The 115,343-nt window shown below is 41.3% G+C and carries 98 protein-coding genes and 1 tRNA gene (2 of these 99 running past the window's edge); 51 read left to right on the top strand and 48 right to left on the bottom strand.

Features of this window, described 5'->3' with window-relative positions:
- The 14 genes from sicA to ACY3ZI_RS00925 all read right to left on the bottom strand — a co-directional run.
- A protein-coding gene (sicA, locus tag ACY3ZI_RS00990; protein WP_442959110.1) for a type III secretion system translocator chaperone SicA crosses the window boundary here: on the bottom strand, window positions 1–376 show its 5' portion. The gene continues 158 nt to the left of window position 1, outside the view; 376 of the gene's 534 nt are visible here — the first part of the coding sequence; the start codon lies at window positions 374–376; the stop codon falls past the left edge of the window.
- Between the two features lie 128 nt (window positions 377–504).
- Entirely contained in the window at window positions 505–1,578 is a 1,074-nt protein-coding gene (locus ACY3ZI_RS00985; protein ID WP_487375830.1) for an EscU/YscU/HrcU family type III secretion system export apparatus switch protein, read from the bottom strand.
- Between the two features lie 32 nt (window positions 1,579–1,610).
- Window positions 1,611–2,405 (bottom strand): type III secretion system export apparatus subunit SctT, encoded by a 795-nt coding sequence (sctT, locus tag ACY3ZI_RS00980; protein ID WP_487375829.1) that lies wholly within the window; start codon window positions 2,403–2,405, stop codon window positions 1,611–1,613.
- Window positions 2,402–2,674 carry a type III secretion system export apparatus subunit SctS gene (sctS, locus tag ACY3ZI_RS00975; RefSeq protein ID WP_036949954.1) on the bottom strand — a complete coding sequence of 91 codons (273 nt, stop codon included), beginning with the start codon at window positions 2,672–2,674 and terminating at the stop codon, window positions 2,402–2,404. The genes sctT and sctS overlap by 4 nt, the downstream gene beginning before the upstream one ends.
- Window positions 2,675–2,690: 16 nt before the next feature.
- The gene (locus tag ACY3ZI_RS00970; protein WP_036949952.1) at window positions 2,691–3,356 is read right to left on the bottom strand and encodes an EscR/YscR/HrcR family type III secretion system export apparatus protein; all 666 of its coding nucleotides are present in this window, start codon (window positions 3,354–3,356) and stop codon (window positions 2,691–2,693) included.
- A gap of 2 nt (window positions 3,357–3,358) precedes the next feature.
- Window positions 3,359–4,288 (bottom strand): FliM/FliN family flagellar motor switch protein, encoded by a 930-nt coding sequence (locus tag ACY3ZI_RS00965; RefSeq protein ID WP_211887080.1) that lies wholly within the window; start codon window positions 4,286–4,288, stop codon window positions 3,359–3,361.
- A complete protein-coding gene (locus tag ACY3ZI_RS00960) occupies window positions 4,288–5,538 on the bottom strand; it encodes a SpaN/EivJ family type III secretion system needle length determinant (RefSeq protein ID WP_487375828.1) in 1,251 nt (416 codons plus the stop codon). Before ACY3ZI_RS00960 ends, ACY3ZI_RS00965 begins: the two co-directional genes overlap by 1 nt.
- Entirely contained in the window at window positions 5,510–5,965 is a 456-nt protein-coding gene (locus ACY3ZI_RS00955) for a hypothetical protein (RefSeq protein ID WP_487375827.1), read from the bottom strand. The genes ACY3ZI_RS00960 and ACY3ZI_RS00955 overlap by 29 nt, the downstream gene beginning before the upstream one ends.
- The gene (gene sctN / locus ACY3ZI_RS00950) at window positions 5,965–7,257 is read right to left on the bottom strand and encodes a type III secretion system ATPase SctN (protein WP_487377419.1); all 1,293 of its coding nucleotides are present in this window, start codon (window positions 7,255–7,257) and stop codon (window positions 5,965–5,967) included. Before sctN ends, ACY3ZI_RS00955 begins: the two co-directional genes overlap by 1 nt.
- 6 nt (window positions 7,258–7,263) lie before the next feature.
- Entirely contained in the window at window positions 7,264–7,668 is a 405-nt protein-coding gene (locus ACY3ZI_RS00945; protein ID WP_211887074.1) for an InvB/SpaK family type III secretion system chaperone, read from the bottom strand.
- Between the two features lie 11 nt (window positions 7,669–7,679).
- The gene (locus ACY3ZI_RS00940) at window positions 7,680–9,746 is read right to left on the bottom strand and encodes an EscV/YscV/HrcV family type III secretion system export apparatus protein (RefSeq protein WP_487375826.1); all 2,067 of its coding nucleotides are present in this window, start codon (window positions 9,744–9,746) and stop codon (window positions 7,680–7,682) included.
- Window positions 9,747–9,769: 23 nt separating this feature from the next.
- Window positions 9,770–10,897: a type III secretion system gatekeeper subunit SctW gene (gene sctW / locus ACY3ZI_RS00935; protein ID WP_211887070.1), complete on the bottom strand. Its 1,128-nt coding sequence runs from the start codon at window positions 10,895–10,897 to the stop codon at window positions 9,770–9,772.
- The gene (sctC, locus tag ACY3ZI_RS00930) at window positions 10,888–12,588 is read right to left on the bottom strand and encodes a type III secretion system outer membrane ring subunit SctC (RefSeq protein ID WP_211887068.1); all 1,701 of its coding nucleotides are present in this window, start codon (window positions 12,586–12,588) and stop codon (window positions 10,888–10,890) included. Before sctC ends, sctW begins: the two co-directional genes overlap by 10 nt.
- On the bottom strand, window positions 12,578–13,393 hold the full coding sequence (locus ACY3ZI_RS00925) for an AraC family transcriptional regulator (protein ID WP_487375825.1): 816 nt from the start codon (window positions 13,391–13,393) through the stop codon (window positions 12,578–12,580). Before ACY3ZI_RS00925 ends, sctC begins: the two co-directional genes overlap by 11 nt.
- Window positions 13,394–13,662: 269 nt before the next feature.
- Between ACY3ZI_RS00925 and ACY3ZI_RS00920 the strand changes: the two genes are divergently transcribed.
- The 14 genes from ACY3ZI_RS00920 (at window position 13,663) to ACY3ZI_RS00855 (ending at window position 31,869) form a co-directional block, all read left to right on the top strand.
- Window positions 13,663–14,805, top strand: a complete 1,143-nt coding sequence (locus ACY3ZI_RS00920; RefSeq protein ID WP_249215491.1) for a PrgH/EprH family type III secretion apparatus protein — start codon at window positions 13,663–13,665, stop codon at window positions 14,803–14,805.
- 13 nt (window positions 14,806–14,818) lie between these two features.
- Window positions 14,819–15,130: an EscF/YscF/HrpA family type III secretion system needle major subunit gene (locus tag ACY3ZI_RS00915; RefSeq protein ID WP_211887063.1), complete on the top strand. Its 312-nt coding sequence runs from the start codon at window positions 14,819–14,821 to the stop codon at window positions 15,128–15,130.
- A 67-nt stretch (window positions 15,131–15,197) separates the two neighbouring features.
- On the top strand, window positions 15,198–15,494 hold the full coding sequence (gene sctI, locus ACY3ZI_RS00910; RefSeq protein ID WP_211887061.1) for a type III secretion system inner rod subunit SctI: 297 nt from the start codon (window positions 15,198–15,200) through the stop codon (window positions 15,492–15,494).
- 3 nt (window positions 15,495–15,497) lie between these two features.
- Window positions 15,498–16,247: a type III secretion system inner membrane ring lipoprotein SctJ gene (sctJ, locus tag ACY3ZI_RS00905; RefSeq protein WP_487375824.1), complete on the top strand. Its 750-nt coding sequence runs from the start codon at window positions 15,498–15,500 to the stop codon at window positions 16,245–16,247.
- Complete coding sequence (locus ACY3ZI_RS00900; protein WP_487375823.1) at window positions 16,231–16,782, top strand: hypothetical protein; 552 nt, start codon at window positions 16,231–16,233, stop codon at window positions 16,780–16,782. The genes sctJ and ACY3ZI_RS00900 overlap by 17 nt, the downstream gene beginning before the upstream one ends.
- Window positions 16,760–17,440: a hypothetical protein gene (locus ACY3ZI_RS00895; protein WP_487375822.1), complete on the top strand. Its 681-nt coding sequence runs from the start codon at window positions 16,760–16,762 to the stop codon at window positions 17,438–17,440. The genes ACY3ZI_RS00900 and ACY3ZI_RS00895 overlap by 23 nt, the downstream gene beginning before the upstream one ends.
- Window positions 17,430–17,915 (top strand): hypothetical protein, encoded by a 486-nt coding sequence (locus tag ACY3ZI_RS00890; protein ID WP_487375821.1) that lies wholly within the window; start codon window positions 17,430–17,432, stop codon window positions 17,913–17,915. The genes ACY3ZI_RS00895 and ACY3ZI_RS00890 overlap by 11 nt, the downstream gene beginning before the upstream one ends.
- Before the next feature lie 336 nt (window positions 17,916–18,251).
- Complete coding sequence (locus tag ACY3ZI_RS00885) at window positions 18,252–18,680, top strand: winged helix-turn-helix domain-containing protein (protein ID WP_132496834.1); 429 nt, start codon at window positions 18,252–18,254, stop codon at window positions 18,678–18,680.
- Between the two features lie 26 nt (window positions 18,681–18,706).
- Window positions 18,707–19,132 (top strand): YbaY family lipoprotein, encoded by a 426-nt coding sequence (locus ACY3ZI_RS00880; protein ID WP_211887054.1) that lies wholly within the window; start codon window positions 18,707–18,709, stop codon window positions 19,130–19,132.
- Window positions 19,133–19,460: 328 nt separating this feature from the next.
- The gene (locus tag ACY3ZI_RS00875) at window positions 19,461–27,803 is read left to right on the top strand and encodes an Ig-like domain-containing protein (RefSeq protein ID WP_487375820.1); all 8,343 of its coding nucleotides are present in this window, start codon (window positions 19,461–19,463) and stop codon (window positions 27,801–27,803) included.
- A gap of 919 nt (window positions 27,804–28,722) precedes the next feature.
- Window positions 28,723–29,007, top strand: a complete 285-nt coding sequence (locus ACY3ZI_RS00870; protein WP_036949907.1) for a helix-turn-helix domain-containing protein — start codon at window positions 28,723–28,725, stop codon at window positions 29,005–29,007.
- A 222-nt stretch (window positions 29,008–29,229) separates the two neighbouring features.
- Complete coding sequence (locus tag ACY3ZI_RS00865) at window positions 29,230–29,493, top strand: FUSC family protein (RefSeq protein WP_249215492.1); 264 nt, start codon at window positions 29,230–29,232, stop codon at window positions 29,491–29,493.
- Window positions 29,435–30,229, top strand: coding sequence for an FUSC family protein (locus tag ACY3ZI_RS00860; RefSeq protein ID WP_487375819.1), 795 nt, complete (start codon window positions 29,435–29,437; stop codon window positions 30,227–30,229). The genes ACY3ZI_RS00865 and ACY3ZI_RS00860 overlap by 59 nt, the downstream gene beginning before the upstream one ends.
- 398 nt (window positions 30,230–30,627) lie before the next feature.
- Window positions 30,628–31,869 (top strand): allantoate amidohydrolase, encoded by a 1,242-nt coding sequence (locus ACY3ZI_RS00855; protein ID WP_487375818.1) that lies wholly within the window; start codon window positions 30,628–30,630, stop codon window positions 31,867–31,869.
- A gap of 68 nt (window positions 31,870–31,937) precedes the next feature.
- On the opposite strand, the gene ACY3ZI_RS00850 is transcribed toward ACY3ZI_RS00855, so the two are convergent.
- Both ACY3ZI_RS00850 and dcuC read right to left on the bottom strand, forming a co-directional pair.
- Complete coding sequence (locus tag ACY3ZI_RS00850) at window positions 31,938–33,203, bottom strand: amidohydrolase (RefSeq protein WP_036949898.1); 1,266 nt, start codon at window positions 33,201–33,203, stop codon at window positions 31,938–31,940.
- 15 nt (window positions 33,204–33,218) lie between these two features.
- Entirely contained in the window at window positions 33,219–34,493 is a 1,275-nt protein-coding gene (gene dcuC / locus ACY3ZI_RS00845) for a C4-dicarboxylate transporter DcuC (protein ID WP_036949897.1), read from the bottom strand.
- An 801-nt stretch (window positions 34,494–35,294) separates the two neighbouring features.
- On the opposite strand from dcuC, the gene codB reads away from it, so the two are divergent.
- The 6 genes from codB (at window position 35,295) to ACY3ZI_RS00815 (ending at window position 41,759) form a co-directional block, all read left to right on the top strand.
- Window positions 35,295–36,542, top strand: a complete 1,248-nt coding sequence (gene codB, locus ACY3ZI_RS00840; RefSeq protein WP_108478658.1) for a cytosine permease — start codon at window positions 35,295–35,297, stop codon at window positions 36,540–36,542.
- Window positions 36,535–37,833, top strand: coding sequence for a cytosine deaminase (locus ACY3ZI_RS00835; RefSeq protein WP_211887047.1), 1,299 nt, complete (start codon window positions 36,535–36,537; stop codon window positions 37,831–37,833). The genes codB and ACY3ZI_RS00835 overlap by 8 nt, the downstream gene beginning before the upstream one ends.
- A gap of 171 nt (window positions 37,834–38,004) precedes the next feature.
- The gene (locus ACY3ZI_RS00830) at window positions 38,005–38,676 is read left to right on the top strand and encodes a heavy metal response regulator transcription factor (RefSeq protein ID WP_036949891.1); all 672 of its coding nucleotides are present in this window, start codon (window positions 38,005–38,007) and stop codon (window positions 38,674–38,676) included.
- The gene (locus tag ACY3ZI_RS00825; protein ID WP_487375817.1) at window positions 38,673–40,034 is read left to right on the top strand and encodes a heavy metal sensor histidine kinase; all 1,362 of its coding nucleotides are present in this window, start codon (window positions 38,673–38,675) and stop codon (window positions 40,032–40,034) included. Before ACY3ZI_RS00830 ends, ACY3ZI_RS00825 begins: the two co-directional genes overlap by 4 nt.
- A 109-nt stretch (window positions 40,035–40,143) precedes the next feature.
- Window positions 40,144–41,151: a protein-methionine-sulfoxide reductase catalytic subunit MsrP gene (msrP, locus tag ACY3ZI_RS00820; RefSeq protein ID WP_487375816.1), complete on the top strand. Its 1,008-nt coding sequence runs from the start codon at window positions 40,144–40,146 to the stop codon at window positions 41,149–41,151.
- Window positions 41,151–41,759: a protein-methionine-sulfoxide reductase heme-binding subunit MsrQ gene (locus tag ACY3ZI_RS00815; protein ID WP_487375815.1), complete on the top strand. Its 609-nt coding sequence runs from the start codon at window positions 41,151–41,153 to the stop codon at window positions 41,757–41,759. The genes msrP and ACY3ZI_RS00815 overlap by 1 nt, the downstream gene beginning before the upstream one ends.
- A gap of 37 nt (window positions 41,760–41,796) precedes the next feature.
- On the opposite strand, the gene dmsD is transcribed toward ACY3ZI_RS00815, so the two are convergent.
- The 4 genes from dmsD to dmsA form a co-directional block, all read right to left on the bottom strand.
- The gene (dmsD, locus tag ACY3ZI_RS00810; RefSeq protein ID WP_211887040.1) at window positions 41,797–42,411 is read right to left on the bottom strand and encodes a Tat proofreading chaperone DmsD; all 615 of its coding nucleotides are present in this window, start codon (window positions 42,409–42,411) and stop codon (window positions 41,797–41,799) included.
- 108 nt (window positions 42,412–42,519) lie between these two features.
- Window positions 42,520–43,377 carry a DmsC/YnfH family molybdoenzyme membrane anchor subunit gene (locus ACY3ZI_RS00805; protein ID WP_211887038.1) on the bottom strand — a complete coding sequence of 286 codons (858 nt, stop codon included), beginning with the start codon at window positions 43,375–43,377 and terminating at the stop codon, window positions 42,520–42,522.
- Between the two features lies 1 nt (window position 43,378).
- Window positions 43,379–43,996 carry a DMSO/selenate family reductase complex B subunit gene (locus ACY3ZI_RS00800; RefSeq protein WP_036950397.1) on the bottom strand — a complete coding sequence of 206 codons (618 nt, stop codon included), beginning with the start codon at window positions 43,994–43,996 and terminating at the stop codon, window positions 43,379–43,381.
- Between the two features lie 11 nt (window positions 43,997–44,007).
- On the bottom strand, window positions 44,008–46,452 hold the full coding sequence (gene dmsA / locus ACY3ZI_RS00795; protein ID WP_211887036.1) for a dimethylsulfoxide reductase subunit A: 2,445 nt from the start codon (window positions 46,450–46,452) through the stop codon (window positions 44,008–44,010).
- Window positions 46,453–47,143: 691 nt separating this feature from the next.
- On the opposite strand from dmsA, the gene ACY3ZI_RS00790 reads away from it, so the two are divergent.
- Complete coding sequence (locus ACY3ZI_RS00790) at window positions 47,144–47,476, top strand: helix-turn-helix domain-containing protein (RefSeq protein ID WP_051422597.1); 333 nt, start codon at window positions 47,144–47,146, stop codon at window positions 47,474–47,476.
- A 58-nt stretch (window positions 47,477–47,534) separates the two neighbouring features.
- Here the strand turns inward: ACY3ZI_RS00790 and ACY3ZI_RS00785 are convergent, their stop codons facing one another.
- The gene (locus ACY3ZI_RS00785; protein WP_036950393.1) at window positions 47,535–47,996 is read right to left on the bottom strand and encodes a hypothetical protein; all 462 of its coding nucleotides are present in this window, start codon (window positions 47,994–47,996) and stop codon (window positions 47,535–47,537) included.
- A gap of 5 nt (window positions 47,997–48,001) precedes the next feature.
- Window positions 48,002–48,907: a winged helix-turn-helix domain-containing protein gene (locus ACY3ZI_RS00780; RefSeq protein ID WP_036950391.1), complete on the bottom strand. Its 906-nt coding sequence runs from the start codon at window positions 48,905–48,907 to the stop codon at window positions 48,002–48,004.
- Window positions 48,908–49,332: 425 nt separating this feature from the next.
- Between ACY3ZI_RS00780 and ACY3ZI_RS00775 the strand changes: the two genes are divergently transcribed.
- From ACY3ZI_RS00775 to ACY3ZI_RS00745, 7 genes are all read left to right on the top strand, one after another.
- Window positions 49,333–49,851: a fimbrial protein gene (locus ACY3ZI_RS00775; protein ID WP_036950387.1), complete on the top strand. Its 519-nt coding sequence runs from the start codon at window positions 49,333–49,335 to the stop codon at window positions 49,849–49,851.
- Window positions 49,852–49,917: 66 nt separating this feature from the next.
- Entirely contained in the window at window positions 49,918–52,293 is a 2,376-nt protein-coding gene (gene pefC / locus ACY3ZI_RS00770) for a PefC/AfrB family outer membrane usher protein (protein WP_211887033.1), read from the top strand.
- Window positions 52,286–52,954, top strand: coding sequence for a fimbrial chaperone (locus tag ACY3ZI_RS00765; RefSeq protein ID WP_211887032.1), 669 nt, complete (start codon window positions 52,286–52,288; stop codon window positions 52,952–52,954). Before pefC ends, ACY3ZI_RS00765 begins: the two co-directional genes overlap by 8 nt.
- A 10-nt stretch (window positions 52,955–52,964) precedes the next feature.
- A complete protein-coding gene (locus ACY3ZI_RS00760; protein WP_036950382.1) occupies window positions 52,965–53,975 on the top strand; it encodes a fimbrial protein in 1,011 nt (336 codons plus the stop codon).
- 11 nt (window positions 53,976–53,986) lie between these two features.
- Window positions 53,987–54,517, top strand: a complete 531-nt coding sequence (locus ACY3ZI_RS00755) for a spore coat protein U domain-containing protein (RefSeq protein ID WP_036950380.1) — start codon at window positions 53,987–53,989, stop codon at window positions 54,515–54,517.
- An 11-nt stretch (window positions 54,518–54,528) separates the two neighbouring features.
- Entirely contained in the window at window positions 54,529–55,077 is a 549-nt protein-coding gene (locus tag ACY3ZI_RS00750) for a fimbrial protein (protein WP_132496818.1), read from the top strand.
- A 13-nt stretch (window positions 55,078–55,090) separates the two neighbouring features.
- Window positions 55,091–55,627 carry a fimbrial protein gene (locus ACY3ZI_RS00745; protein WP_108478647.1) on the top strand — a complete coding sequence of 179 codons (537 nt, stop codon included), beginning with the start codon at window positions 55,091–55,093 and terminating at the stop codon, window positions 55,625–55,627.
- Window positions 55,628–55,633: 6 nt separating this feature from the next.
- Here ACY3ZI_RS00745 and ACY3ZI_RS00740 read toward each other — a convergent pair whose 3' ends face one another.
- The 7 genes from ACY3ZI_RS00740 to ACY3ZI_RS00710 all read right to left on the bottom strand — a co-directional run bounded on the left by ACY3ZI_RS00740 (window position 55,634) and on the right by ACY3ZI_RS00710 (window position 63,607).
- The gene (locus ACY3ZI_RS00740) at window positions 55,634–56,311 is read right to left on the bottom strand and encodes a fimbrial protein (protein WP_211887031.1); all 678 of its coding nucleotides are present in this window, start codon (window positions 56,309–56,311) and stop codon (window positions 55,634–55,636) included.
- Window positions 56,312–56,380: 69 nt separating this feature from the next.
- Window positions 56,381–58,018 carry a fimbrial protein gene (locus tag ACY3ZI_RS00735; RefSeq protein ID WP_211887276.1) on the bottom strand — a complete coding sequence of 546 codons (1,638 nt, stop codon included), beginning with the start codon at window positions 58,016–58,018 and terminating at the stop codon, window positions 56,381–56,383.
- Window positions 58,005–60,500, bottom strand: a complete 2,496-nt coding sequence (locus ACY3ZI_RS00730) for a TcfC E-set like domain-containing protein (RefSeq protein WP_211887030.1) — start codon at window positions 60,498–60,500, stop codon at window positions 58,005–58,007. The genes ACY3ZI_RS00735 and ACY3ZI_RS00730 overlap by 14 nt, the downstream gene beginning before the upstream one ends.
- Before the next feature lie 19 nt (window positions 60,501–60,519).
- Window positions 60,520–61,203 (bottom strand): EcpB family pilus assembly chaperone, encoded by a 684-nt coding sequence (locus ACY3ZI_RS00725; protein WP_036950370.1) that lies wholly within the window; start codon window positions 61,201–61,203, stop codon window positions 60,520–60,522.
- Window positions 61,204–61,298: 95 nt separating this feature from the next.
- Window positions 61,299–61,907 (bottom strand): common pilus major fimbrillin subunit EcpA, encoded by a 609-nt coding sequence (gene ecpA, locus ACY3ZI_RS00720; protein ID WP_108478643.1) that lies wholly within the window; start codon window positions 61,905–61,907, stop codon window positions 61,299–61,301.
- 163 nt (window positions 61,908–62,070) lie between these two features.
- The gene (locus tag ACY3ZI_RS00715) at window positions 62,071–62,391 is read right to left on the bottom strand and encodes a helix-turn-helix domain-containing protein (protein ID WP_211887029.1); all 321 of its coding nucleotides are present in this window, start codon (window positions 62,389–62,391) and stop codon (window positions 62,071–62,073) included.
- Window positions 62,392–63,124: 733 nt separating this feature from the next.
- Entirely contained in the window at window positions 63,125–63,607 is a 483-nt protein-coding gene (locus ACY3ZI_RS00710) for a cold-shock protein (protein ID WP_181477794.1), read from the bottom strand.
- Between the two features lie 159 nt (window positions 63,608–63,766).
- On the opposite strand from ACY3ZI_RS00710, the gene ACY3ZI_RS00705 reads away from it, so the two are divergent.
- The gene (locus ACY3ZI_RS00705; RefSeq protein WP_211887028.1) at window positions 63,767–64,465 is read left to right on the top strand and encodes an RluA family pseudouridine synthase; all 699 of its coding nucleotides are present in this window, start codon (window positions 63,767–63,769) and stop codon (window positions 64,463–64,465) included.
- Window positions 64,466–64,469: 4 nt separating this feature from the next.
- Here the strand turns inward: ACY3ZI_RS00705 and ACY3ZI_RS00700 are convergent, their stop codons facing one another.
- Window positions 64,470–65,009, bottom strand: coding sequence for a DUF2058 domain-containing protein (locus tag ACY3ZI_RS00700; RefSeq protein ID WP_211887027.1), 540 nt, complete (start codon window positions 65,007–65,009; stop codon window positions 64,470–64,472).
- Window positions 65,010–65,617: 608 nt separating this feature from the next.
- Here ACY3ZI_RS00700 and ACY3ZI_RS00695 point away from each other — a divergent pair.
- The 10 genes from ACY3ZI_RS00695 (at window position 65,618) to ACY3ZI_RS00650 (ending at window position 75,092) form a co-directional block, all read left to right on the top strand.
- A complete protein-coding gene (locus tag ACY3ZI_RS00695) occupies window positions 65,618–66,079 on the top strand; it encodes a helix-turn-helix domain-containing protein (protein ID WP_249215494.1) in 462 nt (153 codons plus the stop codon).
- A gap of 391 nt (window positions 66,080–66,470) precedes the next feature.
- The gene (locus tag ACY3ZI_RS00690) at window positions 66,471–67,010 is read left to right on the top strand and encodes a type 1 fimbrial protein (RefSeq protein ID WP_211887026.1); all 540 of its coding nucleotides are present in this window, start codon (window positions 66,471–66,473) and stop codon (window positions 67,008–67,010) included.
- An 84-nt stretch (window positions 67,011–67,094) separates the two neighbouring features.
- On the top strand, window positions 67,095–67,820 hold the full coding sequence (locus ACY3ZI_RS00685; RefSeq protein WP_211887025.1) for a fimbrial biogenesis chaperone: 726 nt from the start codon (window positions 67,095–67,097) through the stop codon (window positions 67,818–67,820).
- A complete protein-coding gene (locus ACY3ZI_RS00680; protein WP_211887024.1) occupies window positions 67,804–68,355 on the top strand; it encodes a fimbrial protein in 552 nt (183 codons plus the stop codon). The genes ACY3ZI_RS00685 and ACY3ZI_RS00680 overlap by 17 nt, the downstream gene beginning before the upstream one ends.
- A gap of 22 nt (window positions 68,356–68,377) precedes the next feature.
- Window positions 68,378–68,959, top strand: coding sequence for a fimbrial-like protein (locus ACY3ZI_RS00675; protein ID WP_211887023.1), 582 nt, complete (start codon window positions 68,378–68,380; stop codon window positions 68,957–68,959).
- A gap of 21 nt (window positions 68,960–68,980) precedes the next feature.
- Complete coding sequence (locus ACY3ZI_RS00670; protein ID WP_487375814.1) at window positions 68,981–69,559, top strand: fimbrial protein; 579 nt, start codon at window positions 68,981–68,983, stop codon at window positions 69,557–69,559.
- A 13-nt stretch (window positions 69,560–69,572) separates the two neighbouring features.
- Entirely contained in the window at window positions 69,573–70,340 is a 768-nt protein-coding gene (locus ACY3ZI_RS00665; protein ID WP_487375813.1) for a fimbrial biogenesis chaperone, read from the top strand.
- The gene (locus tag ACY3ZI_RS00660) at window positions 70,327–71,133 is read left to right on the top strand and encodes a fimbrial biogenesis chaperone (RefSeq protein WP_487375611.1); all 807 of its coding nucleotides are present in this window, start codon (window positions 70,327–70,329) and stop codon (window positions 71,131–71,133) included. The genes ACY3ZI_RS00665 and ACY3ZI_RS00660 overlap by 14 nt, the downstream gene beginning before the upstream one ends.
- Window positions 71,134–71,214: 81 nt before the next feature.
- On the top strand, window positions 71,215–73,980 hold the full coding sequence (locus ACY3ZI_RS00655) for a fimbria/pilus outer membrane usher protein (RefSeq protein WP_487375812.1): 2,766 nt from the start codon (window positions 71,215–71,217) through the stop codon (window positions 73,978–73,980).
- A complete protein-coding gene (locus ACY3ZI_RS00650; RefSeq protein ID WP_211887964.1) occupies window positions 73,977–75,092 on the top strand; it encodes a hypothetical protein in 1,116 nt (371 codons plus the stop codon). Before ACY3ZI_RS00655 ends, ACY3ZI_RS00650 begins: the two co-directional genes overlap by 4 nt.
- Window positions 75,093–75,235: 143 nt before the next feature.
- Here the strand turns inward: ACY3ZI_RS00650 and ACY3ZI_RS00645 are convergent, their stop codons facing one another.
- Complete coding sequence (locus ACY3ZI_RS00645) at window positions 75,236–75,559, bottom strand: hypothetical protein (protein ID WP_211887965.1); 324 nt, start codon at window positions 75,557–75,559, stop codon at window positions 75,236–75,238.
- Between the two features lie 25 nt (window positions 75,560–75,584).
- On the bottom strand, window positions 75,585–75,929 hold the full coding sequence (locus ACY3ZI_RS00640; protein ID WP_211887966.1) for a DUF7079 family protein: 345 nt from the start codon (window positions 75,927–75,929) through the stop codon (window positions 75,585–75,587).
- 180 nt (window positions 75,930–76,109) lie between these two features.
- On the opposite strand from ACY3ZI_RS00640, the gene ACY3ZI_RS00635 reads away from it, so the two are divergent.
- A complete protein-coding gene (locus ACY3ZI_RS00635) occupies window positions 76,110–76,472 on the top strand; it encodes a YibL family ribosome-associated protein (protein ID WP_211887987.1) in 363 nt (120 codons plus the stop codon).
- Here ACY3ZI_RS00635 and rhuM read toward each other — a convergent pair.
- The 8 genes from rhuM to ACY3ZI_RS00595 form a co-directional block, all read right to left on the bottom strand.
- Window positions 76,469–76,666, bottom strand: coding sequence for a RhuM family protein (gene rhuM / locus ACY3ZI_RS00630; RefSeq protein ID WP_487377414.1), 198 nt, complete (start codon window positions 76,664–76,666; stop codon window positions 76,469–76,471). The two genes, ACY3ZI_RS00635 and rhuM, sit on opposite strands and share 4 nt — an antisense overlap.
- Window positions 76,667–76,943: 277 nt before the next feature.
- Window positions 76,944–77,780: a DUF932 domain-containing protein gene (locus ACY3ZI_RS00625; protein WP_487375811.1), complete on the bottom strand. Its 837-nt coding sequence runs from the start codon at window positions 77,778–77,780 to the stop codon at window positions 76,944–76,946.
- A gap of 61 nt (window positions 77,781–77,841) precedes the next feature.
- Window positions 77,842–78,279: an antirestriction protein gene (locus ACY3ZI_RS00620; protein ID WP_487377412.1), complete on the bottom strand. Its 438-nt coding sequence runs from the start codon at window positions 78,277–78,279 to the stop codon at window positions 77,842–77,844.
- A gap of 385 nt (window positions 78,280–78,664) precedes the next feature.
- Window positions 78,665–79,522 carry a hypothetical protein gene (locus tag ACY3ZI_RS00615; RefSeq protein ID WP_487375810.1) on the bottom strand — a complete coding sequence of 286 codons (858 nt, stop codon included), beginning with the start codon at window positions 79,520–79,522 and terminating at the stop codon, window positions 78,665–78,667.
- Window positions 79,523–79,555: 33 nt separating this feature from the next.
- The gene (locus tag ACY3ZI_RS00610) at window positions 79,556–80,053 is read right to left on the bottom strand and encodes a hypothetical protein (protein ID WP_487375809.1); all 498 of its coding nucleotides are present in this window, start codon (window positions 80,051–80,053) and stop codon (window positions 79,556–79,558) included.
- Between the two features lie 16 nt (window positions 80,054–80,069).
- The gene (locus ACY3ZI_RS00605; RefSeq protein WP_068908291.1) at window positions 80,070–80,759 is read right to left on the bottom strand and encodes a helix-turn-helix transcriptional regulator; all 690 of its coding nucleotides are present in this window, start codon (window positions 80,757–80,759) and stop codon (window positions 80,070–80,072) included.
- Window positions 80,760–80,805: 46 nt separating this feature from the next.
- Entirely contained in the window at window positions 80,806–81,537 is a 732-nt protein-coding gene (locus ACY3ZI_RS00600; protein WP_181480441.1) for a YaaW family protein, read from the bottom strand.
- A gap of 316 nt (window positions 81,538–81,853) precedes the next feature.
- Complete coding sequence (locus ACY3ZI_RS00595) at window positions 81,854–82,819, bottom strand: hypothetical protein (protein ID WP_487375808.1); 966 nt, start codon at window positions 82,817–82,819, stop codon at window positions 81,854–81,856.
- An 817-nt stretch (window positions 82,820–83,636) separates the two neighbouring features.
- On the opposite strand from ACY3ZI_RS00595, the gene ACY3ZI_RS00590 reads away from it, so the two are divergent.
- The 7 genes from ACY3ZI_RS00590 to ACY3ZI_RS00560 all read left to right on the top strand — a co-directional run bounded on the left by ACY3ZI_RS00590 (window position 83,637) and on the right by ACY3ZI_RS00560 (window position 101,170).
- Complete coding sequence (locus ACY3ZI_RS00590; protein ID WP_430264688.1) at window positions 83,637–84,167, top strand: inovirus Gp2 family protein; 531 nt, start codon at window positions 83,637–83,639, stop codon at window positions 84,165–84,167.
- 100 nt (window positions 84,168–84,267) lie between these two features.
- Window positions 84,268–84,477, top strand: a complete 210-nt coding sequence (locus ACY3ZI_RS00585; RefSeq protein WP_272571157.1) for a helix-turn-helix transcriptional regulator — start codon at window positions 84,268–84,270, stop codon at window positions 84,475–84,477.
- A gap of 1,056 nt (window positions 84,478–85,533) precedes the next feature.
- Window positions 85,534–87,261: a ShlB/FhaC/HecB family hemolysin secretion/activation protein gene (locus tag ACY3ZI_RS00580; RefSeq protein ID WP_487375807.1), complete on the top strand. Its 1,728-nt coding sequence runs from the start codon at window positions 85,534–85,536 to the stop codon at window positions 87,259–87,261.
- Window positions 87,262–87,339: 78 nt separating this feature from the next.
- Complete coding sequence (locus tag ACY3ZI_RS00575) at window positions 87,340–98,076, top strand: hemagglutinin repeat-containing protein (RefSeq protein WP_487375806.1); 10,737 nt, start codon at window positions 87,340–87,342, stop codon at window positions 98,074–98,076.
- Window positions 98,073–98,267, top strand: a complete 195-nt coding sequence (locus ACY3ZI_RS00570) for a CPCC family cysteine-rich protein (protein ID WP_247601693.1) — start codon at window positions 98,073–98,075, stop codon at window positions 98,265–98,267. The genes ACY3ZI_RS00575 and ACY3ZI_RS00570 overlap by 4 nt, the downstream gene beginning before the upstream one ends.
- 427 nt (window positions 98,268–98,694) lie before the next feature.
- Window positions 98,695–99,615 (top strand): hypothetical protein, encoded by a 921-nt coding sequence (locus ACY3ZI_RS00565; protein WP_487375805.1) that lies wholly within the window; start codon window positions 98,695–98,697, stop codon window positions 99,613–99,615.
- Window positions 99,616–99,967: 352 nt separating this feature from the next.
- On the top strand, window positions 99,968–101,170 hold the full coding sequence (locus tag ACY3ZI_RS00560) for an IS256 family transposase (protein ID WP_487375804.1): 1,203 nt from the start codon (window positions 99,968–99,970) through the stop codon (window positions 101,168–101,170).
- Window positions 101,171–101,728: 558 nt separating this feature from the next.
- Here the strand turns inward: ACY3ZI_RS00560 and ACY3ZI_RS00555 are convergent.
- From ACY3ZI_RS00555 to ACY3ZI_RS00535, 5 genes are all read right to left on the bottom strand, one after another.
- On the bottom strand, window positions 101,729–103,483 hold the full coding sequence (locus ACY3ZI_RS00555; RefSeq protein ID WP_487375803.1) for an AAA family ATPase: 1,755 nt from the start codon (window positions 103,481–103,483) through the stop codon (window positions 101,729–101,731).
- Window positions 103,480–103,956 (bottom strand): hypothetical protein, encoded by a 477-nt coding sequence (locus ACY3ZI_RS00550; protein ID WP_336432278.1) that lies wholly within the window; start codon window positions 103,954–103,956, stop codon window positions 103,480–103,482. Before ACY3ZI_RS00550 ends, ACY3ZI_RS00555 begins: the two co-directional genes overlap by 4 nt.
- A complete protein-coding gene (locus tag ACY3ZI_RS00545; RefSeq protein ID WP_487375802.1) occupies window positions 103,953–105,146 on the bottom strand; it encodes a dsDNA nuclease domain-containing protein in 1,194 nt (397 codons plus the stop codon). Before ACY3ZI_RS00545 ends, ACY3ZI_RS00550 begins: the two co-directional genes overlap by 4 nt.
- A 201-nt stretch (window positions 105,147–105,347) precedes the next feature.
- Entirely contained in the window at window positions 105,348–106,553 is a 1,206-nt protein-coding gene (locus ACY3ZI_RS00540) for a tyrosine-type recombinase/integrase (RefSeq protein WP_487375801.1), read from the bottom strand.
- 208 nt (window positions 106,554–106,761) lie between these two features.
- A tRNA-Sec gene (locus tag ACY3ZI_RS00535) sits at window positions 106,762–106,856 on the bottom strand.
- Between the two features lie 286 nt (window positions 106,857–107,142).
- On the opposite strand from ACY3ZI_RS00535, the gene prlC reads away from it, so the two are divergent.
- Both prlC and rsmJ read left to right on the top strand, forming a co-directional pair.
- Complete coding sequence (gene prlC, locus ACY3ZI_RS00530) at window positions 107,143–109,185, top strand: oligopeptidase A (RefSeq protein WP_487375800.1); 2,043 nt, start codon at window positions 107,143–107,145, stop codon at window positions 109,183–109,185.
- On the top strand, window positions 109,178–109,948 hold the full coding sequence (gene rsmJ, locus ACY3ZI_RS00525; RefSeq protein ID WP_487375799.1) for a 16S rRNA (guanine(1516)-N(2))-methyltransferase RsmJ: 771 nt from the start codon (window positions 109,178–109,180) through the stop codon (window positions 109,946–109,948). Before prlC ends, rsmJ begins: the two co-directional genes overlap by 8 nt.
- Before the next feature lie 83 nt (window positions 109,949–110,031).
- On the opposite strand, the gene gdhA is transcribed toward rsmJ, so the two are convergent.
- Together gdhA and uspA are read right to left on the bottom strand one after the other, a co-directional pair.
- Entirely contained in the window at window positions 110,032–111,366 is a 1,335-nt protein-coding gene (gdhA, locus tag ACY3ZI_RS00520; RefSeq protein WP_154627298.1) for an NADP-specific glutamate dehydrogenase, read from the bottom strand.
- Window positions 111,367–111,634: 268 nt separating this feature from the next.
- The gene (uspA, locus tag ACY3ZI_RS00515) at window positions 111,635–112,069 is read right to left on the bottom strand and encodes a universal stress protein UspA (protein WP_036950081.1); all 435 of its coding nucleotides are present in this window, start codon (window positions 112,067–112,069) and stop codon (window positions 111,635–111,637) included.
- Between the two features lie 433 nt (window positions 112,070–112,502).
- On the opposite strand from uspA, the gene uspB reads away from it, so the two are divergent.
- On the top strand, window positions 112,503–112,838 hold the full coding sequence (gene uspB / locus ACY3ZI_RS00510) for a universal stress protein UspB (protein ID WP_036950083.1): 336 nt from the start codon (window positions 112,503–112,505) through the stop codon (window positions 112,836–112,838).
- A 99-nt stretch (window positions 112,839–112,937) separates the two neighbouring features.
- Here uspB and pitA read toward each other — a convergent pair whose 3' ends face one another.
- The gene (gene pitA, locus ACY3ZI_RS00505) at window positions 112,938–114,425 is read right to left on the bottom strand and encodes an inorganic phosphate transporter PitA (RefSeq protein WP_036950148.1); all 1,488 of its coding nucleotides are present in this window, start codon (window positions 114,423–114,425) and stop codon (window positions 112,938–112,940) included.
- Window positions 114,426–114,803: 378 nt separating this feature from the next.
- Between pitA and ACY3ZI_RS00500 the strand changes: the two genes are divergently transcribed.
- Window positions 114,804–115,343: the start of a BaiN/RdsA family NAD(P)/FAD-dependent oxidoreductase gene (locus tag ACY3ZI_RS00500; protein WP_487375798.1), read on the top strand. The gene runs 657 nt beyond the window's last position; only the first 540 of its 1,197 coding nucleotides appear in the window; it begins with the start codon at window positions 114,804–114,806; the stop codon falls past the right edge of the window.

The raw sequence follows: 115,343 nt of genomic DNA, 5'->3' as shown, positions 1-115,343 counted from the left end.
TCAAGTTGCACTGCCCAGCGTGGAATAATGGTCGGTAATCATTTTTCGCCAAAACAAAGGCGAGTGCGTATAATTCCGTTGCTTTCTCATAACGTTTGGTTAATTGATAAACAGCCGCCAATCCCATGACATAGTCAGTGTTATAAAAATCGTAAATACTTAAAAATCGGAAAAAGGTTTCCGCTTCTTCTAATTTGCCTTGCTGATAAAATTCATAAGCGTAGGCATAAATGCCATCCATCGTGGTTTGTGGAATACCATGAATATCTTTATACGTTGCCCCATCCATAAGTGCCGTGGTAATTCCGTCGAGTAATGCTTCCATTTCGATTTGAGTACTGTCAGTTTGGGTACTGCTTGTTTCAGTGTGGTTCATATAGTCACCTCGTTATTAATACGTGATATATGATGCAAACTGCTCTGTTGCATCATAATTAATCAAATTTCTCATTTCTTATAAAAAACGATTCAATGCGTGAATAATTAATTCATAGCGCCATTAATTTATGATGAAATTAACTTTTCCAATGCTTCATCAACATCTATTCCTAATTTTTCTAATTCCACGCGGATCAGCCAAGTAATTATTTGCATAACATCCTGCAATCCATTTTCATCAATAAAGCTATTTTTTTTATAATTTCGCCATATTTGGCGAGCCAAAATAATATCTCGTACTACAGGTACATTCTGTTGCTCTGCATATTTAATAACGGCTTTCGCTTGTACCCCGCGAGTTTTTAACATTAAGAAAGGCAGTGGTGCGACATTCGAATCATAATAAATTAACATGGCAATATGTGTCGGGTTTGCCATAACGAATGTCGAGTTTTTAATGTTCGACTTCACTTCCTCTGATAATATTTCTTGGTGTAGCCCTTTACGTGCGCTTTTAATATGGGGGTCACCTTCATTATCTTTGTACTCTTTTTTGACTTCCTGCTTTTCCATTTTTAGGTTTTTAATAAATAAGAAAAACTCTGCAATTGCATCCACTAGAACAATAATGAGCGCCACTGCAAGAAAGACAAATACAAATACAATACAAAGACTTATCCACTGCGTGGTCATGCCATTTATCGTGGTGCGATATAACATGAAAATTTCGTGCCGCCACACCACAAAAAAAGTGGCAGCGGAAACACTAAAAACCAATAAGTACAAAATGGCTTTAATCAGCTCTTTAAGCGAATTTAAAGAGAATATTTTTTTAAATCCGGCAATTGGATTTAATTTTGTAAAATCGAGTTTGATTGCCTCGGTCGCTAATCTAAATCGGCTCTGTAATAGCGAAATAATGGTGCCTGATAAAAAACAGGCAATCAAAATAGGCACCACTATGCTCAAAAATATTTTTGAGAATTGCCAAAGTAAATTGTCGATATGAATATCATATGGGTTTAATAATAATTTTTTCATTAACCCACCCAGTTCATATAAACTGGACATTCCGCCAATAACAAATGCACCGGTGACTAATACAATCGCCGCTATGGTATCCTTACTTTTATAGCTTTGTCCTTTTTTGGCAGAGTCTTTTATTTTTTTGTCGGTAGGCTTTTCTGTTTTTTCAGCCATAGCACAGTCTCATAATTCCGTATCAATAATCACTAAGGTGAATAAAAAATAGTTTTTAATGGCGATATCGAAATCATATTGACCAAAATATCTGGAACTTCATTTTGGAAATAAAGTAAAAATACAATAAAAGCAATAATCGACTTAATTGCCAAAGACAATGAAAATGCGTTTAATTGCGGACAAAAACGGGAATATAGCCCAAGTGCTACTTCCGAAATAAATAGCGTCACAATAATCGGCGCCGTTAATATCACCCCATTCACAACTGCCTTATTTATCCATTCCCCTAACGGTAAACTATTGAATGACGTAAACCCATGAGCAAAGGGCAATAATTGGTAGCTTTGTGCAAATACGTTGGCGAGTTGGTACATGCCCCCTTGCGCCAAAAACACCATACACACGATATAACTGATAAATACCGCTAATTCAGAAGCTTCCGTACCACTTGCAGGGTCTACAATACTACTAATGGTTTCTCCTCGCTGGGTATCTATCAACTCGCCGATAACATTGGCAATCATAAATGGCAGTCCTAAAATCAATGCCAGTACAATGCCAATACTGACTTCGTAAATAAAAACCTCACTGAGGCTGATTTCATCCCAATTTATTTCGCGAGCGGTAAGATAAGGCCACATTCCTAACGCCAAATACGCAACGACACAGTTTTTAATGATCCCACCATTGAGTAATTTGTTACTCAAAAAAGGCAGAAAGAACATCACAGGGGCAATGCGCAACCATGCAAACGCGATTTTCACTAGCCCTTGTTGGAAATTAAAATACAAGGACGACGCTAATGAGAGCATCTCCTGGTTCATCCAAATAACCCTATCGCTGGCAGAGCGGTTGTCATGACTTCAATAGCGTAATTCATCACTTTATCCGCCAGCCAACCTGAAATCATAAACAAGGAACCAAATACGGCTAATAGTTTGATACCAAAAGGTAATGTCTGTTCCTGAAGTTGGGTCACAGTTTGTAAAAGCCCCACTAACAGCCCCACGACCGTCGCCACAATTACGGGGATCGCTGACAATATGACGATCAACAACATCGCTTTATTACTGACATAAATGATTGAATCCATTTTCTATTCCCTTACGTCAATGCTGTGCGAGTTCGAAATACTGCATCACCAGCCCTTTCGAAATCAGTGACCATCCATCAATTGCCACAAACAAAATCAATTTCACTGGCACTGAGATAGTCACGGGACTCATCATCATCATACCGAGTGCCAACAGAATGCTTGAGATCACCAAGTCGATAACCACAAACGGTAAATAGATATAGAAACCAATTTCAAACGCGGATTTAATTTCACTCAATGCGTAGGCTGGCAGTAATGAAAATAGTGTTGGTGCCGCTTGCTCTTCTTGTACCTCGGCTTCCGTTTTACCCTGCTGAATAGATTCGAAGAAATTCACTAATTGAGGATCGGAATATTTCACTAAGTAATCTTTATAACGCCCTAGCCCGTTATCAACGAAGTTGTCGATGGACTCCACATTGCTAAAATCCACGCTTTCGTGGCGCATGTAATTGTTCACATCTTGCAGCACAGGCATCATCACAAAAATGGACAGTAATAAGGCAATACCATTAAGTGCCATCGTCGAAGGGACTTGTTGTACGCCCATCGCATTGCGCACCATAATCAGCACAATCGAGATTTTTAGGTAACAAGTTCCCGCTGCAATAATAAAAGGTAGCAGTGTGGAAAAGGCGATAAGGACTAATAAAGGTATTTCATTCGGAACCGTTGGCATGCTTATAACCTTTTATCGCCTAAGCTTACCAATCGCTTAATTTCTAAGCCTAATTCGTCACTATCACCAATATAGGTCAGCTCGCCTTCTGCGATCAGTTGTTTGTTTGCATACACTTTCACTTCACGTTCTTTATTTTCACCAATTGAGTAAACTGCTCCTGGCTGGAGTGAATCCAATTCCTCTACACTGATGTCTGAATGACCCAATACAAAGGTCAGTTTGACCGTGAGGTCGTGCAAATTAAAAGGACGAACAGTTTCATCAACAAACTCCTCTTCCACCGCAGAATCTATCTGTTCGTCATCTGCTGTCATTAACTGTTCAATCATAAAAATGCCTTCTTGTTGTTTTTGAAAATGGGCTAATACACGCCCTGCAACGGTCATATCTAATTGCAATTGCTGAATACGCAGCACGTCGCCAAGCGCGATTGACTGCAAAATTTTGCAACTGATATGGCTATAACCTAAAATCCAGTCGGTTTGCAGCTTAAGCTGCTCAGCTATCCCGTATTGCGCCTTACGCTCGGTTAGCCCTTCAATAGGCTCTGCTAACAGCACAATGCCAAGTTTCTTTTCTTTCACTGTGAACCTTGGTTGCAGGAGCTGTTCATCATCAATAATCTCGACGCTATGACAACGGAATTGCTCGGAGAAAAACGCCTTTCCGGTATTTTCATAAGTAAAAACTTTGCATAAGCTTTTGGTATCTAAAAGATTCCATGCGTAATGAGCCAACTTAGGCCAACGGTGACGGCACCACTCTTCAGCATTCACCAGCACTTGAGTTTTCTGCTTTTTACTGTGCAGGGTGACTTGAAAATAGCGCTCTCCAACTTTGGGGATATGCATGTCTAAGTCCCATTGAAAACGCTGCTGCCACTCTCTCACCTGCTTTTCTCGGTGGCTAATTCGATGAATGTTTAGCATTAGGACTCCTCGTCTTGCTGATGCTGTTGCTGCCGTTGACGCTGTTGACCTTCCTGCTCTTCACGTCGGATTACCATTTTTTGTTCACCTGTCCATAAATGCTGGTTGTCTTGCAAAGCCTGCTGAACCTCATCGCTTTGCGTTGATGCCACCACCTGATCTTTGTTTGTACTCGCTAAAGCAAAAGAGACCGTTGGTGCATTTTGCCATTGGCTAAAGGTGTAACTCAGTGTGCGAGAAGGCACCGTTTTGAAACTTTCAACTTCGGAAGCTGCCATCAATTCAGCGACTTTGTTTACCATTGAAGAGGCTTGCTGTGTGTGTGTTGAAGTTTGAGAAGCCGAGGTTTGAAAAGTAGAAATTTGAGGCGTCACCGCCAGTGGCTTATCTCCCATCTCTGCACGCACTTGCGTTAAAATGTTTTTGGTAATATCTATTTCATCCGGTTGAATGACTTCTGATTTTTCAATATTGAAGCTTTTCATATCAGGAAAATGTTGAGGTGCAGGACGCTCATTTGGCACAGGACGGCCTTCATGGCTTGCAGAGGCATTCGGCTCTTTGACCTCATGTTGAATTTGCATGCCAGGTTCAAAAGAAGCTTGAGCTTCACTCACTAAATTTGATTGACCATCACGCAAAGGTGATTTCAATACAGCGATATCCACAACTTCAGTCTGCTGCGCTAATGGGATGCTCATCCATTGGGTCTGCTTGACACTTGTCGGGTTATCTGACAAAAAGCGAGCCGCTTTTTGTTCCATAGTTTTTGTTTTAACGATCTTCGTGTCAGCCAATTGACCGATTGATACCGCCGCAACATTGGCGTTAAACGTGATCTGAGGAACATCGTCCTTACTCACCGTTTGCCCTAATAAGTCATTAGGTTGTGTACTTAGCGAATGATTCGCTTCGCTATTGTTTTTATCTGAGCCATATCCTGCAGAGAGAAATGCCATTTTCCCGCCAGAGTGCATGTGCTGGATTTGAGTCGGTAAGTTCAACAGAACGGGGACCGCCAACTCTTCTACTGGTTTTTTGGGCTTTTTATTATTATCAGTTACTTGAGTCAGCTTTTTTTGAACAATATCCTGAGCCGCTTTTTTGACTGAATGCTGCTGACTGCCCTGCTTTTGAAAACCCGGTTTTTGCTGGTTATATTTTTGATGATTAAAACCAAGTGATGAACTTTTAGCTTCCATTACGGAATTAAATGTATTGTCACTGGGCAGTGATTTTATTGTCGACATGAACAAACAGCTCCTCGATTTCATTTTGTTGCTGACGCTCTAATTTTAACCACCGCGCCCTACGTTGTTGCTTGAGATATTTTCGGAATTTCTCGCACTTATTACGCAAAATGAACGTCCGTTCAGTCATTTGCTGCTTCAATAAATGGTACTTAGATAATTCAGCGTTGATGTTTTCTATCTGAAATTCACATTGGGCGATTTCTGATAAAACCACGGCTTTTTGCCGTTGACGTTCCCAAAAATCCATTTGGGTTAATTCTTCCGATTTTTCATACACCCCAACTTGTAGAGTTAATATGACGATCCGTTGGTGGATATCTTGGCGCTGTTGCTGCAACTGCAAAATGGCGCTTTTCAGCTTGCTTTGCTCTAACTGCACTCTTTCGAGGCGCTTTTCAGTCAGCGCTAATAATTGATTAATCATCAGGATGCCAAATGGTGTAATTGGGCTAACATCTCCTCAAAGCCCTCGGATTCATCCATGTTTTGTTGTAAGAAATGATTGATATCCTGCTGTTTATCTAAAGCACGGTCATTTTCTTGGCTTTCACCTCGCTGGTATTCCCCCAATTCGAGGTACAGCTTGATCTGCTCTAAGCGAGATAAATTTTCACGAATATCGACAGCAAATTGGCGATGTTCCGGCGTTGTTACCTTCTGAAAAACACGGCTAATACTGTGCAAAATATCAATCGCAGGGTAATGTCCTCGCCCTGCAAGTTTATGACTGAGATAAATGTGCCCATCCAAAATAGAGCGAATTTCATCGCCAATAGGGTCGGCTTCTTCCTCACTTTCTAATAACACGGTGTAAAACGCGGTAATAGAACCCTGTTTTACGCGCCCTGGACGTTCGAGTAATAACGGAAGTTGCTCGAAAACAGAGGCAGGATAACCACGACGTGCAGGAAGCTCTCCTGCCGCAAGAGCCACATCGCGCAACGCCCTCGCATAACGGGTCATCGAATCGACATACAATAAAACCTGTTTTCCTAAATCACGGAAATATTCCGCCATCGCTGTCGCCAATAAAGCGGCATTACAACGCTCAATCGGCGGGCTGTCGGAGGTGGCATACACTAAAATGGTTTTATCCGCATGGGGGGACTGCTTAAGTTCTTCAATAAACTCAATCACTTCTCGCCCGCGCTCACCAATCAATGCCACGATATGAATATCCCCATGAGCGTGATTGATCAGCATGTTCATTAATGACGTTTTACCGCTACCTGCCGCTGCAAAAATACCGATACGCTGACCTAACCCGCACGTCAGCAATCCATCGATAGCGCGAATTCCTGTGACCATCGGTTCATTCACTGGACGGCGTTTATTCACACTCACCGGAGGATTATCAATGCGTTGCAGCTTGGTTTTTAACTGGGTAATTTCGCTGTTTTTCTGACTTAATGCGCCTTCTAGTTCCCCTGCGGCATTAAAAATATTCCCAACAAGGTGCTCCCCCATTTGGAATACAAATGGGTAACCACTTGGACGAATAACCACTTCACGAGTGAAGCCCTGAGCGCGACCAATGAGGCTTAGAACTGTTAGCCCCTCTTTGAAGCCTATCACTTGCGCTTTGGCGATAACTTTTGGCTGTACCAATGACTGCTCAATAAAGCAGATCTCGCCAATAAATACGCCATTCAATGGAGCTTCAATCAGGCATCCATGAATGCGCACAGGATGTGCGCAAACGTCAAAAAGTTTCATCATCAATTACGATAATTGCAGACGCAATTCGTTAACGCGTTCAAAGAATTCTTCAAAAGAATCAGCAAATAATTGCATGTCATCCAATGAAGCCTCCTTTAATACCGCGGACAGCACCAAGTTATTTTCCATAATGTTGAGTGCAGGTTGCCCTGGATAAAAATTACGTGGTACATATTCCAAAATGCTTTTTAATAATGAAGTGTGGGATGCATCGAGTCGGCTGTAATTACATTCCATTAAGCTGCACCAAATAATTAAATCATCGGATGACAAATCAATATTAATCGCAGGTGTATCATTCATTTCGAGTTGAATATTGGAATGGCAATCAAGCCGCGGGTTTACTAAATCACCGCGCCCCATGGCATTTAAAAATTCATTCAATTTCTCGACAAAACGGTATTTCATTTATGTGTTCCTTATATCGTTTTAATAACGTTGACCTTCACCATTTCGGAAACCTCATTAAATGAGAGCACCTCAAGTTCAGGAAAACGACCTTCTAAGATTTTTTTCACAAACCGGCGGATATCCACAGGTACCAGTACATTGACATCCCTAACAGATAAGTAACTGTTTTCTAATGCAAATTCAGCAGCTTGAATAAGCTCATTGCTTTTTTCAGGTTCTAAATGCAAATAAACACCACCGGATGATTGGCGAATGCCTTGGCGAATGGTGTCCTCCAGTTCGGCATTCACCATTAAGACATTCAAACGCCCTTCCACCGAGAAACGGGATGAGATATAACGCGCCATTGAGCTGCGAATGTGCTCTACCAGCATCATGCTGTCTTTCTCTTTGGGCACCCATTGCACTAAGGTTTCAATAATTAGCTTCATATTGCGCACCGAAATTTTTTCCATTAATAAACGTTGAAAAACTTCCGTGACTTTTTGTACGGTGGCGTGGCGATAACATTCTTTCAGCAATTCGGGATACTTTCTTTCAAGATCATCCAGTAAATTTTTAGTTTCTTGGATCCCGAAGAATTCATTGATGTGGCGTAAAAGCAACGTACTGACGCAATCAATCATTTCCGTTACGTCATCGCGCACTAATAGGCCGAGTTGCTCGACGTTTTCGCTGTATTGGTTGTCAAACCAGGTGCTGACTGAACCATATTCATCGGTATATTTAATAAGTTCCATACCAAGGTATTCCAGCTCATCATTCGCCGTAAGTAAGCGCTGACCATGAAAATAGACATCGTATTCACCTGCTTTTACTTCGTTTATTAGCACCACAATTTTGTTTTCTGGCACGATAGGCGAATAGTTAATGGCAATATCGGGGATGCGATATCCATAACGAATAAACACATCTTTTTTCATGCGAGATAGAAAATTATTATCTTCTAGGTGCTGCTTATATTGCTGATTAACCGAGATAATGACGGGTAAGGTTTCTGGAATATACTCATCGTCGAAATCATCATTCGCACGCTGAGTTTCCCCTTCAGTGGCTTCAGTTTGCAGATTTTCCTCACCCAATTGCTGCTCTTTTCGCTGTGCTTTACGCTTTTTAAAATAGCGAGTGGCAAATAACCCCATCAGCAAGGCTGCAAGGAACAAGAAAATGGCCGTTGGAAATCCGGGTAAAAAGCCCATAAATAGCACGATAAATGCGGTGATCAGGATGGTGAAATCATTGTCAAAAAGTTCAGAAACAATGTTTTCACCCAAGTTTTTATCATTGCCACCCACGCGGGTCACAATAAAGCCCGCACTGATAGAGATAAGCAGCGCAGGAATTTGCGCGACCAACCCATCACCGATAGTTAATAACGTGAAGGTGTTTAATGCCGTGGAAAGATCCATACCTTGCTGAGCCGTACCCACGGATATTCCGCCGATTAAGTTGACGAAAATAATTACGATACCAGCAATGGCATCCCCTTTGATAAACTTCATCGCACCGTCAAAAGAACCGAATAATTGGCTCTCTTTTTCCAGTTCGCCACGTTTAATTTTCACGGTCGCTTCATCGATAACCCCAGCGCGTAAATCCGCATCGATGCTCATCTGCTTTCCGGGCATCGCATCCAAGGAGAAGCGAGCTGCCACTTCAGCAATACGTTCTGAACCCTTGGTGATAACAATAAATTGCACGATAGTCACGATGGCGAATACCACCATTCCTACCACTAAGTTGTCCTGAATAACGAACTCACCGAAGGTATCGATAATGTCGCCAGCATCCGCTTCAAGCAGAATAAGTCGGCTGGTACTAATAGAGAGAGCCAATCTAAACAGCGTGCTAATCAGCAGAATAGACGGGAAGGATTGGAAGTTAAGAACTCGCGTAATATAAAACGAGCTCATAAAGATCAGCACCGAAATCATAATGTTCAGTGCAATCAATAAATCGACCAAGACGGTAGGCAACGGAATAATCAGCATCGCAATAACCATCACCATGATGACTAGCACCATCAGCTCAGGACGATTACGGATCTGCAATAAAAATCCGGTTAAGTTTTTCATGAAATCGTGTATTTCCTGTCAAATTAGGGTTGTCGACGTAAGCGCTGTTCTTGCGCCAACAGTTGATCCATCTGTATTTTTAATTGGTCGAGTAATTCATCACGCGCTTCCAATGAGTAAAAAATGGCAACGGGGATAATTGAAAACGCAATAATTAGAAGCTGAACAAAACGGGCGCGTAGATCCGTGGTCATGGCACTTAATTGTTCCTGAATAAAATTCACCAGCTTGTCATTGAAACTTTCTTGGCTACGGATCCCACTGGTAAATAGTTGGCTTAGCACCTTCTCCAATTGGTTCTGCGGCAAGAGGTTTTGTGACAACTGTTTTTGTGACAAACTCGCTTGCTGGCGAAACAGGCCCGATTGGAGAAATTGCTGACTAAATGTGCGGTCTAGTGACTGCAATTCACGCAGACGACCAATTCGTGTGAAGAAGCTGCCAAACTCACTAATATTCAGGTCTCCAAGTGGCAGTGCTTGTAAGTCACACGCCAAGGCTCTTGCGAGATAGCGCATCATGTTTTCGCGTTGAGCCAGCTCCATTTCTTCTACCCACTGTTCGTATAAATAGACCACTGGACCGTCATAACCGATAAATTCACGGTATAAGGTGCGTAAGTTCCCAGCACTTTCACGCAGAGTTTGGGCAAACGCTTTGGCAATTAGCGCGATATTTGCCCCTGCCTGCGCCGTACGGTTGGTGTCTTCCGTTAGCAGTAACCGCTCTAACTCTTGCAAATGATCAATCTGCTCCTGCTTGAGTTTTTTACGGTTGATAAGCGCGGCAAGCACCATCAGCAAATCGCTAGGATCAGAGAAAAACTGCAATAAAAAGGCTCGTAACTGCTGAGGCGTCATCAACTGACGATTGAGTATTCCTTCAATTCTCAGCACTTTTTCGTCTGCATTGTTTTCTAAGATGCGCTCAGCAAAGCGCATCCACTCCTCTTCTTGCCCTTTTTTCGAAGCGCCTCGACGAACATGACTCGCGGCCAGCATCGCCATCGAAGCGTATTCGCTGGAACTGTCAATCACCCCCGCACCACGCGCAGCTTCATCGGAGTCATCACTGCTTTTCGTGGCTGTACGACTCTTATCTTGTGCGTTCAGTAGCGTGCGATTGCTATAGCTCAGCGGGGTTATTGCCATGAATCCCTCATGTATTGCTGGAGAAACTGTACAGTTCCATGCAGTTGGCTATCTTTTTGTGTAATACGGGCTTTCTCGGAAAATTGTCTCCCATCCCACACTTCGTTTTCATCCAATAAACGCGGCTGGATTAAAAAGATGCGCACCATTTTTTGTTGATTGGTCGAACTATGACGGAATAAGCCCCCCACCCAAGGAATATCACCAAGAAGAGGAATTTTGCTTTCATTTTCAATATATTGGTCGCGGGTATAACCACCGATTAATAAACTGCTATCTTTGGCGATACGTGCCACGGTATTAATGCTGGTACGGTTAACCGTCGGAAGCCCTTCAACGCTGGACGTTTTACCGCTGCTATCGCGGTTCTCTGCACCGTCTTCGATATTCACTTCCATTTCAACACTTTGGCCGGCTGAAATGCGTGGCATGACACTGATCATCGTGCCGTAAGTGACAGATTCGAGGGTTGCGGTACGTTCACCTTGTAGCTTGGCGTAGAAACTGGTGTTGTTATCAAACAGCGCAGGAACGTTTTCTTGGGTCAGTAGCACCGGACGCGAGACAATTTGGCTATTACCATTTTTGCTTAGCGCATCAATTTGTACTAAAAACTTGCTACTATCGGGTAAGGTACTTCGATTGAAAGAAACAGAGCCACCGCCCACGTTAAAAGAACCCACTTCCCAATTGACCCCTAAGTTATCTAACTCAGAACGTGTGATATCGATGATCCACAAGGAAAGCTCCACTTGGCGACGGCGGTTATCTAATGTTTTAACCAAATCACGGACGTAACGGATCTGCTCAGGGCTACCTTTCACAATCAGGCTGTTACTGTCAGGATGGGCAACCAAAGAAAAGCTACTATTTGATGCGCCACCACGTTTGACGGTAACTTGGCGATTTTCAGGACGAGGGCCACCAATGGGTGCATCCATCAAGGCATCAATTTCATCCCCATCGGTATTGAGCTTTGCAGGTAAAATTTCGAGGGTTTCTTCGACGCTACTGCCCCCATTTTTAAACAGGGAACTGATCACCGATAACATGCCGGGAACCGTGATCGATTGACCACGTAATGAGTAACTTCGATCGCTTACAGAGGCATGCTTCAGCGGGAGTACCGCAACATTACCACTGGTTTTTTCTTCTTGTTTGCGTTGTTCGCCAAGATACAGTGCGGCACCTTTAATCAACTCAACATAGAGTGGCGGTCCCGACACAAATAACATCGTGTCGCCACCTTGGGAACGAACAGGAAAACGCGCATCATAGATGCCATTACGTTGAATATAGCTGAGAACTTGCTGGCTACTGACTTTATGAGTCGGAATAATCAGACTACGCATTTCACTATTATCATAGACATAGATACCTGCACCATCGTCATACCAGACTAACGCGATACGACGCGTTAAGGCTTTAAACATTTCATCGGCATTCGCGAGGTTAAAATTTCCCGTCACTTTTTTCTGGGATGCCAATTTACTTAAAATAATTGGCTTATTAATTTGTTCTGCTACAGCATCAAACACTTTACCTACCGCGATATTATTCGCGACAAACGTGTCTGCACTTCTTTCTTGTGTTACCGGCTCTGCAATCATCATTTCTGATTGAGCGGTATTGATATTTACACTCAGTAAAAACAGCGAGATAAAAACCGCTATTAATTTTTTACTGTTCATATAACGTTGCTCCAAGGTGCCTTATTTCTGATGGGGTTAATCCCAATTCTTTTTTCAAATCATTCGTGAAGTGAGAGGCCGAGCAGTAACCTGCTTCTAACCCAACATCTAAAATAGAACTTTCACTTTCAATTAATTGCAAAATGGCCGCCCCCATACGTACGCCCATAATTTTGCGTTTAGCGGTTTTATTAAAGTTTTCTCGGTAGAGTTGTCTAAAATAAGAAGCTGAAATGCCGTAACGGGCACACAGTTGATTAATATTGGCGTTTTTGTCTTGCTGAGCGGCTGAAATTAAAAAGCGCATCATTCCATACGCTTCATAGCGTCTTAATACATCACACCAATCATCAAATAACGGCTGCTTTTTAATGATCAAATCAATTACGATATTTTTAATTAAAACAGGTGCGGATATTTCATCGTCAAATAGAATGAATTCACCTAGTTGGTTTTCATCACTCTCTCTGGTAGCTTTTTTTGCAAGAAAGGATTGCCCCATTGCAGTATCAATAATAGCCAGCGTTTCAACGAGTTCTGATAATTCCATTGTATAGATATCCCATAAGGTTTTATCTTCAATCGTTAATTCATCCAGACCGCAAACAAAGATAGCGGGTTCTTGTACTTTAATATTTAAATTTGTATATCGAGATTTATAACAAAGCGTCGCTCTCGCTTTTACTGTGGTTATAGTTTCTATTGAGGTTATAGTTTCTTTTGGTATTGACAAGACCAATACGTCTTGTAAAGAAAAGCAACTATTTCTATTCGCCAATAATTTAGCAATATCTTCATTCGACATTATAAATAGACCTTATCCATTGATTTTTACTTGATGTAGGTTCATTGATTAAATATAAAAAAACAAATGAATACTCTGGAATAGTTTGGAATTAACCATAAAAATACAGGGTGTGAATGAATAAGATAAATTCAGCTGACTATATTATTTTCTTATATTTAAATGCTGAGCATTGAAGTCAATATGATTCGCTATTTTTTATTAATTGAGATTATCTTATGATAGAAACAAAATACCACACCTGCATAATGAAAATTATTAGTGGTTCGATGAATAGTCAAGAGCTAATGATTAACATCGATAAAAATCTTATTATCGTTGGGCAATATACCAAATACAAAACTGAAATAGATGAAAACGGTTTCACAACCTATTATATTCCTAGCGAACATACCCAGTGCGAGTTTTCTATTGTTTCTCATCACGAACATAGTAATAATTTTGCAATTAATCTTAAACAAGATGGAAAAAGTCGTCACCTCACTGTCACACTGCAAGAAATCTTGCTCATTGACACCTTCCCAATCGTCATTAAGCTATTGAATACTGAATGGAATTACCCCGAAAAAAACCAAAAACCATTGTCATCTAAATCACTATCGCTTACAGAAAATAGATCCACTGCCATAAAACAGAAACCAAAGCTTAATAAAAAATGGCTTTTTGTTTTATTATTAACATTTGTCGTTATTTTTATATTATTCGTAGAATTCCAAATTAATCCAAAAAATAACACTGCAAAACAGATTAAAAATATAGATAATATATTAAAAGGAAGCTATTACCCTATTGTCTATACGCAGAATAAAAATGGCGAAATACTTATTCTCGTCAAATCTCAAAGAGATGAAGACTGGAGCCGTCAAGTTTTACTAAAATCAGATTATCAAGAAAAATACACCATAAAGAAAACAAACCTTCTTGAAAAAGAAATTGAAGACAAGTTAATAGATACTGTACCCAATTTATTAAAGGTTGACATTAGCAACCCTTGTCAACCCGTCATTCGAGTTGTGAAAAACCCACTACCGAATAATGACAATAAAAATATTAATCGCATTTTATCTAATTACTTCAGTTGTTATAACCAAAGCCAACTTGTACAGGTTCCTCTTGAGGAACTCATCAAGAAAGCCGAGTTAGGATTGACTGAAAGTAATGTGAAATGGCAAAAAATAACCAAAGGTAATTACGTTATCTTTGTTATAAGAGATAGTTTAAATGATAAACAGACTCTCTCTTTAATTAGCTTCACCAATTCATTTAGTCAAAAGTGGGGAACCAAGCAAATTCAATTTTCCGTCTCCCTTGCCAATAATGAAATGGCTGGAAAATCGTTTATCACTAATTCCAATGGCATTACGTTATTAGGTAATAATCATTGGTTATTTAACTCAAAACAACCTAATTAATGAGGTAATAAATATGGCAACTCCTGGCATTAGTAATGCAAATGGTAATTGGGATGCATCTGCATTAGAACAAGAATCTACCACAGCAACAGATAATAAATGGGGCATGATGTATCGTAGCTCCGCAGGTATTAGCGAAAGAACTAAAACTATCGCTGATGAATTAAAGTCTATGATTGACAACCCAAATCTGGAAGTCGATAACCCGCTCGTTCTGGGTAAAATCACAGCATTAAGTGGTAACTATAATATGGCACGTCAATTACAAAGTAACGTAATGAAGTCCATTAAAGATGCTGCACAAGCCATTATCCGTAACGTGTAAGCCCATAACGTTTAATTTAAATCAGAGCATCACTGATCCTGATGCTCTATTTTTATAGGAGATACTTATGTTACCTATTAATCCTGTCTCAGTATTATCAAATATCGCTGAAATTGCACCTGTTACTCCAGCGGCTATCCCATTGGAAGATAAAGTGAAACAGTTATTTGCTGAGTACACGACCTCTGTGAGCCAAGAAAAAGCGGATCTTCTGGAGAAAATGAATACCGTTGACCCAAGCGACCCCGCTAAATTATTGGAATTACAAAACCAAGTCGGTAATTACAGCCTCGCCTTGAATATGGTCAGTACACTCACACATAAAAGTGTTTCTGCCATCGATACGGTATTAAAAGCACAATAGACCATGAATATATTAAAGAAATTCCTATTGATCGGGTTTATTGGCTTACTACTCGGCTGTGATAACCAGCTATTACTGAGCAATTTAAGCCAGCGCCAAAGCAACGAAGTGCTTGCGATTTTGCAAGAGCACGGGGTTGATGCTAAGCGTAAACAGGATTCTAAAAATGGAGACTCGATTCGTGTAGCACCTGACGATTTTGTTATTGCGGTGGATCTTTTACGTCAATACAACCTGCCATCCAAAAATCCAGTAGAAATTATTGATGCCTTTCCTGGAGATTCATTGGTTGCCTCACCGCAAGCTGAACGAACGCGATTATTATCTTTGATTGAACAACGGCTTGAGCAGTCTTTACTAACCATTCCTAATGTGGTCAATGCGAGAGTCCATGTGAGCTACCCTATCTCAGGTAATGGCCCCGTAAAACAGGCGCAAAAAGTTTCCAGTCTCGTGACTTACTCAGGTAATGAAGACCCGAAAGTGATGATGAATAAGATTAAGTTATTCCTCAATAATAGCTTTGCCGAAACCACCTATGACAATGTTTCTGTCGTGATAGTCAGTCGCCCTCCGCTGCTGTATCAAACAAAAAATGGCCCAACACCAGCATTTAATCCCGTGATTGCCTCTGCTTTAATCACTGCATTAATCGGCATGCTAATTGCACTTGGGTTGTATCTATACCATCGCAACAATAAACCAAGTGATGAAGAAGAGGTGGAGAAATCAAGCCATGCCCCATTTGAGTAAGCTACTGATTGACCAAAAAAATATTTTCTTAGCACCGGGGGATTATTTTCACTCGGAGTTTGTTGATGAGCATTATCATCAGCTACCCGTTCCGCTACAACAGCTGCAAAACTTGCAGCTTATTGAGCAATATCAATTAGATTTACCCGATGAAAAAACGTTGATATTACCCGAAATACTTGCCGAAAATTGGTCATTATTACCTTCTGTCGCATGGGGTTTGGGGGTTATTCAGCACCCAAGTCCTCTGCCTTGGTGGGGAGAGCTATCTCAATATCGACAATTGCATCAGAAATTTAGCCATCCCTTATGGCAAGACATAACACATTCCATCGATACGCCTCAGCATTTACTTGCGCTGGGCGCTGAGCAGCTTTTGATGTGTTTAAACACCTTTAGTCACGGCTATGCTATCCGCGCAAAATATATGTTTAGCCGCAGCACACAGCAGATGATCCCTCACACGGCTTCCACTCTGCTACCTTGGAATATTATTGAAGAAACTTGCCGCTATGTCAGAGAACACACAACCTAATATTCAGCAGACTTTAATTGAAAATGTGCTGATTAAGTCTCCGGTTTTAGACTCCAATAGATATGCCCAGTCGGTTGTTAAACAGGCACATCAAAAAGCCAAAGCACATATTCAACAAGCTCAACAGTCTGAGAAAAGTATTCATGCTATTGCCTATCAACAAGGCTACCAAGATGGATTAACACAGCTTTTGAATGATTTTATTGGTGCCCTCAATGACAGTGAAGCCCAATACCAAAATCAGGTGAGCCAAACAGAAAGCCAATTAACTCAATTACTCATCGGTTTATTTACTGACGCGCGTCTACAGGAAATTGTGGTAGAACACTTTGCTCAATTACAATCCGAAGCTTGCCATGTTCAATTACACATACCGGCATCATTGCAAGCCAAGATAAGCACTCTATCTAACGGCGTCAAAATATGTGCCAGCCCCGATAATTCAATCACGCTAGAAGTGAATAATGAAATTACACAATTCACGCCAAAACTGGCAGCAGAGAAAATATTACCGCATATTTTTCCGATTTCGACCCGTTGTTTAACGTTGCAACAACATAAACAAGCTTATGCACTGTTAATTCAAGAAAAACAGCTAATTCAACAAAAACGGCTAATTCAGCAAGAAAAAACACGGAGGGAAAAAGATGAAAATTGACTCTAATTTGCTAAATACTTTGTCAGCTTCGCGTACTCATGGCAATACGCCATCGAGTCTATCCGACCTACACACTAAAATGAGTACCCTTTGGAATTCCCATATCAACATGAAAGAGATACAGAACTATCAGGCAAAAAATATCCCCCACATTTCTGAGGATAAAAACACTAAAATACAAAGTTTTATTAGTGAATTTAAACACCAGGATAGTGATAAAACACGATTCGCATTAGTGTTTAAAACCATGGTGAATTTAAACCGTAATGATAAAGAATCATTCATTACTCAAATTGTCCAAACATTAAAGTCTTCATCTGAATCTGACTCTGCTTTATATAAATATTTCACTAAAGCCATTCAACGTTATATGTCGATAAGTTTAATGAATACTCCATTTACTGAGCAATTAAATAAAAACATGACTAGCTTCAATCTTGATGGCGATGAAGATGAAGATTCATCAATCATATAACGCCAATGATTAGATGACATTGTACTATTAGATTAGTTAATTACTTAACGCCTCACCGACGAATATTTATAAGCTTAGAGTGCATTTTTTATAACCTAAGCTTTTTAACTCCCTTCTTTTTAAAAAACATAAAAAAAATAAATTTGAAATTGATATATACACTCACAGATAGTAGTTTAAATTTACATCACCAAAACACATTGTTCGAATTTAAAAAAACGCCTTAATTTTTCATCAACTCATTACCCTACTGTTTTTTTATATTCAACATAATTTTACTGATGATTACGATGTCGATAATTAATTTTATATTGAACTATATCTGTGGGAAATATTATGAATAACATGGAATACAATCAAATAGAGCCAATGGTGCTTTTATGTGGTCAAGTCGTTTATGACCCTCTGAAGAGAACGCTATCTCGTGGAAAAAGAACTGTGAATTTATCTGAAAATGAATCCTGCCTCTTAAAACTGTTGTTATTAAAAACGAATAGCAAGCGAGAGGTGATGCATGAAATTTGGGAAAAGCGCGGAACTATCGTGACTGAAAGCAGTTACTACAAGTTAGTCAGACAATTACGACAATCATTTAAGAAAGTTGAGTTAGATGAAAATCTTATCATGACACTGCCCAGAATTGGTATCTTGTATACTGGCGAAAAATCAGAAATGCCAATTTTATCAAGAGTTAATGAGCGGAAAAACATGTATGCGTATGTTCGCTGTTTTTTTCAGAAAGTATTTAATCGTTCATATCAATAAATTATTCATATAAAAGAAGAAAAATCATGCCAAGAATTGCTATATCAAAATCTATTTTACATTCAATTTTTATTTTAGCGTGTTGTTTATTTCTATTTGCTTGTAATAACCCAATAAATCAAAATCGAAATACATTTAATATTCAAGGTGATGTTTACAGCCAATCTATCGATATTCCTAGTGATGCGTTAATTACCGTTTCGGTTACCCCAATAAATGGAAACAGTTACTCTGAAAAAAGTCATTATGATTATACTATGACAACCAGAAAATCAGCGAGAACGGTTAATTTTTCCATTAATTTACCGGAATCACTATTAACCCAAGGTCACTATTTTGGATTAAGCGTGAGAGTTGAAAAAAAAGGTGAATTACTGATGATGAGCAATCAAATTACTTCATTAAATCAATCTAAATCTGAAAGATTTTCTTTAAAAGTAAATTCTATTTGATTTATTAGATTAAAAAACATCAGTAACCACAGCACTCAAATACTTTAATGCCTAATGAAAAATTGCTAAATGCATAAATCGACACAACAGAGAATTAGTCATCACTAGAATTTATTGGAATTGCTTTTCTTTGAAGAAAATTTCCAAATTATTCAAAAAATAGATCTCAAAAAAATAAATATACTTCATTCAAATATAAATCGAATGATGTTGAGTATTGGCAATTCATTTTAATGACGGCACAAATCTTAAGGATAGTTAGAACTCAGGGATTTTTAGAATACTCATCAAAGAAATTTAATTAACCCTCTATTCTCGGAGTTCCTTAATGAATCGCAAGTCTAAGGATTTTATTCCTTATCATGCTACATTTATTGCGTGGATAAATATTGCAACGCAAATTAGTTTTCCTTTAGCATCAGTTTTTGCACCTGTCGCAGCCAATGCATTTACAGAGCAAAACCATCAACAACGCACGTTTTTATTACCCAAAAAAAATACGCTTACTTTAAGAGAAACTCAGCCATATACACTACAAGCGGGAGAAACAACTCAGAGTATTGCCAAAAAATATAATATAAGTTTGGAGCAATTACGTAAGCTTAATCAATTTAGAACATTTTCTCAAAGTTTCGAGACCCTAAAAGTCGGCGATGAGCTAGATATTCCTATGTCGCCGTTACCAATTTTAGAATGGGAAAACGAAAAACCTGTTTATATTCCACCAGAAGCATCGAGTGAAGAAGAAATTAAACTGGCGCAGTTTGTTTCCAAAGCGGGCCAGTTTTTTACAAAGCAGCCTAATCATGACAAAACCAAAGCATTTGCCCAAGAGATAATCACAACCACAGCAAGCAGCTATCTACAAGATTGGTTTAATCATTTTGGTAGCTCACAAATAAAGCTGGTTGCGGATAAGAAATTTTCATTAAAAAATTCACAAATTGATTTGCTGCTGCCAATTTATGAAAACGAAGAAAGTTTATTCTTTACTCAAGGTAGTTTTCATCGTCAAGAACAGCGCATTGAAACCAACCTCGGCTTTGGGGCACGCTGGTATGGTGAAAATCAAATGGTTGGCGGAAATACCTTCTTTGACTACGATATTTCACGTGGTCATTCTCGTTTAGGGTTAGGTGTTGAATATCGTCGTGACTTCTTAAAATTGTCAGGTAACAGCTACCATCGTCTTAGCAGCTGGCGCAATGCCCGAGAATTAACCGATCATTCAGCTAGACCATCTAATGGATGGGATCTCCGCGCAGAGGGTTGGTTACCTACCTATCCACATATTGGTGGAAAGCTCACTTACGAACAATATTATGGTGATGATGTTGCGCTATTCGGCACCAAAAATTTACAACGTGATCCGTATTCCATCAATATCGGTCTTAACTATACTCCGGTTCCATTAATCACATTCAATGCGGAACATCGCCAAGGAAAAGCCAGCAAGAAAGATTCGCGAATTGGTTTACAACTGAACTACCAATTTGGCAAAAGCTTGAAGCAACATTTGGATCCGGAATCCGTCAATGCATTTCGTTCATTGATGGGCAATCGCTATGATTTCGTCAGTCGTAACAACCATATCGTTCTGGATTATAAAAAAAATGACGTCATCCACTTAAACATAACGGACTCTATCACGGGCTACGCAGGGGAAAAGATCCCTTTACATTTCACAGTGACCAGCAAATATGGGTTAAGTCACATAAAATGGGATGCTCAAGCACTGGTTGCCGCTGGCGGACACATACTCAATGAAAATAGTCAATATAGCCTTGTGTTGCCTTCTTATAAAAATATCAAAAATGCGAACAATTACGCCATTACTGCCATTGCCATCGATAAGAAAGGAAATACCTCTTCCAAAGCTATTGTCCGTCTTTCTGTTACTCAACCAGCGATTCATACCCTAAAAAGTGTCGTTTCATCCAGTAGAATTGATTTAATCGCTAACGGTAAAAGCAGCCAAAAACTGTCGTTATCCATTAAAGATAAAGCTGGAAATGTCATTGATCTCGCAGCTAAAGAAATTACGCTTGAGCGAGCCACAACTCGAAAAATGAAGAGAGCGATGCCAGCTAAAGGGCTAAAAGCAGCTCCACCAGCCAAATACACCGCCATAAGCCCATTTACCCGCTTAGCGGCAGGGCAATATGAAGTGACATTAACCGCAGGCACTAGGCCTGAAAGCTTTGTATTGATTCCCAAAGCCCGTAATGCTGTCTTCCCTGAAATTAAAGTGATCGTTGTTGCAGATACGACAACAATTCAAGCTACAAAGCCCACGACCAATACGCAAACACCTCAATTAGCTAACGGAAATTCGCCTATTGAAGTCAAAACACAGCTGAAAGATGCAAATGGCAACCCTATCATTAATAGTGTGGTGACTTGGAGCTCCAACAAAGATCCGCAAAAAGTGATATTCACCCCTGTGAGCAGCACAACCGATAACAACGGCTATGCCACCACTCTCATCGCCAGCACACAAGCTGGTGAGGTCACGATCACGGCAACACCAACAAATGGCTCTCCACAAGACGTCACACTGACATTTATACCGGATGCCACCACTTCGGTGCTGAAACCGCAAAATATTAACATTACTCAAAATGGTTCGATCGCTGACGGGAAAAAACCCAATCTGGTATCTATCACCATTACCGACCAATTTGGCAACCCATTACCAAATGTCGATGTACAATTCGCAACGGATAAAGGAACTCTCGCCAATACCCTCGTAAAAACGGATGCTAATGGGGTTGCACAAACTGCGATCACCAGTACGCAAGCGGGTGAAGCGAATGTGACGATTACAGTGGATGGCAAAGACATCCAACATAAAGTTCAATTTGTGGGAGATAACTCGACACCGCAAATCGCAAAACCAACCGTCAGCCAGATAACGCAAATCGCCGATGGTAAAAAACCAATTGAAATCACCACGAAATTAGTCGATGCCCATAATAACCCATTGCCAAATACGGTCGTGACCTGGAGCTCAAATAAAAACGCCAATGATGTTCAGTTTGCGCAACAAACCACCACAACCGATGCTAATGGTCTAGCAACCACCACGATCACCAGTACCGTGGCCGGGGACATCATCATTACCGCCACAGCACCGAATGCTACACCACAAGAAGTAACAGTGGATTTCTTACCTGATACCACAACAGCTGCGGTGCAATCGAATGATATTCATGTATCCCAGACAAGCACTGTCGCGAACAGCAACTCGGCAAATACCATTTCTATTACTGTGACGGATGCAAAAGGCAACCCAGTTCCAAATGTTGAGGTTACATTCGCTACAGATAAAGGAGCATTAGCTGATAGCAAAGTGACCACAAACAGCCAAGGAGTCGCACAAACAGCTATTTCCAGCGATAAAGCTGGTGATGCTACAGTGACGATTACCGTAGATGGCAAAGATGTTAAACAGACTATTTCATTTGTTGGAGATAAAAACACTCCACAGGTTGTGAAACCGACAACCAATACCGTTCCACAAATTGCCAATGGTAATAAGCCATTTGAAGTCAAAACACAAATTGTAGATGCCAATAATAACCCGCTGCCAAATACCGTGGTTAATTGGACATCAAATAAGAATGGCAATGAGGTTAGCTTCTCTGAAATCAGCAGTTTCACTGATGCCAATGGTTTTGCTACGACTCAAGTCACCAGTACCGTTTCAGGTGATGTCCTGATTACGGCGGCAACACCTAACGCAACATCACAAGACATTAACCTTACGTTTTTACCGGATTCAACCACTGCAACAATTAAACCTACAGATATCATTGTTGGCTCAATGACATCCGTTGCGAATGGTGTAACAGGTAATCCAATTGCGATCACCGTGACGGATGCTAATGGCAACGTTGTTCCACATGTTGAAGTTCAATTTGCAACCAATAACGGTTCTCTGGCTGACCAAAAAGTGATGACAGATAACCAAGGTGTGGCAAGAACCACCATCACCAGCAAGCAAGCAGGAGATGCAAAAATTACGGTGACTGTCGGTGGAAAATCGTTTGATAAAACCGTTGTATTTACGGCAAATATACAGACGGCGAAAGTCAGTTCAGTCATACCAGAAGTTAAAAATCAGTATCTCGCTGATGGCAAAATGACCGTCACTTATACAGCAAAAATTGTGGATGCGAATAACAACCCTATTTCTAATGTTGATACCGACTGGCTATCTAACTTAAGTGCATCAGAAGTAAAATTTAGCCAAGCAAAAACCAAAACCAATGCCCAAGGGGAAACGACCACTACCATTACCAGCACAAAAGCTGAAATGGTGATCGTGACAGCATCAACAAATGGCGATGGGAAAATGGCCAAAGAAATTCATTTTGTTGCCGATAAAGCCCAAGCTCAAATCACATCGTTAAACGTCAAGAAATCAACTATTGTGGCTAATGGTGTGGATAAAACCGATGTTTATGTCTTCGTGAAAGATAACTACGGCAACCCTGTTGAAGGTGTAGATGTTCAATTACAGACGAACAATGGTGCCCAACTCACCGTAATCACGCCGTTCTCTAAAACAGATATCAATGGATTGGTTCGCGCCACGCTGTCTACCTCCCAAGCTGCCAACAATATTATGGTTGCAGCAGTATTAGCGAACGGCAACCAACAACCGATTTCGAGCACCGTAAAAGCGGTCGCTGATAATACGACCGCGACAGTGACGATTGCATCATCAGCTAACCAAGTGCAAATTCGACCACAAGCCCAAAAAGTATTACTGACAGCAACCGTCGTCGATAACCTGAACAACCCATTAGTTGAAACGCCAGTAACTTGGCTCAGTGATAACAACACGCTAAGTGTAAATACAACCCGTACTGATAATCGAGGGCAAGTAACCGTTGAACTATCGGGCTATATCGCAGGAGAAACGACGGTCACTGCACAACTGCTTAACCGCCGTGAAGCACAGGAAAAAATTCAATTTATTGCAGGAGATGCAAACCCACTAAATAGTTTCTTTGAAATTAAACCACAAACTATTGTGGCGAATAACCGTGAACAAGCAACAGCAACGTTGACCTTACGAGACCAATGGAATAACCCAGTGACAGGGCAAAGAATTGATTGGGATAGTAACAACAATGCCATTACATTCACGGACTCAAAAGAGCTTGCTAACACAGGTGAATACCAAGTTAAAGTAAGTGGTAACCTTGCTGATACCATTGATATCACTGCTAAAAATGGTGCTGTTTCCAAACAGAAAAGCCTCGGTTTAATCGCGGACAGCGCCACTGCGCTCATCAAGGATATTAACATCACCAGTCATGCTACGGTTCCTGCTGATGGCATCAGCCGCATTACCGTACAAGCAACCATTACAGATGCCGCCAATAATCTGGCACCTGCGGGTATTGCGATTGGTTGGCGTAGTGATGTTGGTGAGCTATCACAACCCGTTAGCCATACAGATAATAACGGTATTGCCCAAATTACTTTAACTAGCGCACAAGCTGGAAAAGGCAGCGTAACCGCCATTTTAGGTCAAAATACTAAACAAACCGTTCAAAATATAGAGTTTTTAGCAGGGAGTGTTTCTAGCAGCGCCTCCACTGTTGCTCTGAGCACTCCATCATTAACAGCAGCAACAGGTGAAACTGAAATTACCGTTACGCTAAAAGATGATATTGGTAACCGACTGGGTAACTTGGCGAATAAAATCACGCTAGATTACTCAACTGATTTGGGCTTAGAAAACTCACCGACTTTCACAGAGATAACACCTGTAGGAACCTATCGTGCGAAATTACACAGTACCAAAGCAGGTAATACAGACATTTCCGTCCTTGTTGATGGTTTAACTCTAGGTCAAAAAATGCCTTTAACCGTGATTGCTAACGCACAAAGCGCTCAGGTACGTGGTGATATTCAGATTTCAAAAACAACTGAAACCGTCGGTAATCAAGTCACTGTCAGCGCCCAATTTGAAGATGCTAACGGCAATCAACTCGGCGCAGGTATTCCCGTATTCTGGACGGCTAACGATGGCAGCCAATTGTCGGATAGCCAAACAACCACTGATGCTAATGGACGTAGCGAAGTTACCGTTCAACGTAGTGATGTGGGTTATGCAAATATCACCGTTAACTTAACATCGCAAAATACTAAAACCGCCCCAACTATCTCCTTTACACAAGGTACGATTGATACCAGTAAAACAGTATTCAATATAACCCCTGCCACAATTGTGGCGGGTCAACCTGCGACGGTTGAGCTGATATTAAAGGATCAGTTTGGTAATTTATTAACCAATCAAATATCTGCTATTCAAATCAGTAGTAATAACAATGAGGTAAGAATTGCTCCAGTAACGATGCCATCCGCAGGGGTGTATCACGCAGTTGTGAGCAGTGATAAAACAGGCGCTGCCATATTATCAGCCAATCTCAACGGTAGTACATTATCGCAAACTTTAACGTTGAATGTGACCAGTGACAAGGCCACCAGCGTAATCACTAGCTTAGATACCAGCACCAATAACATTCAGGCGGGTAATGCCCAAGGCGTAGTTTATACCGCCAAAATTGTGGATAAGTTCAATAACCCAGTGCCGCAGGTGAATGTTTCATGGCACTTACAGGGTAAAGCAGAACCTTTCCCACACTCATCAATAACGGATATTAACGGTAACACTAAAATTTCGGTCACCAGCCATACCGTAGGTGCATTAGTGATGACAGCAGCACTTTCTGCAAGTGAAGATAAAAAAGCCAGTGTGGTTAACGTCCTTGCCGGTACCGTAAACATCACTAACTCTACCTTTACGACCACTAAAACTGATATTGGTCCTGATGGACTAGAAAGCACCTTGTTCACGGTTAAATTGCAAGATGATTTTGGCAACGCCTTACTGAATGAAACGGTTGATATTACAAGTAATGTCCCTGCTCAGGATTTTACTATTAGTCCAATCACCAATCACCAAGATGGCAGCTACAGTGCAACAGCCACTGCGACGAAGCAAGGCACCGCTAAAGTCACGGCAAAAGTGGGCAATCAAACCATTGCCAACCCGATTGAAATCAAAGTCGACGCCATTAACCCAACACTGCGTTTCGACAACATGCAACAGCGTCTGACTTACTCTTCCGCCGTAAATAATGGTCAGGCTGTTAAAGGGTTGCCAAACGGTGCTCAGCCTGTTTGGTCTAGTGATAACACCAGTATTGCTACCGTTGACCAGCAAGGAAAAGTTAAACTGAAAAAAGCGGGACGTACCAAAATTTGGGCGCGTATCGATGGAAATGGTATATATAAATCCGCAGCGGCTAGCTATGAGGTGGATGTTGAAAAAGCCAAACCAAACTTGACATTAACCAGTGCAGACACTATTTCCACAATTTGGTCAGATAACCAAGCTCACAATATTCAAACCTCATTCAGTAATACGGATGTCACCACCATTCCTCTCGAATATGTCAGCCAAAATACCAATATCGCCCAAATAGATTCTGTTTCCGGTACAATTACTCAGGTCAAGCCAGGGGTAGCAAAACTGACCGTGCGTTCCAAAGAGACAGATCAGTTTGTCTCTGAAAGCCAAGATATTACCTATAACCTCGCAAAAGCACGTTTTAATGTGAATTTTAGCCAGAAAGAGCAAGAAATCACGGATCAGCGTAATCTTTTTAACCTACAACAAACCAGTGTAGCTATCCCACCTAAAGCAGACATTGAATGGAGTTCAGGGGCTAATAATGTCGTGAGCATTACCCAAAATGGTTCGATTCAAAGCTTAGGCAAAGGCGAAGCCAATTTAACCATGACAGTAAAAGCCAATGATTACTTTGAGCAAAGTAGCGGTGATTATAAGGTCAAGGTGTACACGAAGCCTGCGATTAACGCTAATCTCATCAGCTATGGGAATAACGGCAAAAAAATTGAAGGAGCCAAAAGCTGGTCTCCGGTTTATACCAATGACAACATAGAAATTAGTTGGTCGCTCACAAGTAGTAGCGAATTTGATAGTGCCAAAGAGATTAAAGCTATCATCACCGAACCAACAGGAAATACATTTGAGCACCCTGTTGAAATTAAACCGGGTGTGCAAAGAATTATTATTTCCCCTAAAGCTGAGTATTTAAAATCTACCCAAAATTTAAAGGTCACAATCACTGCCATTGGTAAGTCTAGCCATAAACTCAAGAATGAATTCGAGGTACTAAACACACCAGTCCAAGTCACTTCACCACAAGAGATTGGGCAACAAAAATTTAGCTACAGTCCCAAATATTTTAGAGAAAACAAAACCACCGAGAAATCTAAATGTGCTTACTATACACTAGATCATACCGTCGACCTTGTGATTAAGCCATCGTATAGTATCGACCTTCGAGGTAGTAATTTATTAGCACCTATTTCTGTAAAACATGACATTCTTCGAGGTGAATATGATAACGACCGCAGCTTATCAATAAGCTACCCAACCATCCAATCACCAAACAATAATGGTGAATATCTATATGATAATTCTGATATTTATAGAAAAGTTATCTATCCAAACTGTTATGAAAATCATAAAGGAGGGGGAAACATGTCAACAACCCTTAACTTTATGGGTAAAGAATTTGTTGTTAAGCACTACTTCAAATGGAATGGTACAAATACATAATGATAATTGATCATCACAGGGTGCTTTGCACCCTGTTTTTTTATTACCCTCCCGCTTTACCTCGTTCAACAAATAGCAATTCCTAAGTAAATACTCGTAAGGTATTAGATATTTTTAAAAATATATATAGTTCAAAATATGATTTTTATTACTTTATCGATAGCCGTATAGCGAATATTTATACTACGAAGATTAAAATGGGAAATCCTTTACTACTAAAGTGGCAGACCATTTAGTACAATTTGACTTAAAAAGATTAATTCAAAGTTTTAATGTTAATCATCATAAAAAGCTCTCACTAGCTCACCAAATCTTTGATACTAAAATAACTATCACGCTAGAAACAAAAAAAGAAAATAAAAATAAAAATATTTTTATTTCTATTAAGATGCCTAGAACCTACATATTTCAAAAAGTCACAAAAAAATTGATCAAATAACGATCTTCCTAGATTGATGTCTTTATGGAATAAACCTAAAACCCAAAATAATTAAGCCAAATCGCAGAGATTAAATATAAAAACACAATATTGTTAATGTTTTATTTTCTGTTTTTTTGGGTTTATATATCGTAATAATCGAAATTACAAACAGACTATATTGATCAAAAACAATACACTAAAATTTACATTTGTTATGATATTGCATAAATTTAAATTTAAATCATTGAAAATGAAAAAATAATTCTTAGGATAAATATTTAAAATCAATAATCTTAAACATGCAGATATTTAAGGCGTCATTTTGGGACTAATTGAAAACAATTATAAGGATAGTATATCATTCAGTGAGTGGCACTTGAGGGTCACTATATATTTAACCCAAAATTAAAATGCACAGATTATATTAAGCCACTTTTATAAAATCTGAAAATTCACATTGATTGTTATCTCAACAATATAATTTAATAGAGAATATTTATGAATAGAAAATTTCCTGTCGCTTATGCTGTCGGACAAAAAATCAAGTCATTAAGAAAATCTCAAGGTTATACTGTGTTTCAATTAGCACGAGAGTGTAATATCAGTGAACAACAACTATTCCGTTATGAACGAGGTGTTAATCGTATTGATATTGATTGCTTAGCGAGAGTAACAAAAATATTAGATGTTAATATTAGTGATATATTTTGTGATGTATTTCAAGACAATCAAGATACTAAATACGAAAATAAAATTCAAGAATCAGTTGAATCTTACGCATAGTATGCGTAATTAGTATTCCGTATTAACTTCAACTATTTTTTGATTTAAAAAAGTCCATATATGATGCTCTTGCATAAAAAGTAAAAGCCTATTTTAAGGCTTTTACTTTTTATTTTACTTCGAGCTCTGTTTTACTAATATAGGCGCTTTCCGCCTCTGTTTGCGATTTCACTCCACAAAACTACCCTATACGCAGTTTTATTCACCCATCTGCGAAAAACCATGTCACAGCCAGCTACATTAATGCAGCGATTCGGATTTGATTCTGATCGTTTACGCTTTGCAATGATCACCGCCTGCGCATCCATCCTCGCGCTATTTATTACTGAATATGCAGGACTTACCCACCCTCAATGGGCGGCTATGACTGTATGGGCATCCGCGCAACCTTGGCGTGAAAACTTATTAGAAAAAAGTTGGTGGCGTTTTGCAGGTACAGTTATCGGTGATGGTCGCACTGTTCGCATCCCTCGATTACCCCGCTAGGTTTATGAAAAACATCTTCACAGGACAATCTTTCGGGGCATTTGCTGCGTTGACTTGTACTTGGTTCCTATGGCCATTTGCATCATCATCATGGCAAATGACCTTATTCATTGTGCCCGTCATCATCAGTGAAATTTTAGTTTTTGCCCACAAAAAACTGATTTTAATCGCCTTTGATTACATCATGGTCTCTTTGATCTTACTGCAACCAAGCTACCCTTTTACCTTAAGTTTTCTAGAAAGCCTCGGTAATGCCATCGCCATTATTTGTGGACCGTTAGTCGCGATGGGGGCTTTTTATTGGATTTACCCAACAAATCCGAAGAAACGTTACCAAAATCTTATTTTACTCAGTGAACAACAATTTAAATTGGGTCTTAATAAGATTATTACCGGGCAAAAACCATCAACATCACAGATGAGCCATCGCCTATTTAGCGGGTTAATATTGGCACGTAAAAGTGATTATCCACTTGATAGAACAATACAATTTTTTGCCGTTCGCCACGCTATTTGGCTCAATCTGATGCAAGTTTATAAACAGTTTTCTACCTCTGAATCACACAATCGAGCCCTAAAAGGACTCGTTTTACGTTTGCAGCACCCACAGCCTAATGTTGAAAAAATTCACCGCCTGTTGAAAACACTATTACGTAGACAACAAAACAGTGCTGAATTACGTCAATTGTATAATGATGTTCATCTCTACGTGCATTATTTAGAAACTAACAATTGAATATAAAAAATAACAATCAGCGAGAGATTGAAAACAATAAAATAAATTACCGTTCTAAATTGATTAAAAAAAATAAATCTCTTACTTAAATTATAGAACCCCAAAATATCATCAATAAATAATGAAAAAATCGAGGGTTAATTTAAAAAATATTTAAATTAACCATTAATAACTTCAATCTGTTACAAACGTAAAATTTGTTATATTTTCGTTTAATATCAGTAATTTGATAAATATCATGCAACCTTCTCTTTTTCATACTTCTGTTTGACTTACTCCATTTCTATTTGCATAGTAGTACTCATAATAATTTTTATACTTTTCTGCTTTTTATTTTCAATCCTATTTATTCCAACACATTTAAATATATCTGATTACAATTTATGAAAGAGGTTTTCATGACTAGGGAATTATTTTCTACTAATGAAATGAAATTATTATTTGAAAAATTAGCATCCTTTACTGTTTATCCTGAAAATAAAGGTGTGACACGTTTGGCTTATACACCCACAGACCAATTGGCACACCAATACATGATAGAAACCATGCAAAAAGCTGGGTTTACTGTTCGCCAAGATGCGATAGGGAATATTTTTTGCCGATTACCGGGAAAAAATCCCGATTTACCTGCTGTTGGCACTGGCTCTCACTTGGACACGGTTCCTAATGGCGGTGCTTATGATGGTACGCTTGGTGTCGTGGCAGGATTTTACGCGCTGATGCAATTTGAGCCACAGCAATTATCCCGTTCCCTTGAACTCGTCATTTTCAGGGCAGAAGAATCCAGTCGATTTGGTTTTTCCTGTATTGGCAGCAAAGTATTACTTGGGAAAGTTGATCGTGAAAAGTGGACTCTCAACCGAGATGATGATGGACGCAGCTTTTTCGAGGTTCTCGATAGCCTGGGTTATCCAAGCCACGAAATTGAACAGTGCCAATTAGCTGATAACTATTATTCCGCTTTTATCGAAATGCATATCGAACAAGGTCGGCGCCTTGAACTTGAAGGAAAATCAGTGGGAATTGTGAACGGAATTGCCGCTCCAACCCGCTTCCAAGTTCAGGTTACAGGGCATGCAGATCACTCCGGCGCCACCCCAATGTACCAACGCCACGATGCATTAGTGGCCAGCGCCGCCATTATCAGCGATGTAAATCGAGCGGCTTGCCGTGAATCTGTATGGGGAACCGTCGGTACCATTGGAAAACTCAATGTATATCCAAATTCCATGAACGTTATTCCCGGTGAAGTGAACTTCTTGGTTGATATTCGCGGCATTGAACCAGAAAGTATTGCTCGCGTTGCCACTCACTTGAAAAATTCCATTAAAAAATCTGAACAAGACAACGATGTTTCGATTCAAATTCGTGAAATTTCAGCAGAAGCACCAGTGAAATTAGATAACGAGATTTGTCAGTGTATTGAACAACATTGCCTTGAACAAAACATCGGTTATATGACCATGTTGAGCGGTGCGGGTCATGATTCTATGAATCTCGCCCAAAAATTCCCAACCGCAATGATTTTCACACCATCAAAAAATGGAATTAGCCATCACCCTGATGAATTCACTGATTTCGACGACATCATTATTGCCGCTAATCTATTGAAAGATACCCTGTATTCATTAGCAAAATAAAGCCTTAGCGAAATAGAAAAGCCGCTGGGAGGTTGCTCTCTCAGCGGCTTTTTCCTATCACCAAAAAATTACATTAATGACACCAAACATCCGGTATACAGCTGATAGGCTGTTAACATCTGTTTTTCATCAAAATCAAAATTAGCTTGGTGATGCCCTGCGGTTCTGTCAGCACCGACAACAAAATACAGAGATTTACCCCCGTGACGCTGGACGCGTTTTGCCAAAATAGTGGCATCTTCGCTACCACCAAACGGTCGAGTCGCTACTGCAGTTAATTCCCCATGTTGCCCTACCACACTAGCCAAGGTGTCAATCAACTCTTGGTCATTGGTTAAATCAACCGCTTCTCCCATCACTTCACTTTCCATTTCTAGCTGGAAGCTGTGTGCGGAGCCTTCTGCCATGCGAATCGCATTTTCGCTCATAAAGCGGTTAATCTCTTCATTTTCGCCGCGGACTTCTATCTGCATTTGAGCATAAGATGGCGTCACGTTTCGCCCTTCACCGGCATTCAGTACCCCAACGTTAATGCGCGACATTCCTTTACCGTGTCTTGAAATTCCCAACATTTGCGTTGTAGCATGACAAGCGCCGGCTAGCGCATTACGTCCCAATTCAGGCTCTGCTCCTGCGTGGGATGGTGCACCTTTGAAGCGAAAATCCAGTTTTGTTGTGCAGAGGAAATGGGTTGGGTTAATCACAATTTCACCGCTATTGGCAATGAACCCTAAGTGCGCCCCTAAGAAATAATCCACATCATCCACAATGCCACTTTCAGCCATCGCTCTCGCACCACGAACGCCTTCTTCCGCAGGTTGGAATAACAATTTTACTTTGCCAGATAAGCTCTCTTTATTTGCTACTAGCCAATGCGCGACCGCTAAACCAATCGCGATATGCCCATCATGACCACACGCATGCATTTCACCAGGATGACAAGAGCTAAAATTATCATTTTTTGGGCGATGGGTTTCATCAGTACTTTCTGTCACACCGACACAGTCAATGTCAAAACGCAGTGCGATTGTCGGTCCTGCTTTGCCACTATCGAAAATGGCAACACACCCTGTCAGCTCCTGCATTTCAGCCAGCAGATTTTCATCAACTTGGTGCTTTCTCGCCACCGCTAAACCTTTATCAACCACTTTCTGTTGACGTCCAAAGGCATATTCAGGATTGATCACCTGCGGACCCACTTTGACGTCCAAGTTTAAACGACGCAGTTCTTCAACGATTTTTGCTGTGGTTAAAAACTCAGACCAACCAATTTCAGGGTATTGATGGAATTCACGACGCCATTGAGTCAGTTGTTCTAATGTAATATTTGACATGTTATCTCCTTAAAATTAAAGCATGATGAGCGCAATGAAGATCACCCCAACAATCATGCCAGGCGCAGTACGCTTCACAATTTCCATCGGGTTCACATTGGCTAAACCTGCACAGACGATAGCCGCACCTGCTAACGGTGACATGGTTCTACCCAATGCGCCTGAAATTGCAGAAGCCATCCCCAAATCAGGAATTTCATAACCAAATTGCTGGGCAAATGGTGTTACCGTTTCGTTGAAAGCAAACGCGGCCGCATCACCTGAACCCGTGATAATTCCCATTAAGAATGGGCCCAATGTCCCTCCCCAACGTGCAAATTCAGGAGAGTGGATCAGAAAACCAATAAAGGAATCAATTAAGCCAGATGCTTTGAGACCCGCAGAGAAAACAGCAGCAGCGATGATGATCCCAAGAACATCCCCATAGGCATTCCCCATCCCTTTAAAGAACTCTTTAGTAATGGTTGAAGGGTTAGTACGCGTGATAACTAACGCATAAATTGCCCCAATGACCATCGCTGCTGGCACACTAATTTGATACGCTTTCAGCGCATCCATAAATGGCAGAATTAATAGGATTAATGGAATAAACGGCGCTGTCGCGTACAGATAATTTGGCTGTTCTGCCGCTGCATTTTGTTCTGTGCCCGCGGTGCCATTCACTTCGACAACCGCTTTCATGTTGTACTCTTTTTTCACTAAAGCAACGATAGCTAAGGAAACAGCAGCGATGCCTCCAACTGCTAAGCTGTATGGTCCGTGGCGAGCAATTAAGTCAACAATACTCATGTTCGACATCTGCGCCACAAATGGGTTATGTGACAACCCAGGGCTCAGCATAGAACCTATCGTACCGCACAGCACAGCACCACCAGCAATAGCTGGGTGAATACGTGCAGCAATCAGTAACGGAATCAATGTCGCACCCACCGCGGCAGCACACCCAGCCGCAGAAGGGATCGCGATATTAATAAAGAAAGTCAGTACGACTGCTGCGGGGATCAGGAAAAAACCCAGTCGAGTCAGAACACGAGATAGCACCAGTACTAAATGTTTATCACACTTGGTGTATTTCATAACATAGGCAAAACCCATACTGGAACAAATGGCTTGGATCAGCGGAGCCGAAACCATGCGCTCGCTAAATGCATTTAAGGCATCCATTGGCACGAGGCTAATAATACAGAGTACTAGCCCAGCAGCAATTAATACCATCCGAGTTTCATATTTTTTAATTAAAAGATAAATTGTAGCAACGATAACTAATGCCGCGATAATTTGTATTATCATGACTGACCTCTTTTATTCCCTGGAGAAATAGATAGAACAAATAAAGAAAAGAATGAATTTTTAATTGGTAATTCATTGTGAACTTTAATTGTTTTATTTAATTGAGGGATATCAATTTTAATTCCCTATCTGGAAATTAACCGCCATTTTGTGATCAGCGCGATGTTTACTATAAAAAAATCATTCAAAATTAAAAAATATCCTTTAAAAACATAATCATGATCAACCAGAAAGAAACATTAAATTCCGTCAAAATGACTATAAAATTAACGTTGTTATCATTTTGGTAATATTGAAACTCTTTTTTTACTCTTTACTCATTAAATAATTAAATATTAAATTACGTAAATAATTAGATTTATAAATATCGATTCTCATTTAGATTAAAATCATATTTTACTCAAAAAAATGAGTAATAAATTCCAATCAACAATTTAAATGCGTAATAATAAATAAAATATTAAAATTTGTTTAAACATTATATTTTATTGAATAAATATAAATAAAAAAAACGAATCATTGATACACACACATTCGGAAGTCTTTTATCTTAATTTTACGTTTTTTGTTTGTATCATTGGCTATTCTAACCGCTGGTTTTTATCGTGACTTTATCTCACCCCATCAAGCTGTTTACCGCCTCACGTCCTTTCCAGTTACGCTATAGACTAGAATAAAAAATGAGCAAAAACACAATTCATTAATTCTTTTTAAGCATGTGCGAAACCGTTTGCTTTTTATTTTTACGGCTATAGAATTCGTCAGATTTTTTTGGCCAGAGGAAAGCTACAGGAGGCAATTGTGTCCGGTGATAAAAATTATAGTCATGAGCCAGTACCCATATCCGCAAGAAAAGGCGGGCTCGCATTAACCTTTGTAATGCTGGGTTTAACGTTCTTTTCCGCCAGCATGTGGACCGGAGGCGCTCTCGGTACCGGTCTTAGTTTCAACGATTTCTTCCTCGCAGTTCTCATTGGTAATCTTATTCTTGGTGTCTACACCGCCTTCCTTGGTTTTATCGGTTCTAAAACAGGCTTAACAACCCACCTTCTTGCACGTTATTCTTTCGGTATTCGCGGCTCTTGGCTCCCTTCTTTCTTACTTGGCGGTACACAGGTCGGCTGGTTCGGTGTCGGCGTTGCCATGTTCGCCATTCCCGTTGGTAAAGCAACAGGCTGGGATATCAACTTACTGATTGGTATTTCCGGTATTTTGATGACCGTCACAGTGTTCTTCGGTATCTCCGCATTAACCGTGCTATCCATTGTCGCCGTTCCTGCCATTGCTATCTTAGGAAGCTACTCCGTATATCTTGCTGTCACTGATGCCGGTGGTTTAAGCGCTCTGCAAATGGTAAAACCGGAACAACCAATCGATTTCAACCTTGCACTGGCGATGGTCGTCGGCTCGTTTGTCAGCGCAGGAACCTTAACCGCTGACTTCGTACGCTTCGGGCGTAAGCCGAAAATCGCGGTACTGGTGGCCATTGTGGCGTTCTTCTTGGGCAACTCACTGATGTTTATCTTCGGTGCGGCGGGCGCAGCTTCCTTAGGTATGGCGGATATCTCCGACGTAATGATCGCGCAAGGATTACTCTTACCAGCAATTATCGTGCTTGGTTTGAACATTTGGACAACCAACGACAACGCGCTGTACGCTTCCGGCTTAGGGTTCGCCAACATTACAGGCTTATCCAGCAAGACGTTATCCATTATCAACGGCTTAGTGGGCACACTCTGCGCACTGTGGCTGTACAACAACTTTGTTAGCTGGCTGACCTTCTTATCCGCAGCCATTCCACCGATTGGTGGCATTATCATTGCGGATTACTTAATGTATCGTCATCGCTATGCCACTTTTGACATGAGCAAAATGCGCGATGTGAATATCAGTGCGTTAATCGCCGTGGCTGCGGGTGTTGCCGCAGGACATTGGCTACCGGGAATTGTCCCTGTTAACGCAGTGCTTGGCGGCGCTATCTGCTACGCCATCCTGAATCCACTATTGAATCGCGTACGCGCTACTAATTCGGAGATGACCCGTGCTTAATCAACATATTCAACATATCCACAATGTCCGTTTACCTGAGCGTGAAGGTCTGTGGCGAATCGATATTGAAAATCAACAAATCAAAGCTATCGTTCCGCAGCCCGCAGGTGAAGTACTCGCTAATAGCCTTGATGGTGAAGGCGGCTTAGCCATTCCACCATTTGTTGAGCCACATATTCATTTGGATACAACACAAACTGCTGGGCAGCCAAATTGGAACCAGTCTGGCACCTTGTTTGAAGGGATTGAACGCTGGGCCGAACGTAAAGCGATGCTGACCCATGACGATGTGAAACAGCGCGCTTGGCAAACTCTAAAATGGCAGATTGCTAACGGTATCCAACATGTTCGTACCCACGTTGACGTTTCCGATGCCACTTTAACGGCACTGAAAGCCATGCTGGAAGTGAAAAAAGAAGTGGCGCCTTGGGTGGATATGCAGATCGTTGCTTTCCCTCAAGAGGGGATCATGTCCTATCCAAACGGCGAAGAGCTATTAGAAGAAGCGCTACGTTTAGGGGCGGATGTGGTCGGGGCTATCCCGCACTTTGAATTCACCCGTGAATATGGTGTGGAATCCCTGCATAAGACCTTTGCACTGGCACAAAAATATGACCGTTTAATCGATGTTCACTGTGATGAAATTGATGATGAACAGTCACGTTTTGTCGAAACCGTTGCTGCCCTTGCTCACCGTGAAAATATGGGCGCACGCGTTACCGCCAGCCATACAACGGCGATGCACTCTTACAACGGGGCATATGCTTCACGTTTATTCCGCCTGCTGAAAATGTCAGGGATTAACTTTGTCGCCAACCCGTTAGTGAACATTCACTTACAAGGTCGTTTCGATACCTATCCAAAGCGTCGAGGGATCACCCGCGTGAAGGAAATGCTCGCCGCCAATATTAATGTCTGCTTCGGTCACGACGATGTGTTCGATCCATGGTATCCACTGGGTACCGCAAATATGCTGCAAGTGCTGCATATGGGTCTGCATGTTTGCCAATTGATGGGCTATGGTCAGATTAATGATGGTTTGAAGCTTATCACTGAGCACAGTGCAAAAACGTTGAATTTGCAAAATTACGGTATTGATGAAGGGAAACGTGCAAGCTTACTGATCCTGCCTGCTGAAAACGGTTTTGATGCAGTACGTCGCCAAGTGCCAGTACGCTATTCCATCCGTGATGGTCGCGTAATTGCCACTACGCAGCCAACCGTGACCCAAATTCAACTCGACGATGTCGAGACGATTCGTTACGGTTATCAGCCACATAGCGAGAACTAAGTTTAACCCCAGCACGGGGCTTATTGAGCCTGCAATCAATGAGTCCCTGTGTTTTCCTCTCCTGATGTATCTTCATTTACCTCATTTTTATTGCTAAACCCCAGACTGTTTCTTTACAGTAAAAGTTTCTTTAAGATGAATTAAGTCAAATCAAACGATTGCTGGGTTTCCATGAGAATACTATTAATTGAAGATCACCTTAAAACCCAAGGTTGGGTTAAAAATGGCTTAGAAGAAGCCGGTTTTCTAGTGGATGTCGCTAATGATGGTCGTGATGGGCTCTACTTTGCTTTAGAAAATAATTATCAATTGGTTATTCTCGATATCATGCTGCCGGGTATGAGTGGCTGGGATATTTTAAAAATCTTACGCACTGCGAAAAGTATTCCCGTTATTTGCCTCACCGCGCGGGATGCCGTAGATGATCGCATTAAAGGCTTAGAGCTCGGTGCCAATGACTACCTTGTAAAACCATTTTCGTTTTCTGAATTATTAGCACGTGTTAAAAACCAACTCAAAGTGAATCAACCCACCTCAACAACCATGACGATTGCAGATTTAAAGATAGATCTGACCCGTCATGATGTTGAGCGCGGAGGAAAAAAAATCATCTTAACCCGCCAAGAATTTTCTCTGTTGCTGTTTTTCGTGCTGCATAGCGATGAAATTTTACCTAGAACCTTAATTGCCAGCGAAGTTTGGGGCATCGATTTTGACAGTGATACCAATATCATCGATGTCGCCATCCGTCGATTGAGAAAGAAAATTGATGATGAGTTTGAAGTTAAGCTTATCGAAACCATTCGAGGGATGGGATACCGCTTAAATAGGCCAATAGAATGAAAAAAAAGTCGCTACGCTTTAAACTTATTTCCCTGTTTATCATTCTGATGGTCGCTAATGCTGGCGTCGTGACATGGGTTTTATATCACTCGCTGAAGAATGAGCTGTCTGAACAAGACAATAATTTGCTCGTGAACCGCGCGGAGCAACTCGCTAAATTAATTTCGGGTGGCATCGATATCAAAACGCTACCGATGTATTTCCAAAGCATGATGGACATGCGCCAAGATTTGATCCAGATTTCTGATGCGAGTGGGCACATACTCATCGCGACTAACAGCGAACTTCTGGATACCCAACCACTGCGGCTAGTGAACCTTGAGCAGCTAAATATCCATGCCATCACCCATTGGCAAACCGCACAAAACATTCCCATCTCCGCGGTCTATTTCGCCATGAACTCACCATTAGGACAGCTCCATGTGGTACTCGGTAAAGTCTCCGTCGACCGCAGCGGAGTATTAACCCAATATTTAACCCAAAGCGTGCTGGTGTCTGCCCTCTCAATACTGTTGATGGGATTACTGAGTTTATGGTTACTGAAAAAAGGGCTCTCCGATATTCAATCACTGAGCCAGATCACGATCAAAACGGACGTACATGCGCTGAATGATCCGATCGATATTGATCAGCTTCCACAAGAGTTAAAAGAGCTGGGCGAATCAATGAATACCATGCGCCAACGGCTAAAACATGACTTTGTTAAACTAACCCAGTTCGCCGATGACTTAGCCCATGAGCTAAGAACGCCCATTAATGCCATACGAGTGCAAAATGAAATTACACTCCAACGCTCCCGTAATGTGAGCGAATATGAAGAGGTCATCATTAGCAATATTGAAGAGCTTGATAAGCTGGCACAGATGATCCAAAGCACGTTATTTATTGCTCGTGCTGAAAATAAAAACATCACGTTAAATCGAGAAAATCTCTCAATATCAGAATTAGTGAATGATGTTTATGAACTATTTTCGGCTTATGCAGAAGAGAAACAGATTACGCTTTATTGTGAACCTTCAACCCTCAGGCTTGATGCTGATCCGGTATTACTGAGCCGTGTATTCATGAATGTTATCGCTAATGCGATTAAATACTCTCACCCAAATACTCGCGTGCTCACCCAGATCATTGAGCTTCCCCAGCAGAGAGAAATCCGTATCACTAACCAAGGGAACCCCCTACAAAATAGCGAGGAAATTTTCACCCGTTTTTGGCGCGGAGATAATGCCAGAACCACGGAGGGAACTGGGTTGGGGCTGGCGATTGTCAAAGCGATTGTTGAACTGCATGGCGGCTCAGTAAGCTTTGAACATGTCGCAGGTACCAGCACTATTACTCTAACATTTCCTACTGTCTAAAATTTCCTACAATTAAGTAAGATGACAAATTTGTCATCTTACTGTCAGCCACTTTTATCACGCATTCGGTATAACTGATTTCATTCTTCTTTTTGCTATGGAGCGCACAATGAAAAAGTTACCTAAAATCCCCGGTTCTCAAATCACGGATGAATCCATTTTTTTTATGAAGCGCCGGCAGCTACTCAAAGCCTTAGGTCTGGGGGCAGCAGGTTTAACCGTTGCAGCGACAGCAAATGCGGGCTTATTTTCTTGGCTAAGTGACGATGCGCCAGCAACGCCCGTGACGCCAAGAAAAAACCTCACATTTATTCAGCCTGAAGAGTTTCATTCATCGTTAACCTTGACGCCAGAAGATAAAGTGACTGGCTATAATAACTTTTATGAGTTTGGGCTAGGAAAATCTGATCCAGCTGAAAACGCGCATACCCTCATTACCGACGAATGGACAGTAACTATTGATGGGGAAGTGAATCGTCCTTTGACCCTTAATTTAGATGATATCAACGCCAAGTTTCCCCTAGAGGAGCGTATTTATCGCATGCGCTGCGTCGAAGCTTGGTCGATGGTTATTCCTTGGGTGGGCTTTCCGTTAGCCAAACTATTGGCATTGGTGGAGCCCACCAGCAAAGCCAAATATGTCGCCTTTGAAACTCGTTATGCTCCCGAACAAATGCCAGGACAAAAAAGCCGTTATATCGGCGGTGGCTTGCCTTATCCCTATGTTGAAGGGCTACGTTTAGATGAAGCCATGAATCCGCTAACCTTACTTGCCACTGGCGTATATGGAAAAACATTACCCAATCAAAATGGCGCACCGATCCGCTTGGTTGTTCCTTGGAAATATGGTTTTAAAGGAATTAAGTCTATCGTCAAAATTCGCCTAACCGAACAGATGCCAGATACCACATGGAACCTATCCGCGCCCAGTGAATATGGTTTTTTTGCCAATGTGAACCCGCAAGTTGATCACCCTCGTTGGTCGCAAGCGACCGAGCGTTTTATTGGTGCAGGGGGTTTAGGTCAGGTAACCCGACAGCCTACTTTGCTGTTTAATGGATATGGTGACCAAGTCGCGAGCTTATATCAGGGAATGGACTTGCGGAGATACTTCTAATGCCCCAAGAAAACAGGCTATTAGTGAGATTAACCAAAGGAGGCTTTCATCTTATTGCTCTGCTCCCTTTGGTATGGCTGATTTTTTTAATTGGTACTCAGCGACTTGGCGCTGATCCCGCTAAAGACATCCAACATTTTACGGGAATAGCCGCTTTGCGTTTGCTCGTCGTTATCGCACTGATCCCCGTTATCGCTAAATTATTGCGATTTACCACGCTGTTTCAGACACGAAAATTACTGGGATTATGGTGTTTTTTCTGGGCTGTACTGCATTTGAGTAGCTATTTATTACTGGAGATTGGCGTCAATAATTTATCACTCTTTTTTGAGGAGGTTTTCTCGCGGGTCTACTTAGTGATTGGCGCCACGGCTTGGCTATGCTTATTTTTGATGGCGGTGAGTTCGTTCAACCGCATACGAATGAGCCTAGGTGTATGGTGGAAAAGAATTCACATGCTGCTTTACCCAACGCTATTACTCGCACTTTGCCACTATGCTTTGTCATTAAAAACCCTAACGCCTGAGCCAGCGATTTACTTAGTGTTAGTGGGCGCTGCTTTTGCTTATCGTGTTTGGAGCCAACAAAAACAGCCGATCAAACCTTAGGATAAATTGGCGATCCCCAAGATCGCCAACCGACTCATCAGCGATAAAAAATCAGCTTTTTATCCGCTTCAATATTCATCGAATCCTGCCAAGCCACCAGCGTTAAATGCGCCAGCTTACTCAGCCCCACATAAAATGGAGAATCACCTTTTTCCTGCATTTTGTCTAAATACAGCAAACCCCACGGCAAAATATGTTTCCCTAATAATTCAGAAAGATTTTCAGGTTGATGTTCCGCTACCCAAGCCACCATCATCATCAATAAACCAAAATGGTCTTCAGGTTCGTTTTGGGTTAAATGAATATCAATTTGATGGGCTTGCATCCACTCACGAAGTTGCAAGGTAGACTCACCAAACAGCACATTTTCTTTATCTAGCCAGACTGAACCCCACGGTGGAGAAGGAAGCGCATAAGGGCCAATAAAGAGGCGTTGATAAGCTTCATCAAGGGTTTCACCATCACGTTGTATTGTCGCCATCTCTGCGGCAATCCCTTGTTTTTGCTCTTCAGAGCCGTAATGCCAGTCTGCCACCCACTCACCGGATGCCAATAATTCGATAATATCCGGCACTTGGTCAGGGGAATAATAGAATGCCGCACCAAGGATCCGAGCTGTCACGGAAACATCATTTAAAGCGAGTTCGTTCATGGTGTGTAATCCACTGTTTATGTGTTATTAGTTGTTTTGCTTATTATTGATAACAATTCTTGGGAAAGAAAGGCTTAGCAGAAGGTTGCTAAGCCTTTGAGGTGATGATTAGTTAACTGCCATGCCCACGGTCATATGCAGACCATAGAACACACCGCGTCCAACAATCTCGCCCGCCAACACTAACAGGGTACCGATACCCAAGTTGATGACAGATGGATTACGTTTCGCGATTAACGGCATGATCCAGCAGCCCAGTCCCATCGCTACGGCGACAATTTTAATATCCATTAAGAAACCGAAATCAGGCACTAAATCCGTTGCTTTTTGTACTGCGGTTTCAATGCTTGCCAAGTCAAATCCTTGAGAGATAGCAGCGGCTGCACTCACTAATAATGCTATCGCACTCAATGCAGGGAGGCGACGAATGCATTGCAGGTCAAACCCAGCGACACGCAATAACAGCGCGGCTAAGATAGGTCCACCTAAGAATGCCGTTAGCACGAAGTTGATCATGGTGTAGCTGTTATTCCACGTTGGTACCGTTGGGATTTGGTACACACGGGAAGTCGCCACCACAAAGATAGCCGCAAGAACAGCCACCACCACTAACCACAGTTTACCTAGCGCAGCAGGCATTTTGTTTAACACTGCCAACAACCAATACAAGCCACCAAAGGCAAAGAAGATTGCACCACTGGCAATTTCATTACTCAGTGAAGAAGCCCCTAAGCGATTGAAGGCATTAAATGCACGCAGTGGTGTGCCCATGTGCATCGTGGATAATAAGAAACCAATTCCCATTAATACCCACAAACCAAACATGCTGTAATGCACTTTACGGTTAAGTTCAGGGGATAGTTTTCCACTTAATAAAACCGCTGCCATCACAATAAATGCACCCGCAACACTTTGACCAATAACGGTGAAAAACATCAATGGCCATTCATGAATTCCCGCGCCCATATTAAACTTCCTCCGGGTTAGCCAGATGACCCGTGGTATCACCGACAGGTTTGCTATTGGCATTCAATTTTAAAACGATATTTGGATGAGTATATTCAGCCGATGGTAACGGTGCGATTTCCGCTAAATCACCATATTTGGCGCGCAGCTCTTCAATCGGTGCCATATCCAATGCACGTAATGGGCAAGATTCCACACAAATTGGTTTTTTGCCTTCTGCAACACGCTCATAGCAACCATCACACTTGGTCATATGGCCTTTGACTTGGTCAAATTGAGGCGCACCGTACGGGCATGCCATGCTGCAATAGCGGCAACCAATACAGACTTCTTCATCCACCACCACAAACCCATCTTCGCGTTTGTGCATCGCACCACTTGGACACACTTTAGCGCACGCTGGATCATCGCAGTGGTTACACGAAATAGACAGGTAATAGGCGAAAACATTCTGCCCATAAACGCCATCTTGCTCAGTCCAATCACCCCCCGCGTATTCATAAATACGGCGGAAATTCACTTCTGGAGATAAGTTTTTAAAGTCTTTGCAGGCTAACTCACAGGTTTTGCAGCCAGTGCAACGACTTGAATCGATATAAAAACCATATTGCGTTGACATATCTGGCATCCTTAAGCTTTCACAACTTCAACAAGATTAGAGTGTGATGGGTTCCCTTTCGCCAGTGGCGATGGACGCTGCGTGGTCAGCACGTTAATGCTGCCCGCATGGTCAATACGGTTACCATCTGGGTCATACCATGCACCCTCTCCTAAACCAACCACACCCGGTAAAATACGCGGGGTAACTTTGACTTTGACACGCACTTCGCCTCGGTCATTGTATACGCGGACTAAATCCCCATGTTTCAGGGAGCGTTTCGCCGCATCTTGTGGGTTGATCCATAACTCTTGAGGACAAGCCGCTTTCAATACATCCACGTTGCCATAGGTTGAGTGGGTACGTGATTTATAGTGGAAGCCCGTCAACTGTAATGGGAATTTTTCCATTAGTGGGTCGCCGTACTGCTCAAACCCAACGGAATAGACTGGCAGTGGATGGATCACATCCCCTTCTTCCAGCTCCCATGAATTTTGCAGTTCCGCTAATTGCGCGGAATAGATCTCGATTTTGCCTGATGGCGTGGTCAATGGGTTCGCAACTGGGTCTTCACGGAAGCTTTGATAAGCCACATGGTGACCTTTAGGATCACGTTTTTTGAAGATACCTTGCTCACGGAACTCTTCGAACGTTGGCAACTCAGGTAATGCAGCGCGAGATTGTTCGTATAAATGACGTAACCACTCTTCTTGAGTACGATTTTCAGTGAACTGCTCACCAACACCCATGCGTTTGGCAATTTCGCTGGTCATTTCATAGATATTGCGGCTTTCAAAACGCGGCTTGATCGCTTGGTCAGCAAAAATAACGTAGGACATATTCCCCGCGGAAGCATCCATACAGAAATCCATTTGCTCAGACGCAGTGCAGTCTGGCAGTAAGATATCGGCATATTTTGCAGAGGCGGTCATGTGGTTATCAATCACCACAATCATTTCGCACTTCGATTCGTCTTGCAGGATATCGTGGGTACGGTTGATTTCTGAATGTTGGTTAACTAAGCAGTTACCTGCGTAATTCCATACCATTTTAATTGGCACATCCAATTTATCTTTACCACGGACACCATCACGGGTAGCCGTCATTTCAGGACCACGCAGGATAGCGTCTGTCCACATAAACATGGAAATGCTGGTTTGCACTGGGTTAGTTAAGGTCGGCATACGCACGAATGGAATGCTGTAAGAGCCTTCACGAGCCCCCGTGTTACCACCATGAATACCGATGTTACCGGTTAAAATCGCCAGCATTGAGATAGCACGAGACGTCAGCTCACCATTCGAACGACGCTGAGGACCCCAACCTTGCACAATATACGCAGGTTTTGCAGTACCAATTTCACGGGCTAATTTTACAATGCGAGCCGCCGGAATACCGGTGATGGATGACGCCCATTCAGGGGTTTTCGCTTGACCGTCAGGACCATCACCCAGGATATAAGCTTTGTAATGCGCATTTTTTGGTGCGCCAGCTGGCATGGTGGTTTCATCGTAGCCTACGCAATATTTATCTAAGAATGGCTTATCCACTAAGTCTTCTTTGATCATCACATACGCAATGGCGTTAACGAGCGCCGCATCAGTACCCGGACGAATTGGGATCCATTCATCTTCACGCCCTGCACCTGTATCGGTGTAGCGAGGGTCGATGATGATCATTTTCGCGTTAGATTTTTCGCGTGCTTGTTCAACATAGTAAGTCACCCCACCGCCGCTCATACGCGTTTCGCCAGGGTTGTTACCAAACATCACCACTAATTTAGAGTTTTCGATGTCTGAAGGGCTATTACCGTCTGCCCAGCCACCAAAGGTATAATTCAGACCTGCCGCAATTTGTGCGGTACTGTAGTCACCATAATGATTTAAATAACCACCACAGCAGTTCATGAGACGAGCAATCAAAGTTGCGCCCGGTGGCCATGATTTTGTCATGGTGCCGCCAAGAGTACCTGTACCGTAGTTCAGGTAAATGGACTCATTACCATAATCTTTAATTAAGCGCTTCATGTTATCGGCAATAGCGTCGAAAGCTTCTTCCCAACTGATTCGCTTAAATTTACCTTCACCGCGTTTGCCTACACGCATCATTGGGTAGCGCAGACGGTCAGGGTTATAGACACGGCGGCGCATAGAGCGGCCACGTAAACATGCACGGACTTGATGCAGCTCTTCATACACGTCATTACCCGTATTATCGGTTTCGACGTATTTGATCTCGCCATCTACGACATGCATGCGCAATGGGCAACGGCTTCCGCAGTTAACTGTACATGCACTCCAAACAACTTTTTCATTCCCTGATGGTGTCGATGTTTTTTGCTCTGTTTCCGCTGAAGCGCTAAACGGAAGAGAAAATCCTCCCGCTGCGGCGGCTAAACCTGTCACGGCGCCCGCTTTCACAAAGCCGCGACGGCTAAGAGGAGCAAAAATAGCAGCTTTCTCTTTTATATTGGCCATATATAACTCGCTCACTTAAATTGCAATTGCTTAAAATAATAAGAAGTTTTTTCGCTAAAATTTTTTCGTTAAAATAATGGAATTAAAAAATGCAGTTTGTGCGCCATTAGCGATAAAACCGCCAGCCACATAATTAGAGGTAATTAGAGTTTTTGATTGAGTTAATAATATCAATCGGGGAATTCGAGAGATTGTCTTACATCAATAAATACATTGATAATCAACATCATCAATGTGTTTATGCCGCTTCATTCGCGGTTTATTTCACCTATTCGTTATATAATTAAATACATAAAAAAGAGATTTATAATATATAACTGTCTATATTCAAATGATTATTCAAAAATAACACGCTTAAAGCTTTATTATTTTCTGATTATTTTTATCGATATTCCTGCGAAAAGAACCCTTGATTAAAAAACATCATATTGCGCAAATTATTGTGATACCACTAATAATAAATAATAATCTTAATAAGATTGGTTTCTATTATCATTTCAAACGATTCATCTTTCAAAATACTCATTTTGTTTTTAATTAAGAAAATATGAAAACTTAATTTTTTAATAAAGAAATTCCCTAACCACATAAAAAACCTAGATTAAAAGACTAAAAACTATTTGATTTTTAATTTGGTTTACACCCCTCGGTGGAAATACAACAATTATGATTCCATCACGCAAGAGGACATATGATGAGTGAACACCTTTCCTTTGAAAGCACGCAAGCCTATAAATTACCCATTCAAGATATTAGCTTTTACTTTGCCGGAGAGAATGAAGCTCAAATAAACAATTTAATCGGGCACTATATAAGAAAAAAAAGAAAAGAACTGGGTTTGACTGGAAGCCAAATCGCTAGCCGTGTCGGTGTCAGTCAGCAACAGTTTTCACGGTATGAGGTAGGGATCAGCAATATCACATTACCGAGATTATTTTTAATTATTAGCAAACTTGACATGGATATTGAGACTTTCCTCAACGACCTTGTCATGATCGTTAAACGACTACATACACAAGATTAAAGAGGTAGTGATAGATAATCTTTTTATTGGGTAGATTATCTATCACGCTCATATTTAATCATTTGCAATAAAAAGCATACATATCATTGGTGAAAAAGACATACCCACCACTTTTCTGAGGATAGAGAAAGATATCCATATCTAGGTTGGGGTCCAAATAAGACTGAGACAAATATTTTTCTAACTCCGAAGAGTCCGTATTATCCGAATTCAATAAAATATTTTTCTTAGATTTAATTTTAAGACTATCGCCAATCTTTATAATATCGATATAAACCTTTCTTGCTACCTCACTCTCAATACCATTTTGGCTAAACTTGCCCTTTAAATTCACCCACCCTTCATGATCGCCTAAGGTGTAAGAAATACTCAAAGAGAGTTTTACATTGTTTTCAATAGAAATAGTCCTAAATGAGGATCGACAAATAATGTCATCTGACTCATTAACCTGGTATACAGCAATAGAAGAAAGAATAATTGCTGATGTATAAACAACAGCTTTCAAGATGCTTTTTTTCATTTTTATTATCCAGCCCAATCCATGATGTAATACGAAACACATTCATTATCTTTTAACGAAAATGAATCTAACTCTCTGATGCAATAAATGATTGATAATTTATTAGTGAAATTCCGTCTTATCACATACATATATTGATAATCATCAAATGACTTTGAAATGATTTCATCTGAGAGAAATTTAGATAATTTCGCATTTAAATCCATCTGCTTATTACAGAGTATTATTTTACTATTAATTTCTCCACAATGGGTGTAGTTCGATAAGCTACTACTTTTTTTTTGAAAATCGATATAGCTAAAAAAAATTGTTGTCATCAACACAATTAGAACTAGCATAATGATTGTTCTTTTCACTTCACGATTTGAGAAACTGAGCCACACATTCTTTTTTTTAATATACCCAGAGGGATATTTAGGAGGAGTATTTATGCTGATGTTTTTATGGTTTTCTACTTTTTCCACTTTAGGGATATGGATTTTTTCTATTTTCCCATCATATTTCCTATCAATTTTGTGTTTATTTCTAAACCTACTACTATTTACATTATTTATCGATGAGTTAAGAATATGTATATCATCAACAAGCCTATAGCCTCTTTTAGGAATATTCTTTATTATCTCAAAATTGTGTTCGAGTTCGCTAAATGCCTTTCGTAACAATAAAATGTTTTGATAAAACGTATTGATTGTCACAAACTTCTTTTTTTCACCCCAACCTGCACTAAATAGCTCATCTTGTGAAATAACTTCATTATCTCCATCTACCTTGTTTTTTATTAAAAATAAAAGAATATTCGCAGCTGGCGTTAAGACTTTACGTTTATCTCCATTAAGTATGTATGTGATTTTCTTGTTGGTGTAGTCAAACTCAAACTTGTCATTAATTATATATTTTATACTCGATTTCATAATTTCATTCTTTATTAATATAGTAAAACATCGCCACACTATACTACCCATGCGAGTGAACCGAAAATTGAAATAAATCATAAAAAACTAAAATAAATTTGAAGGTTTTATTGGGTTTTTTAGCACCATGAATCCACAACCTATTGTTAATAATGAATATTTTTAGAATTTCATATAAATAAAAATACTTAAGTAGTTTATTTAGTTTATCCAGCTGAGGAGTGAGAGTATTCTGCATCACAGAACGAGCAGGCTCCAAAACATTCATCTCTTAATGATGTAAATGATTTTTATTATCTATCATTTCGCCTGCACAGTTCCTGACATTAAAAATGGTGAAATTTAAATTTGAATCTTTGGATATGCATATCCAGAGATTCTTAATACACATTATTAAATATAAATACTCTTATGAGGATGATTAAATGAAAAAGATGTTATTACCTTTAATTTGTAGCAGCGTATTACTTAGTGGCGCTGCATTTGCAAATACAGGGGAAGTACAATTTATTGGAGCGGTAACTTCTGCAACTTGTGATATTGATACCGAAGTCGGTGGGTTAGTTAAATCTACAATTGATTTAGGCAAAATGACAACAGCAGATACCAATGGTGACTACGTTGAATTTAGTTTAGTTCCACGTACTGACGAATGTTTGAAAAAAACTAATGGTCAAGTAGGTTGGCAAAGCGCTGGATTTACTAATTCTGGTCTTGCAAATATGAAAGGAACAGCAAATGGTGTTTCTATTCAATTAACCGCAATGAACTCAACCACTCCAAATCAAGATGTAACTTATAACAGCCAAACAGTTGATTTTGGTAATGGAACCGATGCTATTGGAAATATGAATTTCAAAGCAAGAATGCTGGCAACAACAGGTCAAACTGTTACCGAAGGTACCATCATTTCTACTGCAACTTATGCAGTGGCATATAAATAATTAGTTTTATATTTTTAAATTAAGGGTCTTTGACCCTTATTACCGCTTACAAATAGTGATGGATATATGCGTTTAAAACCAGTCAATGCTTTTATATTATCCCTGTTGGTAAGTCCATTTTGTGTATATGCAAACTTGAATATGGACTTCTTACATGGAGGAGTTCAATCTCAAGCAGCAAGTATTTTTGATGACAGTGTTAAATATCCTGAAGGTCACTATATTGTAGAGGTGATTTTTAATCGCCACCCAATGGGAAAAAAAGAATTAATTATATTAACCAAAGATAGAGAAAATCTTTGTTTAAATACAACATGGATAAATGAGCTTTCATTGCCTATTAATTTATCCTTATTTGAAAATGAATTCGATGCAGAAAGAAACTGCTACAACTTAGGTCATTATCCAGGTGTTAAAATTGACTTTGATAATGCAAAACAGGTTTTGACTTTTAATATTCCACAAGTCGCCTTAGATAACTCAAAAAATCAACAAGAATGGGATTATGGAATACCAGGGATCAAAGTTAACTATTCCGGGTATGTCTCTAAAACAACATCCGCTAATACCCAACTTTATGGGGATTTCGACTTATATTCTAATTTTGGTCGATGGGTAGGCTACGTCCGCAGTAGTTATCTTAAAGATTCAGGAACCGAGACTTCAGAAGCTACCATTTCAACTGCCATGAAGTCTATACAGGGAAGTTTTATTGCCGGTAAAACAATAACATCAATGACGATGTTACCTAACTTTGTGTTTTACGGAATGGCATTACGTTCAGAAAAAAATATGCGCCCATGGGAAATGCGAGGTTACGCCCCTGTCATTTCAGGTGTGGTCAGTTCGAACGCAAAAATTACTATTTCACAAAATGGATACGTTCTTAGTTCTCAAGTCGTTCCTGCGGGAGCATATCAATTAAATGATATTTCACCCGTCAGTAATGGTGATTTGACCATTACTGTTGAAGAAGATAATGGAACCAAAACCGTGAGATATGTGCCAGTTGCCACACTCCCATCATTATTACGAGCCAATGAGATGGATTACAACCTCGTCATTGGTGAGCGAGAGCTAGCTGGAAAGCGTGAAAGCCACCCATTCCTTTTGGGCGCTCTTGATTATGGATTTACGTATTTTACGTTGCAAACAGCGGGAATTTTACACAGTGATTATCAAAGTGCTGGAATTGGTCTGAGTAAAGAGTTTGGTCAATTTGGTGCGGTCTCTTTTAACGTGAACGCGGCCAACAGTCACTTTCAAAAACAGACTCCCACATCACCTGATGCTAAGCAATCAGGGATAAGTTATATGCTGAAGTATGCCAATTCACTGTCGAATACGACTAACTTACAGCTTTTAACTTACCGTTATACAGGTAAAGAGTACGTTGATTTTAATGAGTTTAACCAAAATGCGCTGTACCAAAGAAGTAATCGTAAAGAGCGCTATGAAACCATTATTTCTCAAAATTTTGATAACAGCTTTATCAGCCTGTCGGGATGGGTACAAACCTACCGTAATCGTATCCGCAATGAAATCGGCGCTAACGTGACTTATAACACAGCCTTCAAAGGTATCGACTTTTCGGTATCCGCTGATTATCAAAAATTAAATGACCATGACCGTGATAATTATGCCATCTCCATCGGTGTGAATATTCCGTTTAGTGTGTTTGATAAAAACCATTTTTGGACGAACTCTGTGAGCTATGACCGTGATAATAAAGCCAGTTTTAACTCTGGTATCGCAGGGAACATTAATGAAAAAGTGAACTATAGCGTGAATACCAGCAAAGATCGTGATAGTTGGTCAAACTCTGCTTACTTTGGATTTAACCAAGACTGGGTGAATACAGGTGTGGCTATTGCCCAAAACCAGCATCAAACCACAGGCTCTATCAATGCCTCCGGTAGCTTGCTTGCCACGCAACAAACCGGCTTATTTTTAACCAATGTGCGACAAGATACTGTCGCCATCGCCAACATTAAGAATATCGGAAATATTGTTTTTAATGACTCACCGCCTACAGATAGACATGGAAATACCGTAATTGGTGTCTCTCCTTATATTGAAAATAATTTAAAAATCAATACTGAGGAAGTTCCAAACAACGTTGAGTTACTCGATTCTGTACAACGCGTTGTTCCAACAGATAAAGCCATTGTTTATCGCGAGTTCAAATACTCAACCATACATCGATACATTTTGAGACTGAAAAAGAAAAACGGTGAGTTTGTGTCTGCCGGTAGCTCAGCACGAACAGAAAATAACGACTATGTGGGATTTGTCTCCAATGGCGGTGTTTTGCTGTTGAATTTATTAAGTCAGCCTAATGCCATTTTCATTACCTCCTCAAATGATGAGGTATGCACCTTAAATATGAATGGGGTAGAACCCAATGAAAACCAAATCATGGAGATCGAATGCAATGATTAAGCTCATATCCAAACTCGCTATCTTGCCATTTTTGTTAACCTGTTTTAATGCCTATTCCGCATTCACGCTGAATGGCACTCGATTTATCTATGATGAAGGTCGTAAAAATATTGCGGTTGAAGTTAAGAATAATAGCGAAAAAGCCTACGGTGGGCAGGTCTGGATCGATAACCTCAAAGGGGATGATGTTTTCTTTGTTCCTGCACCCAACTTATTTAAAGTCGCAGCCAATGAAAAACAGCTTGTTCGCTTAATTTATATTAATGACAAACTGCCAAAAGACAGGGAATCACTGTTTTGGCTGAATGTTCAAGAAATCCCACCAGTTGCCTCTGCGGAAGAGGGTAATGTCCTTGCTGTGGCATTAAATACGCAAGTTAAGCTCATTTATCGCCCTAAAATCCTTGCAGAAAGCCGTGAAGATGCAGAAAAAAATATCACGTATAGCGGTTCAACACTGAAGAACCCAACACCTTACTACTTTGCACTCACACAAGTTTCCGTCAACAACAAACCGCTGTCTTTATCCGCGGATGTTGAACGCTCAATTAGCTTATTCCCGCCTTTCAGCGAGATGGATTTACAGCGCCCGTTATCCGGTAAAGTCACTGTTGAAGCCATTGATGACTACGGCGCTCGACGTGTGATCGAACTGCAATAAGGACATTATCATGGCAAAAAAAGGGTTTTACCTTGGAATATTGATGCTTTTTTTCGCGTTAGATGCCTCTGCGGCAAGATGCCGAAATATATCCATCAAATATTCATTTCCAGCACAAATCGACGTGACGAACAAAAAAGTTGGCGATCAACTCTATACTTTTGGCGCCCCTGGTGTCCCATTAACTTTAGCAGGGCAATGCTTACGTGCTTCTAGTGGTGCGGGGAATACGACAGGTAACTTTATTTATATTGTTGATAAATATGGCGCATCACCAAATGATTGCCCAAATGGTGGAACCGTCGATAAAACCTCATCCGATGGCATTTTAAGATTTCGATCAACAGGAAGCTGTAGTAACAGTGCTTGGATACTGGTTTTAGACTACAAAACCAGTGGAACGGGCTATACCAATTTAGCCAATGCTGGCGGAGGAACAGACTCTGGTACCGTTTACTTACAGAAAAAACCCCCTGTCGGAAAAACGGTTGTAAACCCTACTTACATGTTAACCAGAAAATTCTATTCACGAATTGGTAATAACAGCCGTACGTTAATGACAGAGAGTGTCGCGTTCAGTGCCCCAACATCGATGACCCTCGTCAATAACGCATCATGTGCGGTCTCAGTCAACGATGTGGATTTTGGCAACCAAACTGCAAGTTCAGTTAACGCAAAATCTGTTGCCGGTAAAACCATCAACGTCGCGTTTACCTGTAATGCGGTACTACCCGCCTATACCTTAAGTTTTTCAGGAAAGGATGGTGTCAACAATGCTGCGAATGGAATTATCAATGTGAAAAGTAATCCATCCGTTGGTTATCAATTCACATGGGGTAATAGTGCATTTAAACCTGTAAATAGTGCCGTCGTTATCAATGGCGCGGCTATGGCACCAAATACCAAGCCAACAACAGCAAGTTTCACGATTCCAATTACCGTCAAACCCGTTCCGTTAACAACTCAAACGGCAGTGGGGGCAGCTAATACCGCCTTGACCATTAATGTAAAACTAAACTAACAGGATTTTTTATGATCAAGAGATCTCTCTTCCTTTGTACTGCATCGTTATTTTCTATTTATGCTAATGCAACAAGCTTTGCGACCAACGTAACAGGCGGGACAGTCACCTCAAATATTAATATGACGGTCAAGGCTTCTTGTGCCGCTTCAGTTGCAGATATCGACTTTGGCGAGCAATCTGTCAGTGACATTAAAAATGGCAAAGTGGTTGAAAAACCGATGACGATTGCAATCACTTGTGATGCGACTTTAGCATCTTATACGATGGCATTAACCTCGGCTGATGGCGTTGATTCCACAAAAAGTATTTTGAAGACCAAACAAAATGCCACTATAGGTTATCAGTTGACATGGAAGACCGCTGAAATGGCTGCCATCAATACTCCTGTTTTGGTTGATGGCGTTGCGAAAGCCCCTGCCACGAAACCCACAACACCTAACGTATCCATTCCTATTAACGTAAAACCCGTTTTACTTGGTACGACGGGTTCACCTGGAGCCGCCAGTACAGCATTAAATATTAAGTTAACATTCAACTAGTTGAGGTGACTATGCGCAAATCTATTTTGCTCATCAGCGTATTGATTTTTACACATATCAATAGCTATGGAGCACTCACCAAACAGTCATCCATGGTTGGTCAAGAGCTGGCATCGCAAATTAGGATGAGTGTGAAAATTGCCACTTGCTTGCCAGCAACGATCGATAATATTGCTTTTGGTGCATTAGATAGCGCAACTGTTTTATCTGGCGAAATAGAGGGGCATACCACACTATCATTAGATTGCTCAGGAACCATAGTCCCACAACGTGTTTCACTCTTATTTGAACCCGCTACCCCTCATTTAACCATGGGGGCATCTGGCTATATTGGCTCTGTTAACAACACTCTTGGTTATTTAGTCGCATGGGAAGATAGCCAAGTTGGAAATATTGGTGCAGGTGTGCCAATGGGAAAAGAGCTTTTACTTAAAAAACCCACCGCTTCATTAATGAAAGTGAAACTGAAAGTAAAACCTATTGCACTACCCATTGGCAGCAATAGTGTGACTCTAGGCAGTGGGAGCACCCACATTACAATCAAAATAAAATATCTTTAATGTGAGCGAATTGATGAATAAAACACTTCCCTTCTGCTTTCTTTTCATGCTGATGAGTGGCTACCCTTTGCATACCGTTGCCGATGAAATTTTACCCGACACGGTTCTGAGCATCTCGCTAGATATCGTCAATATCACTTGCGATATTAATGATGGGAAAGGCTTCAATAAAATTGTCGATTTCGATGTGATCAATGAAACCGATTTACTTGCAGGAAAACAACCTGCTGTAAAAACGCAATTTATTGTGGATTGCAATAAAAGTGGCTTTAAGCCTAATAACATAGATATTAAGGTTTATCCCGGGGCTCAAGGAGCTCTTAATAATGGTGTTGGTGGTGAGTTGAAAACCAACTTATCTGGTGTTGGAATTTATTTATCTTGGATGGATAAGAGTCCTATTGATTTATCTGGAAAAAACCAACGATTCAGTGCTAATGGTAATAACCAATTTGATATTAGCTTTTTTGCCAAGCCATATGCTCAATCACCAAGTGTCGAAAAAGGTATCATGAAAAGCAGCGTTATTATTAGTGCGCTCTACAAATAATAACGATTACTCACAGTTACCCACGGCGTAATATTTATCAAAAATCACAATGTACTTGCGACTTTTCTTGGTTAAACGTGCATCTTGATACGTTTGATTAGGTAGCAAGTAAAGGACGTAAGGCTCGGTATCATCCTCTGCATCACAATTGTTATGCACAAGCACTCTAAAGTAGGTGTTCCCCGTGTTTTTCAAAATGCCTGTATTTTGGTCGAGCGTATATTTAAAATCAGGTTGTTTGGGTCTCACGACAAAGTACGTTTCTAAACTGACCGTTGGGTAAAACAGCGGCTGTTTACGTTGCTCATGATCATTTTGCATTTCAAGCGGCGTTTCACTAATGATAATTTTGTAATAGCGTTCTTGGTTGTCCGCGGTTCCGCGATAAAAAATTTTAAAGAATTCCTGCTCTCCTGGTAATAAAATTTTCTTCAGTGGGGTAAAGATAATTTCCCCATTATGAATGGCTCGCCCTTGTTCATGGCTGCCCGGTTTATCAATTTGATACGCGCTAAAATTATATAAATTGGTCTTTTTCGTATCGTTAATATAGGGCTTAGAAAAAAATTCTTTATCGGAATCCATCGAAGAGATATCCGAGCTAATGTATAACGCGTTAGCACTATGATTGAAAGAAATCATCACAAAAAGAAGCAAGAATTTCAGCAAAGAATTTAATTTCATGTTTAGCCTGTTAGTGCTGAAGAAAAAGGCGATTTAAGATTGAATAAATCGCCTTAAAATGGGTCATATTTAATGAATATCAGGGCCTGTCCAGATAGCTTTTACCGTCACATTCCCGCTTGCCGAAACGGTTCCTAGCCAATCAATGCCATCTAGCGTAAAGAATGAGTTCGCTTCATTCATTGGAAATGATAAATCTAAATTCGTGCGATAAAACGAGCCTAAATCTTCATTCGGTTTTGCCCACGGCGTCTCTTCCCATAAAGCATTTTTGAGGGAAATTTCATTGCTATCGCAACTAGCTCGGTAAGACTCTAAGCTTCCCGTGTGATTTTTAAATGACAAATACGCTGAAAATGGCACTTTGAATTTGTCATCATTTGAGCTAAATAAGCAGTACGATTGCCCTTTTAGCGTGGTACTTGGACCTTCCACTTTAGCGGTGATTGAATCTGCCTGCCTTGGTCCGCTAGTCGTCACAATATAATTAAATTCAATTGGCGGCTCTTCATTACCCACTTTCCCGGTTTTAGATTGGTTCGGGTTAAAGTCGGCAGGGATAATACTGATCCCATAATCTCGCGGTTTAAGAATAATAGTATTAGACGGTGTGAACTCATAATACCCAGATTGAGGTACCGCTGAGTTAGTAAATGAAAACGTAAAAAACTCTTGGCTATTTTTAAAATCAACATTCGACGACACAAGTTGCTTCAAAAATGTATTAGATAAAAATATCGATACATTCTTATTGTTGCCTTTAAAATAATAGCTCGCCGGATAAGTTGTATTGTAATAATACCAACTATTACTCCCGTCATCAGGACCAATCAATATCGTGTTAGCCGCAGGTACAAACGGAATCAATGTATTATTAATTTTTAAACTCAACATAATATTGGCGAATATCTCTCCCTTTGTCTCATGGTCGACAACTTGACAGATGATCCCATTTTGACTTAATACGATACCAACTCGGCAAAATTGAGAGCCTAATCCTAAGGTTGGATTTCCATTACTATCTATAAAAATCTCTTGCAGCGCTCCCGTTGAAGTCAGCTTGATATGCCCAGATTTAGTAATATTGAATTCATGGGATGCAATAATCTGCCCACCTACACTTTGGCAAGTCTCACCTTTGCTTGGGTTATAATCTGTTTTTGTCATGCAAGATCTATAACTATAACTTTCGACGGTTCCCACAGGTAATTTAAGGAAATATTGGTAAGCAGAGTCACTGAAGATCCCTCTCGCATAGTAAGATTCCCCATTAATATTACTTTGCACTATCTTGTATGCACCATCTTTCCCAAGGTATTGCGCAGGCCAATAACCACTGTCGTCATTGCAATATCCCCGCATACACCGATTCCCAGTAAATGGTCTATCTATTTGAGAATTTTCTAACCAGATATCAACAAATTGGTTTGCTTGAATGGCTGTATTCACATACCCCATATAGCCCAAACTAAGCTGTAGCGATTTTGAGTAACGTGTATATTTGTTAGCCCCCGAAAAACGTGGATCCGTTGTTCTTGGTGTAATGAAATATTCGTCATCAACATTATTTTCAATAAAAACATAGCTGTTAGTCACAGTGACAGCGTGCGTTGCCGCGCTTAATAAAAAATTCAAAATAAAAGGAGCAATTATGAATATAAGAAATCTATTTCTCTTCATCGTTAAATTCTCATTATCTTTTCGCATAACTAGATTGCGGCTCACAAGTCACCTCCCCGACCCATAAAGCACCGCGTGCGCCTTGTAGGTTTAAATCGGCTTCGCAGATCGTTTTCTCATCTTCTTGCAATAACGAAATTACGGGATAGCGCACATCAACGTCCATGGAGAACTCCCCATTTTTATCGGTTTTTGTTCGCCCTATATGGTTACGAATCGAGGCATATTTTATGTATTCACCATCCGGTGATTTAAGCCGTCCAAACACCGTGACCAACTGACGAACTTCGGGTTGATAAAACGCGATATTGCCGGGATACAGCGTGACGGATTTATTGCGTCCAGAGACAATGTCAAAACTGTCTTTTGACTTCCCGTCGTTCATTAACTGGATGTCGTAATCTGAATACGGTGACAATGGAATAAAGGTATTTTTTCCGCTAATTGGGTAATTTTGCCCATTCACTTTTGCCACCATGCTACCGGCGCCTTGAATCTCAGAATTAATAATTACCCCTGATTTTCCTTGGTTGCCACTTGGTGTGATCATTCCATTGCTGTAAGCCACCGATCCGCGAGAGGTTAAGTTACCATTCAGTCGGTCGCTATCCGGTCGGTTAATCGTGACGGTACCCGAGTTATATTTCATGTCATAAGAGGCGTAGGCCAGCGTCGAAAAATCCGAAGCGCCATTATCTTTATCACGCACTAACTTAGAGACCGAAATACCCGCATTGGTGATCGGCGAGTTTTCAAAACTCTTGTTGGCATAAATATTGGCTTTCATATTACCGTTCGTGGAAGAGACGCCCGTGCTTAACCACGTAGACAGCGGTAATGAGAAGTCCAGATTTACATATTTTTCGTTGGTACTGTTTTGATTATCATAGTGATAACGCTGTACACCGGCTCTGAGCCCAACCGTTCCATAGCGCCCAGAAAACAGCGTATTCGCATATTCGTAGTTAATTGAATCACTGCCTACGCGACGGTCTTTGGTATTACTGATCGTGAATGAACCCGTCCTATCAATAATCTTGTCGAAGTTAACTGTTGCGCCATAGGAATAGTTATCCGCATCGTAAAGCGGCAAATCCCCTTCGACCACCGTTCGCTCTCGTGATGCCCAAAAGGAACCATAGCCTTCAGGAATACTGACAGAAATTGTCCCAATGTTGCGATGGCTGCCGTGGTTTTCCAGCATGCCCTGCCAAGAAACCGAAATGTAGTTATTAATCGACGCGTTAATGCTCGTTTCTTGAACTAGGAATTTATCAAAACCATAGTTTGACATCTGGAAGCGTATCCCCGACAGCACAGGGAAGTTATAGGCGAATGACGCTCCCGCTAAATAACTTTTCTCTGGAGCTTGGCTATGGCGACCTTCTCCACGGGCATAATTTCTTTTATCGAAATCAACATAGCCCCCGTACATTTCCCAATTCAGTTTGTCGAAGTTTCCTCCGATTGCCCCTAAGGATTTATTAATTGTCTGGTTTTGAGTGGTGACCACTTTCCCATCAACAACCGTTTCGATAGTGACGTCATAAATACCAAAAGGCAGCATACTGGTATCAACTTCAAAGTTACCCATTGGGAAGTTTTGGATATTAAGAAGCTTACCTTGACGATAAATACGAACTTCGCCAGGGCTATTTAAGAAGGCATAAATAGGGGTCAGTGACTGCTGTTTATTGTTGACGACACTCTCGGAGTTATTCCCGATAGTGACCGCATAAATTTTGCTACTGCTCAACGCAGTTAAGCTCGCAATGGATTGTAAATTCCATGTACTCATTAAACCCAATGCGACACGCAGCCCATTAAAGTCACGCTCATACATAGCTCGGTATAATTCAACACTTGCATTGGATTTACCGATGCTATACGCCGATGCATTGATATTAAAATGGTGTTCTGCTGCGGCAAATAACGCGTCTAAATTGAAATAGCTACTGGAGCTATTTTTTGCATTTTTTACCTGACTTTGGAATACACCTAAATCATAGTTTGCCACTGCCGAAAGTGAATTAACGGATGAATCACCTAATACAGAATGCCTTGCGTGAGTTTTCGGTGCAAATGCAGCTTTATCAACATCTAATGATAAATTGAATGATGAAATATTTAATTTCAGCACTGCATTATTGTCGATAACAATACCATTGTTATCATCAAAAATGGCATCCTGTTTATTGTCAATTTTATCAACCAGCAAGCTATTCAGTTGCGGGCCTTGCGTACTGTCAATGAGGTGAATACTGGATAATTTAATTTTACCTTGGTCAATGACAATAACTGCATCCGCGATTTTATCTTCGCTTTGGTTATTTTTAGCATCATCACTTAATCGTAGAAAAACAGGCACAGACATTCCTTCTTCCAATGCACTCACAAATGCCGGAGGAATAATGTAACCACCAATTTTAATACTCTTCATCTCACTGGCATGAATGGTGTTTGAAAAAAAAATGCTTAATATTGATAAAGCAATAACACTCTTACGCATGATTAAAGTCCGTTATTAATTATTTGACGACAATGAAATCTCCTTTGTGCCAAATACCTACGCTAGATTTTTTATTATTAAGATCGACAAACTGTAGTTTCACAGCTAAATGTGGCATGAGGTAATAACGTTCACGACAAATACCATCCACGCTATATTTTTGTTTTTCAGGTAAACATGGCCCTGATGCCACCACACGAAATGAACTATTCCCTATATTGGAAACTTGAGAGTTTGCATATTGGTAATTAAATTTTTCAATCCTTGGTGCAACAACCAAGATGGTGCTAATGGTCGCCGACGTTGTCGCTGAGGCAGATTTTGCACTTTTTGTTACACCGCTTTCGCCAATAGGGTCATCTTTCCAATTTAATCGGTAATAACGTTCTTTATCGTCTTTGGGACCTTGATAAATAATTTTAAAAACATCTTTTGCTTGCCCCGGCAAAATCAGATTAGCGGGGGTTGATAATATTTCGTTCGGATCCGTAACGGGAATTACTTTTCCATTCTCAAGTGGCGAGTCTATTTTCTCGATAGTTAAATTAACGAGCCTTGCCGTATTAACCGTATTTTCAATTTCTTTTGCTAATGAGTCTTCATCTGACGATATGATTTCAGTAATATTACCTACATTAACCGCCAAGCTCATTTTTAGTGGGAGAATAGATAATAAAGCTAATGCTAGTGTTATTTTTTTCATAATTATTAATTTTAAAAAAGATAACGATAAAGATAATATTTCCCTATAGTATCTTTATCGTGAAAATTAGTTATTCACTAAGCGTAAATAATCAATTAAGGAGCTGGTGTGAAAGTACCATCCCAAGTTGCAGTGAACTGAACTTTAACATCACCATCCCATGAACCGTCGGTCAGTGCTTTGAAGTCTGTCGCTGCACCAGCCGCTTCCGCGCTAGCGATAACGAAGGTGAACTCACCACGGTCAGTTGCACGCTCTGAACCATTGTAGATACCATCTGCAGCTAAGTTATCTAAACCTGATGTTAAGCCTTTTGAAGTATCGATTAACACAGTGTCAGTCGTTTTATTCAGATCTTCACCATTCCATTTAACGCCAACAGTTAATTTAGAATCATCTGTTGTTCTCGCTAAAGTGTTAGAAATGATTTTTGATGCTAATTTAAAATCTGTTGCACCTGATTGACCTTGAATAGCGATATCAAATGCGCCATTTTGTTGGTTAAAGCTTTTCTGACCTTCTGCATAGTTAAATGTTAAGCTTTTTAATGGCGTAACAACCAGCATACTTGTCGTATCTTTAATTGCGGTCGCTTGCCATGTTGCTGTCGCTTGAGCAGTACGAGTGTCAGCATTAGCAACTGTAGCAAAGGAAGCAGCAATAATTGTTGATAGCAAAACAGATGCCATTTTTTTATTTAACATGTTGTTCTCTCTATTTAATATCCATGAAGAAAAATTTAATTGCATAGCATAAAAAACACATTCATTGTGTGTTTTATAAAAAACAATCGAATTTCCCAGAGAATATTCTTAATAAAATAACCAGAATTAACTGATTATTTTATTTCTAATTTAAGAGGAAAAATTAGCAGTTATTTATGATGGTTTTTGTTGAGTAATTTCCCCAGGAAGTATATTTACTCGCACTTCCTTTATTACCCATTCTTTTTTCAGAGTCAGTATCTTTTTCGACATATTTAATGACATCGACCCATCGTTTATCTAGAATATTTAAAAAAACATCTAGCTGATCTAAAGTAATCGCAGTGATTCCCATTTCATATCTTGATATCTGTTGCTGGCTGATTCCTATTAATTTCGCCAGTTGCTTTCCCGTCATGTTCTTTTCTTTACGTGATTTTCTTAAAAAAGCTCCCACCTGACCACTAATTATATTAGATTTCATTAACCACACTCCAATATAAAGAAACAATTTATTTAATTTCCATTAATAATAAATACATTAAAATAAGAGTAAAAACGTTTATACCGATCGAACAAGATTATTTTGATAGGTACTACCTATCAAATAGTAATTTATTGATCGTCGGGCTTTATTAAGATACAACGAGTGCGAGTACACCTAATATGATAAGTAGAATTAACTAACTGATATATATTAAATAAAGCGTTGTTCAATTTATTTAATATATTTTTTATTTTTTTAAAATAAAATTTACGTGGGAGGAGTAAAACCCTATAAAAACGAGATAAAATACATCATTTATTACAACAAATTACAATTTGAAACAGCTAAATTGTTTTTTGCAAAATAAAAAACTCACGAGGTGAGTAATATACCAATATAAAAATATATTTCTACAGCTTAATTCGTTATTCCGCAATAATTTTCATTTAGATTACCAACTTAATAACAACTAATCCGCATCATAGTATTTACAATCCAGATTGTATGCCATAAAGGCGCTATAAATTGGACGTATCAGAATGCAGTTCGCGCATATATTAATACATCTAGCTTAATATGTAGCGTTTGCTTATTAAAAATATTCTCTTTTTAGATCATTTGTTGATTTTTTATTCAAATTTAGGGAAGGATATCGCAAATAGTACTGGAAAAGCATTGCCTCTATACGAGAGGCAATGGAATTGGGACGGTTTTTTAATTCAGTCGAAAGCTATTTAACGCCTTTAAGCTGTTTCATGGTTTCATCCACGTCAATCTCATCTTCAGAGAACGTTAATGTTGTTCCATGCTGGGTTTCAATAATTAGCTTTTTCAGCGCTCGAGTTGCCCCCGGCTTAATATTCGTTTTAGGTTTAATGCTGTTCATTAATGCACCAATCGATAACACGGTATTTTCTTTATCAATACGTGTATCTGCTGGAACATCTTCATAATAGATACGGAATGATTTGATAGCCGTCAGCTTAATGCGCTCACCAGCAATATAGATATATTTGCTTTCAGGGATCACTTTAACCGCAAAGGCGGATAAACCTTTATTATTTGTGGTCGGCTCAAACGTAACCGCCGCCCCTTTTTTAATCAGTTCTGGGTTGGCAACTTTAATCACATGAAAATAACGGTTATCCCCGTTTTCATCTTTGAGAAACCCAAAACCTTTATCTTCAAACCACGTTGTGATTGTTCCGTTCATTGCCATACCACCTTCTATATTGACTCAATTTCACAGCGCGCAGTATAAAACACAATGCCTGCCCAGACTACGCCTTTAGTTTTACACACCCAATAACATTATCGTCAGATAGCGCAAAATTGGGTATTATCCATAGCCACTTTTTATCTGGATAACCTGATGTCGACGATTATTGATACCTTTATTGCGCCCCCTTGCCATGATGACATTGAAATCATTGAGCAGGATGAGCACCTTATTATTATCAATAAACCTTCAAGGCTACTGAGCCTCTCTGGAAAGAATCCACAAAATCTCGATTCAGTACATTACCGGCTCGTTCAATTGTTCCCTGAATGCACCCTAGTGCACCGCCTTGATTTTGGTACTTCTGGTGTCATGGTCGTGGCTCGCAATAAAGCCATAAATGCAGAGTTATGCCGACAGTTTAGCCAGCGAACCGTGACGAAAGCCTACAGCGCATTACTATGTGGGCATGTGGAAAATGATCATGGTGTGATAGACGCGCCGATAGCCAAAGATCCGGCTTTGTTTCCCCGAATGTCGATTTGCGTGACTCACGGTAAACCGGCACGTTCCAATTATCAGGTAATTGAGCGGTTTTATCGTGAGCTAGACGATGGACGTAAGTTGCCACTGACGAGGGTGAAATTTATTCCAGAAACAGGACGAACCCATCAGCTGCGCATTCACAGCCAACTTTTCGGTCATCCTATTTTGGGATGCGATCTGTATGGAGGCTTACTGCTTGCAGATATTGAACCTGCGCCGAGACTGATGCTGCATGCCAGTGAATTGAATTTTATTCATCCGATAACTGGAAAACCCATTCACGCACACAGCAAAAGCCCGTTCTAAACAACTACCACATTAAATCGTCAGGAATTTTAAAATCTGCGTACGGATCGTCTTCATCCTGCTCTTCCTGACTCAAGGCGTTATTTAATACGATGCTGCTTTCATCACGTTGAGCGATTTTATCCGCCACACTCGCAGGAATAATTGCGTAAGTGCTCATTTCTGGATTGTCAGTCGCTAAACGCGCAATAGCGAGACGGCCGCTAATAAGTTGGTTTTGTGTTGTTTTATCGACGACCACTTGCTTGATGACATTACTATCTGTGAAGTTAAAGCTGATATCGCCTTTCGCCACATCAATTTTGTTCATCTCAATCAGCTGCTTCACCTGAGCTTTATACTCTTTCGTCAGTGCCGCTTGTTTCTGTTGCTCACTCAGTTGCTTATCGCGCTCAAGCTGCGCTTTTTTATTCTCTTCTACCGCTTCTCTGGCTTCTCTAGCCTGCACACGTGATTTCTTCGCTGTGCGCTGTACTTTCGCCATTTTTTTACTGGTGACGAGTCCCGCTTGGAGCATTTGCTCTTGTAAGGTAAGTTTTGCCATGTGGGTATCTAAGCCTGTTGAATGAAATTGGAGAGATTATACCTGCAAATTCGATTTCTTTTCGGTTACTTTTGCGATTCTTGCTTGATGAGTGATGGAAACATCATGTCATCAATTCCCATCAAAAAATGTCGGTATGACCAACAATAATCTGAATTTGTTTCAACCCCATAAATAAAACCCGCGTCTTAAATGAATGTGTCATTTTCAATACATCTTAATGTGATCTGAATCACAAACATCAACAACTTAAGTAAAATTTAATGTCATTAAATGTCATCGAAATAACATTTCGACATATTTTGTATACTTCATTTTTTTGAATTCATAATTGTTACTAAGCATGTATTGAGCAATGCGAAGCCTATCTGCATGAATTTTATTGTTATTTTTACATTTATTATTATTACACATTAATATTATTGGATTTTTTGAAATGTAACTATGAAAATATATTTATAGCGATATATAAACCTAAAATTAACTACATATAAAGGTAATAACGGAATTTATCTCTGGCACTTTAAGCCACATTACGAGTAGGGATATCGCAACCTTTTGTAATTTATTTATTTTAACAAACTCACAGTGTTGGTAATGTGTAAATCATGCATTGGTTGAAAATATTGCCAAATTTCACCCTATTGTTTTTTACTCCTATTTTGTTTAAAAATAAAAACAGATTCGTGCTTACGCATTTGTTTTATTTAATATGTTTTGAAATTGATTCTTATTTAAGGTTTATGATGAGTTTGAAAAAAATAGAGAGAATTACAGAATCATTTTCTCAAGCTATCGCAGATGAAATTGCAAGCTTAAGAAGGAAAAGATTATTATCAGGTAGGCAATTAGGTTCACTCATTGGAGTTTCACAGCAACAAATCTCACGCTATGAAAATGGCATTTGTGAAATAACGTTATCTACTTTATGTCTTTTGCTTCATTACTTGGGTGTATCTTTAGAATCATTCTTCTTCTTTGTTTCTGAACGCATAGAAGCCAAGGAACCTGAGCTTTACGGTGAGTTTAATTTATTGTTTGAGCAACATGGTGCTCTAATTTCAAAATAAATAACCGTGGATTAACAATACTAAATTAGTGTTAAGTTTAATCTCATTTAAATTAATAGCTATTAGTGTTTCATTTCAATTAAATGAATCTCATTAATTAATAATCCACATTATTAATCAATAAATACTAGTAAATTAAAAATCCACTTCCCATGGATGATTTCTATTTATTTTAATAATTTTTTTAACATAGCTTTATTTAAAGCTATCTATTCTTTTTTAATTAAGGAAATTAAATCAGTGAAAAAATCATTGTAGACGCGCTTGCTTTTCATTCAGTGAGTGCATCTGTTTTTACTGTGAATGTGGGTAAAGGTATCGCCACTATCACAGGTTTCTTGAAGTACGTTTTATTTCGTTTTTTATTTTTTATATATAAAGGAATTTCAATATGGCTTTTAAAAAATTAGCGTTAACAACATTATTCGCTGGCATTTCCTGTGTAAGTTTAAGTGCAATGGCTGCCCCTTCTGCGGAAGTGACTCTGCAAGGGATCCTGACCAACACAACTTGTGATGTCACCATCAATGGCGGTAAATCAGTCTTAAACGTGGGTGTCTTAAAAACCTCTGTGGGTGCAGGTTCAGACTTTACCGCAGTCAATGCAATGTCCTCTACAACCGTTGATATGCCAGTGACTTTAGTCGGTTGCACCAAGGGTGAAAACGGCAACTTGATCATTCAAGGTATTACTTCAGTAGGTAACAACGAACGTAACCTCTTTGTTTCTGACGATTCGAAAACCGTTGGTTTTATGATTGAAAACGAAGCGAATAAAACTGTCACTAATGGCGAAAAAATCGCATTTGGTATTGGTGCAGAAAATACTGACGCGCAATACACCTTCAAAGTGGGTATGGCAACAACAACAGATGCACCTGAAGCAGGTTCCTACAGCGCACCCATCTTAGTGGCTTATATCGTTGACTAATTCCATTTAATTAACTCAGTCGATTGAGGTAAGGCGGGTTCCGTCTTACCTCCATTCAGCCACAAACACTATGAGGATAGACAAATGCGAAATAACCGATTTATGCAAGGGATCTGCGGTGGCTTGCTATTGCTATCAGGTTCATCGATAGCCGGGATCGCTATCGACACCACTCGAATTATCTTTTCAGAAAGTGATAACACCACCGGAAAAAGCGTGGGAATTACCAGCTCGAGCCAATCACTCACGCCTTATTTAGTCAAAACACAAATTTTGCGTGACCCTTATGGCAAGCAAGGAGACACCCCTTTTGTGGTGACGCCGTCCTTATTCCGGTTAGAAAAAGGGTCAACCAATCAAGTCCGCATCATGAAAAAAAATGTGGCGCTTCCGCAAGATAAAGAATCTGTTTTTTATTTTCGTACCATCGCAATGCCGACCAGCGAAAAAGGGCTAAATGCCCCACAGAATAATATTGATGGTGCCGTACAAGTGTCGACGGGAAATATCATCAAGCTGTTTTATCGCCCGAATCATTTAGGCATGACTCAGCCACAAGCAATGAAATCGCTGAAGTTTTCAAGTATGACGAATGGGGTTCAAGTGTCTAATCCTTCCCCGTACTACATCACATTAGACAGCGTAAAAATTGCTAATAAACCCGTTCAGTTGAGCTCAGCAAAGGGAAATAACATGATTGCGCCGTTTAGCAGCATCACTTATTCCCACGTTCAACGACAAGGCGCGGTTGAATGGAAAGCCATTAATGACTATGGCGGAAAGGACGAGTTTCATGCACAAATTCAATAAATTATTCATTGTATTTTTCGCCGTGTTACTTAACGGATGGCACGTAGCACAGGCCGAAAAGACCGAGATTAGAGCGCTCATTACCGATGATGTCGGGTGTGAAATTCGCATTCCTAACTCATTGCAATTTACCCCGATGCGCACATCCGATTTTCAAGGCGCGATAACCACACATCAAATTAAGCCCTTGAAAGCGCAATTTATCTGTGTGGATAAAACGGGAAATCTGACCCCAAAAATTACGTTACAGGGAAATACCCCCTATAACGAAAGCACCATTTTCTTGGATGGAACCCCAAACAGTACAGGGTTTATGTTACGCCTCAGTGATGGCTCCCCGCTCTCCCTGAGTGATTTTTATGACACAAGCAAAGCCTTTAAACGCGGTGAACAGATTGCCTTAACACCACTGACCAAAGATAACCATCACCAAACCGAAGAGACTTTTCTCGTGGGTTTAGTGGGGCCAGTGGATGGGGAGGCTATCCCCGGTGAATTCTCAGCCTCATTGACGTTTAACCTTATTTTTCAGTAAGACCTAAAAATAGGAATTCATCATGACACTGACTAAAACGTCACTCTATTCCCTGCTCATTCCCACCGCATTGTATGCGGCAAGTCTGGGGCAATCCGCGATAGCGGCAACCACGGCCACCACCAAAATCAGTGCCAGCATTGTCGGCGGTGGCTGCCAAATTACCGTGCCCCCAACCGTTGCGATTCATAACGGGGAGCTTATTCCCGCTGAAGATATCACCACGACCAGTGATATCAGCGAAACCTTTGATCTCACCATTCTTGGCTGTAAAGGTTACGGGTTAACCCCCTCGATAACCCTCGAAGGAGATACCGATAGTGCCTCCGGTGAAAATCTGTTTGTGAGTACCGGTAGCACCAGTACAGGCTATGGCATTTTATTATCCACGGAAGGTAGCAGTAATTTTAACCAAAGTGACAACCTGGCAACGGATAAAAAAATCACGGCGAAAACCACCAAAGAATGGAATAAAACCTTTGCCAGTACCTTGAATGGAACCATCCCACTGAAGGCAACCGTCAGCTGCGGAACCTGTACTGCCAATGACTTACAAGGTGGCGAGTTAACCGCCTCATTAACATTTAATTTTTTCTATAACTGATTTTGAAGGCTGTTAATAACAATGATACGAAAACTTTCTTTCTTTAGCGTGATTGTAGGTTTGCTATTACCAGCCAGTGAATTACAGGCAGGCAGTGCCTCAACCACCATTTCCTTTTCCGCTTTTTTTTATGGCGGTAGCTGCGATGTGACGGTGCCGAATACCATCACGTATAACAATGGTGCGCCATTGCCCTACGATGAAATTCCGAACAATCAGCAACGTAACCAATTCACGTTAACCCTTTCAGGGTGCCAGGGTTACTTTTTAGCGCCCAAAATTGCGGTCAAAGGGAACACCTTCACCGCGGATAACAATGAACCGCTGTATGCCGATGCATCCAGTACCACAAAAGGCTATGGCGTCAGGCTATCTACCCCCGGAAATACGCTTTTTAATGCCAATGACAATACTGCGAAATCCGGCAATGAGGTGATTACCATCAAGACATGGCCATCAGGTGGAACCAGCGATGTGGCGAGATTAAATAGCTCGCTTGATTTTACTGCCGAGCTGGCCTGCGGCACCTGTACCGCCAGTGACAATTTACAAAATGGTGAACTCACCGCAACCGTCACGTTTAGCTTCTTATATGACTAATTGGGTAATAAGTATGTTTTCAAATCGTTTCTCTGACTATCGCGCTCTGATTATTTTGTTGATATGCAGCAGTTTTTCGACGCTATCCTTCGCTGCAGAAGGCGGGCTGCGTTTAGCTCAAACGCGCGTCGTCTTTGATGCTGCCAATCCAAATACAAAACTTGCCATTAAAAATAGCAGCCCGCAGGTCTACTTAATCAAAGCTGACGTCCTCAATACGCCAGAGGGGAATGCCCACAAACCCGCGCCCCCGTTTATTGTCACACCACCGATGTCTCGCTTAGAAAAAGAGAGCCAAAATACGCTGCTCATTGTACGTAATGGGACGACGGAGCTGCCGACAGACCGAGAATCCGTGTTTTATTTAAGCTTATTAGCGATCCCTTCCACCACAAAAGCGAGTGCCCCCGAAGGCGAGATGACCAGTGCGCAAGTTTCGGTGGGGATCCGCAACGTTATCAAACTGTTTTATCGCCCAAAAGGGTTACCCATGAGCGTCGAAAGCGCCTCAAGCCAACTGACGTTTCGCCAGCAAGGTCAACAGCTCGAAGTCAGTAACCCAACACCGTATTACATCACATTGGCGCAATTGAGCGTGGGTCAGCACCCCATTGATGTACGAGAACTGGGTCCTATGATTGCCCCCTTCTCCACCCAAACTTACCCCGTCAAAGGCGGTGCTACACACGCAGAGTGGAGAGTGATTACGGATTATGGGGATATGAGCCCCGCGTATCAGGGGACGGTTCAATCAGGAGATATTCGCGATGAACAACATTAATTTATTGAAGATTAAAAAACCTGCGTTATATCGCCTGATTGGCGGGATTGCCCTATTGGCTTCACTTTTTACCCAGACTGCATGGGGAAATAACATCCAAGACCAAATTAATGGGCTGACACTGCATTCAACCCGTATTATCTACCCCCACGATGCCAAAAATGGGGTGACGTACACTATCACCAATAATACGGCGATACCGTATTTATTGCAGGCGCGCCTATTACCGTGGGAAGGAAATTCATCAAGCAAAACGGCGAACGAGAATCCCGAAGCAGCCGATGAAAACCTGACGGCATTTATTGCTTTACCGCCGTTACAACGCTTCGAACCGGGCGAAACACTCACATTGCGCATCCTTCAAAAGCATCATTTACTCGCGCAAGATAAAGAGTCGATTGCGCAATTGTCATTGACTGCAATCCCCGCCCAGTCAAAAGAGACGGCTGAAGGCGCGCAAATGATCCTTGCCGTACAAAATAATCTGAAGCTGTTTTATCGCCCCGCGGGATTACCAGAACATCATCTCGACAATATCGCTGAGCAGCTGCAATTTCAGCGTACAAAAAACACGCTAACCCTGAAAAATCCGACGCCTTTTTATGTCACGCTAGCGTCACTGTCGGTGGGGAAAAACGCTCTGAATTTAAGTTCCTCACGCATGATCCCCCCTTTTGGGGAGGCGCAATGGCCCCTTGAGGCCAGTCATGTCGCAAACGACATTCATTGGCAGCTCATGGAAGACGATGGCGGAACCGACACAATGAGAACACGCCAACTCTCAGCAATGTAACCGCACCATACAGATAAACACATTCACCCGATGCGCATTGACAACGGGGGGATTCTTGCATTCGCAAGATAAAGGAAGACCATGAAAAAAGCCCATAAAATTGCTGAACACCAGCCAAAAAATCCTTTTTTCCGTTATCACCCGCTGGCGTGTGTATTGCTATTTGCAGTCGCTCCAACACAGGCCGAAGATTACTTTGATCCCAGTTTTTTAGGGGTGGTGGGTGAAAACACAGACGTGGATTTATCCGCCTTCTCACAAGCCGGTGGCGTTGCTGAAGGGGAATACACCGTTTCCGTATTTGTGAACCAACAAGATGTGGGGCAATTTACGCTGAATTTTATCAAAAATGCCCACGGTGAAATCGCACCGGAATTAACCCCTGAGCAGCTCGACACCTTTGGGGTCAATGTGTCGCAAATTCCTGTCCTGAAAGACTTACCTAACGGCGAGTTTATTTCAGATTTAGGCGCGCTGATCCCACAAGCGACAACGCGATTAGATTTGTCACGCTTGCGATTAAACATCAGCGTGCCGCAAGTGGCGATGCAATCTCAAATCAATCGTAATGCCGATCCGTCATTATGGGACGATGGTATTCCGGCACTCATGGCGAACTATAACGTCAGTGCAGGTCGCACCACAAGCCGCTATGACCACGGCAAAAAAAATCAAAATACCAACGTATTTGCGTCCGCACGATTGGGCGCCAATGCAGGGCCGTGGCGTCTGCGCAGTAACCTCACCCATTCCCGTTTCGAATACAGCGGGAGCGAGAACCAATCGGCCACGACCAACACCCAAACCTACTTTTCCAATACCACCCTATCACGGGATATTCGGGCATTACGCTCGACATTGTTAGTGGGTGAAAGCAGCACGGGCAGCGATGTGTTTGATGGTGTGCCTTTTAAGGGCGTGCAGCTGACTTCTAACGAGCAGATGCTGCCAAGCCAATTACGCGGCTATGCGCCGGCGATCAGTGGCGTCGCCAACAGCAACGCCCGCGTCACTATCCGCCAAAATGGCAATATCGTGTATGAAGCCTATGTGGCGCCGGGTCCCTTTTATATCAATGATATCCAACAAGCGGGCTTATCCGGGGATTATGACGTCACAGTTACCGAAGCCGATGGTTCTGAGCGCCAGTTTGTGGTGCCCTACTCATCTTTACCCGTGATGCTACGCCCCGGCGGCTGGAAATACGAAGTGGCCTCCGGTCGTTACAATGGCAACTTGACCACCAGTTCACGCCGCTCTGACTTTATTCTCGGTACCGCTGTCTATGGGCTGCATAACGATGTCACGGTGTATGGCGGCGCCTTGCTGGCAAAAGATTATCAATCTCTGAGTGTGGGAACGGGGGTCTCTTTAGGTGACTTCGGTGCCGTCTCCACGGACGTCACTCACTCATCGGCTAAATTTACTTATTCCAACCCCGTAGCTAGCTCTAGCGAGCGAAAAACCGGGCAATCTTACCGTATCCGTTACTCAAAAAGCTTAATGGCAACCGGCACGTCGGTGGATTTAACCGCATTACGTTACTCCACGGAGCATTTCTATAATTTTAGCGAATTTAACAGCCAAGGTTATCGCCTTGAAGAGGGTCTTAGCCCGTGGACTTTACAGCGCCGTCGTAGCAGCTTCCAAACCCAACTCAGCCAACAGATGCAACAGTATGGCTCACTGCATTTTCGCGCTAACCGTGATGATTACTGGGGCAGCAGTCGAACCTTAACGGGCTTATCCATGGGCTACAGTAACAGCTTTAAAGGGGTCAGCTACGGTGTGAACTACAATATCGACCGCGTAAAAGACAGTCGCAATCACTGGCCGGAAAACCGCCAGCTCTCTTTTAACTTAAGCGTGCCGTTCAGTGTGTTTACCCAAGACCATGATTTACAGTCGATTTATGCCACCTACTCCATGAGCCATGACCAAAATGGACGCACGCAAAATAATAGCGGCCTGAGCGGCAGCGTTATGGATGGCAAGCTGTCTTATGGCGCATCACAAAGCTGGGGAAATAAAGGGCAAATCGCCAACACCAACCTGAATGCAGGCTATCAAGGCGATAAAGGCAGTATCAGTACCGGTTATAGCTATAGCAATAATTCTCAGTCAATCAATATGAACGCCAGCGGCGGTGCATTACTGCACGCCGAAGGGCTGACATTAAGCCGCTCCATGGGGGATTCAGTCGCACTGATCAGTGCACCGGGCGCCGAAGGGGTCAGTGTTAATGGTGGTTCTGCTGTCACGGATTGGCGAGGCTATGCGGTGGCACCTTATCTTTCCGACTATAACAAAAACAGCATTGGCTTAGACCCTAGCACGCTGCCTGAAAATGTCGATTTACCGCAATCCAATACCAACGTTTACCCCACCAAAGGCGCGGTGGTGAAAGCCAGTTTCCGTACCCGTATCGGCTATCAAGTGTTAATGACCTTAAAACAGGGGGCCAAATATGTGCCATTTGGGGCGATTACCACCTTAACTTCCGATAACAGCACTGAAAATATCAGCAGCATTGTGGGGGATGCAGGACAAGTGTACCTCACAGGTTTACCTGAAACCGGGGAATTGTTAGTGAAATGGGGAGAAACAGCCGCACAGCAATGTCAGGTGAAGTTCGATTTACGCCATGTTGACGTTTCCACCGATATGCCAATCCGCCAAGTGACATATACCTGCGGTACTGAAAGTAAAACAGAAACGGTGTTACCAGCGAAAGAGCCCGTTAGCTTTACTTCAGAAATACAGACATTAGAAGACCTAGCGAATGAAGAAAATCTCCATTTTCACAATGGACAAACTATGAGTAATAAAAGGATTAATAAAATATGAAATATTATTTTTATAAATTAATTGGGAGTATTTGTTTCTTTTTGCTAGGTCAGCCTCAAGCGTTATCTCTTAGCGGGCCTTCTGGTGAATATGATATAGGAGGTGGTTTAGTATGGAGCGATGCTGTTAATGATACATATCGTTCAGCAACTGGTTGGGGGTACCAAACTCTGATGGATCAAAGCTGTTTTGCCTTTAATATTCGCAGTGCAGATAATAATTCTGTGTTTAATAGTGCAAGCACAACATATACATCCTCAGATGGTAAATATACAGGCTTAAAAATTGCTGAAGACATTCTTTTTATTGTAAAGGATGCGACTGCTAATACTTATGGAGGAGGAGGGGATAATGGTGGAGCCACGTTTAATTCTTATGGAAAGACGACTGCGACGGGTAGAGCAGTGATCCAAAAATCCCCATTTACATATTGTGTTACAGGGACATCTTATAATAGTTTTCCTAACCCGATGGGGGCAGGAAGAAGCCTCTCTTTTAATGGAACTGTTGCTATTTATGTGGGGCCTAATGCACAGCCAGGGAAGTATAGTGTCCCTGCTTTCTATGCTGGCCTATATATGGAAACTGGGATCCCCCTTTCTTCAGCAGGATTTATCACAGTAAAAACGCCGTTATCCTGCTCTATTTCTACACCACCTAAGATTGATTTCGGCAAAGTGAATGTTTGGGATTGGGAAGGCAATACCTCCGGTACACCAGGGGGGAATCGTAAGGATGTTTTAGGGGTAGCTGATGGGAATTTCATGATCAACTGCACTGGAGATAATGGCGCTCATTCTCCCGCTAAATTAACACTTAAGGGAACCTATCAAGGTTATTCAAATGACTTAAAAATGACGATGGATGCCACTGGTGAAGTTGCTCCTGCAACCGTACGAGCGTCAATTAAATCAATCAAATCAGCATGCAGCTCCGACGGAATATATTTTGATCCCAGCACAAACACTGAGCCAGGAAATGTCGTTGATCTAGGTGACCTCACCACTGGTTCACATCAAGTCCCTTACCGTTTTAGCCTCTGTGCGCTTGGAGAAGGTTTTAAAATTGGCGCAGCCTCCGCCACTGCTACCGTCACCATTGACTGGGAATAACCCAGGTGAGTTTTCTGGTCAAACAGTGATTATTCTAAATAATAACTAAAGCGGCTGATCATCACTTAAATTATTTTCCTTCCCTTTAAAAATTAACCATCTCTTTAAATTGCATCTAAAGAGATGGTTACGTTCATTCTCCACTATTTTTCTGAGATAAATTGTTCTTCATAAGCGTCTAGATGATGCTTAAAAAATTTCTCGAACTCTTCTGCTGACTCGACTAAAACCGTTACCTCGATACATTGCTCACCAAACTTGTCTGAATGATCTTCAATCATGATAGATTTACAAAGGATCTCTTCATGGGCATCACTGCAATACAGTTTGCAGCTCACGGTACTGATATTGGATTTATAAAACGGTGTTGGTACTAATTCACCAAAGACAAATCCCATTGGCGGGTCACTTTTTTCAAGTTCGCTCATCCCAATAATTTGATCTTTGTTGATAATTTTATATTTCATTGGGTTATCCCTAAACAGGCTGATTTCACAAAAACTGTACTAACTCCCGCCATTCGTGTTTAAGATTATTTTTAAAATATAACGCACAAAGATCTCTCTTAAATCTTCCCAAGAAACCGCATTCTTTTACTTTTAATACGCAGATATCATTCCACAGTTCATCTTCATCAAAATAGAGCCAAACGGGCGGCACTGGCGTTAGCATATTAGTGTAACAGACAGGTGCAACATATCGGGTCAGCATGCGTTCAACATATTCAATTGGAAAGTGTTTTGCGACAGAGGCGATATGTTGATAATCCGTCAGGTTATCCACAAATATGTCCGATAAAGCGGCGCAGAGGTCTTTGTCGGTAAACTGTCTATTCATGATGATTGTTTTCGCTATCGCCAAATTGCCTTTGTTTGAACTGACTGAGAAGAGTTTTAATCCCACCATATACTATGTTGAACTCAAAGATAAGATAATCAGCAAATAGTATCCCTTTCCCCCTCTAATCCAGAATGATGTATACTTGCCGGCAGGAAATTTATTCACGGTTAATTAATGATGAAAGAAACTGAAAAAACACAAATTAAAACGCTGAGCGACCGCTTAGACCTTATTCGTCACCAAATGGCAAGTATGCAACTGTCGACCCAAGCGGAAAAATACGCCGAGCTCGAGAAAGAAAAAGCGACGCTGGAAGTTGAAATCGCTCGTCTGAAAGAAACGCGTAACAAGAAGCTAAGTAAAGAAGCACAGAAATTGATGGATATGCCATTCAAGCGCCCTATCACAAAGAAAGAGCAAGCGGATATGGGCAAACTGAAGAAATCCGTACGAGGCCTCGTTATTGTCCACCCAATGACAGCATTAGGTCGCGAAATGGAGTTGGATACTATGACCGGTTTTTCTAAGACTGATTTTTAATAAGAAAAATTTGTCTTAGATCGTGTTTTGCCTAGATTAAAAAATGCGCGGTTTCTATATTGGAAAGCGTGCAGTTCTCTGACAAATTGTGTGCTGCGAACAGAACGGACGCGATAACCGACCATAAGAATGGCAAGTAAACTATAGCAATCGACCTCTCTGGAAACCTGGCCATTTCCCTCTAATCGAACTATCTGGAACTTCAGGATGATTGAGTTTTGAGCAAGTCTTTATAGATTAAGACAAACTACAAAAAATGGTATTAATACGAAGGGAGAAAAGTGGCGGAGATCACAGGAGTCGCATATAGATAAAAACAATATGATTTAAAAAGAAATTATTAATATGGATAAATAATTAACCCCCAAATGCACCCCCAAAGCAAAAATCACACCTAAATTAATAATCTAGTTAAGGGGTTAATGAGTGGGTTGTTAACAAGATAATTATACCCCCCTCATGACCCTTCTGTTAAATAGTTTGCCTCCCATTAAAATGTTCGTGCATCTTTTCTGTCATGACCCACAGCGCCTTGTTCAATTTGATATCGCCATCAATACCATTCACAGAACGAGTACGAGCTCGCTTGCCTTTAGCGTTCCTACCAGATAATCCTCCCTTGATTAAATTTTCCTGCAAACGTTGATATACCGTCCAAAGATCATCTTTCTTATCCTCCCAGCGACGAGGCTGCAATACTTGCTCTTCGGTAATAGGTTGATGTTCATCACCAAAGCGGTAGGTTAAAGCTGCTTGTGCTAAGGCTTGCTGTGCTGCTGGAGGTAACATGAGAGATTGCATTTGTTCACGCTTTTCTGCCACAGTATCAAAGGTTTTTAACACCTCATAAGCCCCTTCAATTACCTTGCCAACAACATCGCCTTTATGCGGTACACGCACTTCACCAAAGGTGTCTCCACAAACTAAACCATTTTGACATACAGCTCTAAATAACCCCGGCAACATCTGATAACTGCTTGATCCATCATGGCTATTTAGCAAGATAATTTCAGGTACTTGTATCCCTGTGATTTGATCATGGCGACGTAACCGTAACATGTGCTTGGTGTGTTCTCGACGGCTAACATCACGCACACGAGTCTGGCAAGCAAAGAACGGATAAAAGCCTTCTTTTTGAAGACTATCCAATAAGGTAATGGTTGGGATGTAAGTGTACCGTTCACTACGTGAATCGTGTTTTTCTTCTGAGAAAACACTTGGGACAGTACGGAATAATTCTTCTGTGGTTAACGGGCGGTCGCGACGAATGCTATTCGCTGCACCAAAACGGGAAGCTAAACGAGTCATAATAAATTTCCTTGAAAATAAATAAGATAGGTAAGACTAAGAGAATGAATTAAGGAAGCAGTTAATCGATAAGATGAAAAATAGCTGAACTTTCAGGATGTTGAATGGCGTAGTCACGAAGCTGATAAAAACGGTCGACCAGCAATTCACTTTCAGTTCTAAATGACCACTGGCTATATAGCATCAAACAAACAGCAACACCTGCCGCTTCAGGGCTGAGTACCGCTTCATTGCCATTGTGCATATTGAACAGTGTGAGTTTTTCGGAACCTAAATCGGGATAAATAAAAGCCCCACCATTGGATAAAGTGCAATATTCCCAATACCCGCCATGGTAATCCTCACAGAACTGGCTCATCGTGGTGAAGATAACCACTTCAAAGGTCTGCCAGCCTTTGATGCCTTTAAAATGCGTAGGCCAAAAATCAGTACGTGCGGGCAGTGGTATGATATCCGCTTGAAGGTGTGTATTTATGTCTTGCGAAGGTGCTTGTTGCATCATGTTTTTTCCTATAAAAAGCGAATAAAAAAGCCAATCCACGCGTGTGGTTGGCTTAAGTTAAAGCTGAGGAATTAAGGGGAGGAGGAATGTGAACGATTATCGTGAGGTTCCCTTGTGTTGTCGTATTAAAACGCAGTTGGTCTTCGTTTAATTCTAAGGTGTAAGTAAATGTGATAATCAGTTTGTGGTGATGTAGAGTCGGCGTCCCGCTGGCTCTGACGATAGCGTCGATAAGCATAACGCACTACTGACAAACAGAGCGCAGATTTAAGTAATAAATGTGGCGACATAAAATCAATTCCAGAAAAAGTGATGAAATGCGGTAACTGTCGTCTTGATGTCGACGACAGTTGATGAAGTCAAATTTTAGGTGATGGCGTGATTAATAGCATTTTCCTCCGGTTTGATTGCATATCCACCTCCCTTCTTTATAGATTTGCATTAACTCTTTGCCATCAGGTGTGGCTCTGACATAGCGCATATCTGTTGAATTTCTTTTTTCTATGGTGACAATTAATGAGCCACTTTGTCCTGTTTTCGTTGTATAAGGTGCAGTAACTTTATTTCTTTCAAACGTCATTTTTCCCATGGATTGGCATTGTGCATTTTTACCTGAACCCAATTTGATGGAGATATCGACCCATTCGCAGCCTCGTGTTGGAATATCGCTGTATTTATGTTCACGCGGTTTTGGGCTGGTTTTTGCCACAAATTCCACAGAGTCATCTCGCTGCGTGGGGCTATCCCCCCGTAATGTTAAATAAACGGGGCATTTAAGCTCCCCCACTTGGCACGTTTTGGCGATAAGATGGCGAGAAGGCCAACCGTTAAACCCAATGTATTCCGCGCCGACCTCGTCTTTGCATCGAATTTTTTGACCTTGCATTTGGTTGATGTGCAACGTCATCAAACTGCATGTCAAGGCTTTTACGGGGTTCCCATCGTCACGCACGCGAGAAGGTTGATTGTGTTGCGGTATCGCGGGGGCAATTCCTGTTAATTGATAACTTTGATTTTGCAGCGTGTTCGCTTTGAGTGCATCTTGACTATTCTCGACGCTAAAATCGAGCATTAACTCCGCCATTTCGTCATTAATTTTCTTTAATTCATGGCTTCCCTTCGCATTTAAGAAAAAGGTATAACGTTCGGGATGGTCTTCACGACTGAGGGTGGTCGCTTGAGTCAGTGTGGGAAGCAGTAATGCTAAGGTTCCTAATATAAACAGTGACGTTAACTTCATATGGGTGTCTCTCCTGATAACATAAAATATGAATTAAGGGTGCTCAATACAGTCTTGATAATCGGTATCGGCGAGTGCCTCAGCGAGGCCTTTTGCCGAGAAGGGTTCGGAATCAATGGGTAAGGATGTAAATTGTAAAGTGTCGCTGTCTTTCGTTTGCTTAAGCGCATGGAATAAGGCTTTATCGGGTCCAACCGTATCTTCAAATGCGCTAGGAAAAAAATCATACGCGGTATCGTTAATACGCAGCTGCATGCCTTGGACGAAATAATCAGAGCCAACGGGCTCCGTGAAATCCGGCGCTTTCAGTTGGACACGAAAAGCTTTATTTGTGCAGGTTAACGTGAGGGTTTCACCTGCTTCATTTTGCGTGTTAAGCTCCCAAGCCATCGCGGTACTGCCATACCAATCACCCCATTCTTCGTCTAAAATCAAACTGTGTGCGGCGGGCGATAAAAAGAGTAATGTACTGGTGATAAAGGGTATTCCCCACTTTAGCGGGGAAAGGCGTGTTTTTAATGACGGCGTCATCGTGTCTCCTTGATGATTAAGTTTGATGGGGATGCAATATCCCCTTGATGTATTGAAAGTGGGGTAAAGCCTGTATAAAAGCACGCTCCGTCATGCGTTGTAACAAGGCAGTGTCGGGCTTAAAGTGCCGGGCACTGAGCCCCACATCACGCAGGTGCAGCAACTCAACCGCATGAATAAGGCCATTCATCACACCGCAGACATACCAATGCCCATTAAAATAGGTGAGCTTATACGGTGCGACCCAATGAGTGGTTTTTCCCCCAATCTCATAATGAATAAACCGGTTATCTAAAATAGCTTGTGTAATTAAAGCAAAGCCGCCGTACACGGACGGTAAGGCTTTGGGTGGTGCGTGATAGACCACATACGGGGAGCCTTGCGCGTGCCGACTGAGCAATAACGACAGCAGCTTGCGGTCAAGCACCGGAAAAAGCGGTGTAATATCCGTAATCTGGGCAAACTGCAAAATATCACTGTCGGTACGTAAGGCGGATTGTCCGCCCGCAAGGCGATAGCCTTCCTCCTGTTGTTCAATGTCTAAATAAACTAAACGTTCATGAAAATCCCGCTGTATGGTGCGCAGGGACACATTAAATTCAGCCGCTAAAACTCGGGGTGATAGGGTTTCTCCTTTAAATAAATGGGTCAGGATATACGCCAACCGATGAACTAATCGGTCATGACGAGGTGACGGTTGTGCCATATTCGGTTTCCTACCAGCGATAACACAAAAGGGCTTAAGCGTTGGCTTAGGCCGGTGAAAGGGACTTTTGGCGTAGATACGCCACAATGATGCAAGCGGGTATCGTGACGCGGTACGCAGGACCGGCAATGTCGGCAATGAGCCATGCCGAGGTGAGAGTCAATCCAATAGGACCCGCTAAAAAGGATAACGCGCGATTAGCGACAAATACCGTCCCCCAAGTCGCCACGCCGCCGAGTAGCTCGATGATGCTCATGGCAGCGACGGTAGCAATTTCGAGTGCCGCAAATCCGGAGGTGCGAACGGCAGCTTGCAAAGCAATCATGACCAATTGCGGTGTGGGATTGGTGAGATTCAGTTGTAAATCGTGCGCAAGGGTACGGAGCTGTTCTTCACTGAGTTTATCTAAGCTTTTCTCCATCACCGTCATTAACAGGTTCATTTCCAGCGTTTCAATGTCGCTTTTTGGGTTAAAGTTAACTTTCAGCTTTTTACAAACATCTAGCAGGATTTCGCGATATAACACACCTTTATTGCCGCGCACGGCACTGACTAAACTGTTGGCGCCAAAGGTTTGTAGCTCAGCGCAAATATCTGTCCAATAACGCTGATGGTTAGGATAATAGAGTTGGTATTCTGGCTTGCGGGTTAAACGCTCACTCCAGCGTTTTTTGCCGTCTTTATGGTCATGCGTCAGAACGGAAACTAAAAGGCTTAAGTCGTCATTAGTACAGTTGGCAATAAAGGCTAAATCAGGGTCAATACGATATTTAGGCATAATGTTGATTCCAATGAATTAAGGAGCCAACAGCGTAACAAACCGACCGGACAGGGTATGTCGCGTAAAAAATTATTTTCAATGAAATTGATAAATAGTCAGGTCAAAGTATGTCATTATTAAAAACCGGGGACGTTATGAATCTTTATATTTAAAATTGATTGTCGTTATAAGAGTTTCATGAGGGTGATATAGAAGTAAAAAATAATGAAATAAAATGAGCGCTTACCAAAACTGACAATGAACTAGTCTACATAAAAAATAATAAGTTTTGCCTTCAAATTAATGAAAGCAAAAACTGAATTAAACTTGCATTTTAAATAACATTTTCATCTTGAAAAATTTCTTTATATTTACCTTCAATCAATGCTTCTATCATTTTATTTAAAGGTAACTCAAAATATTCAGCCATATCAACTAGCATATTTTTTTTATCTTTTTCTATATAACAACTTAATGCTGATTGATTTACTCTCTCCGATCTAAGCTTGTTTTGTAAATAGGCTTTTCTCATATTTTGTATTAAATATTTTTTTTGTAATAAGCTTGCCCCCCATAATAATAAAATAGCAATCAAAACTAAGTATCTTTCTTTTTTTGTACTTTTGTAGGAAATGTCAAAAATAGACTGTAATTGACTCAAGGTACAAAATGAGTTGATCGCGTAATCAGGATTGTCATTCGCTTTTGAAAGGTAACCCCAAACCCAGTCCATAGTAGTTTCTTCTTTTTCAAAAATCCAACGTGGAATATTAACAAATCTTAATTGTTGATTATATTCACTTATCCATTGATTAATAAAGAAAAGTTTAACACTACGTGTAATTTGATAAGAATCATATATAAAATTAATAATAGAGATGTTTTTTTCTTTACTTGATGTTGACATCTGTATTGCAGATATTAAATTAGAACTTAATTTTATCCCATTAAAGTTACAATCTATTAAGATAATTCTCGCCCAAATATAATGTACAAATCTAATATCTTTATTTAACCAGTTTATCTCTTCTTCAGATATGAATTCATCTTTTGATTTATTATAAACATATTCAAGCTTTTCTATTGTTACGTTTGAAAATGATTTATAGCTAACTAATTTTTTAAACTCATTAAGATAATACTCTTTATTTTGCTCGACATTTATGATTGGAGAGTAAGGAATCTCATGAAATGGTTTAACATCATTTATCAAGTTATTAGTGAAAAACTTAATAAAATTAGAGCTCGATTCACTTTTTAATTTTGAATAAAACTCTTTCATTGCATTATTTTCTTCCATTTCATTACCTTTTATTAAATTTAAACGTGAAAAATAATACAATCTTGTCGTACTCCTGTCTACCTCTTGACTCATTTACGAATGTTTATTGTCCACTTAATGACTATACATTGAGACAATTATTTCTTTCTATCTAACTGATAAATAGCATTTATAGCACTTAAACATTGAGCTTATTACTTTGTTAATCCAAACAAATTATTCTATAGCTATTTTATATGGGTTATGTATCTAATCCGTTGAAAATTGTTTTTTTGCCAAACGTCGATCATTTGAAAAACTGAAAAATTTCTAACAATTGACACTTCCCCCCCCCTTATACAAATATTAGATTGATGGCCTACATTTTGAATACATAACCGAAACAAGGCTCAAAGAGAAGGCATCTACCTTATTAGCATTTATATTTTTACGAATATTAATTAGACATCCTATGGTAACTTCAGAGTAAGAAAATTATAAAAACCTAAAGTTAAAGCACCTTATCCATGATAAATATTTAAAGTGATGATATTCAATCATGTTGGTATGGTAATATATATATTTAATATATTAAGATAGTATATAATGAGTTTAATCACTCTACATAGTCTTTATGTAGAGTGATTAAATGAATGGTTATAGAGTATCGTATCAATAATCATACTTTAGCAATAATAGGTTTGATAACCCCCTATATTTATTGATTAATGAAAATAAAATGTAATTAAATACATATCAACCATCTTATATGAAACACTAATTACCGTTAAATATAAGAGGTTAGATGATGTCGAATTATACTTGCAATTCTTATTACCAACAAAGAATTAGTCATATGGTCAATAAATCACTAAATGAGTTCAAACGATTATCTGTTTTTAGAATTGATTTACGATTTCCTTATAACGGTATTGATTACAAGAATGATCCCAAAGTAATTACTCGCTTTTTTGAATCATTAAAAAGAAGGATCATGGTTGATGTTAAAAATAAAAGCCATTTATGGGGACGGAATCTAAGGGTTAATGTAGATTATGTTTGGGTAAGAGAAGTAGGGCCGATTAATCAGAAAACACATTACCATGTTGCCTTATTATTAAATAAAGATATCTACCATGGCGTTGGCTATTATCATCAAGATAATAATCTCGCAGCATTAATTATTAATGCTTGGGACAGTGCGCTAGGATTATTTAATAACCCTCAGAAAGGATTAGTGCAATTTTCCAGTTGTCACTACTTAGAACAAGAAAAAATTGGTTTTGAACAAGCCTATATCAATACGATGCAAGCATTAAGTTATCTTGCTAAAGATTACAGCAAACCTTATCACGATAGATTTCGTTGTTTTGGATGCAGCCAATAAGTAATTATTTACATATCTGGGATATGATTTGAGAAGTCATATCCCGATAATTATCTCGATATCACTTCTGCCTTTTCATTTCAAAGACAGGAGCTTCTAAATGAATAATATGAAAGTATCTTTACTAAATGACCAATTCGTTGATATGAAATTTATTACCTGCTTAACTGGATTAACGGACAAATGGTTTTATAAACAGATCCAAGATGGTAATTTTCCAAAACCTATAAAACTGGGGAGGAGTTCACGCTGGCTTAAGAGTGAAGTGGAATCATGGCTAAACGTACAAGTCGAAAAGTCGAGAGGATAGCCACATGCTAACGTATTAAATCGCTAGAGTTTGTTATCGCTCATTTAACACGGCTCATCTAGTTTTTCATCTTACTACGTTACATAACACCCCATTGAGTTCTTTTTTAAAAGACGTAACGTTCTAATTTAAAACCGCTCATTAAAATGGGTTAAGTTGGTTATCAATACCTTCATTAATTCTGGGTATTTGGTAGATTCAGGTAAAACTTCACGAGACAAACTAAATTCATGTCTAAATACTACGAAGTAAAAACAATACGTATTACCCTGAATCGACATCATTTAAGTACGCAAAGAATATTAGCTCCAGTCAAAATAATCGTACTGGTACTGATTAAAGTTATTCATACCCTGAGCTGTTCGTAAGAAAACGAATACGACTATTCTCCTAGAAAAACTAATGGCATTGAACAAAACTTTCGCCAAATTATTGACATCACCCACATAGGTAAAAACTGCTTGGTGAATGCCTGTATGTGTGACAAATGAGTAACAATCCTAAATAAAGAATTTAATGTTTAAAGTGAATAATTCTGGTCACGCTAAAATTATCCATTCCATTGAATACTCAAAACCAGTTAATTTTATTGAAATAATAAAATGACGACTTAACTCATTTAACAAAACAAACATCACAGCCAGAGTTAAAATTTAACTATAATTGACTAATGAATTTATATTTCACCTCAAGTCTATTGATATTTGATTTTGCAAAAACACCTAAATAACACCAATAACCATGATAAACATCCCATCAAGCGCTCAATCACCAGATTAAATCTTATTTATCAAAAAATGCGATTTCATCTTATTGTCCTTCTTGTCAGTTTATGTAAATGTTAACAATAAATTTAACTTAAGATAACTTTCTCAATGAAAGTAAGTTGTCCCTTAGTCCGAACCTTAAGCCCACTTTTACTTAGCTTAGTAACGGATTTGTGGATGCATTAGCAAGGATGCCCTGAACCGACATTTCATCACTGGCGCCGCGCACCGCCTTAATTCATTGAGTTAGATAAATACATTTGTTGATTCATGAATTAGGCTAATATCCATGCAGGAAGACTTATTACCGAGTGTTAATGGAAAACAACACAAAAAAAACCCCCCTCTTCAATGGGGATTGGTTAGCTTATGGCTTATAGCAACCCCCTTATTGGCAGACCCCGTCAACCAAGCGCTTTCTATTGATGCGCGAGAGCAACAACGTCAACAAGAACGTGAACGTATGCTACAACAGCAGAACAACCCCGTTGTGGATACGCGCATTCAACAACCTGATTTAACGCTGCCCGATTATCCGCAAAATGAACAACCCTGCTTTACCATCACATCCATTCGTCTTGATGGTGAGTCCGCCGCCGATTTTCAATGGGCGCTAAAGGCCGTTAACGATGCCAAAGGCCAGTGCTTGGGTAGCCAAGGGATTTTGTTAGTCCTCAATAAAGTCCAAAATGCCATTTTAGAAAAAGGGTATGTCACCACCCGCGTGATGGCACAAGAGCAAGACTTGAATCAAGGTGAATTAGTCCTCACGCTTCAGCCGGGGCGGATTAACGCCATTCGTTTTGATGAAGGCACCTCATGGCGTGGGCGCATGTGGAATGCCGTTCCTGCTTCCTCGGGCGACATTCTGAATCTACGTGATATTGAGCAAGGGCTGGAAAACTTTAAACGTGTACCCAATGTCACTGCCGATATTCGTATCGAACCCGGCCCAGTTGACGGCACCAGCGACTTAGTGGTCAGTTGGCAAGAAAAACGCCCTGTACGATTAAGCTTGGGTTTAGACGATAGCGGATCAAAAAGTACCGGACGCTATTTAGGCTCTGCGACGCTAGCCATTGATGCGCCGTTTGCCCAAAACGATATATTTTACGCGAATATCAGCAAAGATTTGTTTGATAAAGGCCCTTTCGGTAACCGGTCTTATACCTTGAACTACTTTATTCCCGTTGGCAATTGGGGCTTTGCCGCCAATTACAATGAATATAATTATCACCAAAATATTCCTAATGCCAACGAAGTGCTGCGTTATAGCGGCAAGAGCGATACCGCACAATTTACCGTGTCACGGTTGCTGTTTCGCGACCAAACCCACAAAACCACCCTTAATCTGCGTACTTACCGGAAAACCGCCAGTAACGCGGTCAATGACATTGATATTGAGCAGCAACGCCGCCGTACTGCGGGCTGGGAGGTCGGTGTTAATCAGCGCAGCTTTTTAGGCAATGCCACACTCGATGCCAACATCAACTGGCGTCGCGGTACAGGCGCCTACGGCGCACGCCGAGCCCCTGAAGAAGATACCCACAGCGGCAGTGCTCGGGTGGGGATTTTTCTTGGGGACATCAGTTTCAATCAGCCCTTCACGTTGGGCGAACAGCCTTGGCGCTGGAATACCGCTTTACGTGGTCAATGGACTCAGCACGCCCTAACACCTCAAGAGCGCATGTCTATTGGTGGACGTTATACCGTCCGTGGTTTTGACGGTGAGCAAGTGCTGTCGGGTGAAAAAGGCCTGTTATGGCGCAACGAACTGGCATGGAATGCTTTCTCTCAAGGGCAAGAACTGTATTTCGCCGCTGACTACGGGCGTGTTGAAGGCCAAAGTACCAAATACCTTGTGGGGCACCAGCTAGCCGGAACCGCATTAGGGCTTCGCGGCTCAATTTCATCGCGTTTAAGCTACGACCTGTTTGTCGGCGTGCCGTTATATAAGCCGAAAAAATTCGATACGTCAGGAGCGACGGCAGGCTTTAGCCTCAATCTTGAAATTTAATCGCATTTTATTGATTTGATAGTCGGTAGACATTTTCAGTTTTACCCGTGTCTGCACTGTTTTTAAAGGAATACCATCATGAACAAGCATTGTTATCGTTTAATTTTCAGCCGCACTCACGGGGAGTTACGTGTTGTATCCGAGCTCGCTAAAAGCTGTAGCACCGAATCAGGCCAAACGCGTGGCTCAAATGGCGGCCGCCTGTGGGTCACTCTGCGTCGCACCTCGCTGCTGCTGTGGTTAGCCTTGTGGGGTGGCTCAGCCATGGCGAGCAGCATTATTGCCGATAACAATGCCCCTAAAAACCAGCGTCCTGATGTCATCAATACGCAAAACGGACTTCCGCAAGTCAATATTGCGGCACCGAATGGTTCGGGCATTTCCCATAACCAATATAAACAATTTGATGTCGATAACCGCGGCGCCATTCTCAATAACTCGGCGGTGATGACTTCAACACAAACCGCAGGGATGATCCAAGGCAACCCGAATCTTGACCCAAACAAAGCCCCTGCGCGCGTTATCCTGAATGAAGTCAACAGCAATAACCCGAGCCAAATTAAAGGCTTCCTCGAAGTGGCTGGCGGTAAAGCGCAAGTGATTGTCGCTAACCCATCGGGAATTATTTGTAATGGCTGCGGCACCATCAACGCGGGTCGCATGACCCTCACTACGGGTAAACCCCAATTTAATCAAGACGGTAGCCTTGCGGGGTATCAAGTCGAGCGCGGGGTTATTCGTGTTGAAGGCGGTGGTTTGAATGCCGATAGCCGCCACGATACGCAATATGTCGATTTGCTCGCCCGTGCCGTTGAAATCAACTCCGGCGTGTGGGCGAAAGAAAAAATCGCGGTCGTTGCAGGTAAAAATAAGGTCGATACGCAAAATAACCCCACCCCGATAGAGAGCCAAACCCCACAACCTGAGTTTGCTATCGACATGGGGCAAATGGGCGGCATGTACAGCGGTTATATCCACATGGTAGGCACCGAAAAAGGCGTGGGCGTGCGTAACCAAGGCGGGCACATCCAAGCGGATAAAACCTTAACCGTCAGCAGCAACGGTAAGCTGGTTTGGGGAAGTGCATCGCAGCAAGCCACCACCCAAGCAGGCAGTGATATCACCTTGACCGCCAAAGACGCCATCGACCACCAAGGCAAATTGCACAGCGGCGGCACTTTAAATGTGGAAAGCCAAACAGGCTCAGTGAGCAATACCGGCACACTGGCAGCTCTGCAAGATGTAAAAATCAATGCGAAAGGTGATATTCACAGCCAAGGCAACGTGCTCGCGGGCAGTGATAACAAAAGCAATGTTATTAAAGATGCCAATATCACCTTAAACAGCGACGGTAAAATTGACACTCGAGGCACCCTATTAAGTCAACAAAACGTCACAGTAACAGGCCAGTCACTGGATTTAAGCCAGACGCAAGTCGCCGCCTCAACATTGGCACTCACTGCCAAACAAGGGGATATCGCCCTCACTCAAGGCAAGGTTGACGCCAACAACGTCAAACTCCACAGTGCACGCGATATTCATGCGCAGCAAGTGCAAGTCAAAGCGGCGCAATGGAACGTCAGCGCTAACAACGTGTTTAACCAAAAAGGCACATGGGTACAAACAGGGCCAAATGAGAGCCAATTTGCACTCACTGGGCAACTGAATAACCAAGGCGGTGCGATTGAAGCCAACCGCCTCAAGCTCAATGCCGATTCACTGAATAACCAAAACGGCCGATTGGTTGCCTTAGGCAAAAACCAACAAGATTGGCAGGTGAAAAATAGCGTTAATAATCAGAAAGGTGAAATCGGGGCAAATGGGGATTTAACCCTCACCGCAAACTCAATTGATAACCAATCGGGCACGATTAAAAGTCAAACTAAACTGGCCTTGAATGCCAAAGAACAGATTGATAATCGCGCGGGTAACCTTGTCGCAGGAAATGCCATCAACCTGCAAGCAGGCAAATCACTGAACAACCAATCGGGGACGATTAACAGCCAGCAAGTCACCGTCACCACTGACAATCTCAATAATGCGTTGGGTAAACTGATTAGCCAGACGACCCTCGATATTCTCGCTCGCCAACAGATGAATAACGCCAACGGGTTTATTGGCTCAGGTGACAAACTCACTCTCGCCACTCAAAACTTGGTTAATAACCAACAAGGTACGGTGCAAAGCGATACTCAGCTGACCATTGATGCACAGCACGTTGATAACCAAACAGGAAAAATACTGTCTGGGGAGCAGCTTGTTCTTAATGCAACGACTGACCTTGATAACCAAAGCGGAACGCTTTACAGCAAAGATATTACGCTGAATGCAAACAAGATTAATAACCAGCAAGGGCAAGTCGTTGGTGAAAATCATGTTGATATCACAGCAAAAAATGCCTTAGATAACACCAAAGGTAAAGTGATTGCCAATGAGACGTTAACCGCGTCTATCGGTCAGCAACTCGCCAACCATGCAGGTTTACTACAAAGTGGCAATCAAGCAAGCATCTCTGCCAAAGCACTGGATAACCGTGACGGGAAAGTGCTATCAGGTAAAGCCCTTGATATCGCAACCAGCGCGCAAATTGATAATGCCAAAGGCGAAATCAGCAGCCAAAACGTCAACATCAATACCGCCCAACTGGATAACCAAACGGGGAAAGTGATTGCGACCCAAAATCTCGACCTTACCAGCCAAGGCGGTGTAAATAATCAGTCTGGCTTATTAGAAGCGGGCAACCAATTAACCCTCGATACCCAAAGGGATATCGCTAACCTGCAAGGTACGATTCAAGCAGGACAACAGGCGAACCTCAGTGCACAAAGCATCGATAATGCCCAAGGCCAGTTGTTATCGGGCAGCCAGCTCATCGTAAACACGCAAAATGACCTCAATAACCGCCAAGGCAAAGTCAGCACTGGCAAAACATTGCAGTGGCAAGGTGGTCACTTCAATAATACCGCGGGCTTGCTGCAAAGTGGTGGCACATTAACGTTAACCGGTAACCAACTGAGTAATCAGCAAAAAGGCCAAATCCTCAGCCAAGATGCACTGTCCTTCACCCTCCGTGGCGATTTTAATAACCAAGCGGGTATTTTGACCAGCCAAGGCGATACCGCGATTAGCGCTAACCTTGTCAACAATGTCCAAGGCGCAATCAATGCCCTTGGGCGCTTAGATATTCAAGTGGCACAGCTGATTGATAACCGCGATGGCCGCATTTTCAGCCAGCAAGCACAAACACTCAACGCACACAATATTCTCAACCAACAGGGTTGGATGGGCAGCTTAGATTCATGGCTGGCCAAGACTCAGTCATTGAATAACCAAAACGGTGAAATTCAAAGCCAGAAAAATCTCGAACTCACGGCAAACACACTGGAAAACCAGCAAGGTACATTGCAAGCAGGTGGCTCAGCCTCACTCTTGGTTGCTAACGAAATCAATAATACCCAAGGTAAAATCAGTGCCAGCCAAGGCCTCACCGCCACAGGGCAATCCGTCAAGAACCAGAAGGGACAATTACTCTCTGGCGGCATATTGCAGCTTAGCGCGTCGGATGTCGACAACTCACAAGGTGGCTTACTGTATAGCCAAAAACAGTTGTTGTTATCCATTGAAAATGCGCTGAATAACGCCCACGGTAAATTGCAAAGTGGTGAAAACCTCACATTAACCAGTAAAACGTTAGACAATACGTCTGGCAAAATAGAAAGCCAGCAAACCCTGAATATCACAAGCGCAGAGCGGATTGATAATACGGCAGGGTCAATCCTCAGTAATCAAAACCAACAACTGGAAACTAAAACCCTTAAAAACCAGCAAGGGACGGTGAGTAGCCTTGGTGAGCTTGCCCTGAAAGCAAACGAGCTTGATAACACCCAAGGCACCCTGATTAGCCAACGCGCGGGCACCTACAACATCGCGCAGCTCAATAACACACAAGGGAAAATTCACAGCGGTGATACCTTGACGTTAACGGCTGCCGATATCCAAAACCAACAAGGGCAACTGGTTGCCACCAACGCACTGAAACTGATTGCGCTCACCTTGGATAATCGACACAACGGTATTTTAAGCAGCCAAGGTCGTCTCAGCCTGTTACTCAATGCCTTAGATAACCGCGAAAATGGGCTGGTTCACGGCAGTAAAGAAACCACGCTGACCGTTAAAAACATCGAAAATACCCAAGGCCGACTGCAAAGCAATGAAAACTTGACATTTTCAGGGGTGAATAGTATCAATAACCAATCAGGTCAGGTGTTAGCCAATGGCGATATTGCACTGAATACGGATGCAGCGTCCACCTCGGCTCAGCTTGCCCTCTCAAATCAACAAGGTACCCTGCAAAGTGGTTCGGCGCTCGCCATCAACACCCAGTCTGTTAACAATCAGGGTGGGACAATCAAAAGCCAGAAGGCGCTTTCACTGACCGCAGCGCAGGACTATACGCACCGCGCAGGCGATACGCTGACCAGTAACCAATCGGTCACCCTGAATATTGCGGGCACGTTGACCAACCTCACTGACTGGTTATTACCGGGTGATTTCACTCTGTCGAGCCTGAACTTCACCAACCAAGGCTCACTGGTCAGTAAAAACCTCGCTATCTCCACCGGTAAATTGGATAACCTGAATCGGTTAGAAGCCGATAAAATGACGCTCAACGTCGACGCGTTAAATAATAGTGCGACATTGATGGGCGATGAGATCCGCATTAAAGCAAAAACCTTAGATAATCAGGGGAAAAAAGCCGTCATTGCCGCCGCAAAACACATTGACTTGCAGACAGAAAAAAACCTCACCAACCGTGACCAAGCACTGATTTACAGTGGTGATAGCCTCGCACTCACCAGTGCTGACTTAATTGAAAATAACGCCAGTTTTATTGAAGCCGAAGGCGCCGTTTCCATTACCGCGCGTCAGCTCAATAACTTACGCGAAGGGTTAGAAATCCAACGTGATGCAGAAAGCGAAAGTTATAACAAACACCTGTATAACTTCTACTGGCGTTCCTTTGAAACTCAGGCCCATAAAGATCCCAGTGCGATGGCACCGACCACACAGCAGTTGACCTTTCAAAACGATCAGGCCGCGTTGGATAACAAGTATGGCACTATCTTAGACATCGATGCCAAAAATAAACGCGCACAAATGAAGGTGAAACAGCAGGATGGTCAAGTCACCACCCTGTGGATTAATTATTTGGCGCTCACCCCCAATAGCGATGGCAGTTATGCCATGACTTTCTACGAGTCACGTGGCGTACCGGGACGTATTCAAAACCCGCCAACCCCATACCATGGGGCGGTATGGCGCGTGCACAACCAATATCGTTACGAAGTGTGGGATCCGAATCAACACATTGATGTGGCAACAGCAACCGGTATTGATGATTTTAGCTGGATACGCGAACGTTCAGTCACAGGCTCCGTTTCTCGTGACAAACTGATCTCCGAAGGGATCGGGGCGCGCATTTTATCGGGCGGCAACATGACGCTCAATATCACGGATTTACTCAAAAATGATGCCAGCACCATTACCTCAACGGGTGATTTGGATATCAAAGGCAAAGGACGCATTGAAAATACGGGCTATTCCGTGAATGAGCGCCGTAAAGAGTTCTATGTTGACCATTACGATGTCAGTAAAAGCCATTGGTACCCTGAATCGAGCAGTGACACAACCACCGCACTCACCACCATCGATGGTATTATTTCGGGTAATGGCAATGTCTCGATCACCAGTGCCAATATCACCAATACCACCGTCAATGCCGCGCAAATCACAGCGTTAGAAGCCGCGATGAATGCGGCTAAAGCGGAACGTGCCGAATGGGAACGTAATCCACTGGCGTTTGATATTGACGGCGTGAATAAACAAGACCTCAATACCACTGTCACTGAACAGGGGAAATCTGAACTCAATCAAGCAGAGGGCACTTCGCCAATCGACCGCCCTCTGCTTCCTGCTGAACTGGCGTTAACCGAAAAACAGCACATTGGTGATGTGGCAACCTCTATCCCAGATAATGGCTTATTCCGTCCGAATTTAACCCCGGACAGCCCATTCTTGGTGGTCACCGACCCGCGCTTTACTGACAGAAATAAATTTATCAGCAGCGACTACCTGCTTGAGCGGGTTGGCTATTCCCCTGCCGATGTGCATAAGCGTTTAGGGGATGGCTTCTATGAACAACGCCTCGTCCGCGAACAAGTATTAAAACTTACTGGTCGCCCTTCTCTGCGTGAAGAAGATGCCATGGCGCAGTACCAAACCCTGATGAATAATGGCGTTAAAGTTGCGGAAGAATTCAACTTACGTCCCGGTGTTGCCTTGACGCCAGCACAAATCGCCGCCCTGCAACAAGACATTGTTTGGCTAGTCAGTGAAACTCTCGATACGCCACAAGGCCCACAAACGGTGTGGGTTCCGAAAGTCTATTTAGCTAACACGACACTTAGCCTGACACAACAAGGGGCGATGATCAGCGGTAAGACACTGAACTTATCCGCTGACAGCATTGATAATGCCGGAAACCTGTTGGCTGAAAAAGGCCTTGAGGTCGATGCGAAACAATTTATGCACCGTGATGGGGATATCAAAGCGGATACCATCAATATTCAAGCTGATAGCCTCACGTTAAGCACCAACTTACAAGATGCTCTACGCCAAGCAACGATGAGTGCCACCGATATCACCTTAAGTGGCCATGACGTGCAATTGCAAGGCGCTAAACTGGATGCGACGGGGGATATCAAGCTTAATGCGCGCGATAACTTGTCCATTACGGCAGTGAAAAGTACCCATACCGGCAGTATTGATGTGATTGCGGGAGCGATGGGTGAACGCGGTAATGAAGGTCTAGATGCGACTGGTGGCCTTGCCCATATCAGCGGCGAATGGCAGCTCGCGCAAAGTAGCGAACTGAGTGCTGGTGGAAATCTCAGCCTCAATGCTGGAAAGGACATCACCGTCAAAGGCAGCCAAGCCCAAGCGGGCGGGACACTGGATGTCAATGCGGGTGGCGATATCAATATCCTATCGGATAAAACCACCAATAAAAGCCAACTCGATGCACAAGGCAACGGTTCTTCCGTCAGCAATACTCGTGAAGAAGACAGCTTAGTGCTCAGTACGCTCAGTGGTGACAAAGGCGTTTCACTGAACGCGGGCAACAACTTGGTGGCAGAAGGCGCCCAAGTCGATAGCCAAGCAGGTAAAATCAGCGTCTCAGCGCAAGACGTGACTATCACGGCGGCAACCCAAGACACCCATGCGCTTGACCAAGAGCAAACTCGCAATGACAGCAGCAAAGGCTCCCGAGTCGATGAGACCTCATCCCATGAGGTGCTCGGCAGCACATTCAGCGGACAAAACGGCGTCGATATCACCGCGCGTGATAAAGACATCACCGTCACGGGTAGCACCATCCACAGTGAAAAAGGCGAAATCACCCTTGATGCAAAACAAAATGTGACACTCAATACCGCCACGGAAGAAAATAAAAAATATGTTGAAGAGCAGCGTAGCAGTAAAGGCTTCTTAAGCGCCAGCAGTGAGCACACCATCCAAAACGATGAAACCACGCGAGAAAAAGGCAGCTTGCTCAGCGGCGAAAAAGTGACCATCAACGCAGGTAATGACCTGACCGTCAAAGGCTCCTCCGTGGTCGCAGAAAACGATGTCAGCTTAACCGCTGGCAACAATGTGGATATCACCGCTGCGACCGAAACCGACTCGCATTATCTCCTCGAAGAGAAGAAAAAAAGCGGCCTAATGAGCAGCGGTGGCATTGGCTTTAGTGTGGGGAAACAATCCTCTCGCCATGAAGTGGATGAAAAAGGCACCACCCAAAGCCAAAGCGTCAGTACCATTGGCAGCACACAAGGTAATGTCAATATCACCGCAGGCAATAAACTGCATGTGGGCGGGGCTGACCTGATTGCTCAAAAAGACTTAAACCTCACCGGCGATAGCGTACAAATCGACCCGGGCTATGATGAGCGTACCCGTACTGAAACGTTTGAAACCAAGCAAAGTGGGTTTGGTATTTCACTCTCTGGCAGTGCAGGCAGTGCCCTCAATACCGCCGTCAGCACCGCACAGCAAGCTCGCAAAGAAAGTGACGGTCGTTTAAGTGCACTGCAAAATACCAAAGCGGTATTATCGGGCGTTCAAGCGCAGCAAGCTTATGAACTGGACGGACTGAAAACCGATGCTGCGAATGCACACAACCTTGCCAACAACCTCAAGCCGGGTGATGACGGCTACCAAAAAGGTGCGACCAATACGGTTGCCGTCAGTGTGTCTTACGGCAGCCAATCGTCGAAAAGCGAAACCCACACCGACAGCCGCCAATCCCAAGGCAGCACCTTAAATGCAGGGCAGAATCTGTCGATTACCGCAACCGGTAAAAATAAAGACAGCAACCCAGACAGCGGTAATATCACGGTCGTCGGCAGTGAGCTCAAAGCTGGCAAAGACTTATCACTGTCTGCCACACAGGATATCAACCTAGTCTCGGCCCAAAACACCGAGCAGACAAACAGCAAAAATAGCAGCAAAGGCAGCAGTGTCGGGGTTGGTGTAGGCGTGGGTGCAGGCGGCTACGGGGTCAATGTCTCAGCCTCCGTCAACCAAGGCAAAGGCCATGAAAAAGGTAATGGCCTCACTCACACCGAAACCACACTGGATGCAGGCAACAAACTCACCTTAAACAGTGGGCAAGATACCACCCTCAAAGGGGCACAAGTCAGTGGTGAGCAAGTCACTGTCAATGTCGGTCGTGACCTCACCCTGCAAAGTGAGCAAGACAGCGACCGCTATGATGCCAAACAGCAAGAGGTCAGTGTCGGTGGCGGTTACACGATAGGTGGCACGCCAAACATCAATATCAGTGCCAGCAAAGACAAGATACACAGTAACTACGACAGTGTGAAAGAACAAACCGGTATCTTTGCGGGCAAAGGCGGCTTTGATGTCAACGTCAAAGAGCACACCCAACTTGATGGTGCGGTAATTGCTTCGACTGCTGACAAAGACAAAAATCGCCTCGACACCGGCACACTCGGTTGGAAAGACATCGATAACAAAGCCGACTTTACTGCCGAGCACACCGGCGGTTCGATTGGCACAGGTGGCCCAATTGGCAGCCAGCTGGTGACCAATGCCGCGGGCGGGTTATTCTCTAACGCCAATAACAGCGGCCATGCGGAAGGCACCACGCAATCGGCAGTCAGTGACGGCACTGTCATTGTTCGCAATGAAGACAAACAAAAACAGGATGTTAACGAGCTCAGTCGGGATACCGAGCACGCCAATGACGGCAGCATCAACCCGATATTCGATAAAGAGAAAGAACAAAACCGCTTAAAACAATCCCAGTTGATTGGTGAAATCGGCAACCAGACGATGGATATCATCCGCACCGAAGGGGAAATTGCGGGCTACAAAGCCCAAAAGGACCCCGATGCGCTTGCCATCGCCAAGAAACAACTCGAAGCCGCAGGGAAAACCCCCACCGAGCAAGCCATTAAAGACCAAGCTTATAACAACGCCATGGCACAATACGGTACGGGCAGCGACTTCCAAAAAGCCGCCCAAGCAGTCACTGGTTTGCTACAAGGCCTGGCAGGTGATAATTTAGCAGGTGCATTGGCGAATGCCTCGTCGCCGTATTTAGCGACGTTGATAAAACAGCAAGTGGGTGAAGATAATAAAGCCGCGAATGCCATGGCGCACGCAGTATTGGGCGCCGTGGTCGCTGAGCTGAATAACCAATCTGCCGTTGCAGGAGGATTGGGTGCTGGCGGCGGCGAGCTGTCCGCTCATGTGATTATGGATACCCTCTTCCCGGGCAAGAAGGTTTCAGACTTAACCGAAAGTGAGAAACAGCAAGTCAGTGCACTGAGTCAGCTGGCTTCAGGTCTTGCAGGTGGACTAACTACCGGCGATGTGGCTGGTGCGATTACTGGCTCGCAAGCAGCGAAGAATGCGGTTGAGAATAATGCATTGGGTGAGATAGTTGACCAGTTAGTTACTGGCAAATCCCAAGAAGAAAAGTATGAAGATGCGAAGAAACAACTCAAACAGCTAACTGACGAATTTAAACAGAAAAACTGTGCAGGGCTTAGTGCGGATGCATGTTCGACTAAAATAATGGAGCATCGTAATGAGTTACTGAAAGGTGCTGCTGACTTTAGTATCGATTTTGTGCCAGTCGTTGGTGACATCAAAGGCTTCTCTGAAGCGCAAAGTGCAATAGATTATTTAGCAGCAACTGTCGCTTTGATTCCTGTACTAGGAGATGGTGCTGGCAAATACATCAAACTTGCGGACAAAGCTTTAAAAGAAGGGGATGTTGCTGAAGCCTCAAGGCTGATTAATAAGGCAAGTGATGAAATCACTGCCAAGATACCTTCAAATCCGACATCTCAATCATCAAGCGGTGTATGGAAACCAAATGAAGTGGAGAATAGTACGGGTATTAATGTTGGTTCAGGAAAACAAAAAGACGATCAAATATGGACTGAAACTAAAAAAACGGATCCAGTTTCGAATGCTTATGGGCATTGGGATAAACATAAAAAAGAGTTTCCAGAATTTCAAAACTCTAAGCAATATGTTGATGCAACGCATAATTTTGTTTCTAATCCACCAAAAGGTACGTTAATAAAAACCCGACCTAATGGTGATACAATGTACTATAATCCATCGACTAATACTTTTGCCGTTAAAAATGCAGATGGAACACCAAAAACAATGTTTAGACCAGAAAATGGAATGGAATATTGGGAAAGACAAAAATGATAATAGAAGAATTATATCCTTGTCCTTGTTGCTGCAATAAAACAATAACTGACTTAGGTAATTATGAAATTTGTCCTATTTGTGGATGGGAGGATGATCCTATTCAATCTGAAGATCCTGAATTTTCAGGTGGAGCAAATTTCGGTAATTTAAATGATGCAAAGAAAAGGTATTTTGCGGAAAATAAATAGCGAACACCATAACTTTTAAAAGATCGCAGACCTACTCTGAGATCTCCTAAGCCAGCTTACTCCCCCCTTACCCAGCCGGATAATCAACTGTCCAGCTTGGGGAGTGAGGGTAAAATGATTCCCCACCGTAGCCCCTAGCTTACTCAACCCCTTACCACTAAATATCAGTCGTGGGTTGGGGTGTAACTCACTGTATACAGACTAGTTTTTAGCACTTCATCTTTAGTCGTCGGTGTTTTTGCTTTACTACAAAGTACAGTGGAAATATGTCTCATAAATTCAGAAAACGCACATTGGGGATCTTGGGCTAGGTGGCCAAAATGCACTGGAAAACATACTTATAACTAACTGAATATACTAGAGAAAAATGGTTTTATCTGGCTAACTCCCAATGGAATGAGTTGTTGTTGAGAATAATGCCTTTAACTTGGCTGGTCGAAAACAGAAAGACATTGAGTCCAGTATACAAAAACAGGTAGATGGTATTGATCTAGATGCAGTCTATGGTGATGACCAGAATAAAAAAGATGTCTATAGAAAAGGTAGGGAACAAGGAGCTAAAGATGGCTTGAAAGATGGGATATCAGAAAGTATAGAGGGTACTATCAATACTATTCTAAACCCAATAGATGCTGTTGCTGACTTAACAACAGCAGTCTGGAACTATGATAAGAATTATGATGCAATTAAAATATCCGTTACTGAATGGGATCAATTATATGAATATGCGCTAGTTAACGATCCAGAGGTTGCAGGACAGATGGTTGGATCTTTGCAAGGAAAAATGTTAGGCAATATAGGAACCAGTGTTGTTGTCTCAGGCGCAGCAGCAAAAACCATTCAAAAAGTTGCTCAAATGGAAAGCGGTATTAAATGGTTACCCGATGCTCATGGCAAAACCCACGCAACAATAGTAAAAGGTGACACAGCAATACCTGTAGATAAGATTGAATTATACTTAAGAGATAAAGCATCTGGTGATTTAACAACATTAAAAGCAGATTATAATGCACTTAAAGATCTGCAAGTAAAAAATCAAAGTCAGTTTGCTAAAGATCTTAATAATTTTGATAAATTACGAATACTAGAAAGTAAAATACATAATGTTGGAAAATCAAGAGATATGAATAAGGTGTTAAATAATGCAGGTATACCAGACACACCTTTAAATAATTCAATGATTATCAACAAATTACTAAAATCTGCTAATGATGTAACTGCTACAAATAGAAGAACATCCATTGTTATTAATGGCTCAAAAGGAAATGTTAGAGTTTATGGTACATGGACCATCCTGCCAGATGGCTCGAAACGTTTATCTACGGTCGAAGCTGGGGCTTTTAAATAATAAGTACAACTTATGAGCGAAAAAAAATAAAAGTATTGAACAAATATTAGTAGGCATAAATAATTATATAACCTATGGTTATGTAGACCCAAGGTCATTTGATGATCCAGCAAATGATCTACTTGACTATTTATCTGAGTTGACTTCTTTAGATAATAAAAAGGCATTTTTTTATTGTCTAAAAATATTGACTGATAAAAATATTAACGATGATTTCTTGAAGTCTCTCTGTCTAAATAGATTATTATTATCCGAATTTGAATGGAATTACGCATTTGATTTTTTAAATAAAAATGGGGAGTGTTAGAAATTCTGTGTCATTCCAGTAAACTACCTCAAAAAGGAATGACTGATGACACAACCTTTCGATTTTGATAAAGCCCTAAAAGCACTTCAAGAGGGGCAGGCTTTGACCGGTAAAGACGGTATCCTGACCCCATTGATTAAACAGCTAACAGAAGCTGCATTATCCGCCGAATTAGACTCTCATTTACTCAATGACATTGAAGCTAATCGTCGAAATGGGGCAACCAAAAAGACGATTAAAACCCCAACAGGTAACTTTGAACTAGCAACCCCACGCGATCGCAATGGCTCTTTCGAACCGCAATTGGTGAAAAAACACCAAACGACGCTATCTAATGAGATTGAACACAAGATCACACGTCTTTTTGCCCTTGGTATGAGCTACACGGATATTAGCCGAGAAATTGAAGATTTGTATGCATTCAGCGTATCCGCTGCCACGATTAGCGCGGTGACCGATAAAGTTATCCCTGAACTTAAGCAGTGGCAGCAGCGACCTTTGGAGGCGATTTATCCCTTTATCTGGCTGGATGCCATTCACTACAAAGTGAAAGAAGACGGTCGCTATGTGAGCAAAGCGGTTTACACTGTTCTCGCCCTCAATTTAGAGGGCAAAAAAGACGTACTTGGTCTGTATCTCTCTGAAAGTGAAGGCGCTAATTTTTGGCTCAGCGTGTTAACTGACCTGCAAAATCGAGGGCTAAAAGATATTCTGATTGCCTGTGTTGATGGGCTTACAGGCTTCCCTGATGCAATTAATAGTATCTACCCTCAAACGGAAGTTCAGTTGTGCGTCATTCACCAAATTCGCAACTCAATCAAATATGTTGCGTCAAAACATCATAAAGCGTTTATGGCAGACCTTAAGCCTGTTTATCGAGCCGTCTCAAAGGAAGCGGCAGAAACCGCATTGGATGAGTTAGATGCTAAATGGGGGCAGCAATATCCTGTAGTTATCCAAAGCTGGCGCCGAAAATGGGACAATTTATCTGCTTACTTCCGTTACCCCGAAAGCATCCGCAAGGTTATTTACACAACAAATGCTATCGAATCTGTACACCGTCAATTCCGTAAGCTGACGAAAACCAAAGGGGCATTCCCCAACGAAAATAGCCTATTAAAACTGCTGTATCTTGGCTTGCTTAATGCACAGGAGAAGTGGACGATGCCAATCCAAAATTGGAATCTAGCACTATCTCAGTTATCGATATATTTTGAAGGACGTCTCGATAATGTGATAACGTTGTAATTATTAAATTAACGTGACACAGAATTCTGAACGCCCTCTAAAAATGCTCGCCAATTAAGTGTCCCTTGTCTAGAAAAAGCTTTATTTTATTTCTATTGTGCAAAAAATGATCCAACATCACATCCAACACCTGATAGGCTCATCGAGAAACTAATAGCTAGATACCAAGAAGTCAAAAATGATCCTAATGCAGATTTTTATCATCTAACTGAATCGTTTGAAAATTTCTCTCGAGCTTATGGGGTTTAACTGTTGAGAATAACTCACTGAGCGGCACAATCAGGAAAAACTTTTTGCTCAAAACTCTGGCTGGGGCTTTGTGCTTTAATGCCCATAAACACCTTTCCTTACTTAGGTTACGAATATTAACTTGAACATCTATATCGTAACGGAAAGGTGTTTTCCTTAGCATAATCTTCGAAAATAACACGTATAACAAGTTATTTTATGTTTAAAGCACTAACACGACTTAAACTGACTAAAGCCAAAATAAAAGACTCCTAACTATTGGGGATCACTATATTTTAGCTATATTATTTTTATGAAAAAATAATATAATCAAATACTTTTCAAAAACATACTATGTTTTTCCCCTGGATATATTGGTTTCCATAAACAATCATCTTCATCACAAGAAAATAGATATTCAGTTGATGAGAAAATAATTTGGAAATTATATTTTTTAGATAACGCCTTCATATTTTTCATAAACTCATCTATATCTTCATGGTGTATTTCATGCTGTTTTGGGGTATCAAGTATGATAAACTCGAATGCTTTTTGATCACTCATAGCTATAGTTTCAATTAATGATGCTCTATAAGCTAGAATTGCTCTAACTTTTGTACTACCTTTTAACTGTTCTATCGATTCATTTCCTAATATCGGACTAAAATCATCTTTAAAAGATATGTTTCTATTAACATTTGTAGTATTCATTATATCTAGCCATTTAATATATAATTCTCTTAATTGATTCTTTATCTTTATTAATTTAGGTAAATTAGTAAAGTTTTTAGTAATTGATTCTTTTCTATCCAATGCAGAATCTCTTTTATTTGAATATTCAATATAAATAGATTCCATTTTTTCTAATTTTATCAGTTTTTCTTTATCTTGCTGTAATTCAAAAACCCGTGCAGTGATCGTAGATACTGTCTCAATAATAGAAGAAAACCCCTCATCTTCTACTAAATCTGATTTTATTTTTTGTGCCTGTTTTATCAATGAGTCTAGTTGAGATATTTCAAGAATAATACCGTCAATATTCATTTTTCCTGTATTGATACTTCGGTCTATATCCTTGATTTGATCTTTTAAATATAAAAGATTTTTTGCATAACTTTCTGTGCTCTTACTAAAAAGGCCACAATTAGCAGAAGAACAAATTTCCTCAAAAGATATAAATACTCTTTTAGCCTCTTCATTTAAATTCAGTGTGTTTATCTCTATATTAATTTCATTTTTTATTCTATCTAATGATTCACTCCTTTTTTTTAGTTCTCCAATTCTAAATTGTAATTCATTTTTGCTTTTTTTATAATCATATATTAACTTATCCATACCTAAAATAGCATCATTTTTTACTGAAGAGCTATTCTTTAAATTATCTAACTCTTCATTTAACTCATTTATTTGAATCTCTAATTTTTCTTTGTTACCTTGTTCATCATTGATTTCCTTTTTTATTAAATCAATATTTTTTCTCTGTACTACCAATGATTCATCTAGATATTTAATTTCGGCATCCAGATCTATAGAAAGTTTTTTCTTTTCAAATGAGTTTTTTTCTGGTAATTGAAAAATTAACCTTAACATCTCAGAAAACTGATCTTTAATATAATTAGCCGGAGCATTATAATACCTAGAAAAACCACTATCTTGGTCAAGATAATAAATAGGTAAAATTGAAGATAGATATGGATATGTCTGTTTTTTCTGAGTGGTAATTAAGGAAGGAGAATTAATATTCAGTAAATCAAAAATAAATTTCGAATAGTCTAATTCATTATAGAATCGATTTACCACTCCATCAAAATATAAATTCAAAATAAATTCATTAGAAAACTCTCTCTCTGAGATATAGATTTTATCATTAATTTCAAATTTCAGCCTCGCATACTGGCATGACCGATAAATTTCATCTCTAAATTTACAGGGATACCCCAAACAAAATATAATTGATTGAATTAATGGTGTTTTTCCACTACCGTTAGGACCATAAAGCTCAGTAACTTCCTTTCCAAAAATTAATTCGTCTGACTCAAGTCCAATATTTTTCCTTCCTTTAAGGAATAAGCTTAATAACTTCATATAAGTTCACCATCTAGTTTTTTATCTACTAAATTATTTCTATATGCTCGTTTAATTAAACCTAAATTATAAGCTAAATCTGTTTCATAGCTATAAACTCTTTCTATAATTTTATTTCCTAAATTAGTAGAATGGATTTTATTATTGTTGTTAATAAAAATTAAATTTTTTAACTCCAAAAAATTGAGAGCAGCAACTGTTCGTATTCTTAAATTTGCTGACCAACTAAGATGCTGAGATGATTTTTTAAAACCACTCATAGTTTCCTCAATCAATTCTCCAACCAAATTACCAACCTCAGAGAGATCTGCTTTTCTTCTATCGGTAGAAATTAATAATACTATCATTGCAATAAATGGAAGTTGGAATAACGCCTCATTACTAAGCCCAATAGATGAAATATCCATATTTTTAGAGAATTCAATCTCTATTTTTTTATTTAACATTGAGTCAAAAAATTCATCACTATTCATTTCTTATATCCTATAATCTTAGAAAAAATGCCCCCTAAAATAATATCATCATCTATATCAAATAATAATTCATTTTTTACCAAATCTTCCTTTAATTTATAAACAAGCTCCCTGATAAAAACAAAATCAATAATCATACTCCCCTTAGAGAGTTCATTTAAATATTTTTGAAAATAACTATCAATAGAAATAATGTCTATTCCACTTAGAATATGTCTATTCCTTCTAATCCAGACATCCCATTTTATTTTACAATCTGAACAAAATAAAATTTGCTCATCAGAAGCACCAGCACGTCGTAACGTTCGCTCAATAATAGATGCTGATTTAATTGCATTTTGATCACCACTATCAAGTAAATCATGATAAGCTTTACGGGATATACTAAGAACTTCCAATAATTCATCAATACCAATACCTGAATTACTTTCAATATTCTTTTGATTTAAAAGATCAATTTTTGCACTTGATTTTTTATTAACTAAAAATAATAATGATATTATTATTTTGGTAACTTCATTATATTCCAAATCAATTTCGCTATATTTATATATTGAGTCCCTTGCAATAGAGTAAAATGCATCAAATTTTTCTTTCAAGTACTCAACATCTGTTTCTATCTCTAACTTTTTTAAATTAAAACTTATGTCTTCATCACTAAAAATATTTTTTTCTATATTACCGTTATCATGAAAACATTTATTAAATCTATCAATTAATACCTTACTATGTTTTCCACTAAAATTATTACGAAGGTCTAACAATAGAGTATCTATATCATCATCTACATGCGTATTCGTCATAAATACAACTTTATCGCATGTATCAGGAAAATTAATAGTATGCTGTAAAAGTCTACCAATAAAGCTATTACGGATACTCTCATCTGACTGAACCTTAGTTTTTGTTTCTTTTTTCAATATTCCAAAAACATCATTTATGCTCCATATATCACTAAGTTTTCTTTTAGTTTTTACTTGGACAAAAACATATTTAGTAGTGTCTCCAATAACTTTTTCAATAACAAAATCATCCTGAAATTCGCAATAAATTTTTTTAGTATCTTTCCCTTCCAAGATTGAAAAACAAGCCATACTCGCAGCTCTAATTTGAGCATTAAATCTCTCAATTACATCTCGCCCTACCTGCTCTCTTGGGCTGATTTCGTGCAATTTAACCATAGCAGCCATCTTTCCATTACCCAAATTTATCAATTACAACATAATGGATCTAAATAATAATGGAAAGCTTTGCTACTACTTAACGTGAACCCACGCTAGATTCACAATACAACAACACTGTATATAAAACCAGTAAAAAATAATTTATTACAAAAATAGTTATAGTAGATACTCCAACTATCTCCTAGTTGTCATAGTATCCCTTTATTGTCAAAAATTCACACTAACCACATTATTCAAACTCGCCTCCAACTCATCCATGTAATCCGCATACCACTGCATCATTTCTCTGCGTCCATCCATATACTGAGCATGGTTATACGTACCACGGATCGCGTTTTTATCGATATGCGCGAGCTGGGTTTCAATCCATGCGGAGTTATATCCCTTTTCATGTAAGATTGTGCTCATTGTGTGGCGGAAGCCGTGTCCTGTTAGCCTTCCTTTATACCCCAACAACTCAATAACCTGATTTACGCTTTCCTTACTGATTGGTTTTCTATGGTCATTACGGCCTATAAACACAAGCTCATAATGCCCAGACAGTGGTTTGAGTGAATTAAACAGCTCGACCACCTGTTTTGATAGTGGTACAACATGCGGTCGCTTCATCTTCATCACTTCAGTAGGTATCTCCCAAATCCCTTTTTCTAAATCAATATCCTGCCAACGAGCAAAGCGGAGTTCTTGCGTTCTAACAGCCGTTAATAAAATAATTTTAGTGGCAGTTTTAGTGATTATGCTGCCTGTATAACCGGCTAGATCCTTCAAGAAATAAGGTAACTCTTCAGTTGTTAAGAATGGGAAATGCTGTTTCTTAGGTGGAGTTAGAGCAGAAGCCAGATCAGGGGCTGGATTATATTCCGCTCGACCGGTAATAATTGCATAGCGAAAGACCTCACCACAGCGCTGACGGACTTTACGCATCTTCTCTAAGGCTCCGCGTTTCTCCATCTTACGCAAGGTTTCCAGTAGTTCTAAGGGCTTAATCTCTGCTATCGGGCGCTTACCAATATAAGGAAAGATATCCTTTTCAAAGGTATCAATAATTTCATCACGATAACGTAGTGACCAACGATCCGCTTTAGAGGTGTGCCATTCTCGAGCGACTGCTTCAAAGGTACTTTCAGAAGCTAAGTGCTTTTCTAATCGTGCTAATTGCTTTTGTTCACTTGGATCTTTATTTTGAGCCAACAATTTTTTCGCATCATCGCGTTGATTTCTTGCTTCAGCTAATGTCACTTGCGGGTAGACACCAATAGAAAGCATTTTTTCTTTGCCTGCGAAGCGATACTTCATTCTCCAATATTTAGAGCCATTGCGATTAACTATCAGATATAACCCACCTGAATCAGAAAGTTTGTAGGGCTTATCTAGCGGCTTTGCCGTTTTAATTTTTATATCACTCAGAGCCATAACAAAACCTCCGTAAGCCCTATCTATTACAAGAAAATGAGAATTTGGGGGTGCAAGATATACCTTACCTAAATGCACCCCCGATTAACACCCCCAATTGGAGGTTGATGTGGGGTAACCCCAGTTGAACTGGGTTGACTATGAATTGCTTTTATATGTTGAATTTAAAGGGTTTAATTGACTTCAGTGGAAATGTATTGAACTTGAGTGGCGGAAGATCACAGGAGTCGAACCTGCCCGGGACTGCTGGCAGCCCCAACTGGATTTGAAATCCAGCCGCCTCACCGGAGACGACGATCTTCCTCTATTTGGTAGGTGTTCGATTATAAACTGAATTATTTATTTTCCAAGGTATTGTGAGAACAACCATTCAAATTATTGATGCACGCCAATAATGCCAACCATTCTCAAAAACTGATAACAAAAAGCACAAATGTGATATTGAGGTTTGTACAATTGCCCCCATATACTTATTCATGTCTACATACGGCGCGCTGATTTCACAAATAGTCACCCCGCCAACACTTTCATTGTCAGCACAGTAAGCCTTGGCTCCCGAGCGCAAGCCTGCATTCAAGGATGTTTTTTTATGACAAACTCATTATTAGCCGATTCCGCATTACCCCGTTTTGAACATATTGAACCTGCACATATTTTCCCGGCAGTTGAGCATGTTTTAGGCGAATATCGCCAAACCGTTGAAAATATTCTGGCAGCCAACAGCCACTATACTTGGGACAACCTGTGCCAACCATTAGAAGAAGCGAGCGATAAACTCTCCCGCGTTTGGTCCCCAGTAAGCCATCTGCATTCTGTTAAAAATAGCCCTGAACTACGTGAAGCTTATGAGCAATGCCTCCCATTACTGTCCGAATTCAGTACATGGATGGGACAACATGAGCCACTGTATCAAGCTTATAAATCCCTCAAAGAAGACGCTGGATTTAATCAATTAAGCCAAGCTCAACGTAAATCTATTGAGAATACCCTGCGTGATTTTGAGCTGTCCGGTATTGGTTTACCTGCTGAAAAACAGCAACGTTATGGTGAAATCGTCGCACGTTTATCGGAGATCGCCTCTAAGTTTGGTAACAACGTCCTAGATTCCACAATGGGTTGGTCAAAACTCATTAAAAATGAAAGCGAACTGGCAGGTATGCCAGAAAGCGCCATCGCCGCAGCAAAAGCCATGGCGGAATCTAAAGGTGAAGAAGGTTATTTACTGACTTTAGATATGCCAAGCTACCTGCCAGTCATGACCTACGCCGATAATGCAGAGCTACGCCGCGAAATGAGCTATGCCTATAGCACTCGCGCCTCAGACCAAGGCCCTAATGCAGGTAAATGGGATAACAGCGAACTTATCGATGAGTTAATGGCGTTACGCCATGAACTGGCTCAACTGCTTGGTTTTAAAAACTTTGCCGAAAAATCCCTCGCCACCAAAATGGCAGAATCCCCTGAGCAAGTTTTAGGTTTCCTGAATGATTTAGCTAACCGCGCTCATCAGCAAGGTAAAGAAGAACTCGCGGAACTGACCGCATTCGCGAAAGAAAATTATGGTGTTGAAACCCTCGAATCTTGGGATTTAGCCTATTACAGCGAAAAACAAAAACAGCATAAATTCTCACTTAATGATGAGCAATTACGCCCTTATTTCCCAGAGCAGCGCGTATTAAATGGGCTGTTTGAAGTGGTTCACCGTATTTATGGTTTAACGGCTAAAGAACGCCATGATGTTGAAACTTGGCACAATGATGTCCGTTTCTTCGAGCTGTATGATGATACTAATACCCTGCGCGGTAGCTTCTATCTCGATTTATATGCTCGCGAGCACAAACGCGGCGGTGCATGGATGGATGATTGCGTGGGCCGTATGGTGCATAAAGATGGTGCGCTGCAAAATCCTGTGGCTTATTTAACTTGTAACTTTAATAAGCCGCTAGGGGATAAGCCTGCTTTATTTACCCACGATGAAGTCATCACCCTGTTCCACGAATTTGGTCATGGTCTGCACCATATGCTGACCCAGGTTGATGTGGCCGATGTGGCGGGTATCAATGGGGTTCCATGGGATGCCGTTGAATTACCAAGCCAATTTATGGAGAACTGGTGCTGGGAACCTGAAGCCCTTGAGTTTATCTCTGGTCACTATGAAACTGGTGAATCCTTACCAGCCGATATGCTACAAAGCATGTTAGCCGCGAAAAACTACCAGTCGGCGATGTTTGTACTGCGCCAGCTTGAGTTTGGTCTGTTTGATTTCACCTTACACGCGGAATATGACCCAGCAAAAGGCGCGCAAGTGATGCCAACGCTGTACGCCATCAAAGAAAAAGTTGCCGTGGTACCATCACCAAAATGGGGACGTTTCCCGCACGCATTTAGTCACATTTTTGCCGGCGGCTACGCAGCGGGTTATTACAGCTATTTATGGGCGGATGTGTTGGCTGCTGATGCGTTCTCTCGCTTCTCTGAAGAAGGCATTTTTAATCGCCAAACTGGCCAGTCCTTCCTCGACAATATTTTAAGTCGCGGGGGTTCTGAAGCGCCTATGGTACTGTTCGAGCGTTTCCGTGGTCGTAAACCAGAGTTAGATGCGATGTTGAAGAGCTACGGTATTCATGGCTGATAAGATTGCTATCCAATTAATCTGTGAAGAGGGTGCCGATATCGGTACCCTCAACCAACTTGCTGAAAAATGGCAACTCACACATACACCTGACGCCTTGATGGCATTGGTGTTGACCCCCGAAAACCTGCAATTACGCAAAATGGATGAGCCCAAATTAGGCGGTATCTTTGTGGATTTTGTCTCGGGCGCGATGGCACATCGCCGTAAATTTGGTGGTGGACGCGGTGAGGCGGTTGCTAAAGCGGTGGGGATCAAAAAAGAGTATCTGCCCGATGTGATTGATGCGACAGCAGGTTTAGGGCGCGATGCTTTTGTACTGGCGGCTTTGGGCTGTAAAGTGCGAATGTTAGAGCGTCATCCAGTGGTAGCTGCACTGCTTGATGATGGTTTACAACGTGGTTATCAAGACCTTGAAATTGGGGAATGGCTACAATCACGCATGTCATTGATCCACGCATCGAGCATTACGGCATTAGCCGAAATTACTGAAGCGCCGGACGTGATTTATCTCGACCCGATGTACCCACATCGGCAAAAAAGTGCATTAGTGAAAAAAGAGATGCGGGTGTTTCAGTCATTGGTCGGGGCTGATGATGATGCAGATTCTTTACTGGCACCAGCCATTGCGCTGGCAAAACGCCGTGTTGTGGTTAAGCGACCGGATTACGCCGAACCGCTTGCGGGGCAAAAAGCACCTTCAGCAGTCACAACCAAAAGCCATCGATTTGATATCTATCCCTGTATTAAACACAGCGGTTAAAACGTAACGGCGAAGGGCGTTTGTACGGTTTATCACAGACAAACTTGCACGACCGCCCTTTCGCTTACGTTTTGAGTTAAACCTTACACAACGCCTTGTGCAAACATAGCGTCAGCGACTTTAACAAAGCCAGCAATGTTCGCGCCTTGGACGTAGTTGGTTTGTTTGGCTTCGCCACCGAATTCAACACAGTGGTGGTGAATGTCCAACATGATGTGGTGTAAACGCGTATCCACTTTTTCTGCTTTCCAGCTTAAGCGTGCTGCGTTCTGCGCCATTTCCAGACCGGAAGTTGCAACACCGCCAGCGTTAGCTGCTTTACCAGGAGCAAATAGAACACCTGCTTCAAGGAATAGCTCAGTTGCAGGAATAGTGGTTGGCATGTTTGCGCCTTCCGCGACAGCTTTAACGCCGTTTTGGATCAGCACTTTAGCCGCTTCTACATCCAGTTCGTTCTGTGTTGCACATGGCAGTGCGATATCCACTGGAACGCCCCAAGGTTGTTTACCCGCTAAGTAAGTTAAACCAAACTCTTTCGCGTATTCTTCAACACGACCGTAGTTGTTTTTAATAGCTTCTAAGCGTGCAAGTTTTTCAGGGGTGAAACCGGCTTCATCCACGACAGTACCGCTAGAGTCGGATGCAGTAACGACTTTTGCACCTAATTCCATACATTTTTCAATGGTGTACTGAGCAACGTTACCCGAACCTGAAACAGCCACTCGCATGCCTTCAAAACCTAAACCGTGGCGTTTGAGCATCGCGTCAGTGAAGTAAACAAGACCGTAACCGGTTGCTTCTGGACGAATTAAGCTACCACCAAATGACAGACCTTTACCGGTGAAAACGCAAGAGGTGTCATTAGACAGTTTTTTCATCATCCCAGTCATAAAACCAACTTCACGACCGCCTACACCGATATCACCAGCAGGAACGTCAGTATCAGCCCCTAAGTGGCGATAAAGTTCTGTCATTAATGCTTGGCAGAAACGCATCACTTCACCATGGCTTTTTCCTTTAGGATCAAAGTCAGAACCGCCTTTTGCTCCGCCCATTGGTAGGGTTGTGAGTGCATTTTTGAGGGTTTGTTCGAAACCTAAGAATTTCAGGATGGATAAGTTAACGGATGGGTGGAAACGCATGCCGCCTTTGAATGGACCAATCGCAGAGCTAAATTGAACACGCCATGCGCGGTTAACTTGTACCTTGCCTTGATCGTCCATCCAACATACGCGGAACTGGATCACTCTTTCTGGCTCAACGAAGCGTTCGAGAAGTGCTTGATCGCGATATTTTGAATTTTGTTCAATGAAAGGCCAAAGAGAAGTGAATACTTCACGCACTGCTTGTAGGAATTCAGGCTGTGAAGGATCTCTTTTTTGGACAGACTCCAAGAATGAAGATAGTGTTTGCGCCATCTTTGTCTTCCTTTTTCAATGTGGATATTGTTGTGAGGTGCCTCACTATTTCTTATCTTTTTTTTTAGGAAATGTGAGGTCGATTTGTGTTTGCCTATTGAATATATCATTAGTTTATATTCTCAATTCAAGGTTTTTTTTTACTCATTTGAAAAAAAAATTGCTTGACCTGCCAATCACTCCCTTCAGACGATTATTTTGTCACAAAAAAAACGCCTGCATACGCAGGCGTTTTCAGTGAATAATATTTCAATTTACCTGTGACGAATTATTCTTCTTCGTCATTCAGTGGCACAATCAGCATATCCACATGAACGGTATTGATTAACTGGCGAGCCGAAGACATCAGCTTGCTCCAGAAATCTTGGTGATGTCCGCAAACAACTAAGTCCATATCGTATTTTTTGATAGCATCCACTAACACCTGACCTAAATCACCACTACCGCTAAGGGTTTCTTGGATGTCATAACCCGCACCTGCGGAAAGGTCTCTTAGTGAATTACGAGTTTCGTCAGTGATGCGTTGTTGCATATCACCTAAATTCACATCGATAAGGCCGGTGTACAGATCCGAGTAATTAACATCAACATGGATCATAGAGACTTTGGCTCCGTACGGTTTCGCCATAGAAACTGCTTTATCCAGTAAAACTTTACTTTCAGGTGATAAATCAACCGCGACAAGAATATGTTTATAAGCCATAAGTAAACTCCTTCCAAATGCTGATTTAACTGGTGGTTAACGACGTTCACCAATATCTTATGAATATACTATACCTGCTAATCGCGATAACTAAGTGTCGTTTTGATCACATCTAGCAGATTAATTTTTAAGGATTAGAAGACAGAACATTTGATAAAACAATAACATCATTCATTCAATATTAATATATATCGGTTCAAAATTCGAATTACCGCAATGCCAGTAAGTGTAATCAACAATCTGTAAATTAACAGTTTATGATGCCCACTTTTTTGAAGTCAAAATTTGAACCATCTGCACTTTTTTTAAGCAATGAATTGTGTTTAAGTAACGACATGCCCTACAATGAAAATAAATGATGTTAGTGCAATATTTTGGCGGTATTTCCTTTAGTGACAACGGGGCAATTTAGGTTCGTTCTAAGGAGGGGATTATGTTCAGTGTAATTGCATTATTTTGGGCACTCTGCATTTTGTGCATCTTAAATATGATGCGCTATTTTTCTTCTATTCGCGTTTTATTATCTATTCTGAGGGATTCGGATCCTCTACTTTATCAATCCGTTGATGGTAATGGCTTTTTCACGACTCACGGCCAGCTTAACAAGCAATTACGCCTTGTCCGCTATATCAATACCAAACAATATCTTGAGCACTACGATCCTGATGTGATATTCCGTTGTGAACGTATTCGCAAGCAGTTTATGTTGATCAGCCGATTAAGCATTTTAGTCGTTGTGAGTTTGGTCTATATGGTGATAGCCAATTAACCTCACGTTTGTTATCCCCTTTATTCAAGGCAAAAAAATAGTGATGACCGGAAACCGATCATCACTATTCTAGAATGCTTTTGTCTTATCTAACGTTGATTAGATAATCTTCAACGCAATCCAGTACAGTACACCAGACAGAATGATGGAAACAGGAAGCGTCAGTAACCATGCAAGCGCAATGCTCTTAATCGTTTTACTCTGAACACCACCACCATCAACCACCATCGTACCCGCTACCGCAGAAGAGAGAACTTGGGTTGTTGAAACAGGCATACCTGTATAACTTGCCACACCGATAGATACCGCCGCAGTGACCTGAGCCGATACGCCTTGTGCGTAAGTCATACCTTTCTTACCGATTTTCTCACCGATAGTCACCGCAACACGCTGCCAACCGAACATGGTACCCAGTGCCAGTGCTAACGCAACGGCAACGATAATCCATAACGGTGCATACTCAACTGTATACAGCAGGTCATTACTCAGCTTTTTCAGTAAGCTCGCATCTTTTGCGCTAGTTTCTGGTAACTTCGCCACGGCATTCGCAGTATCGGAGATACACATTAACAGGCGACGAGTTTGGTTGCGCTGGTCAGGTGTTAACTCATCATAGCTCTGAATGCCGCTGAGCATCTTCTGAGCTTGATTTAAGATAATTGGCGTACGCGAACTGTCACAATGGAACTCGCCTTCTTCTGGCTTGTTCTCCGCCATCATAGGCGTATTTTCAATTGCGTGGTTTAAGGCTGGTTTATGTGTTTCATAGTATTGTTGCAGATGAACCACCGCATCATGTGTTCTCGCGATATCATAACCGTTTGAATTCATGTTAACGACGAAGCCTGCTGGTGCAACACCAATTAACACCAGCATAATCAGACCGATACCTTTTTGCCCATCATTCGCGCCGTGAGAGAAGCTCACGCCGACAGCAGACAGGATCAATGCAGTACGCGTCCAAAATGGTGGTTTGCGTTTACCATCTTTCTTCTCACGCTCAGCTGGCGTTAAGTGAATACGGCGACGTTTTTTCGTTCCGCTCCAATAACGGCGTAACATGAAAATCATCAGTCCTGCAATCACAAAACCGATAGCCGGAGAAAGAATTAAGGACATGAAAATACTGATCATTTTAGGAATATTCAGCGCATCAACCACCGATGTATCAGTCACTATCGCATTGGTTAAACCAACACCGATAATGGCACCGATCAGCGTGTGAGAACTTGATGCTGGAATACCTAAATACCAGGTTCCAAGGTTCCAGATGATAGCAGCCAGTAGCAATGAAAAGACCATTGCAAGGCCGTGAGCAGAGCTCACGTTAAGGAGAAGGTCTGTTGGTAAAAGATGAACAATGGCATATGCCACGCTCAGCCCTCCCAGCAAGACACCGAAAAAGTTAAATACCCCGGCCATGACAACCGCGAACTGAGCGCGCATTGCTCGGGTGTAAATCACCGTTGCGACCGCGTTAGCAGTATCATGGAATCCGTTAATCGCCTCATAGAACAGCACAAATAACAGTGCTAGAACTAACAATAGACCTGTGTAAAATTCTAAACCTGTAAAAAGATGTAGCATAGACGTTAAGCCATTATTGGTTGGACATGAACGCGGCGCATTATCAGTGACAAACGCTAGCGGTGGAAGCGAAATCTGACCTTTTTTTGATTTAAATACCAATCAAAAAATCATCAAATACAAACTATCCCTTTAATATCATCCAGTTACCACAATTAAAGTTATTCTGAATTTTTGAAACTTTTTTTATGATAATTTGTGAAAATCTGGGGGAAATAGTCTTTTTTCGCGATTTTTCCTAATTATAATACGTCTACCATACTTTTCATTAATTCTTCGATGATCCGCTGCATTACAACCTACGTTAAATCGCGTAAAATAGCGGCACAAATATTCGTAATTACGATAAAAATCAAATATATATAGAGAACCCTGATTGTGAGAAATATTGACGTTATTATTTTAGGTGCAGGCGCGGCCGGATTATTTTGCGCTTCACTCGCTGGTAAGCGCGGTTTAAATACCCTTGTACTGGATAACGGTAAAAAATTAGGGCGTAAAATTTTGATGTCCGGCGGTGGACGCTGTAATTTCACCAATATGTACGCCGATCACAATAACTATCTCTCGACTAACCCTCATTTTTGTAAGTCAGCACTTGCTCGCTATACACAATGGGATTTTATTGAGCTTGTTGGCAAATATCAGATTCCTTATCACGAAAAGACCCTAGGACAGCTATTTTGCGATAATAGTGCGCAAGATATCGTCGATATGCTGAAAAGTGAGTGTGATCAGCCCAATGTCACTATCAAGCTACGCAGTGAAGTCACCCAAGTCGACAAAACGGATGACGGCTATGTTGTCACGGTGAACGGAGATCAAGTAAATACTCACTTATTGGTGGTTGCAACTGGCGGACTTTCAATGCCAGGCTTAGGAGCAACTCCGTTTGGTTATCGACTTGCCGAGCAATTT

Source organism: Providencia sp. LY12 (genome assembly GCF_057621555.1).
Note: the sequence above shows the minus strand (reverse complement) of the source record. Positions and strands in the feature narration are given on the sequence as shown.

Bases quoted from the DNA above. Each gene is read 5' to 3' on its own strand.
- sctN (WP_487377419.1), bottom strand. From the start codon at position 7,257: ATGAAACTTTTTGACGTTTGCGCACATCCTGTGCGCATTCATGGATGC.
- ACY3ZI_RS00605 (WP_068908291.1), bottom strand. From the start codon at position 80,759: ATGGCACAACCGTCACCTCGTCATGACCGATTAGTTCATCGGTTGGCG.
- dcuC (WP_036949897.1), bottom strand. From the start codon at position 34,493: ATGATAATACAAATTATCGCGGCATTAGTTATCGTTGCTACAATTTAT.
- ACY3ZI_RS00610 (WP_487375809.1), bottom strand. From the start codon at position 80,053: ATGACGCCGTCATTAAAAACACGCCTTTCCCCGCTAAAGTGGGGAATA.
- ACY3ZI_RS00685 (WP_211887025.1), top strand. From the start codon at position 67,095: ATGCGAAATAACCGATTTATGCAAGGGATCTGCGGTGGCTTGCTATTG.
- ACY3ZI_RS00575 (WP_487375806.1), top strand. From the start codon at position 87,340: ATGAACAAGCATTGTTATCGTTTAATTTTCAGCCGCACTCACGGGGAG.
- ACY3ZI_RS00900 (WP_487375823.1), top strand. From the start codon at position 16,231: ATGCCCCATTTGAGTAAGCTACTGATTGACCAAAAAAATATTTTCTTA.
- ACY3ZI_RS00710 (WP_181477794.1), bottom strand. From the start codon at position 63,607: ATGAACGGAACAATCACAACGTGGTTTGAAGATAAAGGTTTTGGGTTT.
- ACY3ZI_RS00920 (WP_249215491.1), top strand. From the start codon at position 13,663: ATGAATAGTCAAGAGCTAATGATTAACATCGATAAAAATCTTATTATC.
- ACY3ZI_RS00590 (WP_430264688.1), top strand. From the start codon at position 83,637: ATGGTCAATAAATCACTAAATGAGTTCAAACGATTATCTGTTTTTAGA.
- uspB (WP_036950083.1), top strand. From the start codon at position 112,503: ATGTTCAGTGTAATTGCATTATTTTGGGCACTCTGCATTTTGTGCATC.
- uspA (WP_036950081.1), bottom strand. From the start codon at position 112,069: ATGGCTTATAAACATATTCTTGTCGCGGTTGATTTATCACCTGAAAGT.
- ACY3ZI_RS00730 (WP_211887030.1), bottom strand. From the start codon at position 60,500: ATGCGTAAGAGTGTTATTGCTTTATCAATATTAAGCATTTTTTTTTCA.
- ACY3ZI_RS00655 (WP_487375812.1), top strand. From the start codon at position 71,215: ATGAAAAAAGCCCATAAAATTGCTGAACACCAGCCAAAAAATCCTTTT.
- ACY3ZI_RS00560 (WP_487375804.1), top strand. From the start codon at position 99,968: ATGACACAACCTTTCGATTTTGATAAAGCCCTAAAAGCACTTCAAGAG.
- ACY3ZI_RS00550 (WP_336432278.1), bottom strand. From the start codon at position 103,956: ATGAATAGTGATGAATTTTTTGACTCAATGTTAAATAAAAAAATAGAG.
- ACY3ZI_RS00805 (WP_211887038.1), bottom strand. From the start codon at position 43,377: ATGGGCGCGGGAATTCATGAATGGCCATTGATGTTTTTCACCGTTATT.
- ACY3ZI_RS00670 (WP_487375814.1), top strand. From the start codon at position 68,981: ATGATACGAAAACTTTCTTTCTTTAGCGTGATTGTAGGTTTGCTATTA.
- ACY3ZI_RS00955 (WP_487375827.1), bottom strand. From the start codon at position 5,965: ATGATTAATCAATTATTAGCGCTGACTGAAAAGCGCCTCGAAAGAGTG.
- ACY3ZI_RS00785 (WP_036950393.1), bottom strand. From the start codon at position 47,996: ATGAAAAAAAGCATCTTGAAAGCTGTTGTTTATACATCAGCAATTATT.
- ACY3ZI_RS00875 (WP_487375820.1), top strand. From the start codon at position 19,461: ATGAATCGCAAGTCTAAGGATTTTATTCCTTATCATGCTACATTTATT.
- ACY3ZI_RS00895 (WP_487375822.1), top strand. From the start codon at position 16,760: ATGTCAGAGAACACACAACCTAATATTCAGCAGACTTTAATTGAAAAT.
- ACY3ZI_RS00985 (WP_487375830.1), bottom strand. From the start codon at position 1,578: ATGGCTGAAAAAACAGAAAAGCCTACCGACAAAAAAATAAAAGACTCT.
- ACY3ZI_RS00600 (WP_181480441.1), bottom strand. From the start codon at position 81,537: ATGCCTAAATATCGTATTGACCCTGATTTAGCCTTTATTGCCAACTGT.
- ACY3ZI_RS00850 (WP_036949898.1), bottom strand. From the start codon at position 33,203: ATGTCAAATATTACATTAGAACAACTGACTCAATGGCGTCGTGAATTC.
- ACY3ZI_RS00620 (WP_487377412.1), bottom strand. From the start codon at position 78,279: ATGCAACAAGCACCTTCGCAAGACATAAATACACACCTTCAAGCGGAT.
- ACY3ZI_RS00750 (WP_132496818.1), top strand. From the start codon at position 54,529: ATGCGCAAATCTATTTTGCTCATCAGCGTATTGATTTTTACACATATC.
- ACY3ZI_RS00965 (WP_211887080.1), bottom strand. From the start codon at position 4,288: ATGCTAAACATTCATCGAATTAGCCACCGAGAAAAGCAGGTGAGAGAG.
- ACY3ZI_RS00725 (WP_036950370.1), bottom strand. From the start codon at position 61,203: ATGAAAAAAATAACACTAGCATTAGCTTTATTATCTATTCTCCCACTA.
- ACY3ZI_RS00925 (WP_487375825.1), bottom strand. From the start codon at position 13,393: ATGTCGAATGAAGATATTGCTAAATTATTGGCGAATAGAAATAGTTGC.
- ACY3ZI_RS00545 (WP_487375802.1), bottom strand. From the start codon at position 105,146: ATGGCTGCTATGGTTAAATTGCACGAAATCAGCCCAAGAGAGCAGGTA.
- ACY3ZI_RS00580 (WP_487375807.1), top strand. From the start codon at position 85,534: ATGCAGGAAGACTTATTACCGAGTGTTAATGGAAAACAACACAAAAAA.
- sctC (WP_211887068.1), bottom strand. From the start codon at position 12,588: ATGAACAGTAAAAAATTAATAGCGGTTTTTATCTCGCTGTTTTTACTG.
- ACY3ZI_RS00625 (WP_487375811.1), bottom strand. From the start codon at position 77,780: ATGACTCGTTTAGCTTCCCGTTTTGGTGCAGCGAATAGCATTCGTCGC.
- ACY3ZI_RS00680 (WP_211887024.1), top strand. From the start codon at position 67,804: ATGCACAAATTCAATAAATTATTCATTGTATTTTTCGCCGTGTTACTT.
- ACY3ZI_RS00585 (WP_272571157.1), top strand. From the start codon at position 84,268: ATGAATAATATGAAAGTATCTTTACTAAATGACCAATTCGTTGATATG.
- ACY3ZI_RS00940 (WP_487375826.1), bottom strand. From the start codon at position 9,746: ATGAAAAACTTAACCGGATTTTTATTGCAGATCCGTAATCGTCCTGAG.
- sctW (WP_211887070.1), bottom strand. From the start codon at position 10,897: ATGGCAATAACCCCGCTGAGCTATAGCAATCGCACGCTACTGAACGCA.
- ACY3ZI_RS00755 (WP_036950380.1), top strand. From the start codon at position 53,987: ATGATCAAGAGATCTCTCTTCCTTTGTACTGCATCGTTATTTTCTATT.
- prlC (WP_487375800.1), top strand. From the start codon at position 107,143: ATGACAAACTCATTATTAGCCGATTCCGCATTACCCCGTTTTGAACAT.
- ACY3ZI_RS00695 (WP_249215494.1), top strand. From the start codon at position 65,618: ATGCATTGGTTGAAAATATTGCCAAATTTCACCCTATTGTTTTTTACT.
- ACY3ZI_RS00970 (WP_036949952.1), bottom strand. From the start codon at position 3,356: ATGCCAACGGTTCCGAATGAAATACCTTTATTAGTCCTTATCGCCTTT.
- dmsA (WP_211887036.1), bottom strand. From the start codon at position 46,452: ATGGCCAATATAAAAGAGAAAGCTGCTATTTTTGCTCCTCTTAGCCGT.
- sctI (WP_211887061.1), top strand. From the start codon at position 15,198: ATGTTACCTATTAATCCTGTCTCAGTATTATCAAATATCGCTGAAATT.
- dmsD (WP_211887040.1), bottom strand. From the start codon at position 42,411: ATGAACGAACTCGCTTTAAATGATGTTTCCGTGACAGCTCGGATCCTT.
- sctT (WP_487375829.1), bottom strand. From the start codon at position 2,405: ATGAACCAGGAGATGCTCTCATTAGCGTCGTCCTTGTATTTTAATTTC.
- ACY3ZI_RS00960 (WP_487375828.1), bottom strand. From the start codon at position 5,538: ATGTCGACAATAAAATCACTGCCCAGTGACAATACATTTAATTCCGTA.
- ACY3ZI_RS00540 (WP_487375801.1), bottom strand. From the start codon at position 106,553: ATGGCTCTGAGTGATATAAAAATTAAAACGGCAAAGCCGCTAGATAAG.
- ACY3ZI_RS00760 (WP_036950382.1), top strand. From the start codon at position 52,965: ATGGCAAAAAAAGGGTTTTACCTTGGAATATTGATGCTTTTTTTCGCG.
- pitA (WP_036950148.1), bottom strand. From the start codon at position 114,425: ATGCTACATCTTTTTACAGGTTTAGAATTTTACACAGGTCTATTGTTA.
- ACY3ZI_RS00555 (WP_487375803.1), bottom strand. From the start codon at position 103,483: ATGAAGTTATTAAGCTTATTCCTTAAAGGAAGGAAAAATATTGGACTT.
- ACY3ZI_RS00765 (WP_211887032.1), top strand. From the start codon at position 52,286: ATGATTAAGCTCATATCCAAACTCGCTATCTTGCCATTTTTGTTAACC.
- ACY3ZI_RS00740 (WP_211887031.1), bottom strand. From the start codon at position 56,311: ATGAAATTAAATTCTTTGCTGAAATTCTTGCTTCTTTTTGTGATGATT.
- ACY3ZI_RS00865 (WP_249215492.1), top strand. From the start codon at position 29,230: ATGTCACAGCCAGCTACATTAATGCAGCGATTCGGATTTGATTCTGAT.
- gdhA (WP_154627298.1), bottom strand. From the start codon at position 111,366: ATGGCGCAAACACTATCTTCATTCTTGGAGTCTGTCCAAAAAAGAGAT.
- ACY3ZI_RS00775 (WP_036950387.1), top strand. From the start codon at position 49,333: ATGAAAAAGATGTTATTACCTTTAATTTGTAGCAGCGTATTACTTAGT.
- ACY3ZI_RS00945 (WP_211887074.1), bottom strand. From the start codon at position 7,668: ATGAAATACCGTTTTGTCGAGAAATTGAATGAATTTTTAAATGCCATG.
- ACY3ZI_RS00715 (WP_211887029.1), bottom strand. From the start codon at position 62,391: ATGAAATCTAATATAATTAGTGGTCAGGTGGGAGCTTTTTTAAGAAAA.
- ACY3ZI_RS00885 (WP_132496834.1), top strand. From the start codon at position 18,252: ATGAATAACATGGAATACAATCAAATAGAGCCAATGGTGCTTTTATGT.
- pefC (WP_211887033.1), top strand. From the start codon at position 49,918: ATGCGTTTAAAACCAGTCAATGCTTTTATATTATCCCTGTTGGTAAGT.
- ACY3ZI_RS00855 (WP_487375818.1), top strand. From the start codon at position 30,628: ATGACTAGGGAATTATTTTCTACTAATGAAATGAAATTATTATTTGAA.
- ACY3ZI_RS00645 (WP_211887965.1), bottom strand. From the start codon at position 75,559: ATGAAATATAAAATTATCAACAAAGATCAAATTATTGGGATGAGCGAA.
- ecpA (WP_108478643.1), bottom strand. From the start codon at position 61,907: ATGTTAAATAAAAAAATGGCATCTGTTTTGCTATCAACAATTATTGCT.
- ACY3ZI_RS00870 (WP_036949907.1), top strand. From the start codon at position 28,723: ATGAATAGAAAATTTCCTGTCGCTTATGCTGTCGGACAAAAAATCAAG.
- ACY3ZI_RS00640 (WP_211887966.1), bottom strand. From the start codon at position 75,929: ATGAATAGACAGTTTACCGACAAAGACCTCTGCGCCGCTTTATCGGAC.
- ACY3ZI_RS00915 (WP_211887063.1), top strand. From the start codon at position 14,819: ATGGCAACTCCTGGCATTAGTAATGCAAATGGTAATTGGGATGCATCT.
- ACY3ZI_RS00890 (WP_487375821.1), top strand. From the start codon at position 17,430: ATGAAAATTGACTCTAATTTGCTAAATACTTTGTCAGCTTCGCGTACT.
- ACY3ZI_RS00665 (WP_487375813.1), top strand. From the start codon at position 69,573: ATGTTTTCAAATCGTTTCTCTGACTATCGCGCTCTGATTATTTTGTTG.
- ACY3ZI_RS00660 (WP_487375611.1), top strand. From the start codon at position 70,327: ATGAACAACATTAATTTATTGAAGATTAAAAAACCTGCGTTATATCGC.
- ACY3ZI_RS00705 (WP_211887028.1), top strand. From the start codon at position 63,767: ATGTCGACGATTATTGATACCTTTATTGCGCCCCCTTGCCATGATGAC.
- ACY3ZI_RS00675 (WP_211887023.1), top strand. From the start codon at position 68,378: ATGACACTGACTAAAACGTCACTCTATTCCCTGCTCATTCCCACCGCA.
- ACY3ZI_RS00690 (WP_211887026.1), top strand. From the start codon at position 66,471: ATGGCTTTTAAAAAATTAGCGTTAACAACATTATTCGCTGGCATTTCC.
- ACY3ZI_RS00790 (WP_051422597.1), top strand. From the start codon at position 47,144: ATGATGAGTGAACACCTTTCCTTTGAAAGCACGCAAGCCTATAAATTA.
- rsmJ (WP_487375799.1), top strand. From the start codon at position 109,178: ATGGCTGATAAGATTGCTATCCAATTAATCTGTGAAGAGGGTGCCGAT.
- ACY3ZI_RS00635 (WP_211887987.1), top strand. From the start codon at position 76,110: ATGAAAGAAACTGAAAAAACACAAATTAAAACGCTGAGCGACCGCTTA.
- ACY3ZI_RS00880 (WP_211887054.1), top strand. From the start codon at position 18,707: ATGCCAAGAATTGCTATATCAAAATCTATTTTACATTCAATTTTTATT.
- ACY3ZI_RS00615 (WP_487375810.1), bottom strand. From the start codon at position 79,522: ATGAAGTTAACGTCACTGTTTATATTAGGAACCTTAGCATTACTGCTT.
- sctJ (WP_487375824.1), top strand. From the start codon at position 15,498: ATGAATATATTAAAGAAATTCCTATTGATCGGGTTTATTGGCTTACTA.
- ACY3ZI_RS00830 (WP_036949891.1), top strand. From the start codon at position 38,005: ATGAGAATACTATTAATTGAAGATCACCTTAAAACCCAAGGTTGGGTT.
- sctS (WP_036949954.1), bottom strand. From the start codon at position 2,674: ATGGATTCAATCATTTATGTCAGTAATAAAGCGATGTTGTTGATCGTC.
- ACY3ZI_RS00735 (WP_211887276.1), bottom strand. From the start codon at position 58,018: ATGCGAAAAGATAATGAGAATTTAACGATGAAGAGAAATAGATTTCTT.
- ACY3ZI_RS00595 (WP_487375808.1), bottom strand. From the start codon at position 82,819: ATGGAAGAAAATAATGCAATGAAAGAGTTTTATTCAAAATTAAAAAGT.
- ACY3ZI_RS00745 (WP_108478647.1), top strand. From the start codon at position 55,091: ATGAATAAAACACTTCCCTTCTGCTTTCTTTTCATGCTGATGAGTGGC.
- ACY3ZI_RS00650 (WP_211887964.1), top strand. From the start codon at position 73,977: ATGAAATATTATTTTTATAAATTAATTGGGAGTATTTGTTTCTTTTTG.
- ACY3ZI_RS00800 (WP_036950397.1), bottom strand. From the start codon at position 43,996: ATGTCAACGCAATATGGTTTTTATATCGATTCAAGTCGTTGCACTGGC.
- msrP (WP_487375816.1), top strand. From the start codon at position 40,144: ATGAAAAAGTTACCTAAAATCCCCGGTTCTCAAATCACGGATGAATCC.
- ACY3ZI_RS00815 (WP_487375815.1), top strand. From the start codon at position 41,151: ATGCCCCAAGAAAACAGGCTATTAGTGAGATTAACCAAAGGAGGCTTT.
- ACY3ZI_RS00700 (WP_211887027.1), bottom strand. From the start codon at position 65,009: ATGGCAAAACTTACCTTACAAGAGCAAATGCTCCAAGCGGGACTCGTC.
- ACY3ZI_RS00825 (WP_487375817.1), top strand. From the start codon at position 38,673: ATGAAAAAAAAGTCGCTACGCTTTAAACTTATTTCCCTGTTTATCATT.
- ACY3ZI_RS00780 (WP_036950391.1), bottom strand. From the start codon at position 48,907: ATGAAATCGAGTATAAAATATATAATTAATGACAAGTTTGAGTTTGAC.
- ACY3ZI_RS00570 (WP_247601693.1), top strand. From the start codon at position 98,073: ATGATAATAGAAGAATTATATCCTTGTCCTTGTTGCTGCAATAAAACA.